Origin of the sequence: Streptomyces coeruleorubidus (genome assembly GCF_008705135.1) — a bacterium.
Lineage (GTDB): Bacteria > Actinomycetota > Actinomycetes > Streptomycetales > Streptomycetaceae > Streptomyces > Streptomyces coeruleofuscus.
Genome location: NZ_CP023694.1, coordinates 8,062,005 through 8,174,532, shown reverse-complemented (window position 1 = coordinate 8,174,532; position 112,528 = coordinate 8,062,005). Strand labels below are relative to the sequence as shown.

Below are 112,528 nucleotides of genomic sequence, written 5' to 3'. Positions count from 1 at the left end.
TCCGCCTGGTCGACCAGAACGGCACCGCGCTCATCGAGCAGACCGTCTCGGCCGGTGACATCTTCCGCGCCTGCCAGACCAAGGACGCGCCGATCAGGGACTGGGTGAAGCTGGCCGTCACCCGCGCCCGCGCCACGGGCGACCCGGCGGTGTTCTGGCTGGACGAGACCCGCGCCCACGACGCCAACCTGATCGCCAAGGTCGAGCAGTACCTGCCGGAGCACGACACCGAGGGCCTGGACATCCGGATCCTGAACCCGGTCGAGGCGACGAAGCTGTCGGTGGAGCGCATCCGGCGCGGCGAGAACACCATCTCCGTCACCGGCAACGTGCTGCGCGACTACCTGACCGACCTGTTCCCGATCCTGGAGCTGGGCACCAGTGCCAAGATGCTGTCGGTCGTCCCGCTGATGGCGGGCGGCGGCCTCTTCGAGACGGGTGCGGGCGGCTCGGCGCCGAAGCACGTGCAGCAGCTGGTCAAGGAGAACTACCTGCGCTGGGACTCCCTGGGTGAGTTCTTCGCCCTGGTGCCGTCCTTCGAGCAGCTCGCGAAGGTGGCGGGCAACGCCCGCGCCCAGGTCCTCGCCGACACCCTCGACCGCGCCACGGCGACCTTCCTCAACGAGGACAAGTCCCCGACCCGGCGCGTCGGCGGTATCGACAACCGCGGCAGCCACTTCTACCTGTCCCTGTACTGGGCGCAGGAGCTGGCCCGGCAGACCGACGACGCGGACCTGGCGAAGGCCTTCGGCCCGATCGCCGAGACGCTGGCCGCCAACGAGCAGAAGATCGTCGACGAGCTGAACGCCGTCCAGGGCAAGCCGGCCGACATCGGCGGCTACTACCAGCCCGACCCGGCGAAGGCCGCTGAGGTCATGCGCCCGTCCGCCACGTGGAACGAGGCGCTGGCGTCCCTGAGCTGACGCCCCGGACCACTCGGTCCCTCCGCTCCGCCCCGGCCTGCGCACCGCCCGGCCGGGGCGGAGTTATGTTCGAAGAGGCCGGGCTTTCGAGCGGAGCCCCCCGACACCGTCCCCTGGAGCCGCCGCGTGACCGACGACCTCCGGTCCTTCGACGTCCTGCCCGGCGCCGGGCACTCCCCCGTGATCCTGCATGTCCCGCACTCGGCGCGGGAGATACCGCCGTCCGTACGGGCGGACATCGTGCTGGGCGACGACGAGCTCGCGCGGGAGCTGGACCACATCACCGACGCGCACACGGCTCAGATCGCCGAGGCGGCGGCCGGAGCGGCCGGTGTCGTCCCATGGCGGTTCGTCAACCGGCTGTCGCGGCTGGTCGTCGACCCCGAGCGCTTCCCCGACGAACGGGAGGAGATGCGGGCCGTCGGAATGGGCGCGGTCTACACCCGGACCACGCACGGCGCCGTGCTGCGGTCCGGGAACGTCGAGGCCGGGCCGCTCGTCCAGCGCTACTTCCTGCCGTACGCGCGGGCGATGACGCAGGCCGTGGCGGACCGGCTGGCGGCCACCGGGCGGGCCGTGATCATCGACGTGCACTCCTATCCCCGCGCCCGGCTGCCGTACGAGCTGCACGGGGAGGGACCCCGCCCGCCGGTGTGTCTCGGCACCGACTCCTTCCACACCTCTCCCGGGCTACTGGAGGCCGCGCGGCGGGCCTTCGGGGACGTCGGGGAGACGGGGCTCGACAGCCCCTTCAGGGGGGCCTACGTGCCGCTGGAGTTCTACGGGACCGACCCGCGGGTCGAGGCGCTCATGGTGGAGATCCGCCGGGACACCTACATGACCGAGCCGGGCGGTCCCGCCGGCCCCGGCCTCGGACGGCTCGCCGCCGCGCTGGCCCGCGTGGTCGACGCCGTGTCCGGCTGACCGGCACCGGCTGGAGCACTCCTAGGGCGTGTTCGCCCTAGGCCCGCAGCCACTCCGTCACCACCACGTCCCCGCCGGTCCGCAGCCGCAGGGCGAACGGGCCCGGGGGCGGTGCGTCGGCGGTGAAGCGGCCCAGGTCGTCGGACGTGAGCGAGGAGCCGGGGCGTGGTCCGGTCAGGACCTCGATCCTGGCCGGCTGCGGCGGCAGCACCTGGCCCATCAGCCCGTGTGCGGTGACCTCGACGTCGACGGTCACCTCGCCCGCCTGGAAGGTCAGCATCCGGGGCGGGTCGCCGGCTCCCCGGACCGGCAGGGCGTCGACCAGCGAGTCGAAGGTGAGCTCCGCGACGCGGGCGTCCAGGTCGTGCAGCGCGTAGGCGTCGACGGCGATCTGCTGGAGCTCCGCCGGAACGGGGTCCAGGACGGCGGCGGCCTGCCGGAGTTCCTCCTCCAGCAGCCCCGCGTCCAACCCGTCGTCCCCCCAGCTCTCTTCGTCGAACAGCTCGTCGTCGTTCATGTCGCTCATATCGCCCCCCGCGCTTCGAGCCGGGCCCGCAGGCGGCGCAGACAGCGCTGGCGCAGCGGCCCGATGCTGCCCACCGCGATCCCGAGCGCGGCGGACACGTCCTGGTAGCTGGGCGGCGGCGTGGCCATCAGCACCCGCAGCAACTGCCGGCACCGCTCGCCCAGTTCCTCGAACTCCTGCCACAGCCGCCGTACCCGTTCGCTCTGGGCGGCGGCCTCCTCGGAGTCGAGCAGCGACTGTTCCGGCGTGCCGTCCTCGCTGACCCGGTCCAGGATCTGTGGATCGTCCGTCAGGGTCAGCCGTCGCGAGCTCCGGATGACCTTCAGGCACTCGTGGCGCGCGGTGCTCGCCAGCCACGCGCCCGCCTTGCCGGGTTCCCGGATCCGCCCGAGGTGCTGGGCGAAGCGGAACCAGGCGGTCTGGTAGACCTCGTGGGCGTCCGCGTCGGACAGCCGATGGGCCCGCACCACGGACCACACCAGGGGGCTCAGCCCTTCCACGAGCGCCTTCCAGGCCGCCGCGTCGCCGTCGGCGGCGGCCTGGACGAGCGCGCCGGCATCAGTACGGTCCACGGCAGCCCCACCCCTCGAGTACGGCACGTCATCGTACGCCGTGGAGGGGGCGGTTCCGGCCCTCACAGACCGGGGGTGAGCGGGACGACCGGGACAGGGCGCCAGGTGGGCGGGCGCAGCGCCGGTACGTGCGCCCCGCGCACCTCCGCGAAGCCGGTATCGGCGGCGATCAGTCGCCGCCGGGCCGCGCGCGGATCGGTCTCCTTGTGCGCCGTCATGTGGGCGGCGACCAGGCCGGCGGTCACGGGGGTGGCGAAGGAGGTACCGCTCCACTGCGCGTACCCCTCGAACATCACCTGGTCCGGCTTGGCGGAGGCGCTCTCGTCGCTCAGCACGCCGGTGTGGCGGGGGTGCCGGCAGGTGCAGCCGTAGGTGAAGCCGTAGCGGCAGGCGTCGTACGTGGAGTGCTGGTAGACGTACGGGACGGGTGTCTCGAAGCCGGTGAGGGCGCTGGTGAGGCGCTCGCCGGGGGCGTAGACCTTCACCCAGGGGCCGTGGTTGGTGAAGCAGGCGCCGGACTCGCCGTCGCTGCGCAGCGCGCCGACCGACAGCACGGAGTCCTCCCAGCCGGGCAGGTCGGCGTAGGCGGCGGGCCAGAAGGGGGTGGCGCTGCCGTTGTTGCCGGCGGCGGCGACCAGCAGGGTGCGCTGCTCGCGCAGTTCCCGCATGAAGTTCTCCACGCCGAGCAGGCCGTCGGTGCGGCCGTTGGAGGTGCCGGCGGAGAGGCTGAGGACGTCGGGCCAGCCGCCGGCGTCGACGGCCTCGAAGAGCTTCTCGCCGAACTCCGACTCCAGGACGGCGCCGGCGTCGTTGAGGCTGCCGCGCACGGTGATGTCGGTGTTGGGCGCGACGGCGGCGACGAGCCCGGCGATGAACGTGCCGTGCCCGACGTACTGCTGGAGGATCCCCTGCTCGTCGCACTCCTGGACCTGGGCGTCGCCGTCGGCGTGGGCGAGGAGCGCGCAGGAGCGGTAGTCGTGCGTGAGGCCGGTGTCGACGACGAGGACGCCGACGGCGGTGCCCGGGTCGTACGCCGTGTCCGCGGCCGCCGGGTTGGGCGGCTCGCTCGCCGGGACGGGTACCGGTTCGTCGCCGGGGCAGGCGTTGACCGCGATGTGCACCACGTGGTTGCGGGCGACCATCCGGTGCCCGGCCCGGGCCTCGCGCTCGCGCACGGACCGAAGGGCCTGCGCGACGGCACGGTCGGTTCCCCGGCTGCCCTCGCCGGGGTCGCCGACCCGGATCCGGGTGACGCCGCTGCGGCTGGCCCGCGGGCCCGCCCGGCGGACCTGGTCCTGGTCGAGATCGGGTGCCGCCGTGAAGTGCGCCCGTACGGTGTCCTCGACGATGCGGGCCTCCTCGCCGTCGCGGACGAGGACGACGCCCTTCTCGTACATGAACTCGGCCGAGTCGTCCGGTCCCATCGCCAGGGGGACGTCCGGCATCGAGCGCTGGATCTGGTCGAACTGCTCGTGGAATCGCTGAGGTGCCATGCGGGTCCTCCCACTGGGCGACGGCGTCGGTCGGTGCGGCGAACGGTCGTCGGTGCTCGTCGACAAGAGCCGCCGGGCGGCTTTTTGATACAGGTCCAACCCTGTGTGCCGCCGTTCGGGGGCCACTACCATCCGAGGAGTGACAGCGGGAAGCGGCTCGGTGCAGGAACTGCTGCCAATGGTGTTCGCCGATCCGGGCGAGGCTCTCGCGAGGGCCCGGGCGCTGCTCGACGCCGTCCCCTCCCCGCTGGACGCCTCCGTCGCCCATCAGGTGATCGGTATCTGGCAGCGGGACTTCGGTGATCTGCGGCTCGCGCTGAACCATCTGCGGCGGGCCCGGGAGTTCGCGGCGCGGGCGGACTCGGCCGATCGGGAGGCGGACGTACTGGCCACCCTGGGAGTGGCGCTGGTGCACGCGGGGCGCACCCGGGAGGGCTTGGCGGCGTTCGAGCGGGGGGTCGCGCGGGGCGGCGGGCACACCCGGGCCCGGGTGCTGTACCGGCGGGCGTACGTGTGGTGGGTGCTCGGTCACCATCGCGAGGCGCTGGAGGACGTACGCCGGGCGATTCCCGTGCTGCGCCAGGCGGAGGACGTGATCTGGACGGCGCGGGCGCTGACCTTGCGGGCGACCGTGCACCTGGCGCTGGGCGCGGTGGAGCGGGCCGAGGCGGACTTCGCCGCGGCCGAGACGCTGTGGGAGACCACCGGCCAGGAGCACGACAAGGCCGACGCGGTGGAGAGCCGGGGACTCGCCGCGTTCCGGTCCGGTGACGTGCCGGCGGCGCTGCGGCTGCTCGACGAGGCGGAGGAACGCTACGCCCGGCTGGGCACGCCGACGTTCATGCTGAACATCCGGCGCTGTGAGGTGCTGATGGCGGCCGGGCTGGCCCCCGAGGCACTGGCCGAGGCGGACGCGGCGATCGGGAAGCTGGACGGGATCGGCGGCGGGCAGCGGCGCACCTGGTGGGAGACGCACGCCCGGCTGGTGATGATCGAGGCGCGGCACGCGGCCGGGCGCGGCTCGGGGCGGCTGGTCGCCGACGCCGCCGCGGTGGCCGGGAAGCTGGCCGCCTTCGGCGCTCCGGCCGCGCCGGAGGCGTCACTGCTCGCCGGCCGGATCGCGCTGGGTCTGGGCTGGACGGCGGACGCGGAACGGCATCTGGCCGTCGCCGCCCGCAGCAGACGCAGCGGCCCGCCGCTGGCGCGGATGACGGGCTGGGCGGCGCAGGCGCTGCGGGCCCGGGCCGCCGGGTCCACCCGGGGTGTGCTGGAGGCGTGCCGGCGCGGCCTGGACGTGCTCGACGACCACCGGATGACGCTGGGCGCCTCGGAGTTGCGGGCCCGCGCCACCGAACAGGGCGCGGAACTGGCCGCGTTGGCCGGTCGGGCCAGCCTCGTCTCCGGCGGCCCGCGGCGGCTGCTGGTGTGGAGCGAGCGCTGGCGGGCCACCGTGCTGTCCACTCCGCCGACCCGGCCGCCCGCCGACCCGGAACTGCTCAGCGGCATGACCGCCTTCCGTGAGATCGCCTCCCGCGCGGAGGCCGCCCGGATGGAGGGCCGGCCGGTTCCGGCTCTGGAGCGTGAACAGCGGCGCCTGGAGCGGCAGATCCGCTCCCGGACCCTGCACATGCGCGGCGAGACCCCCGGTGGGGGTGACCGCTTCGACGTCGGCCGGCTGCTGGAGCGGCTGGGCGACGAGGTACGGCTGGTGGAACTCGCCGTGCTCGACGGACGGGTGCAGGTGCTGCTGTGCGGGCAGGGGCGGGTGCGCAGGTTCGAGGCGGGGCTGCTGGCCGACGCGGAGACCGAGGCCGAGCACGTGCAGGCGGGGCTGCGGCGGCTGGCGCACCCCGGGGCAGAAGCGCGGCTTCCGGTGGTGGAGGCCGCGGGGCGGCGGCTGGAGGAGCTGCTGCTCGGACCGGCGGCGGAACACCTGGGCGGCGGCCCGGTGGTGATCGTACCGCCGGGGCGGCTGCACCGGGTGCCGTGGGCGCTGCTGCCGTCGCTGCGGGAACGCGTGCTCAGCGTGTCGCCGTCGGCCGGCAGTTGGCTGCGGGCCCGGGAGACCGCGCCGCCGCCGGACGGCCGCCATGTGCTGGTACGTGGCCCGGGCCTGGCCACGGGCGGCGCCGAGGTGCCCGAACTGGCCGGCCGGTACGCCTGCGCGACGGTCCTGGAGGACGACGAGGCGCGGGTGCCGCGGGTGCTTCAGGAGCTGGACGGGGCCGCGCTGGCGCACATCGCCGCGCACGGCACGTTCCGCGCGGACAGCCCGCTGTTCTCCTCGCTGCGGATGGCCGACGGGCCGATCGTCGTGCACGACTTCGAGCGTGTCGACCGCAGCCCCTACCGGATCATCCTGTCCTGCTGCGACACGGCTCTCCTCGCCTCCGTCGGCGCCGACGAACTGCTCGGCCTGGTCACCGCGCTGCTGCCGCTCGGCACGGCCGGGGTGGTGGCGTGCAGCGCGCCCGTCAACGACGCCGCGGTGGTGCCGCTGATGCTCGCGCTGCACAAGGGCCTCGGGGCCGGCCTCTCCTTGGCGGAGGCGCTGCGCGACGCCCGGGCCGCCCTGCCGGGCGACGCGCTGCACCAGGCCACGGGGTGGGCGTTCTCGGCGTTCGGGGCGGCCTGACCCGTCCCCTGTTCGGGTCAGGCCGCCGGTCAGGGTGCGGCCTCAGGCCGGCTGGGCTTGCGGGACTTCCGTCAGCAACGGCAGGGCGCCGCGGTCGCTCGCGCCGAGGCGGGCGTAGGCGCTGTACAGGTGGTTGCCGACGGTCCGGATCGACAGGGTGAGGCGTTCGGCGATCTGCCGGTTGCTCAGGCCGGCCGCCGCGAGCGTGACGACCTGCCGTTGCCGGACGGTGAGTTCGCCGAGGACCAGCCCGGACAGGGCGGGTGTGCGGGCGCCCTGGCAGCGCCGGGCCAGGGCGACGGCCCGGGTGCGGGAGTGGCGGGCGGCGCTCGGATCGCGGTGGGCGCGCACGGCCTGGGCGTGCGCCTCCGCGGCGAACAGCGTGAAGCCGCGCCGCTCCAGTTCCTCCGCCACCTCGACCAGGGCCGGGCCGTCGGCACGGGTCAGCGCGTCGGCGTGCCGGGCGAACACGCCGGTCAGCCGGTCGATGACCTTCTCGGGGGCGCCGAGACGGACGGCGTCGTAGGGGTCGGTGAGGGCTTCGAGGTCCAGGTCCCCCCGGCTGTCCACCGGTGTGCGGGCGCGGGCGAGTTCGTCCCGGCACGACGCGTCCCCGGAATCGCCCCGCAGGCCTTCTCTCGCCCAGGCCTCCGCCTCCCTCAACTCGCCCCGCAGCCGGGCGAACCGGGCGCGTAGGGCGGCGTACCGGCCGGGCAGCGGGCCGCCCTCGGCGACCAGCCACTCCCCCACCGGCGTGGGCATCGCCCGCACGTCGTCCTGGTCGATCCGGCGGGCCAGTGCGGCCGATTCGGCGTCTAGCGCCGAGGCGTACGCGTCCGGCGTCCGGGCCAGCCGGCGCGCCCGCAGCCGGCCGGCCGCGGCTCTGAGCACGGGGCCGTGGAGGGGGTGGGCGAGGCGGACGCCGCCCAGGTCGTCGACCTCGATCAGGCCGTCGGACTCCAGGACTTCGAGGGCTCCGATGTCGAGGTCGAGGTCGTCCAGTGTCCGCGACAGGGGTTCGGCGAAGGCGAGGCGGTCGAGGGTCTCCCGTTCGAGCGGGCAGGTGCGGCCGAGGACATGGGCGGTGCGTTCGCGGACGGCCGTGGTCAGCGGCACCGGGCCCCGCCACGCCCGTTCGCCGGTGCCCGGCACGACGGTCAACTGTCCGCGGACGGCCCCCAGCAGGTCGCGCAGCAGCCGCAGGTCGCCCCGGCTCAGGCGCCGCAACCGGTTGACGGTCAGTGGTTCGAGGGGTCCGGCCCCGGCCGCTGCGAGCAGTTGCGCGGTCTCCTCGTCGGGCAGCCGTTCCAGGGCGAGACGCGGCAGCAGCTCGCCGGTCCACAGCCGGGCGATCGCACCCGGCACCGGGCTGCCGTCCGTGGCGACGACCAGCAGGCGGGTGCGGCCGTGCACGGCGAGCTGGTGGACCAGGGCGGCGGAGGCGTCGTCGAGCAGATGGGCGTCGTCCACGACCAACGTCCGCACGCCCGACAGGAGCTGGACCGCGCGGTGCAGGGTGACCGGCTCCGGCAGCAGATGGGCGAACGCGGCGAAGGGGATGGCCCGGCTCTCGGGCGTACCCGCCGCCCGGGCGCAGTCGGTGCCGCGGAGCGCCTCGGTGACGAGGCGGGTCTTGCCGCACCCCACCGGGCCCGTCACCACGATGCCGCGGCGTCCGCCGGCCAGGGACCGGCGGACCAGCTCCAGTTCGTCCTCCCGCCCGGCGAACGGCCAGGGCAGCTCCAGCGTCGTCGCGTCCCGCTCGTAAGTCGTCACACATGCATGAGCGCCGCTACTCACTTCTGATACAGGGCGACTTGAGTAGCCCCCGACTCAGGCGCCCGGGACCGGCCGCGGGGCAGGCTGTGGCCATGACCGCACGCTACTGCTCGCTGGCACAGGCGCCGGCGCCCGCCTTCGCAACCGGGCTGGCGGCCGAGCGGCTGAGCGCGCTCGCGAGCGGGCGGCGGATGTGGGTCAACGGCACGGTCCTGCACTACTGCTTCTTCGACCGTGACACCGACGCGTCCGTCATCCCCGTGCCGGGGACGGGGATGACGCGACGGGTGTCGTGGGCCGGCGCCGGGGAGCAGCGGGACGTGGTGCGCGAGTGCTTCGAGGAGTGGCGGCACCTCGGCATCGGGATCACCTTCGCCGAGGTCGACGACCCTTCGGAGGCCGAACTGCGCATCGGGTTCCAGTTCGGCGCCGGCTCCTGGTCGGCGGTGGGCCGGGACGCGCTGCCGGCCGGCCGGCACGAGCGCACCATGAACTTCGGCTGGGACCTGACCGTGCCCGGGGAGCGCGGGACGGCCCTGCACGAGATCGGGCACGCGCTCGGCATGCTGCACGAGCACCAGAGCCCGTTCGCCGGCATCCACTGGGACGACGAGGCCGTGTACGCCGAGATGGCGGGCCCGCCCCACCACTGGAGCCGGGAGCGGACGCGCTACAACATCCTGAGCAAGCTCGACCCGGACGAGGTCAACGGCTCCGTCTGGGACCCGCATTCGATCATGGAGTTTCCGTTCCCGTCGGGGCTGGTCCTGGAGCCGGAGCAGTACCGTGCGGGTCTCCACCCGCCCGGCACCCTGTCCGCCGCCGACAAGGAGTTCGCGCTCCGCTGGTATCCGCCGGCGCTTCCCCCGGGCCCGCCCGAGCTGGTGCCGTTCCGCTCGGCGCCGCTCGGTCTCGGGCCTGGCGAGCAGGCCGACTTCGTCGTCGACCCGCCTCAGACCCGCACGTACACGCTGGGCACCTTCGGCGACAGCGACGCCGTCGTCGTGGTCTTCGAGGAGCGGGACGGGGAACCCCGCTACCTCGCCGGGCGGGACGACGGAGGAACTCCGCACAACGCCACGATCAGCGCGCGGCTCGTCAAGGGCCGCCGCTACTTCGTCCGCGTCCGCCTGTACTCCGCCTGGGGTTCCGGCGAGACGGCGGTGATGTGCTGGTGACGGCACGGATCCGCCGCGCGGGCACCTGAGCCACAGTCCGGCGCCGGGGGAAGGGTCGAGGACGTCGCCTCATCGGGGGTGGGTGACGTCCTCGACCACGCCATGCGTTCTGAACCGGTGCGCTCTGCCCACCGGCGCGTGCGCCCTTGCGACCCTTGCCCCCAGGAGTGAGGGCCACCCCGACTATCCACACCCCACTTCGGTCCGTTCACCCCCGTCCGCTTGTGCGAGCAGCCCGTCGACGAACGTGCGGAGCCCTTCGGGGTAGATGTCCCGTGCGGCCAGCGCGGCCCATCGGACGCCGATGGCGGCCAGGTGGGGCACATGGGACGGGTCCAGGTCGTCTCGGTAGGCGAAGGGCCGGCCTTCGTCCCGTCGGCGGGCGGAGTGGGCGCGGACGAGGACCTCGCCGACGGTGTAGTACCAGATGTTGCGGAAGACGTCGACGCTCTGTTCGTGTGTGCATCCGTGGTCGCCGGCGCCGGCCACGATGGCTTCGACCATCCACATCGCCGATTCGTCGAGGAGGCCGACGAACCCGTCGGCCGAGAGAACCTCCGCGGCCCATGGCCAAGCCGTGAGGGCGTCGTGCATCGCGGTGGCGGCCGTGACGATGCGCTCCCGTGGGTCACCGGGCAGTTGCGGGCGTTCGATCTGCTCGATGTGGTGATTGAGCAGGAGGAGCAGCAGGTCGTCCTTGTTCCGGATGTGGTGGTAGAGGGTCGTCGTCCCGATGCCGATCTCGGCGGCCAGGCGGCGGATCGTCAGCTTCTCCCAGCCGTCCTGGTCGATGAGCCGACGGGCGGCCACCAGGATCTGCGCACGGGAGGTCAAGGGGGGCCGGCCGGTGCGGCCGTGCGGTGCGGGCGCTCGGGACATCGTCCCATCATGCCGCCCCGCCGTCCCCCGCCTCGAAACGGGTGCGGTTCGGCTTTCGGGTTCACGGCGGCCTGTCCCATGCTACTTTCGGAACGTGTTCGAAAAGTCAACGGGCAGCGTGGGGAAGGGAGTTCGTGATGACGAACAGGTCCGGTGCTCGGCCAGGTCTCACGCTCGGCACGGTGGCCCTGGTGCAGTTCATGGTGTCGCTGGACCTGTCGGTCGTGAACGTCGGACTCCCGCAGATCGCCGCCGGCCTCGGCTTCAGCGCGGTGGGCCTGACCTGGGTGATCCACGCCTACGCCCTCACCTTCGGCGGGCTGCTCCTGCTGGGTGGCAAGGCCGCCGACCGGTACGGCCGCCGGCGGATCCTGCTGCTCGGACTCGGCCTGTTCGGGCTCGCCTCCCTCGCCGGCGGCTTCGCCCGGGATCCCGGCCACCTTGTCGCCGCCCGAGCGGTACAGGGCATGGGGGCCGCCGCGCTGGCTCCGGCCGCACTGGCGCTGCTGACCACGACGTTCCCCACGGGCAGGGCCCGCGTCCGGGCCTTCGGGGTATGGAGTGCGACGAACGCCGCCGGAGGCGCCTTCGGCGTCCTGTTGGGCGGCCTGCTCACCGAGTACGCCAACTGGCGATGGGTCATGTTCGTGAACGTGCCGATGGCCGCTTGTGCGCTGGTCCTGGCCTGGCGCGGCGTCGCCGCCGACCGGCCGACGGCTCGCGGTGGCCGTCCGGACGTGCTCGGTGCCGTCCTGGTCACGGCGGGCACGACCCTGCTGGTGTTCGGCGTCGTGCGCACGGATCAGTACGCGTGGACCTCGCCGGTCACCCTGACGACTCTGGCGGTCGCCGGAGCGCTGCTGGCCGCGTTCGTCCGTGTCGAGCTGACCACCGCCCGCGAACCTCTGGTCCGGCTCGGCCTGTTCGCCAACCGCTCGGTCACCGGCGCGAACGCCTACACGCTCCTGGTCGGTGCGGCCATGGCCTCCTGCTTCTACTTCGCGTCCCTCTACCTCCAACAGGTCCTCGGGACGGGGCCGGCCCGGACCGGGATCATGTTCCTGCCGTTCGCCCTCGCCGTGGTCGCCGGCTCCGTGCTCGCCGTCAAGTTCGGCTACCGTCTCACCCCCCGCGTCCTTCTGGTCATCGGCGGACTGCTGACTGCGACCGGGCTCGCCTGGTTCGGCCTGATCAGTCCCGATGGAGCTTTCACCACCGACGTTCTCGGGCCCTCGATCGTCACCGGCGGCGGCTTCGGGCTCTGCCTCGGACCGGTCGCCTCCCTCGCCACCGCCGGCGTCGCACCGCACGAGACCGGCACCGCCTCAGGCCTGCTCAACAGCTCACGCCAGATCGGTGCCTCACTCGGACTCGCCGTCGTCGGCGCCGCGGCGCACCACCGCACCGGCCGGACCGCCACACCCGAGACGCTCAACGACGGATACGCGCTCGGGCTGACCCTCAGCGCCGCGCTCCTGATCGCCGCGGTCATCGTCGCCCTCACCGTCCTGCGCCGAACCAGTCCACCGTCACGGGTCGAGCGGACCGATGACCGTGCTCTGTTCCCCGCCCGGGACTGACCATGCCAGACAGGAGGATCATGACCACCACCGACCTCGCCACGGCGAGGGAGCAGTCCCCACCACAGCAGTCCACACCACCCCCCGATGCCGATTCCAGGGTGGGACGGACCATGGCGGGGCTGCTGCGCCCCTATTACTTGAGTTTCGCCGCCGTCGTGACTCTGCAGGTCTTAGGCGCCCTCGCGGGTCTGATGCCGCTGCTGGCGGTCGTCGAACTGGGGCGCACTCTGCTGGCGCCCGGCCCGACCGATCACGGTCATGTCTGGTTCGTCGTGCTCGCGGGTGCGGTCGGCTTGCTCCTCCGGCTGCTGTTCACGGCCGCGTCGTCCGGGATCGGGCACATCATCGACGGTCAGGTGCAACTGACGTTCCGCCGGCAACTGGCCGCACAGCTGGGGCGCGTACCGATCGGCTGGTTCTCCCGGCGCGGGACCGGCGAGCTGGCAAAGGTGGTGGGGGAGGACGTCAGCGCCGTGCACCCGTTCATCGCCCACACCCCCGGCGAGCTTGTCTCCGCCTTCGTGGTGCCGCTGGTGTCGCTGATCTACCTGTTCACCATCGACTGGCGGCTCACACTGATCACGCTGATACCGGTCGTGCTGGCCGTCGCGCTGGTCCCCCTGATGATGACCCCGACCCGGCTGCGTGAACAGCAGGAGTTCGACGTCGGCATGGGCCGGATCGCGAGTTCGGTCGTCGAGTTCGTCCAGGGCATCTCGGTGGTCAAGGCGTTCGGCGGAAGTGAGCGCGTCCACCGTAGGTTCCTCACGGCCGTGGACGATTTCGTCGGCAGCTTCTTCCGGATGGTGCGCGGGCTCGCCGGAATCGCCGCCGGGATGCAGGTGGTGCTGTCGCCGCCGTTCGTGCTGCTGGTCGTGCTGATCGGCGGTACGGCTCTCATCACCACCGGTGACATGGCCGCGGCCGACCTGCTGCCCTTCCTGCTGCTCGGATTGGGCCTGACCGCTCCCGTGGCGGCCCTGGGCCACGGCTTCGACGACATGCAGGCCGCCCGGCGCGCGATCGGCCGGATCCGGGACGTGCTCGAGGTGCAGCCGCTACCGGAGCCCACGCACCCGGCCTCGCCCCAGGGGCACCGGGTGGAGTTGCGTGACGTCCGGTTCGGCTACGAAGCCGGTCACGAGGTGCTGCGCGGGATCGACCTGGTGCTCGAACCTGGGACGGTCACCGCGATCGTCGGGCCGTCGGGAAGCGGGAAGTCCACGCTGGTGCAGTTGTTGCCGCGGTTCTTCGACCCGACCCACGGTTCGGTCACCCTCGGTGGCGTCGATCTGCGCGAGCTCGGCAGCCGGGAGCTCTACCGGAAGATCTCCTTCGTCTTCCAGGACGTCCGGCTGCTGCGCGCGTCGGTCGCGGACAACATCGCGCTGGCAGTACCGCACGCCGACTTCGACGACGTCGTGCGCGCCGCCCGGCTGGCGCACATTCACGATCGGATTCTCACCTTGCCCCGCGGATACGCGTCGGTGATCGGTGAGGACGCCGGGCTGTCGGGTGGCGAGGCACAGCGGATCTCCCTCGCACGGGCGCTGCTCGCCGACGCGCCGGTTCTCGTGCTCGACGAGGCGACCGCCTTCGCCGACCCGCACACCGAACAGGCGGTGCGCCGCGCACTGGCGACGCTGGAGGGCACCCGGACGATCCTGGTCATCGCCCACCGCCTGGAGACGATCGCTGAGGCCGACACCGTCGTGATGCTGGACAACGGGTCGATCGTCGAGCGCGGCAAGCCCGCCGAACTGCTGGCGCGGAACGGACGGTTCGCTGCGTTCTGGCAGGCCCAGCGGTCGGCGATCGCCGACCGGACCGAAGCCCGCAGTGGCGTACGGCAAGGAGGTGAGCCCCGATGATTCGCATGCTGCTGCGCGTGCTGGGGCACGAGTACGCCCGGCCGGTGCGTCGCACCGTGGCCCTGATGACGACGACCGCCCTCGTCGAGGGTTTGTCCTACGCCTTGCTGGTTCCCGTGCTGCGGGCGCTGTTCGGGAGTACCCCCGAAGACGCCTGGCCCTGGCTGGTCGCGTTCGGGGCCGCGGTCGCCCTCTACGCGGTGCTGCGTTACGTCAGCGATCGGTCCGGTTTCCTGACCGGGACCACGCTGTTGCGCGGCACGTACCACCGTCTCGGCGACCATCTGGCCCGACTGCCCATCGGCTGGTACGACGCAGGCCGCCTCGGGGAGGTGTCCGTCCTGGCCAGCCGCGGCGTCCTCGAAGCGATGAGCGTGATCGCGCATCTGCTGGCACCGTTCATCTCCGCCTGTGTGACGCCCCTGACGATCGTTGCCGTCATGCTGGCCTTCAACTGGCAGACGGGCCTGGCCGCGTTGGCCGCCGTTCCGATCGTGGCGGCGATCCAGACGCGGACGGGTCGCTCGATGGCCGCCACGGACGCGGAGCGCCACGAACGCGACCACGAGGCCACCGGGCGAGTCATCGAATACCTCCAGGCCCAGCCGGTGCTGCGCGCCGGCGGCCGGACCGTCGAACGCTTCCGGCTGCTCGACGACTCGTTGCGAGAGGTCCAGCGCGCCTCCCGCCGAACCGCGCTGTCGGCCCTGCCCGGCGTGGTGGGTCTGGCCCTCGCGGTGCAGACGATGTTCACCGTCGTGCTGGCCCTGGGCGCCTACCTCGCACTCGGCGGAAACATCGGTGCGGCGGAGGTTCTGGCGCTCCTGGTGCTGGCCGCCCGCTGCGCGGATCCGCTGCTGTCGCTGTCGGACATCGGCGGCCGGCTCCGCGGCGCGCGTCACCAGTTGGCGCGGCTCGACACGGTATTGCGCACCGAGCCGCTGCCGGAACCGGCCGAACCGATCCAACCGGTACACCACGACCTGGAGTTCGAGTCCGTCACCTTCCGGCAGGGCGACCGCACGGTGATCGACGACGCGTCGTTGTCCGTGCCGGAGGGACAGCGGCTTGCCGTTGTCGGACCGTCGGGTGCGGGCAAGAGCACGTTGCTGCAATTGATCGCGCGGTTCTACGACGTGAACGCGGGCGCTGTGCGCGTGGGAGGGGTGGACGTGCGCGCGGTCGACACGGAGGTGTTGATGGCGCGGATCGCCATCGTCTTCCAGGACGTCTATCTCTTCGACGGCACGATCGAGGAGAACGTACGCCTCGGCCGTCCCGACGCCGACGAAGCCGAGGTGCGGGCGGCAGCGACCGCGGCGCGGCTGGACGAGGTGATCGAGCGGCTGCCCGGTGGATGGGCAGCGCACGTCGGGGAGGGTGGCGCGCTCCTGTCGGGCGGTGAACGCCAGCGTGTCTCGATCGCGCGAGCACTGTTGAAGAACGCGCCCATCGTGCTGCTGGACGAGGTGACCTCCGCACTGGACCCGGTGAACGAGGCAGCCGTCCACGAGGGCATCGAGCGCCTGATGGCCGGCCGGACGGTGGTGATCGTCGCGCACCGGATGCGGACCGTCCAGCGCGCCGATCACGTCGTCTTTCTGGACGGCGGCCGGATCGTGGAGAAGGGCACCCACGACGAGTTGCTGCGCCGCGGCGGCCGCTACGCCGATCTCTGGAACGCGGGTACTGCTGTGGGATCACCGTGCCGACCAGATGAGACCCGCACCGAGTAGCGGGAGGTCCGGACAGCGTCGACTCGCGGATGTTCTCCCGCTCGGTCCGCGCCCTGCAACAGGCAGCAACTACCCGCCATGGAAGGATCGCGGCCATGTCCCTCAGCGTTCCCCGCCTCCGGATCGGCTCGACCGAGATCATCGCCCTCGCGGACGCCGAGGGCCCGTTCTTCTCCCCGCGCGCCGAGGCCTTCCCCGAGGCCACGGCCGCACAGTGGGCCGAGGCCGACCGCTACGACCCCGGCGCGGTCGACGCCGAGGGCCGCTGGCGGCTCCAGTTCCGCGCGTACGCGATCCGCGGCGACAAGGGCCTCACCGTCGTGGACGCCGGGATCGGTCCGGCGGACAGCCCGGCCCGCTCGTGGGCGCCCGTGCCCGGTGCGCTCCCCGAGTCGCTCGCCGCCGCGGGCATCGACCCCGCCGAGGTCGACACCGTGGTGCTCACACATCTGCACACCGACCACGTCGGGTGGGCGGTCGTGACCGAGGCGGCCGTCCCCTCGACGCGCGGCCCGGTGGACGGCAACGCTTCCGCCGGCGGCGCGACCGGCGACCGCCGCCCTTATTTCCCGAACGCCGAATACCTGCTCCAGCGGGCCGAGTTCGAGGCCCTCGACGCGCTCAACCCGCAGCTCCGCGAAACCCTCACCGACCCGCTCACGGCCGCCGGACGACTCCGGCTCCTCGACGGGGACACACCACTGCGCGCCGGACGCGCGGTCGCCACGCCCGGTCACACACCCGGACACCAGAGCGTGCTGGTCGCCGACGGGCGCGAACTGGCGCTCGTCACCGGTGACCTCCTGGTGCACGCCCTCCAACTGCTCCACCCCGAGCTCGCCTACGCGCACGAGGCCGACCCTGAGGCGGCCAGGCACTCCAGGGAGCGCATGCTCGGCCGCGAAGCCGCCACCACGCTGCACCTGGCGACGCCGCATCTGACGGAGCCGTTCCACTCGGCGTGATCGCATCCGTTCGGCGCGGGTCAGCCCAGAAACGATCAAGAGGTCGTGTCGGATTCCTCCGACACGACCTCTGACCCGCGACTCTTACAAGTCGGGACGACAGGATTTGAACCTGCGACCCCTTGACCCCCAGTCAAGTGCGCTACCAAGCTGCGCCACGTCCCGATGCGGCCTCGCGCGGGTGAACCGCGTGATCACGCAGGTCAACCCTACCGCATCCGCACACCGGGCCCTCATGGACGTCTGGCGGCTCCGGGGCAGCCACGTCGTATCCCCCGCGCCGGCGGCCGAGATGTGCCCCGGTCCAGCCGACGAGGCCCGCTGTCGACACGGCGACGGCGAGAACGGCCCACCAGGGCAGGTCCGCCTTCGTCGCGTGTCCGGCACAGGACGCGACGGCGAGGAGCGCCGTGACGGCGCCTCCCGTCGCTTCGGCTCGCCGGACACGCCGGTCCCGTGCGTCATCCACCCGTTGCTCCCCCTTCGCCCTAGGATGCCCGCAAGCCTCAACTCGTGGGCATATGCCGCAAACAATACGCTAAGTCGACGGGTACCCCTGACCAGGGGCATAGAGGTCGAGACGGACACCACGGGCCGATTCCCCGCTCAGTGGGCGCCGACGAACTCCCGCCCGGCACCTGTCGAGGCCGTTGAAAGGATCGCCACATCCTGGAAGCGGCCGGCACACCAGTCAGGCCAGCAGGGTCGCCAGGGTGAGCCTCGTGACGTCGGCGAGGTAGCCGTAGTCGAGCGTCTCGGGCGTGTCGGACGTCCGGTGGTAGTGCGGGTTCCCCTCCCCCTCGTACGCACCGATCGTCACGTCGCCCCGTGCCTCGAACGGCATGTAGTCGCTGGAGTAGATGGGACCGAGCCGGACCGGCAGCGCCGTGTGGTCCGCGGCCGCCCGCGCCATCACCTCGGCGAAGGCCTGCGACGCAGCGTCATTGCCCGGTACGGAGTTCCCCAGGTCGCGTTCCACCGTCACGGAGCCGTCCGCCGGCGGTCTGCCCACCATGTCGAGGTTCACGACCCGGTGGGCCCCGTCCCCCGCCGCGTGCAGCGCCTCGGCATACGCCGAGGATCCCCACAGCCCCTGCTCCTCGCCGGAGAACGCCACGAACCGGATCGTCGAAGGCAGCGGAACAGTCGCCAGGAGGCGCGCGATCTCGATGATCGCGGCCACCCCGCTGGCGTTGTCGTCGGCGCCCGGCGCGCGTGCCGTCGCGTCCCCCGGGTCCTCCATGCGGCAGTCGTAGTGGGCGCACAGCAGGACGACGGGGCTGCCGGGTGCCGTGCCGGGCTTGGTGCAGATGACGTTGTCGGCGCTGTGACCGGCGTTCGTCCAGGTGCGCCGGACCACGTCCGGGTAGCCGGCCGCGGTCAGCCGGTTCACGATCTCCTCGGCGGCGGGGCCGACGAGGGGCGAGAAGGTGTGCCGCGTGTGGAAGGCGGCCAGTTCCTCGACCGTGTTCCGCAGCGCATCCGCCGACACCGAATCGACGGGTGGGGCGGTGGACCTCCACCGCGCTGAGCCTGTCTTCTCGCGTCGAGTCGGCACGAAGCGTTCGGCGGCACTGGGCGGGTACCTCTTCTCGGGAGGCGCGAGGGGGAGATCACGTCCCATGGCAGGCCTCCTCAGCCGGTGTTGAGGGCAGGCTGGCAGTAGGCACAGCCGTTGTAGCCGCGCGCGAGCGCGTCCTCGGCGCGCAGGAAGGGCACCTTGCTGCCGGCACCGAGCCTGGGCCAGTGCGGGCAGGTGGAGATGTGCAGTTCGCCGCTGCGCGGGTTGCCGAAGAAGAAGTCCTCCAGCTCCTTCACGGCCGTGATCTGGATGGTCATCCGCCCCGCGATCAGCCCGTCCTGGTACTGGGTGGCCACGAACGGATAGAGGCGGAGGTGCTCCGCGTGGTGGGAGAAGTCGATCGTGATGTCGGCCGCCACCCGGTCGTCGGCCTCCAGCGTGAACCCGTCGACCACGGCCGTTGCACCGCCGGGCATCTCCAGCGTGGAGCGCACCGCACCCGCCTCGGTCACGGTGAGGCCGGTCAGCTCCGCGTCGTGCGTGATGCGGCTCAGCGTACGGATCGAGACCCGCGTGTCGTCCGGCAGGGCGGTCGCGTCCAGATGCCAGGAGCCGGTGGTGCGGGCAAGGCCGCCTCGCAGCGTGATCGTCATGTGCGTCTTGCCACCCGGTGCGGCCAGCTGCGGCGCCACGTTCCGCTGAGCCACGTTGTTGTCGAACCGGACCAGGTGACCGTGCGGCACCGGCCCGTTGAGGGTGGCGGTGACGGCGGGGTCGGGGGCCCCGTGCACGACGGCGACCAGGCATTCGTGGTCGACGATCTGCGGGGTCCACACGAACGGCCCCACCCGCACCGATCCGCCCGCCGGGATCGGCTGGTTGATCACCAGAGTGCCCAGTGGCTGGAAGTGCGTCGGCCAGAGCATCCCCGTGCCCGGATCGCACCGGAACGTCTCCACCTGGAACGCTCCGCTCGCGGCTGCCTGGGTCCCTCGGTTGTGCACCCGCACATAGAGGTAGTTGGGCCGGTTGTTGATGGGCGGCTCGTGTCCGAGCTCGGGATTGTCACCTGTGCTGATGTCGTTGTTGCGGACCCAGATGTCCGGCGACGTCCAGAACGGGGCGCTGCTCGGGACGGTGCCGAGGTCCGCGGGGTTGTCGCCGATGCAGACGTCCACCGGCCGCGGCGCCCAGAGGCCCTGGTTCACGAAGGCCTCGTCCATCACCTTGCTGTAGAGGCCGCCGGTGAGCGCGGAGTCGGCCGTGATGCAGCCCCTGGCCATGCTCACGGCGTGACCGGGAGCCGTCGAGCTGTCGTCCGGCACGATGAGCAGCATCTCCAGCATCGTCCTGTTGATCGCGTCGGCCGCCGCGATCCGTACGGCGGGATCGGGTGAGTCGCCTCCCATGCCCAGATAGCACCGCCACAGTGCCGTGCCGAGCATCGAGTTGCGCAGGTTGACGCCGAAGCCGTTGAACGCCGGGTCGTCGAACCGCTCGGTGAGGTCGAGCCGTCGCTCGGTGCTCCACTGGTCCGTCGCGTTGTTGTCGAAGGGGAACGTCTCGGTGCGCCGGTGCCCGTGGGGGTTGAACCGGTCGCGGTAGATCGCGGGCAGCGCGTCGCAGACGCTGTGCTCGTACGAGCCGGAGCCGCCGTGCTGCGCGCCGAGCCAGTCGAACACGCCGTGGGCGTACTCGTGGGCGATGACCCCGAGGTCGCCCGCGTCGGGTGCCCCGCCCTCGCCGAAGCGGATCCGTGGGGGTGTCAGCGTTCCGTGCCACTCGCTCTGGTCGGCGCCGTCATAGGCCTGGGCGTCGACCTCGACCTTGACCATGTTGGTGTTGAGCGTCGTGTTGCCCAGGCTGCGCAGGTAGCGTGCGAAGGAGTCGAGCCAGTAGTAGGCGTTCGCGCTCAGGAAGGCACGGTCGGTGGGGTAGGGCTGGTAGCTGAAGTCCGGCGATGTCTCCTCCGGTTGGGGGAAGGCCGGGGTGTCCCAGTCGGTACACCTGATCCAGTCACCGTCGAGCCGGAACCTGCCCCCGACGGCCGGCCCGACCTCCGCCTGGACGTCGCGGCAGGAGGCGTCGAGGGTGGCCGTGCTGGAACCGCCGTGCACGGTGGCGTCGTCGGACGCGGTCACGGGGTCGGGCATGAAGACTCTGAGGCCGGCCGTCACGTATTTCCCCGCGAGGGCGAGCCAGAGCAGCTTTCCGGAGACGGCGTCCATGACGACACGGAAATGTTCGAAGGGGCCGGTGGTCTCGACGAGCAGATCGTGGACGAGGTGGAGGGCGCCGTCGGGCTTCCGCCCCTTTTTCAGCAAGGCGATCGACGCTGTGGGGTAGTCCGTGTCCGGCAACGGGGGCCTGGTCGTGTCCCGCAGGTACACCAGCTCGTCCCTGATGACGCCGGCGGATTCGAAATCGCCCTGGAACGGCGCGAGGGCGCTCTTGCGCACTGCGTCGAGCGGCTGGGCGGCGCCGGGGTCGGGGGCGTCCGCGACATCGATCTCCGCCGTGTGGTCGACCTGGATGACCGCGGCCTGTTTCACGTCGGCCACGGCCTGAACGGTGGCTCCCACGATCGGGAGGTCGTGGTGAAACTGCTGGTAGCGCACGCGTAGCGTGGCCGCGCCTTCGGCGGAATCCACCTCGCGCAGGTCGATGCGGTCGGTCTTGAGGTCCTTGGACCGTGCCCTCATGAAACGGTCGATGGCCTTTCGCGCCGTCGGCGCGCGGGTCAGGGTCGCTCCGGGATCCACGTAGGTCCGCAGAACACCGTCGGCATCCGCGTGTTCACCCGCGTCCGGGACCATCCTCAGCGGTTGGCCGGCCTCTGGGCCCGGCATGTTCCTCTGCTGTTCGGCATGGTGCGAATCCATGAGATGCCTCCTCCAGCGAACGTGGAGGGAAAGAGAGAAGAAAACGCCAAGCCGCCTTGGCACTCTCGGATTTGGGGTGTCGGGAAAAATTCTAGTCCCGTGCACGAAGAGCGGCGACTTGGGAAAATCCGCCGGAAGCAACCTCGTTGGCGTTCGCCTGGTTGACGATTCGACAGTGGAAAACGAAAAAGCGGACCGCTCAACCATCGGGCAGAGTCAGGACGGTCGGCCCGTCGTCCCCCGGATCTCCAGCGCCGGCGCCGCCAGATGGAGCCGCCCCTCTCCCCCGGGCCGCTCGAAGCGGTCGAGGAGGAAGCGGGCGGCGCGGCGGCCGACCTCGTGGCCGGCGTTGTCGACGGTGGTGAGCCACAGGTGGCGCAGCCGGGAGATGCTCGTGTTGTCGTAGCCGGCGACGGACACGTCGTGCGGGACGCGCAGGCCCAGTTCCTCCGCCGCCGAGAGGGCGCCGACGCAGGTGATGTCGTTGACGGCGAAGACGGCGGTGGGACGGTCGGGGCGGCTGAGGAGGCGGACGGTGGCGCGGTAGCCGCCCTCCTCGGTCATGTCGCCGGTCTCGACGACGGCCCGGTCCGCGAGGCCGTGCGCCCGCATCGTCGCCTCGAAGCTGCGGCGGCGCAGTTCGCCGACGGCTCCATAGCCCGCGAGGTGGGCGATGCGGCGGTGGCCGAGGCCGATGAGGTGCTCGGTGACCAGCCGGGCGCCCTGCTCGTCGTCGCCGGCGACCTGGTCCACCCCGGGCGGTACCGGCTCGCGCGCGCCCGCCAGCACGACCGGCATGCGCTCGGCGACCACGCCGAGGGCCGCGGGATCGGGCAGGGTGCCGACCACGACCAGGCCGTCGACGCGCAGGTCCAGCAGCGGGTCGGCCGGGTCCTGGCCGGTGCGGCTGTTGAGGCGGGCGTCGGCCAGCAGCATGTGCAGGCCATGGGCGTGCAGGAGGGAGTTCAGGCCGTCGAGGAGGTCGACGAACCAGGGGTTGCGCAGGTCGTTCAGCAGGACGCCGACCGTGCGGGTGCGCTGTTCGCTGAGGCTGCGGGCGGCGGCGTTGGGCCGGTAGCCGAGCTCCTGGGCGGCGCGGAGGACGGCCTCGCGCTTCTCGGGGCGTACCTGGTCGGAGCCGCGCAGCACAAGGGAGACCAGTGACTTGGAGACGCCGGCCCGTTCGGCAACGTCGCGGATCGTCGGCGGTCTCATGGGATGGACCGTTCCATGTGGGTCAGCTGCTTGTCAAAGGGTTGACAGCCCTGGGAAACCGCGCTCAGGGTGGGCTGGACAGGTTCTGGAACGGTCCAAAGAGGGGCTCTCATGGTGGACACGCTCGGCGTCGCCGTCGTCGGTTTCGGCTGGATGGGGCGGGTGCACACCCAGGCGTACGCGCGCGTGCGGCACCACTATCCGCAGCTGTCCCTCGTTCCGGAGCTGGTCACGGTCGCCGAGGAGGTGCCGGGCCGGGCCGAGGAGGCCGCCGGGCAGTTCGGGTTCGCCTCGACCACGCGTGACTGGCGCGACGTGGTCGCCGACCCCCGGGTGAAGGCGGTCAGCATCACCGCGCCGAACTTCCTGCACCGCGAGATCGGCGTCGCCATGGCCGAGGCGGGCAAGCACATCTGGATCGAGAAGCCGGTGGGTCTGACCGCCGAGGACGCCCGTGCGGTGGCGCACGCGGTGACCCAGGCGGGTGTGCAGGGCGCCGTCGGCTTCAACTACCGCAACGCGCCCGCCGTCGAGGCCGCCCGTGAGCTGATCTCCTCGGGCGAGATCGGCACGGTCACGCATGTCCGCTTCCGGCTGTTCAGCGACTACGCGGCCCATCCCGAGGGCGCGCTGACATGGCGCTACGAGCGGGAGCGGGGCGGCAGCGGCGTGCTGGGCGACCTGGCCTCGCACGGCACGGACCTGGCCCGGCACCTGCTGGGCGACATCGCGTCCCTGACGGCCGACACGGCGATCTTCCTTCCGGAGCGGGCCCGTCCCGCCGGAGCGACGGCGGGCCACAGCCGCGCCTCCGGCGGCGAGCTCGGCCCGGTCGAGAACGAGGACTACGTCAGCTGCCTGCTCCGCTTCGCCTCCGGGGCGCGCGGTGTGCTGGAGGCCTGCCGGGTCTCGGTCGGCGAGCAGAACAACTACGGCTTCGAGGTGCACGGCACCAAGGGGGCGGTGTTCTGGGACTTCCGCCGCATGAACGAGCTGGGGATCAGCCGCGGCACGACCTACCAGGACCAGGCCGTCACCACGGTGTACGTCGGCCCGGGCCATGGCGAGTTCGCCGCGTTCCAGCCCGGCGCGGCGAACGCCATGGGGTACGACGACCTGAAGGTCATCGAGGCGTACCGCTTCCTCCGGTCCGTCGCCGAGGGCACCCCGCACGGGGCGACCCTCGCGGACGCCGTGCACAGTGCGGCCGCCCTGGACGCGATGGCGCGGTCGGCGTCGAGCGGTGCCTGGGCGGACGTGGCCGCGGGGGCCTGACGTTCAGCCCGCCTTCCGGGGGCGGCGGCCCAGAACGAACCTCACCGGGGCGAGGACGAGCCACAGCCACATGGCGTGGGCCCCGGCCACCAGGGCCAGCGGGACGGTCACCGCGAACACCACCACCAGCGTGGCGCTCTCGACGAGGTAGGGCGTGCTGCCGGTGTCGGAGGGGGTGCCGTCGCGGAGCCAAGGGCGTTTCGCCAGGACGGCGGCCAGTGCCAGATGGCAGGCGCCCAGTGCGGCGACCGCCGCCGCGTAGACGGCGACCGACACGGGCACGTCGCCGTACTCCGCGAGCAGCCTGGTCGGGAAGGGCACCAGGGCCGCGACGCCCAAGCCGGTGAGGGCCAGGATGATCACGTGTCCGTCGACCTCCCGTACGTCACGGAAGATCCTGCGGTGGTCGCGCCAGAAACTGCCGAGCACCGCGACGCTGAGCGCGTAGGCCCCGAGGTCCGGGAGCAGCCGGTGCAGGGCTTCGCGATACTCGTCCGCGTCCAGGCCGCGCGGGACGTAGAGGTCCAGGACCAGCAGCGTGATGGCGATGGCGAACACGCCGTCGGCGAGCGTCAGCAACCGGTCCGGCCCGCCGTCCGGGCGTGAGGTCCACATGAGGACGACGGTAGGGGCCGTGGCGTATGGCGTTCCGGATACACGCCGGGGTCCCGCCCGCGACACCGCCCCGGCTCACACGGCCGCCGCCTGCGGCGGCATGTTGTACGGCGTCACCACCTGGATCGCCGACGGCAGTGACGGCCCGGCCGGCGGCAGGGCGCCGTGCGCCCGCATGACCGTGTGGCAGGCCTCGCGCACGTCCTGGCGCAGGTCGTGGTGGAGCACGGCGGACAGGCGGTGCGCGCGCAGCAGCCGGGTGTTGTCGTGGTCGAGGTCGTGCGCGACGAACACGGCGCAGTCGCGGCCGAGGTCGTCGAAGGCCTTCAGCGTGGCGATGTTGCCGCCGCCGATGGAGTACACCGCGCGGATGTCCGGGTCGCGTTCCAGCGCGGCCCGGACGAGGTCGTACTGGGTGGCGTCCAGCCCCTGCCCCTCGGCGATCTCGACCAGCGTGCGCTCGGGGTGCCGGGCCCGCATGGCGCTGCGGAAGCCCATCTCGCGTTCCTCCTCGTTGCGGAAGAAGCCGCTGCTGAGGCTGGTCAGGATGTTGCCCGGGCGCTCCCCCAGCCACTGGCCCATCAGATAGGCGGCCGTCGCGCCCGCCGCCCGGTCATCGATGCCGACGTAGGCGCGGCGGGCGCTGGCGGGCAGGTCGGTCACCAGGGTCACGACCGGGATGCCGGCGGCTTCGAGGCGGCCGACGGCGGCGGTGACCTCGGGGACGTCCGGGGCCTTGAGGATCACGCCCTGCGAACCCCGCCGGGCGATCCGGTCCAGGATCCGCACCAGCTCCCCGACCGGGCCGGTCTCGCGGAAGTGGAAGCGGGAGCGCAGCACCGCCGGGTGCAGGGACGGCAGCTCGGCCTCCAGGGCGGCGCGGATCGCGGTGGTGAAGCGCTCGGGCGCCTGCATCACGATGTCGACCATGAACGTCCTGCCGACGAGCCGGACCTGGGTGCGCTGCCGGTCCAGGTCGGCTATCGCCCGGCGCACCTCCTGCGCGGTGCTCTCCCGGACCCCGCCCCGCCCGTTGAGGACGCGGTCGACGGTCGCCTCGCTCAGGCCCGCCTGACGGGCGATCTCCCGGATCGGGAAGGGGTGGCCCATGCGCCGGCTCCTTGAGGGGTTTTTGATGGCTGCCTGCTGGTTGTTCGAGGGGTTTGTACTGACAAGAATGACAGGGCTGCGTCGCTCCATGACCCCGAAGGGACGACGATGTCCTTCACTTCCGTACACCCCCGTGTCTGGCTGTCCGAGCAGGACTGCGATCTCGACGCGTTCCGCGCGCTGGTCGAGCGGGCGACGGACCCCGCCGACTATCCGCACGCCTCGGCCGTGGAGCGGAACGTGCCGGTCTACGACGCCGGTCTGCTCGAGGGTGACCGGGTGGTCCAGGCCGAGCTGGTGCGCGCGCTCGCCGAGGGACCCGGCATCGTCGTCTTCCGCGGGGCCTTTCCCGACCCGGAGGTCGTGGACCGGGCCACCGCCGTGTTCGACGCCCTGATCGCCGAGCAGCGCGCCTCGGGCGCGACGGCCGGTGACCACTTCGCCAAGCCGGGCGCCAACGACCGGGTGTGGAACGCGCTGGAGAAGGCGGCCCTGTACGACGCGGAGGCGTTCGCCGACTACTACGCCAACGACGTCCTCGCCCTCGTGGCGACGGCCTGGCTGGGCCCCGGCTACCAGGTCACCTCGCAGCTCAACGTGGTCAACCCGGGCGGCGCCGCCCAGACCGCGCACCGCGACTACCATCTGGGCTTCCTGTCCGACGAGGCCGCTGCCGCCTACCCCGGGCACGTGCACCGCCTCTCCCCCGCGCTGACCCTCCAGGGCGCGGTCGCGCACTGCGACATGCCGGTGGAGTCGGGGCCGACGATGTACCTGCCGCACTCGCAGAAGTACGAGCCGGGCTATCTCGCCTGGCGGCGCCCGGAGTTCCGGGCGTACTTCGAGGCGCACCAGGTGCAGCTGCCGCTCGCGAAGGGCGACGCGGTCTTCTTCAACCCGGCCCTCTTCCACGCCGCCGGTACCAACCGCTCGGCGGACATCCGGCGCATGGCCAACCTGTTGCAGGTGTCGTCCGCGTTCGGGCGCGCGATGGAGACGGTGGACCGGGAGGCCGTGGCGAACGCGGTGTACCCCGTGCTGCTGAAGCGGAAGGCCGAGGGCGCGAGCGACGCGTGGCTGGCCAACGTCATCGCGGCGAGCGCCGAGGGCTACCCCTTCCCCACCAACCTCGACAGCGACCCGCCGGTCGACGGCCTGGCCCCGCCCTCGCAGGCGGATCTCGTACGGCGGGCCCTTTACGAGGGGTGGCCGCCGGAGGCGCTCCGTGCGGAGCTGCGGGCCGGTACCGCACGGCGAGAGAGCTGAGGAACCTCGTGGGACTTCTCGACGACAAGATCGTCCTGGTCAACGGCGGCACTCAGGGGGTCGGCGCCGCCATCGCGCGGGCCGCGGTCCGCGAGGGGGCGGTCGTGGCCGTCACCGGGCGGCGCCCCGGGCCGGGCGAGGCCCTGGTGGCGGAGCTGACCGCCGCGGGCGGCAAGGCCGTGTACGTCCGGGCCGACCTGTCGGACGCCGCGCAGGCGAAGGCCTCCGTGGCCCGGGTCGTGGAGGCGTACGGCCGCGTCGACTGCCTCGTGAACTCCGCCGGGCTGACCTCCCGGGGGACGCTGCTGGACACCACGCCCGAGCTGTTCGACCAGCACATCGCGATCAACCTCAAGGGGCCGTTCTTCGCGATGCAGGCGGCGGTCGCGGACATGGTGGCGCGTCAGGCGCCCGGCACGGTCGTCAACATCATCACGTCGTCGGCGCATGGGGGGCAGGCCTTTCTGGCGCCGTACGTCGCCGCGAAGGCCGGCCTGATCGGGCTGACCCGGAACGCCGCGCACGCGCATCGGTGGGATCGGGTGCGGATCAACGGGCTGAACATCGGCTGGACGGCGACGGAAGGCGAGGACGCGACGCAGCGCGTGTTCCACGGCGCGGGGGACGACTGGCGTGAGGTCGCTGCTGCCCGGTTGCCGATGGGCAAGTTGGGCCAGCCGGATGAGATCGGCGAGTTTGTTGTGTTTCTGCTGTCGGAGCGGTCCGGGGTGGTTACCGGGTCCGTTATCGATTGGGATCAGAACGTGTTGGGCGGACTCGACTAAGGATGTGCCGCGCGTTGTCGTTGGTCGTGTGCGGCGCCGTCTTGGCTGGTCGCGCAGTTCCCCGCGCCCCTGAGGGCGTAGCACCACCCCCCGTTCAAAACTAGGAGCAATACCCATGCGTATCGGAATTCTCGGCCTCGGCCGGATCGGCGCCTTTCACGCCGAGACCCTCTCCGGGCTCGGCGCCGTCGAGTCCCTCGTCGTCACCGACCCGTTCGCGGACGCCGCCAAGGCCGCCGCCGAGCGGTTCGGCGCCGAGGTCGTGGACTCGCCGGAGGCCCTGCTGGCCGCCGGTGTGGACGGCATCGTCGTCGCGGCCGCGACGGACGCCCACCCCGCGCTGATCCTGGCCGGGGTGGAGGCCGGCATCCCCGTCTTCTGCGAGAAGCCCGTCGCCAAGACCATGAGCGAGGGCGTCGAGGTGCTGAAGGCCGTCCAGGGCAAGGGCGTGCCGATCCAGATCGGCTACAACCGCCGCTTCGACACCGGTTTCGTCAACGCCCGCGCCGCCGTGCAGGGCGGCGAGCTGGGCAAGCTGCACACGGTCCGCTCGACCACGCTCGACCCGGCGCCCCCGCCCGCCGCGTACATCGCCGCCTCCGGCGGCATCTTCCGCGACTGCTCGGTGCACGACTTCGACATCATCCGCTGGGTGACCGGCCGTGAGGTGACCGAGGTGTACGCCGTGGGCGGCAACCGTGGTGCCGACTTCATCAAGGAGGCCGGTGACGCCGACACCACCGGCGCGATCCTCACCCTGGACGACGGCACCATCGCGGTGGTCTCCAACTCCCGCCACAACGCCCGCGGTTACGACGTCCGCATGGAGCTCCACGGCTTCACGGACTCCATCGCCGTCGGCCTGGAGGACAAGCTGCCGCTGCGTTCGGTCGAGCCGGGCGTGACCTTCCCGGCGGGCACCCCGCACGACTTCTTCATGGACCGCTTCACCGAGGCCTACCGCGCCGAACTGACCGCGTTCACCGAGGTCGTCGCCGGCACCCGCCCCTCCCCCTGCACGATCGAGGACGCCCTGGAGGCGGGCTGGATCGCCGATGCGTGCACACTGTCGCTGCACGAGCACCGTCCCGTGACCATCGAGGAGGTACGGCAGGCATGAGCGAGAAGGGCCGGGAACCCCTGCGCATAGGAGTGCTGGGAGCCGCGCGGATCACCGAACGCTCCCTGATCGACCCGGCCCGGGCGACCGGCCACCGCCTCGTCGCGGTGGCCGCCCGCGACCGCGCCCGAGCCGAGGCGTTCGCCGCCGGGCACCGTGTGGAGCGGGTGGCGGGTTCGTACGCCGAGCTGGTGGCCGATCCCGAGGTCGACGTCGTCTACAACCCGCTCGCCAACGGTCTGCACGGCCCGTGGAACCTGGCCGCCCTCGCGGCGGGCAAGCACGTGCTGTCGGAGAAGCCGTCGGCGAGCAACGCACAGGAGGCGGCGGAGGTACGGGAAGCCGCGGGGAAGGCCGGGACGGTCTTCATGGAGGCCTTCCATTACCTCTTCCACCCGGTCACGCGCCGCCTGCACGAGCTGCTGGACTCGGGTGAACTCGGCGAACTGCGGCATGTGGAGGCGATGGTCGCCATCGCCGCCCCGCCGGACACCGACCCGCGCTGGTCGCTGCCGCTGGCCGGCGGCGCCCTGATGGACCTGGGCTGCTACAGCCTGCACGCGCTGCGCGTGCTCGCCCCCTGGGCGGGCGGCCCGCCCCGCCTGGCCGGGGCGCGGGGCGAGGAGCGCGCGGGTGCGCCCGGGGTCGACGAGTGGCTGGACGCGGACCTGGAGTTCCCCGGTGGCGCGACGGGCTCGGCCCGTTGCCACATGGCGTACGACGGGCTGGACATGAGCATCCGGATCACCGGCTCCCGGGGCGAGGCGACGGCCCCGAACTTCGTGCTGCCCCAGATGGACGACCGGATCGTGGTGCGCACCCCGGAGGGCGAGCGCACGGAACACCTCGGGACGCGCTCGTCGTACACGTACCAGTTGGAGGCGTTCGCCGCCCGGGTGCGGGACGGTGCGGCGCTGCCGCTGGACGCGGACGACGCGGTGACGACGATGGCGCTCATCGACGACTGCTACCGCGCGGCCGGGTTCGAGCCCCGGCCCCGTACCAGGATCTGAGAACACGCCGAGCGGGCCGGGGGCGCGTCCCCGGCCCGCTCGGCCCGTTCACGCGTACAGCGCGGGTTTCTCGACCAGTTCGACCTCGACCCGGCCGCCGTCCTCCAGCGCCCGCACCCCCGCCTCGCACACCGCGGCGGCGGCGTAGCCGTCCCAGACGCTCGGGCCGGTCACCTCGCCGCGGCGGGTGGCGTCGACCCACGTCTGGACCTCCCGGTCGTAGGCCGTCTCGAAGCGTTCGGTCCAGTCCTGGGCGATGGTGCCGCCCCAGCGGCCGGCCATGTTGGTGACCAGGGCGTGGCCGTCGCCGATGCGGGCGGTGCCGCGTTCGCAGACCACCTCCGCCTGCACCTGGTAGCCGAAGCCGCAGTTGACGAAGATCTCCACGTCGGACAGGGCGCCGCCGTCGGTCTCGAAGACGACGAACTGCGGATCGCGCAGCCCGTCGGGGGCGTTGGCGGACGGGGCCGGGCGCAGCACCGTGACCGCCGTGATCTCGTGGTCCAGCAGCCAGCGGGTGGCGTCGGCCTCGTGGGCGACGGAGTCGCTGATGAGCATGGAGCTGGTGAAGAAGGGCGGACTGGCGACGTTGCGGTGCCGGTTGTGCACCATCAGCGGACGGCCTAGCTGACCCGTCGTCAGCAGGGCCTTCAGCTTGGCGTACTCGGGGTCGTAGCGGCGCATGAAGCCGACCTGGACACGGCGGTGGCCGAGGCGCAGTTCGGCTTCGAGGACGCGCAGGGCGGAGGCCGCGTCGGGGGTGAGCGGCTTCTCGCACAGGACGGGCAGGTCGCGCTCGAAGGCGGCGAGCAGCGTGGCCTCGTGGGCCGGGCCCGGGGAGGCGATCAGGACGGCGTCGACGTCGGGGGCCGCCAGCGCGGCGGCCGGGTCGGTGTGGGCGCTGCAGCCGTCGACGCGGGCGGCGACGGCCTTCGCGCGTTCCGCGTCGACGTCCGCGACGGCCACCACCCGTGCTCCGCTGGTGACTTCGTGGAGGCGGCGCACGTGGTCCGCGCCCATCCTTCCGGTACCGATGACCGCGACTCCCAGGGTGGCGCGCTCAGCCATGGCCGTCCTTTCGGGTCGTCAGGCGCCGCAGGACCTCAGGAACTTGCGGGTGCGCACCGCGATCGGCAGCGGCTTGTCCGGCTCGCAGGGGTACATGTCCTGCTCGACGATGGCGAACAGGTCCACGCCAAGCTTCTGTGCTGCCGTGAGCACCGGACCCAGCTCGGGCACACCGGCGGGCGGTTCGCACATGACTCCGCGCGCCACGGCGGGGCCGAACGGCACCTCGTTCTTGACCACGTCGGCGAGGATGTCCGGGTCGACCTGCTTGAGGTGCAGATAGCCGATGCGCTCGCCGTACGTCTCGATCAGCTTGACGCTGTCGCCGCCGCAGTAGGCGTAGTGCCCGGTGTCCAGGCAGAGGTTGACCGCGTCGGAGTCGGTGGAGTCGAGGAACTGCTCGACGTGCTCCTCGGTGTCGATGTGGGTGTCGGCGTGCGGGTGGACGACGATGTCCAGACCGTACTTGTCCTTCACCTCGCGGCCGAGGCGCTCCATGCCCGTGGTGAGGTTGCGCCACTGCTCGGTGGTGAGCTCCGGCGGCTCCAGGATCTCGGCGGTCTTGTCGTCCCGCCAGAAGGACGGGATGACGACCAGGTGCTTGGCGTTCATCGCCTGGGTGAGCGCGGCCACGTTGCTGACCTGCTCCCAGGTGGAGTCCCACTCGGACGGGCCGCGGTGCAGGCCGCAGAAGATCGTGCCGGCGGAGACCTTCAGGTTCCGCTTCGTCACCTCGTCGGTGAGCCGGGCCGGGTCGGTCGGCAGGTAGCCGTACGGGCCGAGTTCGATCCACGAGTAGCCGGCTTCGGCGACCTCGTCGAGGAAGCGCACCCAGGGCACCTGCTGCGGGTCGTCGGGGAACCAGACGCCCCAGGAGTCGGGGGCGGAGCCGACCCGTATGCGGTCGAGCGCGAGGGCCATGTCAGGACTTTCCTTCCGAAGACGAGGCTACGGGGGCGGTGAGGTCTCCCGCCTCGGGGAGCTCTTCGACGTCGACGCCGCGTACCTGCGCCAACTCGTGCTTGAGGGAGGCCAGTTCGGTTCCGCCGGCCATGTGGTTGGTCAGCTCCTCGAGGCTGACCTCGCTGCGGGAGGCGGACAGTTCCATGGTGCCGAGGCGCAGCACGCTGAAGTGGTCGCCGACCATGTAGGCGTGGTGCGGGTTGTGGGTGATGAAGATGACGCCCAGGCCCTTCTCGCGGGCGGCGGCGATGTACTTCAGCACGACACCGGACTGCTTGACGCCGAGGGCGGCGGTCGGCTCGTCCAGGATGAGGACGCGGGCGCCGAAGTAGACGGCGCGGGCGATCGCGACGCACTGCCGCTGGCCGCCGGAGAGCGTGCCGATGGGCTGCTCCATGTCGTCGAGGACGATGCCCATGTTGCGCAGTTCCTCGTCGGCGGTCTTCTTCATCTTCTCGATGTCGAGACGGCGGACGGGCCAGGGGCCCTTGGTCATCTCGGAGCCGAGGAAGAAGTTGCGCCACACCGGCATCAGCGGGACGACGGCGAGGTCCTGGTACACCGTGGCGATGCCCTTGTCGAGGGCCTCGCGCGGGGTGGAGAAGCGCACCGGTTCGCCGTCGACGAGGAACTCGCCCTCGGTGTGCTGGTGCAGACCCGAGACGATCTTGATGAGGGTGGACTTGCCGGCGCCGTTGTCACCGAGGACGCAGGTGACCTGGTTGGGGAAGACCTTCAGGTCGACGCCGTGCAGGGCGCGGATGTTGCCGTAGGACTTGCCCGCGCCGCGGAGCTCGACGAGGGGTCGGTCCGTCTCGGGCGGCGTGTCCTGGAGGACGGCACCGTGGGTGCCGGTTTCGTTGCTGGTCATTGCGGTCACCTCCGGGTCGCCGTGCGCTGGACCCACAGATTGATGAGGACGGCGCCGAGGAGCATCACGCCGAGGAAGGCCTTGAACCAGTCCGGGTTCCAGCCGGCGTAGACGATGCCCTGCTGCACCATGCCGAACATGAAGGCGCCGAAGACCGGGCCGATCGCGGAGCCGTAGCCGCCGGTGAGCAGACAGCCGCCGATTACGGCCGCGGCGATGTAGATGAGCTCCTGGCCCACGCCCTCGCCGGACTGCACGGTGTTGAAGGAGAACAGCTGGTGCATGCCGACGAACCAGGCGCCGAAGCCGACCAGCATGAACAGGGAGATCTTGGTGAAGGTCACCGGGACACCGACGGCCCGGGCGGAGTGCTTGTTTCCGCCGACCGCGAAGATCCAGTTGCCGTACTTGGTGCGCAGCAGCACCCAGGTGGCCAGGGCCGCGAAGACCAGCCACCACACGACGGTGATCTTGACGTTGACCCCTCCGACGGTGAACGTCGAGGCGAAGAGCTTCTGCGCCTGGGTGAAGCCGTCCATGTCGCTGATGTCGTCGGTGGCGACGTTGCCGGTGACCAGCTTGGTCACGGCGAGGTTCACGCCCTGGAGGATCAGGAAGGTGCCGAGGGTGACCAGGAAGCTGGGCAACCCCGTCTTGACCAGCAGCCAGCCGTTGAACGCCCCGATGGCGAGCGACACCAGGAGGGCGACGATCACGCCGACCCAGACGTTCATGGTCAGCTGGTAGCTGAGCATCGACGCGGTGAGCGCCGAGGTGACCACGGCGACACCGGCCGACAGGTCGAACTCGCCGCCGATCATCAGCAGGGCCACCGGCAGTGCCATGATCCCGATGGTCGACGACTGGTACAGGATGTTGGCCATCGAGCTGCCGTCGCGCACCGGCGGTGCCGCGAACAGGAAGAACACGAGCACGGCGACGGCGCCGAGGAAGACGCCGACCTCGGGCCGGGCCAGCAGCCGCAGCGCCATCGGGCGCTGCCGAGTCCGGCCGTCGGACTGCTTGGGGCCGGGGGCCGGCGGTGTGTCCACCGCCGGCGCAGCCTGTTGGGTCATGCTCATCACCGGGTGCCCTTCGCGGCGAACTCCCCGATCTTGTCGACGTTGGACTTGTCGACGAAGGCCGGGCCGGTCAGCACGGGCTGCTCGCCGCCGCCGCTGTAGTTGCCGTTGTTCTTGTAGAGCCACAGGCCGTCGACGGCCAGGTAGCCCTGGAGGTAGGGCTGCTGGTCGACGGCGAACTGGATGTCGCCGGCCTTGATGGACTTGATCAGGTCCTTGTTCAGGTCGAAGGTGGCGATCTTCGCCTTGCTGCCGGCGTCGGAGACCGACTGCACCGCGGTCAGCGCGAAGGGGGCGCCGAGGGTGACGACGTAGTCGATGGACGGGTCCTGCTTCAGCTTGGCGGTGATCGTCGACTTCACGGACGGCATGTCGGTGCCGTTGACGTTCTGCGGGTCGACCTTGCCCTCGAAGGTCTTGGCCACGCCGTCGCAGCGCTGCGTCAGGCCGACGTTGCCCTGCTCCTGCATGACGCAGAGGACCTTCTTGGCGCCGACCTCGTTGAGCTTCTTGCCGAAGGCCTCGCCCGCGACGGACTCGTCCTGGCCGAAGAACTCCAGCAGGTTGAGCTTCTTCCAGTCGCTCAGGCCGGAGTTGAGTCCGACCACGGGTATGCCGGACTTCTCGGCCTTGCCTATGACGCCCTTGAGGGCGTCCGGCTTGGCGAGGGTGACGGCGATGCCGTCGACCTTCTGGTCGATCGCGTTCTGGACCAGGTTGGCCTGGTTGCCCGCGTTCGGGTCGGCGGAGTAGACGAGCTTGATGTTGTCCTTGGCGGCGGCGGCCTCGGCGCCCTTGCGGACGGTGTCCCAGAAGGTGTCACCGGGCGCCTGGTGGGTGACGAGGGCGACGGTCATGCGGGGCGTGGTCGCCTTGCCGGCGGAGGCGTTCGCGGCGCCTTCCTCGGACTTCTTGCCCCCGGAACTGCTGGAGCAGCCGGCGAGGGTCAGGGCCGCTGCCGCGGCAACGGCGACAACCGGCGCGATTCTGCGGGAGCGGGGGTGAGAAGAGCGGTCCATCTTTCCTGGCACCTCACTGTGCTACTGCGGGGGAAAGGAGGGGATCACGAGGGATCCGTGGTCCCGGAGCCTTACGGAGTCCGGATCATGATGCCGCAAACACACTGTTGCGATGCCACGGGATACAAGTCCCTGCCGCGCCCGCTGTCAATACTTTGTTAAGACATCATTTCACAAGCAGGTCCGAATGTAAGTACAAACTATTGACAGGGCCCTGCTCCGGCACCTACACCTGTTAAGCGGCAGGTCCCAGGTCACCCACGCCCCACGGTGTCAGGAGGGCCCCGGACCCGCATCCCCAGCTTCCCGAGGAGGTCGCGCATGGCCGGGCCAGCCCAGTATTTCGACTTGATCACGATGGGCCGCATCGGGGTCGACCTCTATCCCCTCCAGACCGGCGTCCCGCTGCCCCAGGTGGAGACGTTCGGGAAATTTCTGGGAGGTTCGGCGGCCAATGTGGCGGTCGCCGCGGCGCGCCTCGGACGCCGCACGGCGGTCATCACCCGGACCGGCAACGACCCCTTCGGCACCTACCTGCACGAGGAGCTGAGGTCCTTCGGCGTCGACGACCGCTGGGTCACCCCGGTCGACGCGTACCCGACGCCGATCACGTTCTGCGAGATCTTCCCGCCGGACGACTTCCCGCTGTACTTCTACCGCCGCCCCAAGGCTCCCGACCTGGAGATCCACACCGACGAGCTGGACTTCTTCGCGATCCGCGGGGCGAGGATCTTCTGGATCACCGGGACCGGCCTGAGCGAGGAGCCGAGCCGCTCCGCCACGCTCGCCGCCCTCAAGGCCCGCGACAAGGCGGGCATCACCGTCTTCGACCTCGACTGGCGGCCGATGTTCTGGGCCGACCCCGAGGAGGCCCGCCCGTACTACCGCGAGGCGCTGCGCCACGCCACCGTCGCGGTCGGCAACCTCGACGAGTGCGAGATCGCCACCGGCGTGCGCGAGCCGCAGGCCTGCGCCGACGCGCTGCTGGAGGCGGGCGTGGAACTGGCCGTCGTCAAGCAGGGCCCCAAGGGCGTCCTGGCCGTGCACCGCGACGGCACCCGGGCCGAGGTGCCGCCGGTGCCCGTCGAGGTGGTCAACGGCCTGGGCGCGGGGGACGCCTTCGGCGGTTCCCTCTGCCACGGCCTGCTCGCCGGCTGGGACCTGGAGAAGACCATGCGGCACGCCAACGCCGCCGGTGCCCTCGTCGCCTCACGCCTCGCCTGCTCCTCCGCGATGCCCGCCGAGTCCGAGGTCGAGGACCTCCTCGCCGGGGTGTCGTCGCCGAGCACGAGTCACTGAACGGAGCCTGCATTGAACATCGGCATCCCCGACCTCACCACGGTCCGGGCCCGGAATCCCGAGGCCGTCGCCGAGGCGGCCGCCCGCCGGGTGCGCCGGCCGCTGATCGGCGACAGCGGCCGGCTGATGATCGTGGCCGCCGACCACCCGGCGCGCGGCGCCCTCGGGGTCGGTGACCGGCGCCTGGCCATGGCCAACCGCGCCGATCTGCTGGAACGGCTCTGCGTCGCGCTGTCGAGGCCCGGGGTCGACGGGGTGCTCGCCACGGCCGACATCCTGGAGGACCTGCTCCTGCTCGGGGTGCTGGAGAACAAGGTCGTCATGGGCTCGATGAACCGCGGCGGCCTCGCCGGCGCCACGTTCGAGATGGACGACCGTTTCACCGGCCACCGCGCCGAGGACATCGCCCGGCTCCGCTTCGACGCGGGCAAGCTCCTGGTCCGCATCGACTACGACGACCCGGGTTCGCTCACCACCCTGGAGTCCACCGCGCGGGCGATCGACGCCATGGCGGCCCGGCAACTGCCCCTGTTCGTCGAGCCGTTCATATCCCAGCGGGTCGACGGCACGGTGCGCAACGACCTGTCCGCCGAGGCCGTCACCCGGTCCATCGCGATCTCCTCGGGGCTGGGCGGCACCTCCGCCTACACCTGGCTGAAGCTGCCCGTCACCGACGACCCGGACGACATGGCCCAGGTCCTGGAGACCTCCACGCTCCCCGTCGTGCTGCTCGGCGGCGAGGTGGGCGGCGACCAGGAGGGCGCGTACGAACGCTGGCGCAAGGCCCTGCGCCTGCCCACCGTGCAGGGTCTGGTGGTCGGGCGCTCGCTGCTCTACCCGGCCGGGGGCAGCGTGGAAGAGGCAGTGGACACGGCCGTCGGTCTGTTGTGAGTCGCTCTGTCGGCCTGTTGTGACCCGAAAGGCACACGATGACGTATCACCTTCCCGCGGGTAAGGCCCTCGGCGGCCCCTACATCGTCGACGTCACGCCCGAGAAGGCCGGCTGGGACCACTCCAGCCTGCGGATCCTGGAGCTGCCGCCGGGCGGCACGCACTCCTTCGAGGCCGGCGACAGCGAGTGGATCGTCGTCCCGCTGAGCGGCGGCTGCACGGTCGCCACGACGGACGACTTCGGCCAGGACACCTTCGAACTCCGGGGCCGCCGGGACGTGTTCAGCGGCGTCAGCGACTTCGCGTACGTGCCGCGCGACGCCCGGGCGACCGTGACCTCCGCCGCCGGCGGCCGCTTCGCGCTGACCGGCGCGCGCTGCACCCGCCGGCTGCCCGCCCGCTACGGCCCCGCCTCCGAGGTGCCCGTGGAGCTGCGGGGCACCGGCAACTGCTCCCGGCAGGTCAACAACTTCGGCGCGGCGGGCGTGTTCGAGTGCGACAAGCTCATCGCGGTCGAGGTGATCACCCCGGGCGGCAACTGGTCGTCGTTCCCGCCGCACAAGCACGACGAGCACCGGCCGGGCGAGGAGTCCGTGCTGGAGGAGATCTACTACTTCGAGTTCGCCGGTCACGACGGCATCCCCGGCCTCGGCTACCAGCGCGTCTCCCCGTCCGGCCCGGGCCGCGACACCGATGTCCTGGCCGAGGTCCGCGACGGCGACGTCGTCCTGATCCCGGACGGCTGGCACGGGCCGTCGATGGCCACGCCGGGCCACCACATGTACTACCTCAACGTCATGGCGGGCCCGGAGGCCGAGCGCGCCTGGCTGATCTGCGACCACCCCGACCACGCCTGGGTCCGCGACACCTGGCCGGACCAGCCGGTCGATCCCCGACTCCCCCTCTACACCGCCCCGGAGACCTCCGCATGAGCGCCCCCACCCGCCGACTGACGACCGCCCAGGCCCTGGTGCGGTTCCTGTCCGCCCAGTACACCGAGCGGGACGGCGTGCGCCGCCGGCTGATCGCCGGGACCTGGGGGATCTTCGGCCACGGCAACGTGGCGGGTGTCGGCCAGGCCCTCCTGGAGGCGGGCGAGGACGTCATGCCGTTCCACCAGGGCCGCAACGAGCAGTCGATGGTGCACGCGGCCGTCGGCTACGCCCGGCAGCTCAACCGCCTGTCCGCCCAGGCCGTGACGACCTCGATCGGGCCGGGCGCCACCAACCTGGTCACCGGTGCCGCCCTGGCGACGATCAACCGGCTGCCGGTGCTGCTGCTGCCCGGCGACTACTTCGCCACGCACTCCGCCGACCCCCTGCTCCAGCAGCTTGAGCACCCGGTCGAGGCCGACGTGTCGGTCAACGACACCCTGCGCCCGGTGTCCAGGTACTTCGACCGGATCACCCGCCCCGAGGCGCTGATCCCGTCGGCGCTCCAGGCCATGCGCGTGCTGGCCGACCCGGCCGAGACCGGCGCCGTCACCCTGGCCCTGCCCCAGGACGTGCAGGCGGAGGCGTACGACTGGCCGGAGGAGTTCTTCGCCGAGCGCGTCTGGTACGTACGGCGTCCCGCGCCGGACCCGGTGGAGCTGACGGCGGCCGTCGAGGCGATCCGGTCGGCCGGGCGGCCGCTGATCGTCGCGGGCGGCGGCGTCCACCACAGCGAGGCCGAGGCGGCGCTGAAGGCGTTCGTGGACGCCACCGGCATCCCCGTCGCCTCGACCCAGGCGGGCAAGGGATCACTCCGCCACGACCACCCCGCCGACCTCGGCGGCATCGGCCACACCGGCACGGCCGTCAGCGACGACCTCGCCCGCACCGCGGACCTCGTCATCGGCGTGGGCACCCGCTACACGGACTTCACCACGGCTTCCGGAACGCTCTTCCAAAACCCGGACGTGCGGTTCCTCAACCTCAACATCACCGCCTTCGACGCGCACAAGCTGGCCGCGAGCACGCTGGTGTGCGACGCGAGGTCGGGCCTCGAAAGGCTGCTGGAGGCGCTCTCCGGCCACCGGGTGAGCGAGGCGTACGAGGCCGCGTACCGCGCCGGCAAGGAGCGCTGGGACGAGGTCGTCGAGGCCGCCTACCGCGCCGACGACGAGAGCGCGGTCCCGACCCAGACGCAGGTGCTCGGCGCGCTGGACGCGGCCGTCGGCGACGACGACGTGGTGATCAACGCGGCCGGCTCGCTCCCCGGCGACCTGCACAAGCTGTGGCGCTCCCGCAGCCCGCGCCAGTACCACCTGGAGTACGGCTACTCCTGCATGGGCTACGAGATCCCGGCCGGCATCGGCGTCCAGCAGGCCGCTCCCGGTACGCCGGTGTGGGCGCTGGTCGGGGACGGCACCTACCTGATGATGCCGACGGAGATCGTCACGGCCGTCCAGGAGGGGCTGCCGCTCAACATCGTCCTCATCCAGAACCACGGCTACGCCTCCATCGGCGGCCTGTCGGAGGAGACGGGCGGCGAGCGGTTCGGCACCGCCTACCGCTTCCGGGCCGCCGACGGCACCTTCACCGGTGCCCCGCTCCCCGTCGACCTGGCCGCCAACGCTGCCAGCCTCGGCATGGACGTCCTGCGCGCCAAGACGGTGCGAGAGCTGCGCGAGGCACTGGCCACGGCCCGTGCCTCCGACCGGCCGACCTGCGTGTACGTCGAGACCGACCCGGCCCCGACCGCTCCCCCGGCCGAGGCCTGGTGGGACGTGCCGGTGGCCGAGACCGCCTCCCGCGAGGCCGCCGTCGAGGCCCGCGAGCGCTACGACCGGCAGGTCGCCGGACGCCGTCGCCACCTCTGAACATCCGCGAAGTCCCCTCGAACTCCCCGTGAAATCAGGCTCCACGAAAGGCCCTTGCGCACCATGAAGACCATCACCCACTGGATCGACGGCAAGCCCGTCGAGGGCACCTCCGGCCGCTTCGGCCCCGTCTACAACCCGGCCACCGGCGCCCAGGAGAAGCAGGTCGCGTTCGCGGCCGTCGACGAGGTGGACGCCGCCGTCGCCTCCGCCAAGGCCGCTTTCGAGTCCTGGGGGGAGTCCTCGCTCGCCAAGCGCACGGCGGTCCTGTTCAAGTACCGCGAGCTGCTGGACGCCCACCGCGACGAGATCGCCGAGCTGATCACCGCCGAGCACGGCAAGGTGCACTCCGACGCGCTCGGCGAGGTCGCGCGCGGCATGGAGATCGTGGAGCTCGCGTGCGGGATCAGCGTCCAGCTCAAGGGCGAGCTGTCCACGCAGGTCTCCACCAGGGTCGATGTCGCCTCGATCCGCCAGCCGCTGGGCGTGGTCGCGGGCATCACCCCGTTCAACTTCCCGGCGATGGTGCCGATGTGGATGTTCCCGCTGGCCATCGCGTGCGGCAACACGTTCGTGCTGAAGCCGTCGGAGAAGGACCCGTCGGCCTCCTTCCGCCTGGCCGAGCTGGCCTCCGAAGCGGGCCTGCCGGACGGCGTCCTGAACGTCGTGCAGGGCGACAAGACGGCCGTGGACCGCATCCTGGAGCACCCGGACATCGAGGCGGTCTCCTTCGTCGGCTCGACCCCGATCGCCAAGTACATCCAGCTCAAGGCCGTCGAGCACGGCAAGCGGGTGCAGGCCCTGGGCGGCGCCAAGAACCACATGCTGGTCCTGCCCGACGCCGATCTGGACCACGCCGCCGACCAGGCCATCAACGCGGCGTACGGTTCGGCGGGCGAGCGCTGCATGGCCGTGTCGGTCGTGGTCGCGGTCGGTGACACCGGTGACGAGCTGGTCGGCAAGATCGCCGAGCGGGCGAAGAACCTGCAGATCGGCCCCGGCGACGACCCGGCGTCCGAGATGGGCCCGCTGATCACCCGGGAGCACCGCGACAAGGTGGCGTCCTACGTGTCGTCGGCCGCCGAGCAGGGCGCAGAGGTCGTGGTCGACGGCACGGGCTTCTCGGTCGACGGCCACGAGGACGGCTTCTTCCTCGGCGTCTCCCTCCTGGACCGGGTGCCGCTGACGGCGGACGCGTACCGCGACGAGATCTTCGGCCCGGTGCTGTGCGTGGTCCGCGCGGACACGTACGAAGAGGCCATCAAGCTGATCAACGACTCCCGCTGGGGCAACGGCACCGCGATCTTCACCCGGGACGGTGGCGCCGCCCGCCGCTTCCAGCTGGAGGTCAAGGCCGGCATGGTCGGCGTCAACGTCCCCATCCCGGTCCCCGTCGGCTACCACTCCTTCGGCGGCTGGAAGGACTCGCTCTTCGGCGACCTGCACGTCTACGGCAACGACGGCATCGCCTTCTACACCCAGGGCAAGGTCATCACCACCCGCTGGCCGGACCCGGCCGACGCGGGCGGCATCAACCTCGGCTTCCCGAGCAACTCCTGACGCCGAGGGGGGCAATCCGTGGCACACCGATGGGGGGTAATCCATGGCGAGGACCGGTGACCGGGCCCGCACCGCCACAGTCCCCGCGCTCAGCGCGCTGGACTTCGCCCTGGACCGGGGCAGTCCCGTGCCGCTGTACTACCAGCTCGCACAGCAGCTGGAGTCGGCGATCGAGCACGGGGTCCTCGCCCCGGGCAACCTCCTGGGCAACGAGGTCGACCTCTCGGTGCGCCTCGGCCTGTCCCGCCCCACGGTCCGCCAGGCCATCCAGTCCCTCGTCGACAAGGGGCTGCTGGTCAGGCGGCGCGGGGTCGGAACACAGGTGGTGCACAGCCAGGTCAAGCGCCCCCTGGAGCTGAGCAGCCTCTACGACGACCTGGAGGAGGCCGGGCAGGGACCCACCACCCAGGTCGTGCGCAACGAGGTCGTCCCGGCCTCCTGCGACGTGGCGGCGGCGCTCGGCGTCGCGGAAGGCAGCGAGGTCACCGTCCTGGACCGGCTGCGCCGCACCCACGGCCAGCCGGTGGCCCTGCTGTGCAACTACCTGCCGGCGTCTCTCGTGCCCCTCGACGACACCCGCCTGGAGTCGACGGGCCTGTACCGGATGATGCGCTCGGCGGGCATCACCCTGCACAGCGCCCGGCAGCGCGTCGGCGCCCGCGCGGCCACGGCGGAGGAGGCCGCGCGCCTGGACGAGGAGGAGGGGGCGGCGCTGCTCACCATGCAGCGCACGGCGTACGACGACACCGGCCGTGCGGTCGAGTACGGCACGCACATCTACCGCGCGTCGCGGTACACGTTCGACTTCCAGTTGCTGGTCAGGCCTTGACCGGGCCCCCGCTGGTCGAGGCCCTGTCCTTCGACGGTGCCGCTGCTAGCGGTCCCCCTTCCGCAGCATCCGGCTGAACGGCGTGTCCGGGCGCTCCAGGCGTTCGCCGTCCAGCGTGATGTCGACGGCCTCGTTGAAGAAGGCGACGCGTCCCTGGATCGCCGCCACGGCGGGCAGCGGCTCGGGGTAGCTCCAGACGATGTTGGGCGGCACATCGCCCTCGCCGTGCCAGGACCAGTACTCGGCGGTGCCCTTGTAGGGGCATCCGGTGCTGTGGTCGGTGGCGTCGAACAGGTCCAGGCGGACGTCCTCGCGGGGGAGGTAGTACCGGGTCGGCAGGGACGTCTCGAAGAGCAGGACGGGGGCGTGAGTGTCCGCGACGACCCGGCCGTCGATCTCGACGCGGACATGGCGGCTGCTGGGCAGCGCGTCGACGCGTTTGTGCGGGTCACGGGGGTGGATGAAGATCTCTTCCTCCTCCTCGTACCAGTGGTCGAGGCCCGTGTCGGTGCGCAGGAACCACTCGAAGGCGATGTGGCCGGCCAGGTCGTCGGCGGGGAACGTCCAGGCCGCGTTCGCGCGCACCTCGCCGTCGGCGTCGAGGTCGTAGAAGATCCGGGAGCCGCTGTGCTTGCCGGTGGGCGGGTTCTGCGCCGGGCGGAGGAGGTCGGTGCGGACCTCCTCGTGCGGAAAGGCGTACTGCGGCACGGGCAGGTGGGGTTCCCAGACGAGGACGGGGTGCCGGCTGTCGACGACGGTGATGTCGCCCTTGCGGCCGCGCACCCAGCGCTCGCTGGGCTCCCACATGAGGCCTTCGGGGGTGGTCCTGATCGACCGGGCGGCGGGGTGGGCCGGGTGGGTGGTCATGGCCGGTGCTCCTTCCGGAGGTCCGGGTGTCCGGTTCCCTCCACGGTCCCACGAGCTCAGTGGGCCGCGTCGAGCCTGGCCCGCTGCCCGGCGGTCAGTTCCAGGTCCACCGCGGCGAGGTTCTCCTCCAGCTGGGCCACCGAGGAGACCCCGGCCAGCGGGACGATCGGCAGCTCACCGCCGATCTGCCAGGCCAGCACGACCTGGTTGACGGTCGCCCCGGTCTCCCGGGCCACCTCCCGCAGCGCCGCCAGCCTGGCCGGGGTGCCGGGGTGGTCGAAGTCCGCGGGCAGCCGGTCCGGGCGGGTGTAGGCGCCCTTCAGCAGCGGCGAGTAGGCGACCAGGGTCAGTCCCGGCTCGGCCCGCAGGTAGCTCAGCAGGTCGGGGCCGGCGTGGCCGAGGCTGCCGTCCGGGAACAGGCTCTCGGGTACGTCGCTGCGGGGGCGCAGGTGGCTGTGCGCGTACTGGAGCACCTCGTAGCCGGGCAGTCCGGCCGCGGCGGCGAGGGCGCGGGCCCGCTCCACGCGCCAGGCGGCGTGGTTGCTCACGCCGAGCAGTCCGACGGTGCCCTCGGCGACCAGGGCGGCGAAGCCCTCGACGGTCTCCTGGAGCGGGACCTCGTGGTCCTCGATGTGGGCGTACAGCAGGTCCAGCTTCGCCAGGCCGAGCCGCTCGCGACTGCGTTCGGCGGACTCGCGGATCACCTTCGCCGACAGACCCTCGGCGTTGTCGACGTAGCTGGTGCCGGGGGCCAGGGGGCGGGCGCCGAGCTTGGTCGCGATGACGATCTCGTCGCCGATGCCGCGGCTGCGCCGCCAGCGGCCGAGGAGTTCCTCGCTCTGGCCGCCCCGGCCGCCGTCGACCCAGAAGGCGTAGTTGTCGGACGTGTCGATGAAGTTCCCGCCGGCTTCGACGTAGCGGTCGAGGACGGCGAAGGACGTCTTCTCGTCCGTCACCGAACCGAACAGCATCGCGCCGAGCGCGAGGACGCTCACCTCGCGGCGGGTCTGCGGATCCGTGCCGATCGTGCGGTACTTCATGGCTGCTCCTCCCGTGCGCGCCCGGGGTTCGGGGCACGAACGGCAGTCTTCATCTTGAAGCGCACTTCAAGTCAAGGCTCGCACGGGTCAGTTGGCGAACGGTCCCTCCAGCGCCGCCCACTGCAGCAGCATGATGGTCTTCGCGTCGGCGATCTCCCCGGTGCGGATCATCTCCAGGGCCCTGCGGAAGGGCAGCTCCAGGATCTCGATGTCCTCGCCCTCCTCGTCCAGACCGCCGCCCTCGTGAGTTCGGGTCGACGGGCCGTAGGCGGCGGCGTAGAAGCTGACGCGCTCGGTGACCGAGCCGGGGCTCATGTAGACGTCGAAGACGTGCCGGACCTCACCGATGGTGTGGCCGGTCTCCTCCACGACCTCGCGCCGCACCGCGATCTCCGGGTGCTCGTCATCGTCGTCGAGCAGGCCGCCCGGGGTCTCCACGAGCATGCCGTCGGGGTGCCCGTTGACGTACACCGGGAAGCGGAACTGGCGGGTGAGCAGCACGGTTTCGCGTTCGGTGTCGTACAGCAGCATGGTGGCCCCGTTGCCGCGGTCGTGTGTCTCGCGTTCCTGGGTGCTCCAGGTGCCGTCGGCGTGCCGGAAGTCGAAGGTCGTGGTCCGCTCGACGTACCAGTGGCTGGACAGGAGCTTCACGTCCCGCACCTTGACGCGGGGGTTGCCGGTCAGGTCCCGGCCGGTCCGGTCGAGTCCGGTGCGGCCCCTGCGGTCGGGGGTGTCGATGCCGGCGGTCATCGGGCACCGGCCGGGCGGGAGGAGAAGAGCGAAGTGGTCATGCCCGCTTCTACCATCCGGGACCGCCCGGTGCCGCACGTTCCGGATCGGCACGGGTGTCGGACACGGGAGGTGACGCGTCTGCGACTGCCCGTCGCCCGGTGAGCCGGGAGACAGTGGGAGGCCGGTGTCGCGGCCTCTGCGGGCAGGCCTGTGGGCCACGGCGCTCCGATTCGCCTCACGGGGGAGGACCCATGCAAACCGGCCGGAACAACAGACACGCACTCGTCGTCGGCGCCGGTATCGGCGGACTGGCCACCGCGCTCGCCCTCGGCCGTGCCGGGTGGCGCGTGACCGTGCTGGAGCGGGCGGCGGCCATCGGGGAGATCGGCGCGGGCATCCAGCTCAGCCCCAACGGGGTGCGCGTGCTGAGCTCCCTCGGTGTGCTGGAGGGGCTGCTGCCCACGACGTTCCGTCCCGAGGCCGTCGAGATGCGGCTCGGCCGTTCCGGTCGGCAGGTGTTCCGCATCGAACTCGCCGAGACCGCCGTACGGCGGTGGGGCACCCCCTATCTGCACGTCCACCGTGCGGACCTGATCGACGCCCTCCTCACCGGGACGGTCGGCAGTGGCCTGGACATCACGCTCCACACCGGGTCGGCGGTGAAGAGCTACGAGCAGAGCCCCGAGGAGGTCACGGCACTGCTCGACTCGGGCAGGCGCGTCAGCGGCAGCCTGCTCGTCGGTGCCGACGGCATCCACTCGGTGATCCGCAGTCAGATGCTGGGGGCGGGCGAGCCCCGGTTCACCGGCCATGTCGCCTGGCGGGTCACGGTCCCGGTCGAGCGTCTGGGGCGTGACGTGCCCCCGCCCACCGCGTGCCTCTGGGTTGGTGACCGGCGTCACGCGATCACCTACCGGCTCCGGGGCGGGGCACTGGCCAATCTCGTGGCGGTCGTGGAGCGCGACGAGTGGCGGGGAGAGTCCTGGACCGAGCGCGGCACACGGCAGGACGCGCTGGCGGATTTCGGGGGCTGGCACCCCACGGTCACCACCACCCTCCGGGAGGCGGACGCCCACTACCGCTGGGCGTTGTTCGACCGCGAGCCCCTCGAGACCTGGACCGACGGACGCGTCGCGCTCCTCGGTGACGCGTGCCATCCCATGCTGCCGTACCTGGCCCAGGGTGCCACCATGGCCATCGAGGACGCACAGGTGCTCGCCCACCGGCTCGAAGGCACCGACGACGTGCCCCGGGCGCTGCTCTCCTACTCCGCCACGCGGCGACCGCGTACCGCACGCGTCCAGGCCGGATCACGCCAGAACGGGCAGCGGTTCCACCAGGGAAGCACCTTCGCCCACCTGCCCCTGTGGTTCCTGGGGAAACTTGCTCCCCGCATGTACCACCGCCGGCTGGACTGGCTCTACGGACACCGGATGCCTTGATCGCCTTCTCCCCCGGCCCATAGGAAAAGGCCTCCGCAGGCAATCGCCTGCGGAGGCCTTCCGCACCGTCGGGACGACAGGATTTGAACCTGCGACCCCTTGACCCCCAGTCAAGTGCGCTACCAAGCTGCGCCACGTCCCGGTGCGCGCACACCGCGGTGAACCGCGTGATCGCGCGAACAGCACTTTACCGCACACCCCTGGCCGCGCCGAAAACGGCCCGGGCGGGACAATCGGCGTATGGGCAGCACAGGCAGTGAGGAAAGCACGGGACGGCCGGCCGGCGCACGCGACCGCGACAGCGAGGGGCGGGCGCGCAACGCCCGGCCGCGGGACGGTCTCGGCCGGCCCCTGCCGTACGACGCGCCGGGGGTGCCGCGGCAGCCCGAGGGCGTCGTCCGCACCCCGGGGGAGACCGTCGCCGAGGCGCAGCGGCTGCTGGACGAGGGGAAGCCGTTCCACGCGCACGAGGTCTTCGAGGACGCCTGGAAGTCGGGCCCCGACACGGAGCGGGAACTGTGGCGCGGGCTCGCCCAGCTCGCCGTGGGCCTGACGCACACCGCCCGCGGCAACCTCACGGGCGGAGTGCGCCTGCTGCGGCGCGGTGCGGGCGCGGCCGAGGCGTGGGCGTCCGGCTCCGGGGAGGCGACGCCACACGGGATCGACGTCGCAGGCGTCGCCGCCTGGGCACGGGAGCTGGCCGAGGACGTGGAGCGGGAGGGCCGGCCGGTGGACGCGGGGGCGCGGGCGCCCCGGTTGCGGGGTGCGGACGCCGGGCGCTGAAAGCACCCCCACGACTGACACGACTGGCGCGCACATCACCGGGCACCCGTGCGGCGTTCTGGCATGCGCACGTAGTCCACTGGTGTGAGGGTGACGTCGTGACCGTCGTGGAGGAAACCGCACTGCCCGCCTCCCAGCCCCCGGTGCTGGACACCCGTCGCCGCAACGTCGTCTTCGTGACGATCATGCTGGGGATGCTGCTCGCGGCCCTCGACCAGACCATCGTCGGCACCGCTCTGCCGACCATCGTCTCGGACCTGGGCGGGGCGGACCACATGTCGTGGGTGGTCACCTCGTACCTGCTCGCGGAGACCGTCGCGACCGTGCTGGCCGGCAAGTTCGGCGATCTGTTCGGCCGCAAGGTGGTCTTCCAGGTCTCGGCGATCGTGTTCATCACGGGCTCGTTCCTGTGCGGTCTGGCCACCAACATGTCCATGTTGATCGCCTGGCGGGCGATGCAGGGCATCGGCGCCGGCGGGCTGATGGTCACGTCGATGGCGTTGATCGCCGACGTCATTCCGCTGCGCGAGCGCGGCAAGTACCAGGGCGCGATCGGCGCGGTGTTCGGTGTGGCCACCGTCATCGGGCCGCTGCTCGGCGGGCTCTTCACCGACCATCTGACGTGGCGGTGGGCGTTCTACGTCAACGTGCCCATCGCGATCGTGGTCGTCGCGGCGGCCGCCCGCACCATCCCGGTCGTGAAGTCGGTGTCCCGGCCGGTCATCGACTATCTGGGCATCGCGCTCGTCGCGGCCGGCGCCAGCGCGCTGATCCTGGCGACGAGTTGGGGCGGCAACGAGTACGCGTGGGGTTCGGGGGTGATCATCGCGCTGTTCGTGGGCGGTGTGATCGCGCTCGGCCTGTTCTGCTGGGTGGAGACCCGGGCGCGCGAGCCGATGCTGCCCATGCGGCTGTTCGCCAACCCGGTGTTCACCGTCTGCTCGGTGCTGAGCTTCATCGTCGGCTTCGCGATGCTCGGCGCGCTGACGTATCTGCCGACGTATCTCCAGTACGTCGACGGTGACTCGGCCACGGTGTCCGGCGTGCGGACGCTGCCGATGGTGGGCGGGCTGCTCATCGCGTCGGTCTTCAGCGGCGGCGTCGTCAGCAGGACCGGGCGGTACCGGATCTTCCCGATCGTCGGCACGCTGGTGATGGGCGCCGGTCTGTTCCTGATGTCCCTCATGGGGCCGGACACCGGCTCGTGGCTGGAGTCGCTGTACATGTTCGTCATGGGCACCGGCATCGGCCTGTGCATGCAGGTGCTGACGATCGCGGTGCAGAACACCGTCGACTACGCCGACCTGGGCACGGCGACCTCCGGTGTGACCTTCTTCCGCACGCTGGGCAGTTCGTTCGGCACGGCCGTCTTCGGCACGATCTACACCAACGCGCTGGCGCCCAACCTCCGCGAGGGGGTGGCGCGGGCGGCGCAGACCGGCGGGGTGGAGCCAGACACCGTCGCCAGGGCGGCTACCAGCCCGGACGGCGTGCACGAGCTGCCGCCGGCCACGGCCGCCCCGATCATCGACGCCTACGCCGACACCCTCCAGACCGTGTTCCTGTGGACGGTGCCGGTGGCCGCGCTGGGCTTCCTCGTCGCCCTGTTCCTCAAGCAGGTCCGGCTGCGCGACACCGCTCGGACCGGGTCGACCGACATGGGCGAGGGTTTCGCCTCGCCGAGCGGCGCGGACTCCCAGCGGGTGCTGGAGGCCGCCGTGGGGAAGATCATCGGCAGTACGGACCTGGACACCGCGCGCCGGATCATCCTGGAGTCGGACACCCGGCTCGATGTGGCGGGTGCCTGGGCGGTGATGCAGGTCGAGCTGTTCACGCGGATGGTCGGTCATGCCAGTCTCGGGCTCATCGCGGCGCGGCGACGGATGCCGCCCGAGGTGTTGCTGCCGGTCTTCGAGCGGATGGTCGACGAGGGATTCCTGACCCGCGACGGCTCCCTCCTGTCCCACACGGAGGCCGGTGCCCGCGAGGCCGCGGTCATCACCAGGGCCTGGGCCTCCTGGCTGGAGGACCGGCTGGGGCAGGACATCGGCCGTCCGTCGGACAGCGACCTGCGCGTCGCGGTCGACGCGATCGCCAAACGGCTGCTGGTGGAGGACCTGAGCCACGGTCTGCCGGCCAGGCCGGCGAAGGTCCTGGCGACCAGCACGGTGTGACGGGCGGCTGCCGCCCTGCCCCGGGCACCGACCGGCGGACACGCCCCACCGTGGTTATCGTCCAGGCATGAAGTCCGTACGTGCCGTGCTCGTCGACATCGACGGGGTGCTGACCGTCTCGTGGCGGCCGTTGCCCGGGGCCGTGGAGGCGTTGCGGGAGATCCGGGATGCCGGGCTCGCCGTGCTGCTGGTCACCAACACCACGTCCCGCACCCGGGCGTCGATCGCCGGGACGCTCACGGACGCGGGGTTCCCGGTGTCCGCCGAGGACATCCTGACCGCGCCCGCAGCCACCGCCTCCTACCTCGCCGAGCACTGCCCCGGCGCCCGGTGCGCCCTGCTGAACAGCGGCGACATCGCGGAGGACCTCGATGGTGTCATCGTCATCGACCCGGCGGACTCCGGCACGGTGCCGGATGTCGTGCTGGTCGGCGGGGCCGGTCCGGAGTTCGGCTACGCGGCGCTGGACCGGGCCTTCGGGCACCTCCAGCGCGGAGCCCGGCTGGTGGCCATGCACCGCAACCTGTACTGGCGTACGGCCGAGGGGCTGCGGCTGGACTCCGGCGCGTTCCTGGCCGGGCTGGAGCAGGCCGCCCGGGTGGAGGCCGAGATCACCGGGAAGCCGGCCCGGGCGTTCTTCGAGGCGGCGCTCGCCCGGCTGGGCGCGAGTGCGGGCGAGGCCGTGATGGTGGGCGACGACGTCGAGTCCGACGTGCTGGCGGCGCAGCGGGCCGGGATCGCCGGGGTCCTCGTCCGGACCGGCAAGTTCCAGCCGGAGGCGCTCCGGGCCGCCGACGGCACGCCCGACCACGTGATCGACTCCTTCGCGGACCTTTCGGCTCTGCTGTGGGGCTCAGCGCAGGAGTAGCTGCAATCCGCCCACGACCGTCGCCTCGATGACCAGCTGTTCGAACAGCCGCTGGTTGATCTTGTCGACCGCCCACTTGCCGAGGAGCGCGCCGGGCACGACGAACGCCACGAGTGCCAGGTCGAGCAGCAGGGAGCGGCCGTCGATCAGGCCGAGGCCGGCGCTGAAGGGCAGCTTGGAGACGTTGACGATCAGGAAGAAGAAGGCCGACGTGCCGAGGAAGCCGAGCTTGCGGAAGCCGGCGGACAGCAGGTACATCGACATCACCGGGCCGCCCGCGTTGGCGACCATGGTGGTGAAGCCGCCGAGGACGCCGTAGGAGCGGGCCTTGATACGGCCCGTCCGGGTCGTGACCGACTCCGGCTCCTGCTCGGCGTCCGCCGTACGCCTGCGCCAGACCGTCACCGCGGCCATCAGCAGCAGGATCGCGCCGATCGAGGTCCGCACGATCGCGTCGTCCGCCCACACCAGGAACACCGTGCCGACGACGACGCCCGCGGCGACCGCCGGGAACAGCCGCCACAGCGTGGGCCAGTGGGCGTGCCGCCGGTAGGTGGCGACGGCGAGCAGGTCCCCGGCGATCAGGACCGGCAGCAGCACGCCGGTGGAGGCGCGGGCGGGCAGCACCGCGGCGAAGATGGCGAGGCTGACCGTGTTGGCCCCGCTCACGGCGGTCTTCGAGAAGCCGACGAGCAGGGCCGCGAAGGCGAGCGCGGCGAACTCCCAGCCGGTGATGTGCCAGAGCGTCGTGGTGTTCATGCGAGCACTGATGCTATGTGCAACGAACCGGGGTCGGCAGTGCCGTCTCGCCTGGTGGCACGAGGTGGCTACGCCTGCTCGACCAGCAGCGCGCTGCCCTGCCCCACCCCGACACACATCGTCGCCAGTCCCCGCCGCGCCCCCGTACGCCGCATCCGGTGGAGCAGCGTCGTCAGGATGCGGGCGCCCGAGCAGCCGAGCGGGTGGCCGAGGGCGATGGCGCCGCCGGTGGGGTTGACCAGCTCGGGGTCGATGCCGAGCTGGTCCACGCAGGCCAGGGCCTGGGCCGCGAAGGCCTCGTTGAACTCGGCCTCCTCCAGGTCGCCGACGTTCCAGCCGGCCCGGGTCAGTGCCTTGCGGGTGGCGGGGACCGGGCCGATGCCCATGACGTCGGGGTGGACGCCTGCCGAGGCTCCGGCGACGTAGCGGCCGAGGGACTCCAGGCCCAGTTCGCGCAGGGCGTCCTCGCTGACCAGGAGGAGGCCGGCGGCGCCGTCGTTCATCGGGGAGGCGTTGCCCGCGGTGACCGTGCCGCCCTTCCGGAACACCGGCTTGAGCCGGGACAGCTTCTCGTACGAGGTGTCCTCGCGGACGCACTCGTCGGTGTCGACGACCACCCCGTCGGGGCGTTCCACGGGCAGGAGCTCGTCGTCGAAGTGGCCGTTCTTGCGGGCGAGGGCGGCGCGTTGGTGGCTGCGCAGGGCGAAGTCGTCCTGGCGTTCGCGGGCGATGCCGTAGCGTGCGGCGACCTCCTCCGCCGTCTCGCCCATGGAGAGCAGGCCGTGCAGGTCCCGCATGGCGGGGTTGACCAGGCGCCAGCCGAGGCGGGTGTCCACGGTCTCGATGCGGTGCGGCAGGGCCTCGTCGGGGCGGGGCAGGACGAAGGGGGCGCGGCTCATCGACTCGGAGCCGCCCGCGATGACGATGTCGGCCTCGCCGGCGGCGATGGTGCGGGCCGCCGTGGTCACGGCCTCCAGGCCCGAGGCACAGAGGCGGTTGACGGTGGCGCCGGGCACGGACTCGGGGAGGCCCGCGAGCAGCGCGGCCATGCGGGCGACGTTGCGGTTGTCCTCGCCGGCCTGGTTGGCGGCGCCCCAGTAGACGTCGTCGACGCGGGCCGGGTCCAGCGCGGGCACCTCGCCGACCAGGGCGCGGACGACGGTGGCGGCGAGGTCGTCGGGTCGTACCGGCGAGAGGGAGCCGCGCAGCTTGCCGATGGGGGTGCGGCGGGCGGCCGCGAAGTGGACGGGACGCACGAGAGGACTCCTCACACCGCTTAATTAGCACTGCTAGTTTCGGACTATAGACCCTCGGTCCGCCCCTGTGAAGATTCCGGGGGCAGAGGTGCCCTCGGAGGGCGTCATCGCAGGCCGGAACAACCGGCCTCCGTGCTTCCGCATCGGGTTTGCCCCAGGGGGCCCGGGGCACCCGCGCGTGCATGGAGTGGTTGCGGAGCGCCGCCTGTGTGGACGAGGACCCCGAGTTGTTCTTCCCCGTGGGCACGACGGGTCCGGCCCTGCGGGACGTCACGGCCGCGAAGCGGATCTGTGCGCGCTGCCCGGTGACCGACCAGTGCCTGAGCTTCGCGCTGAGCAGTGGCCAGGCCTCGGGCGTGTGGGGCGGGACCTGCGAGGAAGAGCGCGACGCACTGCTCCGGACCACGAGAAACGACGCGAGGAGGAGAAGCGCCCTATGACGGCTGTGCGGAGCACACTGCCCGACGAGGCCCGCCGGGTCTCGTGCGAGGCACTCCAGGACACCCTGGTGGATCTGCTCGGGCTCTCGCTGATCGGGAAGCAGGCGCACTGGAACATCGTCGGACCGCGGTTCCGGTCGATCCACCTCCAGCTCGACGAGGTGGTCTCGGCCGCGCGGAACTTCGCCGACACGGTGGCGGAGCGGTCCGCGGCGCTCGGCGTCCCGCCGGACGGCCGGCCCGAGACCGTCGCCAAGGCCTTCACGCTGCCCGCCCCCAAGGAGGGCTGGGTGCGCGACTCGGACGCCGTGCAGGTGATGGTGGAGTCCCTCCAGGACGCCGTCGGCCGGCTGCGCGAGCGCATCGACGCCACCGAGAAGGCCGACCTGGTCACCCAGGACCTGCTGATCGGCATCACCGCCGAGCTGGAGAAGCAGCGGTGGATGTTCGACGCCGAGAACGTCCCCGGCGAGGGCTGACCGGCGCGCACGTACGTACGGAAAGGGGCATGTGATGACCGACGCCCTTGAACTCGACGCGCTGTGGGAGGACTTCCACCGCGTGGTGAACATGACCTCGCAGGAGCTCGCCGCATGGCTGCGTATGCGGGACGCCGACGAGGACGCGGAGCCGCTGCCGGAGCATGCGGGCACGCAGACCGGGCAGCACGTCCTGGCGATCCTCCAGAAGCGGCGCACCGACCTGACCGAGGACGACCTGCGGGTGATGCGGAACGTCGTGGACAGGGTCACCTCGCAGGTGGACCTGGAGGACGAGCCGCTGCCCGAGGTGACGGCCGAGGACACGCGCCGCCGGCACCGGCTGATGACGGTCGGCCACGATCCGCTCAAGGGGTAGCAGCCGTGGACCGGCAGCGGCGCGTCGTACGCGAACTCCTCGACGCGCACGGCCGGACGTACGCCGATGAGGCGGGCATCCGGCTGAGGGACACCCCGCAGCCGCTGTACCGGCTGCTGGTGCTGGCCCATCTGCTCAGCGCCCGCATCCGCGCCTCGGTCGCGCTGGCCACCGCCCGTGCCCTGCACGAGGCGGGGCTGCGCGACCCGCACCGCATGGCGGAGGCCGACTGGCAGGAGCGCGTGGACGCACTCGGCCGGGGCGGCTACCGGCGTTACGACGAGCGTACGGCCACCCAACTCGGCGAGGCGGCCGAGCTGTTGAACGAACGGTGGGGCGGGGACCTGCGTCGCCTGCGCCGGGAGGCGGACGGCAAGGTGTCCGAGCTGCGCCATCTGCTCCAGGAGTTCCCCGGGATCGGCCCGGCCGGCGCCGACATCTTCCTGCGCGAGGCACAGGGAGTATGGCCGGAGGCCGCTCCCTGCCTCGACGCCAAGGCCCTCCAGGGGGCCGAGCGGCTGAACCTGCCGAAGGACACGGAGCGCCTCGTCGAACTGGCGGGCGACACCGACCCGGCCGTCCTCGCCGCCGCGCTGGTGCGGGCGGCGGTGGACAAGGACGTGGCCGAGGACGCGATGCGGCGGGCCGGGTGACCGGCCTCCTGTCAGCGTGCCCGGCCTCCTGTCAGCCGAGCAACCACCCTCCGTCCACCGTCAGTTCGACCGCGTTGACCGACCGGTTGCGCAGCAGGAAGTCGACCGCGTCCACCACGTCCGCCACCGCGGCGAGCCGTCCGGTGGGCGTCTCGGTACGCAGCACCTCGAGCACCTTCTCCGGCTTGGCCTGCCAGTACGGGCTGTCGCCGACGACACCGGGATGCACGGCGCTGACCCGGACGGGAGCGAGTTCGACGGCGAGGGAGTTCATCAGTCCCCGCACGCCCGCGTTGACCGTCGCCACCGTCGTCGCACCCGGGTAGGGACGTTCCTTGGCCTGTCCGCCGAAGAGGACGATGGCGCTGTCGTCGTGCAGCCGGGTCCGCAGCGTGTGCACGACCTCGGTGTAACCGACGAGCTTGAGCGTGACCAGCCGCAGAGCGGCGTCGATGTCGTACTCGCTCACCTTGTTGTCGTCCCGGGAGACCCCAGCGAGCACCAGATGGTCGACGCGTCCCACGTCGGCCAGCGCCGCCGCGATCTCCAGCGGCCGCCCCAGGTCGAGGGCGATGCCCCGGGCGCCGAACTCCTTGGCGATCAGGTCGGCGCGGTGGGCGTCGCGGCCGGTGAGGACCACCTCGTCCCCCTGCTCGGCGCGGGCCCGGGCGAACGCGAGGCCGATGCCCGACGTGCCGCCGACGACAAGGACACTGCTCATGACCCCTCCTCAAGCACCTGGCGCAGATAGTCCCAGTCCCTGGTGAACCGGTACGAGTGCCGAGCCGGTGGCTGCGGCGCCTGCGTCTCCAGCCAACGCAGGGGCCCCTGCCCAGCGTTCACGAACCCATGCACACAGCCGGCGCCCGCCCAGGCGAGGTCCCCGGGCTCCAGCCGGTACCGCTCGCCGTCGAGGGTGGTCTCGGCGACGCCCTCCAGGATCAGATACGTCTCCTCGAAGGGGTGGTCGTGGGTGCCGATGACGCCGTCGGAGGCGTACTGCACCATGAACATCGTCGAGCCGACCGCGCCCAGGTCGCCGTCGACCATCATCTTCACGGTGATGCCGCTGTAGACCAGCAGCGCGGTGCGCATGCTCGCCGTGACGGCCAGCAGGTCCTGGGACTGCTTGCCCGGGTCCATCTGGCCGGGCTCGAAGTGGCCGAAGGAGCGGGTGCGCGGGTCACGGACGTCGACCCGGACGGGATCGCGAGCGGGCAGGTCCGGCACCGTCTGGGTGTCGTAGCCGTAGCGGGCCCGCGGCACGGGGGCGAGCATGTCCGCCCAGCGGCCGCCGGTGTTCCCGGCGCCGCGCCAGGCGTGCGGGACGCCGATCGGCAGCAGGCCGTAGTCACCCTCCTCCAGCAGGTAGGAGCCCTCGGGCACGTCGAGGACCACGGCCCCGTCGAGGACGTGGAAGCTCTCCTCGTACGAGTGCACGTGGGCGGGTACACGGCCGTTCGGTCGCAGTTCGCACAGGCCGAAGCCGGTGTGCGCACTGCCGTCGTCCTCACCGACCAGCGTCCGCCGCCGGTGGCCCAGGCCGTCGTACGGCGGCTCGGGAAGATCGGCCGCGCGGCGGACCAGGTGATTCGTCATGCCGTGGCCTTCTCCCCCTTCGGCGCCTTCATCTCCTTCGCCGCGAGGAGCCGGTCCCGGGCCTCGGAGACGAGCCGCAGGGCACGCCCGGTGTCGGTGAGCAGCTTGCCGTCACGCTTGTGGATCACGCCGTCGACGAGGACGGTGTCGACGTTGGACACGTCCGCGCACAGGGTCACCGCGGCCGCCGCGTCGTGCACGGGCGCGACGTTCAGCGCGGTGGCGTCGATCGCGACGATGTCGGCGCGCTTGCCGGGGGTCAGGGAGCCGGTGCGGTCCTCCAGACCCGCGACATGGGCGCCGTTGACGGTGGCGATCTCCAGCATCTGACGTGCCGTCAGCATGTTGCTGGGAACCGGCATGTTGGCCTGCCAGCAGTCGGCGTTGACGCGGGCGCGTTCGGCGCCGAAGGCCGCGCGGATCTGGGTGAACATGTCGCCGGGCACGGTCGTGACGACGTCGATGCTGAGCGACGGCCGCAGACCGTGCTCGATCGCCTGCATCACGGGCGGCCAGCCGTGCCCCATCTGGAGCTCCACCTGCGGCGCGACGGACACCGTGCCGCCGCTGTCGGCGACCATCCGCCACTCCTCCTCGCTGAAGTAGCAGCAGTGGACGTAGGTGGTGTCCGGGCCGAGGAGCCCCATGCCGTGGAGCTGTCTGACCATGCCGAAGCGGCCGGCCAGCCGCCCCATGGCCACGTGCACGGTGATCGGGATGCCGAGTTCGCGGGCGAGGGCCCACTCGGAGGCGACGACGTCGTTGACGCAGAAACCGGGTCCGCGCGTGGCGAGGGCCATGGTCAGCAGGCCGTCGTCCGACGCGAAGTGCCGGGCGCGGATCCGCCGTACGTCGTCGGCCGGTATCGCGATCTTGCTCTCGAACCAGTAGTCGGCGAGGGAGGTGTTGGCGCTGCCGTACGCGTACTGCGCCCGGATGCCGGACTCCGTCAGGCCCTGGATCGCGGCGTCCGGGTGGTCCGGGGTGTTGTTGATGTGCGACCAGTCGACGAGGGTGGTGATACCGGCGTTGAGGCATTCCAGCGCGCCCGCGAGGTTGGCCGCGTAGACGTCCTCCGGGGTGTACAGCGGTGCGAAGGTGTCGAGGACTTCGACGAAGTAGTCGTCGAGGGTGGCGTCGGGGGCGACGCCCCGGATCGGCGCTTCCCAGGTGTGGCGGTGGGTGTCGACGAAGCCGGGGATCACGATGCGGCCGGTCATGTCGAGCACCTCGGCGTCGGCGCTGATCTCGGGCCGCACGGCCGCGATCCTGCCGTCCTCGACGAGGACGTCCCCCTGGGGCAGATCCCCGACGGCGGGGTCCATCGAGATCACGTGACCGGAGCGCAGCAGTGTTCTGGTGGTCATCGCGCTTCCTCCCATGGGGTGTTCGGTGCGTGGGCGGGTGGGCAGCTCAGTAGGCGGCGAGTCCGCGGACCGCCGTGACGACCTTGTCGACGGTGGGGATGACCTGTTCCTCCAGCGCGTCGGCGAACGGCAGCGGGACGCACTCCGCCGCCACCCGCCGCACGGGTGCGTCCAGCAGGCCGAAGCCCTCGTCGGCGACGATCGAGACGACGGTGGCGCCCCAGCCGCCCTGGTAGGGGTTCTCCTCGACGGTGAGGAGCCGCGAGGTCCCGCGCACGGAGTCGAGGACGGTCGCGGCGTCCAGCGGGACCAGGCAGCGCAGGTCGACCACCTCCGCCTCGATCCCCTCCCCCGACAGCACGTCGGCGGCCTTCAGCGCCAGGGGCACCGTGGAGGCGAGTGCGACGAGCGTGACGTCGGCGCCCTCGCGGATGACGGCGGCCCGGCCCAGCTCGACGACATGACCGGGCGGTGGCGGTGCCCCCTTGGTGGCCAGGAGGGCCTTGTGCTCGAAGAAGACCACGGGGTCGTCGCTGCGGATCGCCGCCGCCATCATGCCGATGACGTCGGCGGGTGTGGCCGGTGCCGCGATCTTCAGGCCGGGGACGGTCAGCGCCCAGTTCTCGGTGGCCTGGGAGTGCTGGGCGCCGAAGCCGAGCCCGCCGCCGTTGGCGGTGCGCACGACCAGGGGCACCGTGACCTGGCCGCCGGTCATGTAGCGGACCTTGGGGATCTCGTTGGCGAGGTAGTCCCAGCAGCAGGCCAGGAAGTCGGAGAACATGATCTCCGCGACGGGCCGCATCCCGGTCATCGCGGCGCCCATCGCCGCACCCACGATGGCCTGCTCGGATATGGGCGTGTCCCACACCCGCTCGGGCCCGAATTCCTTCAGCAGACCCACGGTCGTTTTGAACACGCCGCCGGCCGCGGCGATGTCCTCCCCGAGGCACACGACCGACGTGTCCCGGCGCATCTCGCGCGCGATGCCCTCGGCGACCGCTTCCCGGTAGGTGATCACGTCCGCCATGCGGCACCTCCGTCCGCCCACACGTCGGTCAGCGCCTCCCGCGGATCGGGCGGTGGCCCTGCCTTCGCCGCCTCGACGGCCCGCTCCACGACGGCCCGGGCCCGCTCGTCGGCCCCGGCGACCGTCTCCGCCCCGACCCCCAGCTCGGCGAGCCGTCCCCGTGCGAGGTCCAAGGGGTCGTGCTTCAGCCACCGTTCGACCTCCTCGGCCGGACGGTAGGCCGCCGGGTCGGAGCGGCTGTGCCCGAAGTGCCGGTAGGTCTCGGCCTCCAGCACGGCGGGCCCGTCCCCGGCCCGGGCCCGCCGCGCGAGCCGCGCCACCGCCTCCTCGACGGCCTCGACGTCGTTGCCGTCGACGACCTCGCCGGGGATGCCGTGAGCGGGCGCCCGGTCGGCGGCGGGCCGGGCCACCGCCGTGACGTCGGCGATCGGCGTGTACTCCATGTACTGGTTGTTCTCGCACACGAACAGCACCGGCAGCTTCCACACGGCGGCCAGGTTGAGCGACTCGTGGAAGGCGCCGATGTTGGTCGCGCCGTCCCCGAAGAAGGCGACCGCGAGCTGGTCCGTGCCGCGCAGCCGGGCCGACCAGGCCGCGCCGACCGCCATCGGCAGATGGGAACCGACGATGGCGTACGAGCCGAGCATGCCGGTGGCCGCCTTGGTCAGGTGCATGGAGCCGCCCTTGGCCTTGCACAGCCCGGTCGCCCGGCTCATCAGCTCGGCGAGGCACTCCTCGGGGGTGGCGCCCCGGGCGAGGGCATGGTGGTGGCCTCTGTAGGTGGCGAACACATAGTCGTCCGGGCGCAGGGCCGCGCTCGCGCCCACGGCGATCGCCTCCTGCCCGGCGGCGAGATGCGTGGTGCCCTTCACCAAACCCTGGAGGAACAGGTCGTGGGCGGCCTTCTCCGTACGGCGGATGACGGCCATCCGCTCGTAGCAGGCGAGGAGTTCGGCGGCGTCCATCAGCTCGCCCCGTCGCCACGAGAGGTGTTGAGATGGGACTGCGCCTCCCGGCGGGTGTTCAGCTCACCGCCCACCGTCCAGTACTTGCGCCCGGCCACCAGCAGTTCCTCGGCGGGGAACTTGGTGATGACCTCGCAGCCGTCGGCGGTGACGACGAGCTCCTCCTCGATCCGGGCGGCGGACCAGCCGTCGGCGGCCGGCCAGTAGGTCTCCAGGGCGAACACCATGCCCTCTTCGAGGACTTCCGGGTGGTCGAGGGAGACCAGACGGCTGAAGATCGGCTTCTCCCAGATCGACAGGCCTACGCCGTGCCCGTACTGGAGGGCGAAGGCGGCGGTCTCGTCGGCGAAGCCGAACTCCTCCGCACGCGGCCAGACGTGGACGACGTCGGCGGTGGTCGCGCCGGGCCGGACGAGGGCGATCGCCTGGTCCATGTACTCGCGGCAGCGCACATAGGCGTCCCGTTGCGCCCGGGAGGCGCTGCCCACGGCGAACGTGCGGTAGTAGCAGGTGCGGTAGCCGAGGTGGCTGTGCAGGATGTCGAAGAAGGCCGGGTCGCCGGGGCGGACCAGGCGGTCGCTGTAGACGTGCGGATGCGGTGAACACCGCTCGCCCGAGATGGCGTTGACGCCCTCGACGTACTCGCTGCCGAGGTCGTACAGGACCTTGGCCACGACGCCGACGCACTCGTTCTCGCGCACGCCCGGGCGCAGGTAGCCGTACAGCTCCTCGTAGGCCGCGTCGACCATGGCGCAGGCCTGGGTGAGCAGGGCGATCTCGTCGCCGGTCTTGATCCGGCGGGCCTCCAGGAAGACCTGCTGCCCGTCGACGACGTCGATGCCTTCGGCGCGCAGGGCGGCGAGGACGGGCATCTCGGCGACGTCGACGCCGAGCGGTTCGTTCGCCAGCCCGTGGTCGCGCAGCTCGGTGGCGATCTTGGCGGCGACGTCCTGCGCGATGCCCGCGTCCGGGTGGAAGGCGCCGCGCAGGGTGGAGATGCCGGCGCGGGCGCCGGTGGGCGGGCCGCCCTTGCCGTCGCTGTAGTCGAGCCACGGGTTGTAGAGCTGGTGGTGGCGAGCGGCGGAGCCGAAGTCCCAGACGACCGGTTCGCCGTCGCGCACCAGCAGGGCGAAGCGGATCAGCTTGTCCATCGCCCAGGTGCCGATGTGCGTGGCGGTCATGTAGCGGATGTTGGCGAAGTCGAAGCTGAGCACCGCGCCCAGCGCGGAGGGGTTCAGGGACTCGTGCAGCCGGGCCAGGCGCTGTCCGCGCAGCCGGTCCAGGTCGATGCGCTCTTCCCAGTCGACGGCGTTGGGCCCGTATGTGCGGATCGCCATGGCGACCACCCCCACTTCGGAGTGAACGCCCGGGTGCCGTGGGTGTCAAGTGTCACTGAACATCGCCGGAGACGAACCAAACACCCACTGCCGGTACCTCTCCATCGTTGCGGTAGCGGTGGGGGGTCGTCGACTCGAAGGACACGGCGTCGCCCGGGCGCACCGTGTACTCGTCGAAACCGAGCGTGAGGATCAGTTCGCCGGAGGTGAGATAGCCGTACTCGGTGCCGGTGTGCCGCATCAGGCCGCCCGAGCCGGAGGAGGAGCCACCGGGCCGGTAGGTCACCAGCAGGAAGTCGACATCGGCGCCCGGCACCCGCCCGAGACGCTCCCAGACGACGCCCGAGTCCAGCTCCAGCGTCTCGCGCTCACCCGCGCCGACCAGCGGGCCGATCCGCCGCCCCGGGTCGGCGGCGAAGGCGGCGAGGGCGGGCAGGACGGCGCCGGGCGAGTCCACGCCGGCCATCGGCGAGGAGGCCCGGGCGTCGAAGACGGACTCGACGGATATTCCCAGGACGGTCGTGATCGCATAGAGGGTGCTGACGGACGGCTGGCTCTTCCCGGTCTCGATCTGCGACACGAGGCTCGCCGACACACCGACTTCTCGTGCCAGCGCACGCAGGCTCATCCCGCGCCCCAGACGCGCCTGCCGGATACGCGCCCCGACGGGCGGCACGACGGCGGCTGACACGGGCGGCTCCTCTCGGGTGGCGTGCGGCTTCACTTCCCGGACTGCGTGTGCAGTCTCATTGAACAGCGCACGGGAGCCCGGACGCCACTACTTCCCTGCCGGGAACACCGCCCGCACCTGCCAGCCCGCTCCCCCGTCCGCACCCCCGCGAGGTCCCGCGTGCAACTCGCCGCCCAGCGCGGTCACCCGTTCCGTCAGGCCGACGAGGCCGAAGCCGCCGCCGTGGGCGGCCTCGGGGAGCTGGGTGCCGCCGTGGCCGTCGTCCGTCACCGTGACCTCCAGCCGGTCGCCGGGGCGGGCCAGACGGACGGTGACCCGCGTGGCGTCGCCCGCGTGGCGCCGTACGTTGGTCAGCGCCTCCTGCACGACCCGGAACGCGGCGGCCTGCACCTCGTGAGGCAGGTCGTCGGACACGGCCGGGTCACGCTGCAGGACGGTCTTCTGCGCCGGGGTCGCGAAGCCCTCGACCAGGTCCGTGACGGCGGCCAGGTCGCCGACGGGACGGCGATCGGCGGCCTCCGGGCCGGTGTCGCGCAGCACGCCCACCGTGCGCCGCATGGACGCCAGCGCCTCGGTCGCGGCGCGCTCGATGCCGGCCAGGACGGGGTCCAGGTCCTGCGGCTGCCGGGCCGCCATCATGCGGGCCATCTGCGTCTGCACGAGGATCCCGGTGACGTGGTGCGCGACGAAGTCGTGCAGGTCGGCGGCGATGGCGACGCGTTCGGCGCGGCGGGTCTCGCCGACCGCGACGGTGCGCCGGTAGTCCAGGGACCGCAGGTACGCGGCGAACCCGGTGACGAGCCCGACCAGGACCAGCCCGACCAGGGCGTACGCCAGCACCTCGTCCTGCGACGACCGGAAGTACCGCACCGGCAGCAGGAGCAGGGCGACCGCGTCGAGCACCCCGCACACCAGGGCCCACGGCCACGGGCAGTGGCGTACGGCGATGAACAGCAGGCTCAGCAGGATCACCACCTCGCCCGGCCCGAACGGCTCCTGCGCGCGGCCGGTCAGCAGCACGCCCGTCGTGAAGAGCGCCGAGACCACGGCGGGCACGGCGGTGCGCGACTGCGGGGTGAGCCACGGCGGCCTCCGGTCTACCGGCCACAGCACGGCGGCGAACCCGACGAGCAGCACCGCCACCGGCGGCCAGAGGGCGCCGCGGAGGCCGTTCGCGATGAGCAGGTCGAAGACCGAGGCCGCCAGCAGCAGGCCGACTCCGAAGCCCCGCACACAGCCCCGGGGAGAGGTGGATCTCATGCGGCTCACGGTATGCGAGGCCGGGAGCGGCGGGATCGGCCGAACGGCCGAGGAGCCGACGCCCTGACCTGGCCGTTCGGCGGAGGCGCGCGCCCGGGTCCGCGGGCGAGGCTGGAGCCTCATCCGGCACGTACGCTGACGCCCCTGCCCCGTCCCAGCCCTGAGGCATGATCGACCCATGACGACCCCCGTCTCACCCGGCCCGGCCGGCGAGCCCGGCGCCGCAGGCCGCCGCGGCGCTCCCATCCGGGTGCTCATCGCGGACGACCAGGACATGATCCGCACGGGATTCCGGTTCTTCCTCGACGCCCAGCCGGACATCACCGTGGTCGCCGAGGCCCGCGACGGCGAGGAGGCCGTGGCGCTGGCCCGCCGCGAGCGGCCGGACGTGTGCCTGCTGGACATCCGGATGCCGAAGCTGGACGGGCTGGAGGCGACCCGGCTGCTGGCCGGACCGGACGTCGCCGACCCGATGCGGGTGGTCGTGGTCACCACGTTCGACCTCGACGAGTACGTGTACGGCGCGCTGCGCGGCGGCGCCTGCGGCTTCCTGCTCAAGGACTCCGGGCCGACCCTCCTGGCGGAGGCCGTCCGGGCCGCCGCCGCGGGCGACTCGCTGGTCTCCCCCTCCGTCACGGTCCGGCTGCTCAAGCACGTCACCGAGCCGGCGGCCGCCGACACCGGGCCACGGCCGGCGCCCCCTGCTCCCCCGGCCCCCGCGGCGCCTCTCCGGGAGCCCCTGACCGAGCGCGAGCTGGACGTGGTCCGCCTGGTCGCCCTCGGCCGGACCAACGCCGAGATCGCGGCCGAACTGTACGTCTCCCTCTCCACGGTCAAGACACACCTGTCCAGCGTCCAGCTCAAGCTGGCCGCCCGGAACCGCGTCGAGATCGCGGCCTGGGCCTGGCAGAACGGGCACGCCCGGGCCGGAGCGTGAGGCGCCCGCGCAGCGGGAGGCGCTCACCCGAACAGTCCGGTGCCGGTGGTGGGCCTGCGGTGCCGGTGGTGCCCTGAGGACACGCGTCACGTTCCCAGGAGGCACTCCCGATGACCCGTCGTCCGTACCGGCTCGTCCGCGTTCTCTCCTCCGCCCTGGCGGCAGGCACGCTGCTGGCCACCGCGGCATGCTCGGACGACGGCGGCACGGACGGTTCGCGCGTCTCGGGCGTCACCGCGTCACAGGCCGCCGGGCAGCGGCAGACCCCCTCTCCCACCACCACCCTCACCACGGACCGCGCCCGCACCGCGCTGATCACCGAGGCGGACATCGAGGACGACTGGACGCAGGTCCAGGACACGGAGGCCGAGAACTGGCACGACAGCCTGCTCGTCGGCAGGGTCGACGTCTCCGACTTCCTCACCGCCAAGGCCCAGGCCGCCGACTGCCGGCGGCTCCTCGACTCCCTCTTCGACGACGATCTGCTGGGCAGGCCGTCCGGAGCGTCCGAGCTGCGCGGCTTCGAGCAGGGCGACTCGCGCCTGCTGTACCAGGTCGCCTCCTACCAACGGACCGACCCGCAGGACTCCTTGAACTGGATGGCGAACCTGCCGGAGAAATGCGACCAGTTCACTGTCACCGACGGCGGCGAACAGCGCACCGTCCAGGTCGTCGAGACCTCGCTGCCCGGCGTGGGCGACGCCCGTGAGGGCCTGCGCGTGACGGTACGGGGCACGACCGGGGGCACGCCGGCCACACTGGCCCTGGACGTCGCCGCCGTACGCGTCGGCGACGACGCGATCACCGTCGCGGCGGGCGGGCTCGACGGGGACGAGGACGACTCCGTCGAGCAGGCCGTGCGGCTCGGCACCCAGCGCCTGAAGGACGTGCTGGCCGGCAAGACGCCCTCCCCGAACCCCGGCGAGGTCCAGTAACACGGTCGGCGGCCCTCCCCCGCCGCGCGCCGACGGCCCCGCCGGCTCTGCCGATTCCCGGGACAGCGTGATCATCGGAACGGCACAATGACGGCGACGGCCGGTACCGGTCGCTCGTGCGAGGAGAGGAAGAGACGTGAGTGAGAGCCACACCCCGCCGAGCGGCTCGGCGAGGCTGAACACCGGTGTGGCGCACAACGCGCGCGTGTGGAACTACTGGATCGGCGGCAAGGACAACTACGAGGTCGACCAGCAGGTCGGCGAGCACGTGGCCGGCATGTTCCCGATCATCCGGGACATCGCCCGGGCGGACCGGGACTTCCTGGGCCGGGCCGTGTCGTTCCTGGCCGGCGAGCACGGAGTGCGGCAGTTCCTCGACATCGGCACGGGGCTGCCGACGGCGGACAACACCCACGAGATCGCCCAGCGGCTCGCGCCCGACTCACGGATCGTCTACGTCGACAACGACCCGATCGTGCTGGTGCACGCCCGCACCCTGCTGACCGGCACCGACGACGGCGTCACCGCCTACATCGACGCCGACGTGCACGACCCGGACGCCATCCTCGAACGGGCCGGGCACACCCTCGACCTCACCCGTCCCGTCGCCGTCATGATGCTGGGCATCCTCAACTTCGTCCTGGACACGGACAAGGCCCGGGACATCGTGCGCCGTGTGATGGCCGCGGTCCCCTCCGGCAGCTTCCTCGTCCTCACGCATCCGACGTTCGACGACGAGCTCGGCGGCGCGGGCCAGATCCCGGCCATGAAGTTCTGGAACGAGAACGCCACTCCCCCGATCACCGCCCGCAGCGGCGCTGACATCGCCGCGTTCCTCGACGGTCTGGAACTGCTCGAGCCGGGCATGGTGTCGTGCGGGCAGTGGCGCGCCGACGCCGGCTCGGCCGTGCTGGTGCCGCAGTACGGCGCGGTGGCCGTGAAGCCCTGACGCCGGGCGCCCACCTTCGTCGAGGAGGACGTATGACGACCCTGGCCGATCCCGTGCCCGGCGGGCGTCCCGGCGATGTCGAGCGGGCCACCGCGCTGTCCGGCGAGCTGTCCGGGCGGGGTGTGCACGGCGTCGTGCTGTCCTACGTGGACACCGCGGGCATCGGCAGGGTGAAGACCGTCCCGACGGCCCGGCTCGCCTCCGCCGCGGCCTGGGGCGTCGGCATGTCCCCGGTGTTCGACACGTTCCTGGCGAACGACTCCATCGTCACCACCGACGTCCTCGGCTCCCCCGACGGCGATCTGCGCCTCTACCCCGACCTCGACCAGCTCGTGGTGCTGGCCGGGCAGCCCGGCTGGGCGTGGGCGCCGGTGGACCGGGTCACGCAGGACGGGGAGCGGCATCCCGGCTGCGCGCGCACGTTCCTGCGCCGCGTCGTCACCGAGGCGGCCGAGCGGCACGGCCTGACGTTCAAGGCCGCCGTGGAGGTTGAGTGGACCGTGGCCCGGGGGGACGCGCCGGGTGACGCGTTCGTCCCCGCGACGACCGGTCCGGCGTACGGGGCCACACGGCAGGTCGAGCTCGGCGACTGCACCGCGGACCTGCTGGCGGCGTGCGCGGCCCAGGGCCTCGACGTGGAACAGCTCCATCCCGAGTACGCGGCCGGGCAGTTCGAGATCACGGTGGGTGCCGTCGACCCGGTGGCGGCGGCCGACCGCAGCGTGCTGGTGCGGCAGACGGTCCGCGCGGTGGCCAGGCGGCACGGGCTGCGCGTCTCCTTCGCCCCGGCCGTCGTGGGGCAGGGCGTCGGCAACGGCGGGCACGTCCATCTCTCCGCCTGGCGCGGCGGGGTCAATCTGCACGCCGGGGGCGAGGGCCGGTACGGCATGACGGCCGAGGCGGAGTCGTTCACGGCCGGCCTCCTCGCCCACCTGCCCGGTCTCACGGCCGTGACCGCGCCGAGCCCCGCCAGCTATCTGCGGCTCAGGCCCACCCAGTGGGCGGGGGTGTTCACCGCCTGGGGCCACGAGACCCGGGAGACCGCGCTGCGCGTCGTCACCGGCACCGCGGGCCTGCGCGACCAGGCGGCGAATCTGGAGATCAAGCCCGTCGACCTGGCCGCCAACCCCTACCTCACGATCGGCTCCCTGATCGCCGCCGGGCTGGACGGCCTGACCTCGTCCGCCGCCCTGCCTGAGGAGACCACCGGGGACCCGGCACGGCTGGGCGGGGCGGAGGCGGCGGCCCGGGGCGTACGGCGGCTGCCGGTCTCGCTGGAGCAGGCCGTGGAGGAGTTCCGCGGGGACGAAACGCTGCGGGCCGCACTCGGCCCGGTCCTGGCCGACGCGGTGATCGCCGTACGGCGCGGAGAGCTGGCGTCCGTCACCGGGCTCGACGACGACCAGGTGGCGGCGGCATACCGGTGGAAGTACTGACGTGGGCGCGGTCCGCGAAGCGCTCGACGCGCTGAGCCTGGTCGACCACCACTGCCACGGCACGGTGGCCGCCGATCTCGACCGGGAGGCCTTCGAGCCGCTCCTCACGGAGGGCGACGCGTGGCCGGGCGTCTCGCCCTTCGACAGCCCGGTGGGCGTGGCCGTGCGCCGCCACTGCGCTCCCCTGCTGGACCTGCCCAGGCACGCCCCCGTCGAGCGGTACCTGGCCCGGCGCTCGGAGCTCGGCCGGCGCGAGGTGCAGCGGCGTTTCCTGCGCGCCTCGGGCACGGACGTCTTCTGCGTCGACACCGGTTTCGCCCCCGACCGGCTCACCACCCCGCGCGAGATCGCCGAGGCCGCGGGCGGGGCCGCGTACGAGGTCGTGCGGCTGGAGAGCGTCGCCGAGTCGGTGCGGGTCGCGGGGGTCGAGCCGGACGCCTACGCGGAGGCCTTCCGGGCGGCGGCGCTGGCCGCCGTACGGCGGCCCCGCGTGGTGGGCGTGAAGTCGGTGGCGGCCTACCGCACCGGCTTCGACCTGGACCCGGCCCGCCCCTCGGACGCGGAGGTCACCGGCGCCGCCCGGCACTGGACGGCCCGCGGCGGCCGCCTGGACGACCCGGTTCTCGTACGGCACCTGCTGTGGACCGCCGTCGACCTCGGTCTGCCGCTCCAGTTGCACACCGGTTTCGGCGACAACGACATCCGGCTGCACCGGGCCGACCCGGCCCGCCTCACGGACTGGCTGCACCTGACCGCCGGGACGGTCCCGGTCCTGCTGCTGCACTGCTGGCCCTACCAGCGGCAGGCCGCGTACCTCGCGGCGGTCTTCGAGCAGGTGTATCTCGACGTCGGCCTCACCCTCCACCACGTGGGCCCCGCACGGGCCGGCGCGGTCCTGGCGGAAGCACTGGAGATCACACCGTTCCGCAAACTGCTGTACAGCTCCGACGCCTATGGTGTGCCGGAGTTCTTCCACCTCGGGGCACTCGCCTTCCGGCAGGGCCTGGCGGGACTGCTCCAGGAGCGGGTGGACGCCGACGAACTGTCCCTGCCGGACGCGCTGCGGATCGCCCGGTGGGCGGGCCGGGACAACGCCCGGCGGGTCTACCGGTTCCCGGACGACTCCCCGGGAGGCGGTTGAACGGCGTGTGGCCGGTCACAGTTCCTCCCGAGCGGCTATCCAGGAAGTCCGAACGGCTGAAAGTATGATCAAGCGATGTCTGACATGACCGAAACCACGCCCGGCTGGCTGTCCTCCGACGACCTGGAGATGGCGCGCGCCCGCATGCCGATCCTGTACGTCGACGCCGTCCCGGTCCGGGTCGACGACAGCGGCGAAGTCACGAGTGTCGGTGTGCTGCTGCGCATGGGGCCCGACGGAACGGTCAGCCGGACGCTGGTCTCCGGCCGTGTGCTGCACCACGAACGCGTCCGCGACGCCCTTCTGCGCCACCTGGAGAAGGACCTCGGGCCGGTCGCGCTGCCCCGCGTCCCGGCGTCGCTCCAGCCGTTCACGATCGCGGAGTACTTCCCGACGCAGGGCATCACGCCGTATCACGACCCCCGTCAGCACGCGGTGTCCCTCGCCTACATCGTGCCGGTGACGGGCGACTGCCGGCCCCGGCAGGACGCGCTGGACCTGGTGTGGTTCAGCCCGCAGGAGGCCGTCTCGGAGGCGGTGCAGAGCGAGATGCCGGGCGGCCACGGGGTGCTGCTCAAGCAGGCGCTGGCCCACGCGGGCTGCGCGATCTGACCGCCCGGGCGGTCACGAGAGGACCCTCGCCGATGCGGCTTCCCGACGCGACCGAACCACCGATGCGGCTGCCGGACATGCCGCTGCACGACCCGTTCGTCGTCGCCGACGAACCGCCGCGCACCTACCACCTCTACACATCCAACGTCCCCTCGGTGTCGGGCGTGGACGGCACCGGCACGATGGTCTACCGCAGCCACGACCTGCGCGACTGGACGCGCCCCGTCGTGGTGTTCCTGACCGCCGAGCAGGAGGGCATCTGGGCGACGGACGGCGCCTGGGCCCCGGAGGTGCACGCCTGGGACGGCAGGTACTACCTCTTCACCACCCTGCACAACGCGGACCGGCCGCTCCCGGTCCCACCGCCCAACCAGTGGGGTGTCCCGTTCCGGACCCCGACCCATATGCGTGGCACGGTCACGGCCGTCTCCGACTCACTGCTCGGCCCGTTCACCGTCCTCGACCCGGCACGCCCCGTCCCGCCCGAGCGCCTCATGACGCTCGACGGCACGCTGTACGTCGACCCGTCCGGGCAGCCCTGGATGGTGTACGCGCACGAGTGGCTCCAGACGATCGACGGAACGATGGAGGCGGTCCGGCTGGCCCCCGACCTGTCCGGGACGGTCGGCGACCCGGTGTACCTCTTCAAGGCCTCGGACGCGCCCTGGACCGCCGAGCAGATCCCCGCGGGAGTGCCGCACCAGCTCCCGCCCTACATCACCGACGGCCCCCAGCTGTACCGCACTCCTGACGGGTCCCTGCTCATGCTGTGGTCGACCTACGAGAAGAACACGGCCGGCCAGGACGGCACGATCAGCGGCGGCTACGTGCAGACGTACGCCGTGTCGAGGTCCGGGGACATCCAGGGCCCGTGGCGGCAGCACCGGCCGCTGGTCCGCGACGACAGCGGCCACGGCATGCTGTTCCGCACCTTCGACGGGCAGCTGATGATGATCCTGCACCGGCCGTTCGAGAACGCCCGCGGGAAGCTGTACGAGATGGAACTGCGCGGCCACGAGCTGGAGGTGCTGCGCCGGCGCGACGACCTCGACGGGGGCGGCTGACCCGGCCCGGCGTCTGCCCCGAACGCGATCAGCGGGTCCGCCGATATCGGCAGACCCGCTGGTCGACTCTGTCGGGACGACAGGATTTGAACCTGCGACCCCTTGACCCCCAGTCAAGTGCGCTACCAAGCTGCGCCACGTCCCGTTGCCCGCCTGACCTGGGGATTCCCCCGGCCGAACGCGCAGGGAAACAATACCGCACTCGCACCGGTGATCGCGCATCCGTTTCCGCGCATCCGTCGCTTGACCTCAACAATGGTTGAGGTTGCACGCTCGTGCACATGACGAACGCGACGGACATGACACACACGTACGCCGACCTGCCGGGGCTCATGGGCCTGATGACCGGCGACGAGAAGCACGGCCCGGCCGCGACGTCCACGCTGGACGTGCTGTGGGTGCTGTACGACCGGGTACTGCGGGTGAGCCCGGAGCGGATGGCCGACCCGGAGCGGGACCGGTTCCTGCTGTCGAAGGGGCACGGGCCGATGGCGTACTACGCCGTGCTGGCCGCCAAGGGCTTCGTGCCGGTGGAGTGGCTGCCGGGCTTCGGCTCGTACGACTCCCCCCTCGGCCACCATCCCGACCGCACGCTCGTGCCGGGGGCCGAGATCGGCAGCGGATCGCTCGGGCACGGGCTGCCGATCGCCGTCGGTACGGCACTGGGGCTGCGCGCCCAGGGGCTCGACGAGCCGCGGGTGTGGGCGCTGATCGGGGACGCCGAGCTGGACGAGGGCAGCAACCACGAGGCGATCGCCTTCGCCGGGCCCGCCGGGCTCGACCGGCTGCACACCGTCGTCGTCGACAACTCCTCCGCGACATACGCCCGGCCCGGCGGGATCGCCGCCCGCTTCGAGGCGGCGGGCTGGTCCGCGCTGACCGTCGACGGCCGTGACCACGAGGCGCTGTACGCCGCCTTCACCGCACCGCACCCGGGCCGCCCGCACGTGGTCGTGGCCCGGGTCGAGCCCAAGTCCGCCTGATTTTTCCACCGGAAAGGAAGCAGAACTCCATGGACACCATGCGTGACCGGTTCGCCCCTGTCGTCTCCCGGCTGCTCGACGAGGATCCCCGCGTCGCCGTGGTCCTGGCCGAGATCGGCGTGGACGGCTTCGCCGAGGCCGCCCGCCGCCATCCCGACCGGGTCGTCAACGTCGGCATCCGCGAGCAGCTCCTGGTCGGGGCGGCGGCCGGGCTGGCGCTGACCGGGCTGCGGCCCGTCGTGCACACCTTTGCCAGTTTTCTCGTCGAGCGGCCCTTCGAGCAGGTCAAGCTGGATCTCGGGCACCAGGACGCGGGCGCGGTGCTGGTGAGCGCCGCCGCCTCCTTCGACTGGCCGGCCGGGGGCTACACCCACATGGCGCCGGGCGATGTGGCGCTGCTCGACACCCTGGACGGCTGGACCGTCCATGTGCCGGGCCACCCGGACGAGGCCGAGACGCTGCTGCGGCACGCGGTCGCCGCGGGCGACGACAAGGTGTACGTGCGGCTGTCCCTTCAGTCCAACGGGCGGGCGCTGCCCGTCGACGGGCAGCGTTTCCGCACGGTCCGCGAGGGGCGCTCCGGTGTCGTGGTCGCCGTCGGGCCGATGCTCGACACGGTGCTCGCCGCCACGGAGGGCCTCGACGTCACGGTCCTGTACGCGACCACCGTCCGCCCCTTCGACGGGGGCGCCCTGCGCCGGGCCACCCAGGCGGCCGGGACGGACGTCGTGCTCGTCGAGCCCTACCTGGCGGGCACCTCGACGGCGGCCGCCAACGACGCGCTGTCCGAGGTGCCGCACCGGGTGCTGGGGCTGGGCGTGGGCCGTCGCGAACTGCGGCGGTACGGGCAGGTGGAGGAGCATGTCGCCGCCCACGGCCTCGACGCCCGGTCGCTGCGGGAGCGCATCGGGGGCTTCGTCGGGGCGGCGGTTCCCGCGTGAGACCGAGAGGAGGTCATTCCCCCGCCGCGAGGCCCAGCCGGGGGTGTGCCTCCAGGAGCCGGGTCGGGGCGGCCTGGCGCCAGGAGTCGGCCAGGATGTCCCGCAGTTCGCCCTCGTCCTCCAGCGCGTCGAGCCGGGCCCGCACCCAGGCGAACTGCGCCTCGTGGTCGGCGATCCAGAACTTCTCCGGCTCGGCGAGCGCCAGTTCGTCCCGCTCCTCCTTCGGGCAGCGCACGGCGATGGACGTCTCGTCCTCCGGCAGCGTGGCGAACATCTTGCCCGCGACCCGGAACGTGGGCATGCTCCAGGCGATCTTCTCCGTCGTGTCCGGCAGGGACAGAGCGATACGTCTTACGTCTTCGGCATCCGGCATGGCAGGCACGGTATCGGCCGCCACTGACAATCACCTGGTGAGAGCGGTCGCCGGTACGCGCTTGTAGTAGATCGTCGTCGGGCGCAGCTCGCCGTCGGGGTTCGCCGCGTAGTCGGGGATCGCGCCGATCGCGGTCCAGCCGGCGGACCGGTACAGATGCTCGGCGGGACTGCCGGTCTCGGTGTCCAGGTGGAGGAGGGTGACGCCGGCCTCGGCGGCAGCGCCCTCCGCCGTGGTCAGGAGCCCGCGTCCGAGGCCACGGCCGCGGGCGTCCCGGTGCACCATGAGTTTGACGAGTTCCGCGCGGTGACGGCTGTTCGGCTTGGCTGGGAAGGCCAGGCTCACGGTGCCCAGCACCCGGTCCCCGTCGTGCGCCGCCCACACGGCGAGCCGTCCCGCTGCCACGTCGGCGGCCCGTTCCTGCCACCAGGCGAGCGCCTGCGCACGGTCGAGCGGGGCGAGGAAGCCGACCGAGGCACCGCCGCTCACGGTGTCGGTCAGCAGGTCCGCCAACGCCCCGGCGTACTTGAGCAGTTGAGTCCGGTCCAGACGGATCACGGCCGCACCACCGCCAGCAGGTACCGGACGCCCTCGGGAGCGGCGCACCGGAACCGGGTCGGGCCCCACACGCGCATCCTCAGGCAGTCACCGGCGCCCAGGCGGTGTTCGGTGTCCTGCGCGGTCACGTCGAGCGCCCCTTCCAGGACCCAGATGTGCTGTTCCAGACCGGCCACGGGCGGACGGTCGTAGGCGATGTCGGCGCCGGCGGTGAGGCATCCCTCGACGAGCTCGCCGCGCAGTGCGGCGTGCGGTGGTGACACGGATCGCCGTACGAAGCCGGAGGCCTGGTCCTGCCAGACGGGCTGGTCGGCGGTCCGCACCACGGGGGCCGGTTCGGCCTCGACCTCGCTGAGCAGTTGGGACATGGTCCGCCCGTAGACGGCGCACAGGCGGTTCAGGAGGGAGGCCGTGGGGCTGATCTCCGCCCGTTCGGCCCGGGACAGGGTGGACCGGCTCACTCCGCTGCGGTCGGCCAACTCGCCCAGGGAGTAGCCGTGTTCGGTCCGCAGCTCGGCCAGGCGGGCGCCCAGCCGGGTGTCGACCGCGTCGATGCCGTCGTTTCTCATATGCGGGACGCTATCCCGGATATGAGACGACCCCGTTAACGAGTCCTCACACCTGGGCCGCCGCACCGAGCGCGTCCAGCACCGGGCGGATCAGGGGATGCTCCTCGGCTCCCCGGCGTACGGCGGCGAACACCCGCCGGGTGGGGGCCGTGCCGTCGACGGGGCGGACGACCACTCCGGCGAGGTCCATGCCGCGCAGTGCCGAGCGCGGCACGAGGGCGACGCCCGCGTCGGCGGAGGCGAGGGCGACGACCGCGCGGAAGTCGTCCGAGGAGTGCTCCATCCGGGGCTGGAAGCCGGCGTTCTCGCAGGCCAAAACCACCACGTCGTGGCAGGGGTTGCCGGGGTACGGGCCGATCCACGAGTCCTTGGCCAGTTCGGCGAGCGGGACCTCCGCCGCGTCGGCCAGACGGTGGGTGACCGGCACGACCGCGTCGAAGGGCTCGGCGTACAGCGGCACATGGGTCAGCCGTGGGTCGTCGGCGGCGGGGGCGCCCCGGTACTCGACGGCGACGGCGACATCGACCTGGCGGTCCAGCACCATCGGCAGGCTGGCGTCGCCCTCGGCGTCCTGGACGCGGATGCGGATCCCGGGCGCCGACTCGGCGAGGCGGGCCACCGCGGGCGCGACGACCAGGACGATGCCGGTCGCGAAGGAGGCGACCGTGACGTTGCCGGCCGCTCCCGAGCTGTACGCGGCGAGCTCCGCCTCGGCCCGCTCCAGCTGGGCGAGGACCGCGTTGGTGTGGCTGAGCAGAATCTCGCCGGCGGGGGTGAGGCGTACGCCCTTGGCGCCGCGCTCGACGAGCCGGTGCCCCGTCTCCTGCTCCAGCGCGGCGAGCTGCTGGGACACGGCCGAAGGGGTCAGATACAGCGCGGCGGCAGCCGCCGTCACCGTACGGTGGTCGGCCACCGCACGGAGGATGTGGAGCCGCCGCGCTTCGATCATGCGATCGATTCTCTCAGGTCGCCGGTGTTTTTCAGCCGGCCAGCTCCGCCCGTGCCGCCAGGAAGGCGTCGACCGCGCGGTTGACGTCCTCGGTCGAGTGCGCGGCCGACAACTGGACGCGGATCCGGGCCTGGCCCTGCGGCACGACCGGGTACGAGAAGCCGATCACATACACGCCGCGCTCCAGCAGCAGCTCCGCCATGCGCCCGGCGACCGCCGCGTCGCCGATCATCACGGGGGCGATGGGGTGGTCACCGGGGAGCACGTCGAAGCCCTCCTCGGTCATGCGGCCGCGGAAGAGGGCCGTGTTCTCGGCGAGCCGGACGCGCAGGTCGTCCGCCGACTCCAGCAGGTCGAGCACCTTCAGGGAGGCCGCCGCGATCACCGGGGCGAGGGTGTTGGAGAAGAGGTACGGCCGGGAGCGCTGGCGCAGCAGGGCGACGATCTCGGCGCGGGCGGCGACGTAGCCGCCGGAGGCGCCGCCGAGCGCCTTGCCGAGGGTGCCGGTGATGATGTCGACGCGGTCCATGACGCCGTGCAGCTCGGGCGTACCGCGGCCGCCGGGGCCGACGAAGCCGACGGCGTGCGAGTCGTCGACCATGACCATCGCGTCGTAGCGGTCGGCGAGGTCGCAGATCTCGCGCAGCGGGGCGACGTAGCCGTCCATGGAGAAGACGCCGTCGGTGACGATCAGCCTCCGGCGCGCGTCGGAGGCCTCCTTCAGCCGGGCCTCCAGCTCGGCCAGATCACGGTTGGCGTACCGCAGGCGGCGGGCCTTGGACAGCCGGATACCGTCGATGATCGACGCGTGGTTGAGCGCGTCGGAGATGACCGCGTCCTCGGGGCCGAGCAGCGTCTCGAACACACCGCCGTTGGCGTCGAAGCAGGAGGAGTACAGGATCGTGTCCTCCTGGCCGAGGAACGCCGACAGCCGCGCCTCCAGCTCCTTGTGCACCTCCTGCGTACCGCAGATGAAGCGGACGGAGGCCATGCCGTAGCCCCAGCGGTCCAGGGCCGCGTGGGCGGCGGCGACGACCTCGGGGTGGTCGGCGAGGCCGAGGTAGTTGTTGGCGCAGAAGTTGAGGACCTCGCCCGGCCGGCCGCCCGCGGTGACGTTCACGGTGGCGGACTGCGGGCTGCCGATCACGCGCTCGGGCTTGTGCAGTCCGGCGGCGCGGATCTCGTCGAGGGTGGCGCGCAGGTCGTCGCGCACGGAGTCGAACATGAGGGCTCCTGAAGTGCTTGGCGTGAGGGGGAGTTACGCGGTCCAGTCGAGGATGACCTTGCCGCCGCGGCCGCTCGCCGCGTCGGCGAACGCCGCCTCGAAGTCGCGGAAGCCGTAGCGGCCGGTGATCACGGGCGCGAGGTCGAGGCCGCCTTCCAGCAGCACGGACATCGCGTACCAGGTCTCGAACATCTCGCGGCCGTAGATGCCCTTGACGGTGATCATCGAGGTGACGATCCGGGCCCAGTCGACGGGGAACTCCTGCGCGGGCAGGCCGAGCATCGCGATCCGGCCGCCGTGCGTCATGTTGGCGATCATGTCCCGCATGGCCTCGGGGCGGCCGGACATCTCCAGGCCGATGTCGAAGCCCTCGCGCAGGCCGAGCGTGCGCTGCCCGTCGGCGATGGTGGCGCCGGCGACATTGAGCGCGAGGCTGACACCGATCTTGCGGGCCAGTTCCAGCCGCTCCTCGCTGACGTCGGTGATCATGACGTTGCGGGCTCCGGCGTGCCGGGCCACGGCGGCGGCCATCAGGCCGATCGGGCCCGCGCCGGTGATCAGGACGTCCTCGCCGACGAGCGGGAACGACAGCGCGGTGTGCACGGCGTTGCCGAACGGGTCGAAGATCGCGGCCACGTCGAGGTCGACGGGCACCCGGTGCACCCAGACGTTGGCGGCGGGCAGGGCCACGTACTCGGCGAACGCACCGTCCCGGCCCACGCCCAGCCCGATGGTGGCCCGGCACAGGTGACGGCGGCCGGCCAGGCAGTTGCGGCACTTGCCGCACACCAGGTGGCCCTCGCCGCTCACCCGGTCGCCGACGGCGATGTCGGTGACGTCCCCCCCGGTCCCGACGACCTCGCCGACGAACTCGTGGCCGAGCACCAGCGGGGTGCGGATCGCCTGCTGCGCCCAGCCGTCCCAGGCCCTGATGTGCAGGTCGGTGCCGCAGATACCGGTGCGCAGCACCTTGATCAGTACGTCTCCGGGCCCGACGGCGGGCTCCGGGACGTCCGCGAGCCACAATCCGGGCTCCGCCTTCTGTTTGACCAGCGCCTTCACCGCTACGGCTCCAGGGGGTGAGTCCCGGGTCCGGGCACGCCGAAGGTGCCCCTGGGCCGGGAAAGGAGTGGAATCGCACAGCAATCTGCCGTACGGCGGCCGCACCGGTCCATCGAGGTTTTCTTAAGCGGCGCCTCAGCTTTCCTTCACGCCCGCCCGGGTGCGCCGCGGAAACCCGGGGCGTGTCAGTAGGGCAGCCTGCCGTCCCAGCCCTCCAGCTGTACGACGAGCTGCGCGGCGTGTTCCTTGATGGCCGTCAGGCCCGGCTTCCCCCACGGCCGGGGCCCGACGTCGGCGACGCTGACCGTGCCCAGCACCAGGCCCGTACCGTCGATGAGGGGTGCTCCCAGGTAGGAGCGGATACCGAACTCGTCGACCACCGGGTTGCCCGCGAACCGCGGATAGTCGTGGACGTCCTCCAGGACCAGCGCTTTGCGTCGCGCCACCACATGGGGGCAGAAACCATGGTCGCGGGGCAGAGTACGGCCCACCCGGGGGCTGGAGCCGTCGCTCCGCACCACCGGCGCGATGGCCGGAACGTGCAGCCCCGCGTAGAACTGGCCCCGCTCGTCCGGGAAGTTGACCATGGCGTACGGCGCCCCGGTGAACTCGGCGAGGCGGTGCGCGAAGGCGTCGAGTGCGGGTTCGGGGCGCTCCCCCAGCCCCAGCAGGCGCAGTCGGCCGGCTCGGGCGGGGGCCTCCTTGTCCTCGGGTGTGAGCAGTAGACGACCGGCCGGACGCGGCGGGTCGTAGCTCATGGGCGTCCTCCCGGACTGTGGGCATGCGTCATATACGGGCTCCCTGGCGGGTGTTGGAGGATCACATGTGGGCGCCATACCCCGTCGTGGGGGCGGGCGTATGGGCGATGAGATGACGCACGAGGGTCAGCAGGGTCTGGACCCCGGAGCTGGAGATCCGGGCGTCACAGCACACGACGGGGATCTCGTCGGAGAGATCGAGGGCCGCGCGCACCTCCTCCGGGTCGTAGCGGTGGGCGCCGTCGAACTCGTTCACGGCGACGATGAAGCCGAGGCCGCGCTGTTCGAAGAAGTCGACGGCCGCGAAACACTCCTCGAGGCGGCGGGTGTCGGCGAGGATGACCGCACCGAGCGCGCCCTCGCACAACTCGTCCCACATGAACCAGAACCGCTCCTGGCCAGGGGTGCCGAACAGGTACAGCACGTGTCTCGGGTCGAGCGTGATGCGGCCGAAGTCCATGGCCACGGTCGTCTCGACCTTGTTCTCGATGCCGTCGAGGTTGTCGGTCGCGGCACTGACGGTGGTGAGCAGCTCCTCCGTGCTGAGCGGCGCGATCTCGCTGACCGCGCCGACGAAGGTCGTCTTGCCCACGCCGAACCCGCCCGCCACCAGGATCTTGAGGGCGGTGGGGAAGGGATCGCCGCCGTGGCCGGAAGCGTCGGCGTAGTCAGAGCTGTCGTCGTAGTCCATCGAGCACTGCCTCCAGAAGGGCCCGGTCCGTCGGGTTGTGGTGGAACGCGGGGGGCTTGGTGGTCAGCGCCCCGCAGTCGACGAGGTCCGCCAGCAGCACCTTGGTGACGGCCACCGGCAGCTTCAGATGGGCGGCGACCTCCGCGACCGCGACGGGCACACTGCACCGCTCGAGTGCCTGCGCGTGCTCGGGGCCGAGGTAGCCGAGGGGGGTCGCCCCAGTGGCCATCACCTGCGACATGAGGTCGAGCGCGACGGTGGGACGGGTGCGGCCGTTGCTGACCGTGAACGGGCGCACCAGCCGCCCGGCCGCGTCGTCGAGCCAGGGCCCGTCACCGGCCGCCGCCACGCTCAAGGCCTCATCGCCGGGGATTCGACGGACTGCTGGCGGGGAGCGGTGACCAGGTACGGGCGGACGCTCTTGACCAGCATCGCCATCTCGTAGCCGAGGACGGCCGCGTCGGCCTCGCGGCCGGCGAGCACGGCCAGGCAGGTTCCGGAGCCGGCGGTGGTGACGAACAGCAGCGTCGAGGCCAGTTCGACCACGACCTGCCGGACGTCGCCGCCGTCGCCGAAGCGGACGCCGGCGCTGCGGCCGAGGGAGTACAGGCCGGAGGCCAGGGCGGCCATGTGGTCGGCGCTGTCCGGGTCGAGGCCGTGCACGGACTTCACGAGTCCGTCGCAGGACAGGAGCACCGCGGCGGTCGTGTGCGGTACGCGCTGCACGAGGCCGCTCATCAGCCAGTCGAGATCGGAAACATGGGCGGTCGGCGCATCGCTCGCCATGGTGGATCGACTCCTTGGGGTACGAAGGTCTGCGGGAGCGCTGGGGGTGGGGGTGGAAACGGGGGTGGTCATCCGGCGGGTGCGCTCCCGTCGTGCCGGGTGGTGCTGTGGTCGGGGCGGGACGCGGTCACACCGTCCCGGGCGCCGTGCGCCTCGGTGGTACGGGCCGCGTCCACGGTGGGGAGGGACTCGGTGTGCACCGGCTCCATGGGGATCGGGTCCCTGTGTGGGGACTCCCTCAGTGCGGACTCCCTCAGTGCGGACTCCCGGTGTTCGGACTCCCGGTGTGCGGGCTCGCTGTGGGGCGGCTGCATGTGTACCGGCCCCACGTGTGCCGACTCCGTGTGCGTCGGCTCCCTGTACGTCGACTCCGTGTGCGTCGGCTCCATGTCGCCCCACTCCATGTTCCCGGCCTCCATGTGCTGTTGGGCCTCGGCGAGGCCGATGCCGCGCTGGAAGGCCGCCATCAGGCCGGGGTCGTGGCTGACGAGGTGGTCGGAGTCCTGGCGCGGCGTGGGACCGTCGCGCAGCTGGGGGGCGATGTGCTCCTGGGCGCGGCGGCGGGGCAGTTGGGGCTTGCCCATGGTGCCGCGCACGGTGCCGTTGCGCGGGGTCGGCGGCGTGGTCACGTTCTCGGCGAGGACGCGCCGGTCGTCGGCACTGATACCGGGCCTCGCCTCGGCCGGGTTGGGCCGCTCCCGATGGGTCCCGCGCACGGGCAGGGGCGCGGGCCGACCGCTCTGCGGGCTTCCGCCGGAGCCCCGTTCGACCTCCTGCCGGTGCGTCCGGGATACGGCGGGCGGGACAGGCGGCAGTGCTTCGGGCGCGGCACTTGCCCCGGACGGGAATCCGTACCCCACCGAGGACACCGACGCGGGCGCGGATCCGGCCTCGGGCGGGCTTCCCAGCCCGGCCCCACCGGACACGGTCCCCTCGGCTCGGGACGTCCCTCTGGATGCCGCGCCGTCTCCCGCCCCGGCCGCGGACTGCCCGAGCTGTTCCTGTTGTCCGTTCTGCCGGGTCTGCCGCAGCGGTACGGCCGGGCGATCCGTACCGCCCGCCCCGCCCTCCGGCTGCCCGGTGCCCCCGGGCGCGCCCGCCTCCGCGCCCAGCAGCGCCTGCGGCACGACGAGCACCGCCTGCACCCCGCCGTAGATGTTGCTCTGGAGGCGGACGGTGATGCCGTGCCGCCTGGCCAGCTGCGAGACGACGAACAACCCGATGCGGCCGTCCGCGAGGAGCCGGGCGACGTTCACCTGGTCCGGGTCGGCGAGCAGCGCGTTCATCCGCGTCTGCTCCTCCAGGGGCATGCCCAGTCCACGGTCCTCGACCTCGACGGCGAGCCCGGAGGTGACGAGGTTGGCGCGCAGCAGCACCTGGGTGTGCGGGGCGGAGAACACCGTGGCGTTCTCGACGAGTTCGGCCAGCAGGTGGATGACGTCGGCCACGGCGTGTCCCCGCAGGGTGCCGTCGATCGGCGGCACGAGTTTGACCCGCGAGTACTGCTCGACCTCGGCGATGGCCGAGCGCAGCACCTCGGTCATGGGGACCGGGTTGCTCCACTGGCGGCGGGAGACGGCCCCGCCGAGCACGGCGAGGTTCTCGGCGTGACGGCGGATGCGGGTGGCGAGGTGGTCGACGTGGAAGAGCCCCTTGAGCAGGTCGGGGTCCTCCATCTCGTTCTCCAGCTCGTCGAGGATGGAGATCTCGCGGTGCACCAGCGACTGGAGGCGCCGGGCGAGGTTGACGAACACCTCGAGCTTCTGTTCGCTGCCCGCCTGGCTGGAGAGCTGCGAGGCCTGGACGACGGCGCTGACGGCGCCGTCGTGCGCACGGTTCAGGTCGGCGGCGAGGAGTTCGAAGTCGTCGGCGCCCTCGGCGGGGCCGCCGCGGTGACCGGCCGGCGGGCCGAGCTGCGGCGGTCCGTCGCCGCGGCGCAGCGTCTCGACCAGGGCGCGCAGGTCGGCCTCGCGCCGTGCGGTGGTGCGGCGCAGGACACCGATGCGGTCGTGCACGGACCGGGCGGCCCGGTTGGCGGCCACCGCGGCGACGACGATGCCGACGAGGGTCACCGAGACCGCCCCGGCGAGCACGGCCCACAGCATCGGCCCCGGCCGCGCTCCGGTGGACCGGACGGTGAAGAGGACGGCGGCACAGCCGCTGAGGGCGACGGCCGTGGGCGGCAGCACGGCGAGACGCAGCAGCTGGGGCCGTATATGGGTCTCGGGCAGCGCGGGTGCGGTGCGGGCGGCCGGCCGCCCGTGCCGCCCGCCTTCACGGCGGTCGGCGCGTGCGGCCGGGGCGCGGAGGTGCGACATCGGTGTCCTCGAACTGGTCCGTCGGTCCTGGGTGCCAGGGGGGCTTGCGGTGGTACGACCGGGCTCACGGGGTCGCTTCCGCGCACTCCGGGCCGTCAGCCCGGGCTCCCCCCGCTCCCGCCCGGCACCACCGCGTCCGGAGTCCGTGCGCTGCCCGGGGCCGGAGGAGGCCACCACGGCGGCGCCCGTACCGGCGTCGGTCGTGCGCGGGCAGCGGGAATCCCCCTCGCGTCGACTCCCTCGTCCGCCTTGCGCCTGCACGTGCCGGTCCCCACTCCCCTGATCCGCCTGTTTCCCGACGGACACTGACAGTAGTCGTCAGCGCATCATGTGCGGTGGGCAGTTGACAAACTCATACGGTGAGCGTCCCGCTCTGGTATGAGGTCTCGTACGACAGACCGATAACTGCAAGACACGTCCGGCCGCGACCGAAAGCAGTTCGATCCGACCTGGTCAGAAGTGGTCATGCAGACATGGCGAGGGCCGGGGAGCCTCGCGCTCCCCGGCCCTCGCCGTCTGCCCGCCGTCCGCTCCGGCTCAGCCCGCCGGAAGCGTTTCAGGGTCCTCCATGCCCTTCCCCGCCTTGCCCTCTTCGTCACTCAACGTATCGGCCTGGGCCACGGCTGCCGCGTTCGACGCGGTCCTGATCGTGGCGTCGGCGAGGGCTTCACCGGCCGGGAAGCCACCCGCCGGGGCGAGCGCCACCCCACGCCACCACGGCTCGGACGGGACGGTCTCGGCCGTGGGCTCGAAGGGTTCACCGGGGCGCGGCAGGGCGATCCGGGCGCCCACGGCACGGGCGGCCGCCATCGTCCCCTCGCCGGGCTCCGCCCACGGATGCGTCGCCAGGTTGAACGTGGCCCAGTGGATCGGCAGCATCGGGCCGTGCTCCGGTCCGCCCTGGAGGTCGAGGTGGGCGCGCATGCCCTCCTCGGGGGTCATGTGGATGTCGGGCCAGAAGTCGGAGTACGCGCCGATCTGGATCATCGTGGCGTCGAAGGGTCCGTGCTCCGCGCCGATCTCCTGGAAGCCGTCGAAGTAGCCGGTGTCGCCGCTGTGGTAGATCCGGTGCTCCTCACCGGCGACGACCCAGGAGGCCCACAGGGTGTGCTGGGTGTTGCGCAGCCCCCGGCCGCAGAAGTGGCGGGCCGGAGTGGCGGTCAGGGTGAGGCCGCCGATCTTCGCGGCCTCGTGCCAGTCCAGTTCGCGCAGCCGGTCGGCGGACACGCCCCAGCGCTCCAGGTGCTCCCCGACGCCGAGCGGCACGGCGAACAGCGTGTCCGTGCCGGCCAGGGCCTTGATGGTAGGCATGTCCAGGTGGTCGTAGTGGTCGTGCGAGATGACCACGACGTCGACCGGGCCGAGCGCGGCCAGCGGCAGGGGCGCCGGGTGCAGCCGCTTGGGGCCGGCGAAGGGGAACGGGGAGCACCGCTCGCCCCACACCGGGTCGAACAGGACGCGCCTGCCGTCGATCTCGGCGAGCACGCTGGAGTGCCCCATCCAGGTCAGCCGCAGCCCGGTGGCCGGTGGCCGGGCGATGTCGGCGAGGGTGGTGGCGTGCACCGGCACGGTGCCCTTGGGGCTGCGGCGTGGCCGGGTCTCCTTGTCGAAGAAGACCTTCGCGAAGTCCAGGGTTGAGCCCGAGGGCCGGGTTCGCGCGGGGCCGCCGGGGTTCCGGAAGACCCCGTTCTCGAAGTGGGGTGATCTGCGGATGCGCGCCATGCGCTCGCCGCTCGGGTCCGCGCCGAACGCGCCGGGCCGGAGCGCGCGGAGCCCGGAGCTCAGAGAACGGAAACCGGCCACGGTACCTCCAGGTGGAGTCGGTCAGGCTTTCCATTATGGGCGGCCCCTCCGACACCACTGGGCCGCAGGGGTCCCACGACCGCGATACTGAACGGATATTCAGTAATCACGGCGAAGGAGCCCGCATGGCCAGTCCCCTGCTGTCCCTCACCTGGACCGACCACGTCACCGGCCGCCAGGGCTTCCTGGTCGTCGACCGGCTGGTGCGCGGTGTCGCCAGCGGCGGCCTGCGGATGCGCCCGGGCTGCACCCTGGACGAGGTCACCGGCCTGGCCCGGGGCATGACCATGAAGGAGGCCCTCCACTACGACCCGGACAGCCGCTACGTCCCGCTCGGCGGCGCCAAGGGCGGCATCGACTGCGACCCGCGTGATCCGGAGGCCTACCCGCTGCTGGTGCGGTACCTGCGCGCCATGCGGCCGCACATCGAGAGCTTCTGGACGACCGGCGAGGACCTCGGACTCAGCCAGGACCTGGTGGACCGGGCCGCGGCCGAGGCGGGACTGGTCTCCTCCATCCAGGCCGTGTACCCGCTGCTGGAGGACGAGGGCGAGGCCCGGCGGCGGCTCGGGGACGCGTTCGCGGTGGAGGTGGACGGGATCGGGCTGGACGAGCTGGTCGGCGGCTGCGGTGTGGCCGAGGCGGCCCTCACGGCGCTGGACCGTGCCGGGGTGCCCCACGCGGGGACGCGGGTCGCCCTCCAGGGGCTCGGCACCATGGGCGGCGCCACCGCACGCTTCCTCAGCCGCGCGGGACTCACCGTCGTGGCCGTCGCCGACATCAAGGGCACGATCGCCAATCCGGCGGGGCTCGACATCGAGGCGCTGCTGGCCGCGCGGGATCTCCACGGCACGGTGGACCGTTCCGTGCTGCGCCCCGGCGACCGCGAACTGCCGGGCGACGCCTGGCTGTCGGCCGACACGGACGTCCTGGTGCCCGCCGCCGTCTCGTACGCGATCGACGCCGGGAACCAGGACCGGATCACCGCCCGCTGGGTCGTCGAGGCGGCCAACATGCCCGTACGGCCGGAGGCGGAACGGCTATTGGCCGCACGCGGGGTGACCGTGCTGCCGGACGTCGTGGTCAACTCGGGGACGAACGCCTGGTGGTGGTGGACGCTGTTCGGGGACATCGGCGCCGACGCCGAGGAGGCGTTCGCGCACACACGCCGCTCGATGCGGTCCCTGGTCGAGCGGATGCTGGCCCGCGCACAGGCCGACGGCACGACACCGCGGGCCGCCGCCCACGCGCTCGTGGCGGACCGGCTGCCGGTCATAGCGGAACGCTTCGGCTGGTACCGCTGACGGACGGCGAGGCCCTCGCGGGCACCTTGCCGGACCGGCCGAATACACACGTCAAGCGGGTGCACGCGCGTGTGTAGGGTGACGGCGTGACGAGAGTCCGGTTGAGCGTGGCGGAACGGCGCGGCGAACTGCTGAGGGCCGCCGTCGAGCAGATCGAGGCCCGGGGTGTGACGGCGGTCAGGATCGCCGACGTGGCCTCGGCGCTGGGTGTGAGCAACGCGCTGGTGCTCTATCACTTCTCGACCAAGGAGAGGCTGGTCGCCGCCGCGTTCCGGCACGCGGCCGAGGCCGATCTCGCCCATCTGCGCAGGCTCCTCGGCCGCCGTACGTCGGCACTGCGCCGGCTGCGGTCGGCCGTACGGTGGTACGCCCCGACAGGCCAGGCCAAGGGCTGGCCGCTGTGGATCGAGGGCTGGGCGGCGGCACTGCGCGAGCCCGCGCTGCGGGAGGTCACCCAGGACCTCGACAGGCAGTGGAAGGCGGCCCTCGCCGAGGTCATCGCGGAAGGCGTGGCCGGGGGCGAGTTCCACTGTCCCGACCCGCAGGGCACGGCCCTCCGCCTCACCGCCTTCCTCGACGGCCTCGCCGTCCAGCTGACGTCCTACGCGGGCGCGCTGCCACGGAGTCGGGCGCAGGAGTGGGCCGAGGAAACACTGGCTCGCGAACTCGGCCTGGAGTCCGCGGCCTTGACCCGGCCCTGACCGGGCCGGCGATCCAGGGCTGCCGCCCCTCCCCTCTCTATGCGCGGTCGCCGGTGCCGCCTGAGGTCGTCTCAGGTTTGGTGTGGAGAACCTCCCGGGCCTGCTCCGCGGCGCGGATGAGGCTCTCGGCGACGAAGTCGACGAAGCGGGCGATGTTCTCGAGGCGGGTGGCGGCCGGGGTGTCGGGGCCGAGGACGCCGACGCCCTGCCGTGCGGTCTCGGCGAGCTGGGCGCTGGACCGGGCGCTGGCGATCATCGACTGGTAGAAGACGTCGTCGTCGACGGCGTAGCGCTCGCGGCGCCCCTCGTCGCGTTCCCTGCGGATGAGGCCCTGGCTTTCGAGGAACGCGACCGCTTTGGAGACGGACGCCGGGCTGACCTGGAGGTGCCGGACGAGTTCGGACGCGGTGAGGCTGCCCGCGTCGGTGGTGTAGAGGCAGGTCAGCACCCGGGACATCATCTTGGGCAGACCCTGCCCCATGAGGAGGGTGGTGAACTTCGGGCCCACACGTCCGCGAACCGGTCGCGCAGCGGGAAAGCGAGCTGACCGGTGCCGCAGGCCAGGTCCAGAAGGCGTCCACGCCCGGAGGGGGCCGTGCGGCGGGCCAGGTCGGCGAGCATCGCGTCAGGGTAGGGAAGACGGAAGCGGTCGTAGTAGCTCGCGGTGCCCCGGTACAGAGCGGGGTCGAACCTCACCTCGTCGGCCATGCGGCCACCCTCCCACGGGTCCGCCCCGCCAAGCGGCTTCTGATCCGTCCCCGGGCCATCACGGGGCAACGAACCCGCCACACGGCAAACGCCGGTGATCAGCCTCGGACCTGGTGGGTGGTTGGGCATCCCCGGCGTGCTCGTCGCCTCAGAAGTGCGAGGCGACCGACCGCCCTTCGGCTCTGGCACGCAGTTGCAGCTCGTAAGCGAGTCAAACCGCAAGTCGACGAACACCCCTGCTCGTCGCGCAGGTTCGAAGCGAACTCCCCGCCCTTGCCCCGGGACGCGTGCGCGCCCGCCTACGGCGAGAAGGGGACGTGTCGGGGAGGGGTGTCCGCGCAGTGGTTGGGCGTCAACGGACAGTCAGTCGTCGTCCGACCCCATCGCGCCGTACCGAGGACGGAAACCCCCCGACGCGGCCCCGACCCACAACCGGCGAGAAGGCGCTACGCGCACCCCCACCGAAACCGCACAGGCCGCCGCAGGCACCCCGCCCAACCGCCGGAGGCACGCGCACGCCCGCCCCCTCACGCCACCGAAGCGATCCGCATCCTGATGTCCTCCGGCGACAGAGCACCCTTCGCCGTCACGTGATCCCCCGACGACTCCCCACGCAACCGCCGCCCGATCCACGGCACCAGGAACTCCCGCGCCCAGTGCACATCGTCCCGCCGGACCTCGAGCGGCCCGCGCGCCGGCAACGGCGGCCACGGCTGCTCCGGGTCGGCCGGAACCTCCAGCCCGAGCACCTGCCCCGCGCGGAGCGCCACTCGCGTGTGCCCCTCGGGCGACAGGTGCAGCCGGTCGGCGTCCCAGGCCCTGCGGTCCTGGACGCTGCGCAGGGACCACAGGTCGAGGACGGGGCAGCCGTACCGGTCGGCGATGGCCCGGACATGCCCGTTGTACGTCGCGATCTTGCCGCGCAGGTGCTTGAGCACGGGCATCCCACGGGTGTCGAACCCGGTCGTCACCATCACCGTGCCGGCCACGGCGGTGAGCCCCACGAGGGCCCGCTCGAACCGCTCGGCCACCTCGTCCGGGTCGGTTCCGGGCCGGAGGATGTCGTTGCCCCCGGCGCAGAACGAGACGAGGTCGGGGGCCATGTCGACGGCCCGCGGAACCTGGTCCGCCACGATCTGGTCGAGGAGCTTCCCGCGCACCGCGAGGTTGGTGTACTGGAAGTCGCCTTCGGGCCGGCGGTCGGCGAGCAGGACGGCGAACCGGTCGGCCCAGCCGACGAACGCCCCGTCGGGGCCGGGATCACCGACGCCCTCGGTGAAGCTGTCCCCCACCGCCACGTACGACCCGATCACTGCTCTGCTGTCACTCTTCGAATCGTCTGCCACAGCCGCTCATGATTCACCCTTTAATGTGACCTACGCGACCGTAGGCAAGGGTTGACGGGCGGTGAGATAAGCCACTTCCCAAGTGTTCGCCAACTCCGGAATAGGTCACCCGTCAGCGATGTTGGGGGGTCAGTCGCCATACCCGGAAGCCCGTGATCCGGAAGTGGCTCCACACGGTCCGGAAGGCGAAGTGCCCGCCGGTGTACGGCTGCGGGTCCGTGTAGTCGAAGACGAGGCGCCCGTTGTTCCACCACCTCACCGTCGAGCCGTCGGAGACGATCCGGACCCGGTGGGGCTCGTTGGGGACCAGCAGCGGCTCGGAGTAGTCGTAGACCAAGGGCCGCACGCCGGGCTCGCCGACGTACCGCCGCAGCCGTGTCGTGGTGTTGTAGTTCGCGCCATAGCCCGCGTAGTACGTCGTCAGGTGGTCGTACTCCTCCAGCGCCCCACCGCGCGGCGTGGCGAAGAGATCACCCGGGGAGCGGACGTCGGTCGCGTTCCAGAAGTTGTTGAGGTCCGAGACACGGTCGTTGACCCCGCCCTCGGAAACCGGCGTGGCGGTGTACTCGAGGACGAACGGCCCGTCGAGCCGCCGCCTGAACCACACGGTCGCCCCGCTCGGCACGTCGATCTCCAGGACGCCGCGAGAGGCGGTCACGGTCCCGCCGTCCTGGAGTTCGGCCGCCCACTGGGAGAGGCCGTGACAGAAGTCGTCGTGGGCGATGAGGCGGCGGTTCCGGGGCGCGGCGTGGGCGGCACCCGTCGGGGCGAGGGCCGCCAGGGCGGCTCCGGCGGTCAGGGCTGCGAACGCTCTGCGAGTGGTCGGCACGGGACACGTCTCCTCGGTGATCCGCCTGGAAGGCTCTAGAAAGCGCTTGCGCTCCGGACTGGATCACTGTGTCCCAACTGCCGCCCGCTGTCGATCCCTTGGGCCCGGCCGATCACGGCAAGCCCGCACACGCCGAAGGCCGGACCCGGGGATCGGGGTCCGGCCGACGGTTGCGTGTCAGGCGGGTGGTCGTGCGGTCGGTCAGCCGACGGAGACGCCGTGCGAGCGCAGGTAGGCGACCGGGTCCACGTCCGAGCCGTAGTCCGGCGTGGTGCGGATCTCGAAGTGCAGGTGCGGTCCGGTCACGTTGCCGGTGGCACCGGAGAGGCCGACCTGCTGTCCCCCGCTGACGGTCTGGCCCGCCGAGACGGAGAGCGAGGACAGGTGGGCGTACTGCGCGTAGCTGCCGTCGTTCAGCTTGAGGACGACCTGGTTGCCGTACGCGCCGCCCCAGCCGGCGGAGACGACCGTGCCGGCGCCGACGGCCTTGAGCGAGGTGCCCGTCGGGACGACGAAGTCGACACCGGTGTGGTAGCCGCTGGACCACATGCTGCCGGACATCCGGTACGGGGTGCCGACGGTGGCGCCGTCCACCGGGGCGCTGTAGCCGCTGGAGGTCGCGGCGGCCGGCTTGGCGGCGGCCGGCTTCGAGGACGACTCGGAGGCGGACGACTTGGGAGCCGAGGGCTTGGCAGCCGAGGACTTGGAGGCCGAGGACTTCTTCGGCGAGGACGGGGACGAGCGCTTGGACTCGCCCGCCGCCGCCTTCTTGCCGATCGACAGCTTCAGGCCCGGGTGGATCAGCGACGGGTCGTCGCCGACGGCGTCACGGTTGTCCGAGTAGAGCTTCTTCCAGCCCCCGTCGACGTTCTGATCGTCGGCGATCTTCGCGAGGTAGTCACCGGACTGCACGGTGTACGTGCGGGCGGCCGTGGCCTTTTCGGCGGCCTTCTTCTCGGCGGCCGGAGCGGACTGGACGGTCTTTTCCGCAGCCGACTGCGGGGTGGCGGCGTGAGCGCCGGCGGCCCCCATGAGCGGAAGGGCGAGAGCGGCCCCACCGGTTCCGGCGACGGCGATGGAGCGGGTGAAGCGCTGGGTCTTCGGGCGGCGGTGCTTACCCTTCGCGGGCATGGCGAATTCCTCTCCGTCGCCTGCGAGGTGAGCTGTCGGGTTCGGGCTGGAGATGCCCGGCCGCGCCGAGGCGCGGCTTAACCCCAAGCCGTTCCGGGAACCGGAACAGGCGTCTTACCTGTGGGTCCCCCGCTCCTGCCGTACGTCGGGTCAGTGTGTGGGGCTCCGGGCGGCGGCAGGATTAGGCGTCCGTCCGGATTGGGGTGGAACGTAAGCGACCAAGACGCAAAGGGACAAGTTCGCGGTTGCCTGTGACGGCGTTTTTCTTGACGCACCGGCACATTTTCCGTGACGGAGCGTGGATTAGCGATCTCCGGCTTTCCTCAATTCCCCTGAATATCGCCAGGATTACGTGCACATGGCAACAACACATCGTCACGAATATGACGATGCTCACGCACCCCGACCTCATCTCCTTTACGATCGGGGCACGTTATGCCGAAATAACCGAAGCACTCTCTATTCGGACAGAACGGCTACTTACGCTTAAGCCGGACGACGGCGGCGTCCAGATCCCCGCGCAGACCGACCCGCAGCCCGTGATGGAGCAGTACGGCACCCCGGTGAACTTCTCCCGTTTTGAGGCATTCGTACGATGCCGCGGGGTCGAGGCCCCGCAGCCGGAGCGCCGGTACGGGCTCGCCGTAGCGCTGCGCCTGGAGCCAGGCCAGGACGACGGTCTCGTCACCGAGGGCGTACTGCACGGCGCTCAGGCCGCCCTCCGGCGGTCGCAGCCGGTACTGGTCGCCACGCTGCACCACGGGCCGGATCTCCTTGTAGAGCGCCACCCAGTCCCGCGCCTCGGCGAGTTCCTCCTCCGTCCACTTCGTGAGATCGCCGCCGACCCCGAGCACCCCGGCCATGGCACTGACGAACCGGAACCGCAGGGAACTGGCCCGCTGGTTGAGCATGGCGTTCGGACTGTCGGTGACCCAGGCGGCCATGACCCGGGCGGGATGGATCTGGCTGAAGCCGTGCTGGATGGCGAGCCGGTCGAGCGGGTCGGTGTTGTCCGAGGTCCACACCTGGTCCGTGCGGCTCAGCACACCGAGGTCGATCCGGCCGCCGCCGCCCGAGCAGGACTCGAAGGCCACCCCGGGATGCGCGGCCCGCAGCCGGTCCAGCAGCGCGTAGAGGGCATGGACGTGGTCGACCCACAGCCGCTGCGGGTAGGGGTCGTCCGGCCAGCCGGCGTCGGTGAAGCAGCGGTTGAAGTCCCACTTGACGTAGTCGATCGGGGCACTGGAGAGCAGCCCGTCCAGCTGCTGCCAGAGGTACTCCTGAACGTCCTCGCGGGCCAGGTTCAGTACGAGCTGATTGCGGAACTCCGTCCGCTTTCGTCGCGGTTGGTACTGCACCCAGTCCGGGTGCGCGCGGTACAGGTCGCTGTCGGGGTTGACCATCTCCGGTTCGACCCAGATCCCGAACTGCATGCCGAGGCCGTGCACGTGGTCGGCGAGGGGCTTGAGGCCGCCCGGGAAACGGTCCGGGTTGGGGGTCCAGTCACCGAGCCCGGCCCGGTCACTCGTACGCGCCCCGAACCAGCCGTCGTCCACCACGAACAGCTCGACGCCCATGGCGGCGGCCCGCTCGGCGAGCGCCCGCTGCTGCTCCTCGGAGATGTCGAATTCGGTGGCCTCCCAGGAGTTGAAGAGCACCGGCCGGTCCCGGTCGGCGTCGGGGATCACGTACGCCCGCTGGTAGGCGTGCCAGGCGCGGCTCGCCCCGCCGAAACCGCCGTCGCTCCAGAGCCCGGCGAAGACGGGAGTCGTGTACGACTCCCCCGCGGCGAGCATCAGCAGGCCCGAGTCGTCGTACCCGGCCCCGCCGGTGATCTGCACGCGCGCGTCCGGGAGCTGGGCCACGGCGATCCGCCAGGACCCGGACCAGCCCAGGGCGCATCCGTAGACCTCGCCGCTCTCCTCCGTCGCGTCGGTGTCGAGCGCGACCCACGGCAGGTGCTGGTGACCGGTGTGGCCGCGGCGGCTGCCGATGACCTTCTCGCCGTGGGTGAGGGCTGAGCGCTCCAGCCGGGACTCGGCGCCCCAGCGGCCGTGCAGCTGGGACAGCCGCCAGGTGTCGCGGTCGGGCAGGGTCCAGGTGGCGGAGTCGGCGCGCAGCACCTCGACGGACGGCCCGCGGTTGTCGAGGGTCACCCAGCGCTCGACCACGTCCGCCGAGGAGCGCATCCGGTAGTGCAGCCTGATGGTCAGGTCACCGTCGCGGAAGCGCAGCCGCAGCTCGCCGTCCCCGGTGTCATGCCCCTCGTAGGTCCACTCGGTGCCGCGCCGCTCCGGGGTGCGGACGGACAGGGCGGGCCGGGCGAAACGGGGGCCGCCCTCGACCGGGTACTCCTCGCGCCCGTCGAGCGGGGACTCGAAGGGCCAGTAGTCCGGCAGCGGCCGGACGGCGAGGGCCTCGGCGTCGGCGAGGCCGATCCGGGGGCCCCAGTGCAGGTGCAGCAGCTCGTCGCGGTCGGTGACGTGAACGGCGTAGCTACTGGCCGGCCCCGAGAGGACCCAGGTACGACCGTCTTCGGAGATGTCCAGCATCAAGCCCTCACAGGTTCGAACAGGCCCGATCAGGAGCGACCAGGCCCCAACATCATCAAGGGCTGCAGGGGCTCCCGGCAACGCCTGTGGACAACTCATTGCCCCAGGCAGGCATGTCGTATCGTCGAGTGATGCCCGTCGACGAGCCGCGCCGGCGGCGCCGAAGGGGAGGAGCCCTCGTGACACAGCAGGTCCCGTCGACCGAGCCCGAGCTGGCCGGAGTGCGCAACTTCCGTGATGTGGGCGGACTGCCGACCGTGGACGGCCGGCGGGTGCGGCAGGGAGTGCTGTTCCGCAGCGGCCACCTCGCGCACGCGACCGGGGAGGACGCCGCCTTCCTGACCACCCTGGGCCTGCACACGATCTTCGACTTCCGCAACGCGGCGGACCAGAAGCTCGAGGGGCCGGACGTCGAGCTGCCGGGCGTGCGCAATGTGAACCTGCCGCTGAGCGACCCGGCCGACGGCGCGGAGTTCTGGCGGATGGTCCGCGACGGCGACCTGGACCAGCTGCGCGCGATCCTCTCGGACGGCAAGGGCGCGAACCGCATGATCGCCTCGTACCGCATGATCATCCGGACCCGCACGGCCGAGCACTCCCGGGTGCTGCACGCGCTCGCCGAGGACAGCGTCCCCGCCCTGATGCACTGCGCGGCGGGCAAGGACCGCGCGGGTCTGTCCATCGCCGTGACGCTGCTCGCCCTGGGCGTCGAGCGCGAGGCGATCGTCGACGACTACCTGAAGTCCAACGCCAAGCACCGCCGCTACAAGGTGCACCGCAGCAGCTCCGCCGCCTCGGCCTACTCCCCCGAGGTCATGGAGCTGCTCAGCCCCCTGTTCGACGCGCGCGCCGAGTACCTGGCGGCGGCCTTCGACACCATCGAGGAGACCTGGGGCGGCGTCGACACCTATCTCCAGAAGGGGCTGGGACTCACCCCGGAGACCCGGGAGCGGCTGCGCGAGCGACTGCTCGACTGAGGACAGGGACAGGCCCTAACGGGCCCCCGCCTCGAAGAGGAAGTACACGAACGCGGCGAAGATGTGCCCCACCACGAGGTAGACGAACAACCGCACCCACAGAGCGCGGGGGAACTTCTCCTCCATGTCCTTCATGGCATGTCTCCAGGGGTGGGGCCCAGGCACAGGGCGGCCGTGGGGCTCTGCAAGAGGGTGTGGACGAAGAGCAGTTCGACGCCGTCCGGGTCCTGGGCGGCGATCCGGTGCGGGGTCAGCGAGTCGAAGTGGGCACTGTCGCCGGGCGCGAGCTGGTGCGTGGTGTCACCGAGGCTCAGCCGCAGCCGCCCCCGGAGCACGTGGAGCCACTCCTCGCCGGGGTGGACGCGCACGATGTCGCCCTGGGAGCCATGGGGGACGTGCACGCGCAGGGCCTGCATCCCGCGGCCGGAGGCGCCCGCCTGCCAGTACGTCCAGCCGCCCGCCGCGGTCGGTTCCATGTCGGCGGCGCGGACGACGGCGTCCCGGTCGGCGACCGTCTCGCCGAGCAGCTCGGAGACCGTCGTACCGTAGATGCGGGCGAGCGCGAGGAGCATCGGCAGGGAGGGCTGGCGTTGCCCGGTCTCCAGGCGGGAGAGGTGGGCGGGCGACAGCCCGGCGGCGCGGGCCGCGCCCTCCAGGGTCAGGGAGGCCCGGCGCCGCAGTGCACGCAACTGCGGTGCGACGGCGGGCAGCGCACCGGCCGCCTGGTCAGCCGACGGGTCGGCCCCGGGCCGCCCGGTCTCGGAGGAGCTCATGCCTCCATTCAGCCGGAGCCTTGCCTCTGCGGCAAATTTATTGCCTCTGAGGCAAAAGCACGAACGTCCGCCCCCGGCGCAAGCGCTACCGGTTGGCCACCGCCTGCTTGACCAGCGTCTTCCCGAAGTCCCAGACCAGCCCGCCGTCATGCGCGTCGTCCATCACGGCCGTGAAGGCGTCGACGAACCGGTCCACCTCCCGCTCGCCGATGATCAGCGGCGGGATCAGCTTGATCACCTCCATGTGGTCGCCGGAGACCTGGGTGAGGATCCGGTGCTTCTGGAGCAGCGGTACGACGACCATCTGCGCGAACAGCCCCCTGCGTGCGGCCTGGAGCACGGCCCAGCGGCTGCGCAGTTTCAGCGACTTCGGCCGGCCGAACTCGATGCCGATCATCAGGCCCCGGCCGCGGACGTCGGCGAGCATCTCGTACTTGTCCGTCAGTGCCGCGAGCCGGGACCGGAGCAGTTCCCCGGTGGCGCGCACGCCCGCGACGATCTGCTCGTTCTCCATCACCGACAGCACCGCCAGACCCGCCGCCATGGCCTGCGCGTTGGACCCGAAGCTCGCCGAGTGGACCAGCACCCGGTCCATCGACGAGTAGACCTTCTTGAAGATCCAGTCCTTGCCGAGCGTGGCGCCCACCGGCACATAGCCGCCCGAGAGCGCCTTGGCCACGCACACCAGGTCGGGCTCCACGCCGTCCTCGTGCTGGTAACCGTAGAAGTCGCCGGTCCGGCCCAGGCCCGTCTGCACCTCGTCGGCGATGAGCAGCGCCTTGTGCCGGTGCAGCAGCTCCTGGGCTGCCCGCAGATAGCCGGGCGGAGCCTCCAGCACGCCCTTGCCCTGGATCGGCTCGACGATCAGGGCGGCGACGTCGCCCTTCCTCACCTCCCTTTCCAGCGCGTCGAGGTCGCCGAGCGGGACGGCCGTGTCGGGCAGCAGCGGGGCGAAGCCGTCGCGGAAGCCGGACTCCCCGTTCACGGAGAGGGCGCCGGTGGTCAGGCCGTGGAAGGCGTGCGCGCAGTACAGGATCCTGGGCCTGCCGGTGACGAACCGGGCGAACTTCAGGGCGCCCTCGACCGCCTCCGTGCCGCTGTTGCCGAAGAACACCCGGTCCAGGTGCGGGCTGTGCGCGAGCAGCTTCTCGGCCAGCAGGCCGGGCAGCGGCTGGCAGTCGAACCGGGTGAGGTCGGCGAGCTGGGCGTCCAGGACGTCGTGCAGCGCCTTGCGCACCACAGGGTGGTGGCGGCCCAGGCCCATCACCCCGAACCCGGCGAGCATGTCCAGGTAGTCGTTGCCGTCCGCGTCGTAGAAGTAGGCGCCCTCGGCGCGCTCGTAGACCTTGTCGAAGCCGATGGTGTGCAGCATGCGCGGGAGCTGGTGGTTGAGGTACCGGGTGTGCAGCTCGTAGCGCTCGGCTCCGCGTTCGGCCAGCAGCGCGCCGAGGTCGAACGCCCCGGCCTGCGACGACTCCGACGCGGACTCGGCGGTTGTCATTCCTGTGGCTCCTTGGACAGCTCTTCCTTCACGGTCAGGCTCGCGCTGATCCGTCCGGCGACCTCGACGGGTGTCAGGCCGATGTCGGCGAGCACCTCCCCGCGCTTGGCGTGCGCGAGGAACTGCTCCGGGATCCCGAAGCGCCGCACGGGGACGTCGACTTCGGCATCGCCCAGGGCCAGCGCCACGGCCGAGCCGACCCCGGCCGCCCGGCTGTTGTCCTCGACGACGGCGACCAGGCGGTGTTCGGCGGCCAGGCCCGGGAGCGCCGGGTCGACCGGTTTGACCCAGCGGGGGTCGACGACGGTGCAGCCGATGCCGCGGGCTTCGAGCAGCTCCGCCGCCTGGAGGCACACCGGCGCCATGGCGCCCACGGCGACCAGAAGTACCTCCGCCCGGTCGGCGCGGTGCAGCACGTCCAGTCCGCCCACCCGGTCGACCGCCGGGATCGACGGGCCGACGGACTCCTTCGGGAAGCGCAGCAGGGTCGGGGCGTCGTCGACAGCGACCGCCTCGCGCAGCTGGGCGCGCAACTGGTCGGCGTCGCGCGGCGCGGCGATCCTCAGGCCCGGCACGACCTGGAGGACGGACATGTCCCACATGCCGTTGTGGGAGGCCCCGTCGACGCCCGTGACGCCGGCCCGGTCCAGCACGAAGGTCACCCCGCACTTGTGCAGGGCCACGTCCATCAGGAGCTGGTCGAAGGCGCGGTTGAGGAAGGTGGCGTAGACGGCGACGACCGGGTGCAGGCCGCCCGTCGCGAGGCCCGCCGCGGACACGGCCGCGTGCTGCTCGGCTATGCCGACGTCCCACACCCGGTCCGGGAACCGCTCGGCGAACCCGCCCAGGCCGACCGGATGCAGCATGGCCGCGGTGATCGCGACCACGTCGTCCCGCTCCTCGCCGATCCTGACGATCTCGTCGCCGAACACGGAGGTCCAGGAGGGCCCGCCCGCCGGCGAGAGCGGCGCGCAGGTCAGCGGGTCCATGACGCCGACGGTGTGGAAGTGGTCCTCCTCGTGGGCGAGGGCGGGTTCGTAACCGCGGCCCTTCTCCGTGAGGCAGTGGACGAGGACCGGACCGTGGAAGCGCTTCGCACGCCGCAGGGCGGACTCCACGGCCCCGATGTCGTGCCCGTCGATCGGGCCGACGTATTTCAGGCCCAGGTCCTCGAACAGGCCCTGCGGGGCGAACGCGTCCTTGAAGCCCTTCTTCGCGCCGTGCAGGGCCTCGTAGAGGGTGGTGCCGATCAGCGGCGTGCCCTGGAGCACGTCCTTGCCCCAGGCCAGCACCTTCTCGTAGCCGTCGGTCGTGCGCAGGGTCGCTAGGTGGTTGGCGAGGCCCCCGATGGTCGGGGCGTAGGAGCGTTCGTTGTCGTTGACGACGATGATCAGCGGGCGGTTCTTGGCGGCCGCGATGTTGTTCAGCGCCTCCCAGGCCATGCCGCCGGTCAGGGCGCCGTCGCCGATGACCGCGACGACATGGCCCTTCTCCCCCTGCACCTGGCGGGCCTTGGCGAGCCCGTCGGCCCAGCCGAGCGCCGTGGACGCGTGGCTGTTCTCGATGACGTCGTGCTCGGACTCCTCGCGCGAGGGGTAGCCGGACAGGCCGCCCTTGCCGCGCAGCTTGGAGAAATCCTGACGTCCGGTCAGCAGCTTGTGGACGTAGCTCTGGTGGCCGGTGTCCCACAGGATGCGGTCGACCGGCGACTCGAAGACCCGGTGCAGGGCGACGGTGAGCTCCACCACCCCCAGGTTGGGCCCCAGATGACCTCCGGTCCTGGCGACCGCATGCACCAGGAACTCCCTGATCTCGTCGGACAGTTCGCCGAGTTCCGCCTCGGACAGCGCCTTCAGGTCGCGTGGTCCCCGGATGGTCTCCAGAATCGTCACGATCGGGCCCCCTTCGGTTCCGTGCTGTTCAGCTCACGGTGACGGCCGGCTCCCCCGACCCCATGCCGTCCTGCTCCATCTGCTCGGCGAGCTTCATCGCCTCTTCGATCAGCGTCTCGACGATCTTCGACTCGGGGACGGTCTTGATGACCTCGCCCTTGACGAAGATCTGCCCCTTGCCGTTGCCGGAGGCCACCCCCAGATCGGCCTCCCGTGCCTCGCCGGGGCCGTTGACCACACACCCCATGACGGCGACCCGCAACGGCACTTCCATGCCCTCGAGTCCGGCCGTGACCTCGTCGGCGAGCTTGTAGACGTCGACCTGGGCGCGACCGCAGGACGGGCAGGAGACGATCTCCAGCCTGCGCTGCCGCAGCCCCAGGGACTCCAGGATCTGGATGCCGACCTTGACCTCCTCGGCCGGCGGCGCCGACAGCGACACCCGGATGGTGTCGCCGATGCCCCGCGACAGCAGCGCGCCGAAGGCCACCGCCGACTTGATCGTGCCCTGGAACGCCGGGCCCGCCTCCGTCACACCGAGGTGCAGCGGGTAGTCGCACTGCTCGGCGAGCTGCCGGTACGCCTCGATCATCACGACCGGGTCGTTGTGCTTGACGGAGATCTTGATGTCCCGGAAGTCGTGCTCCTCGAACAGGGACGCCTCCCACAGGGCCGACTCGACCAGGGCCTCGGGGGTCGCCTTGCCGTACTTCTGGAGGAGACGCCGGTCCAGCGACCCGGCGTTGACGCCGATCCGGATCGGCGTGCCGTGGTCCTTCGCCGCCTGCGCGATCTCCTTGACCCGGTCGTCGAACTGCTTGATGTTGCCGGGGTTGACGCGGACCGCCGCGCAGCCCGCCTCGATCGCGGCGAAGACGTACTTCGGCTGGAAGTGGATGTCCGCGATCACCGGGATCTGCGACTTGCGCGCGATGGTCGCGAGCGCGTCGGCGTCGTCCTGCGTGGGGCAGGCGACCCGCACGATCTGGCAGCCGGACGCGGTGAGTTCGGCGATCTGCTGCAACGTGGCCCCGATGTCCGACGTACGGGTCGTCGTCATCGACTGCACCGACACCGGGGCCCCGCCCCCGACCGCCACCGGACCGACCTGGATCCGGCGCGAGACGCGCCGCTCCGCGATCGGCCGGACCGGTACCTCGGGAACGCCCAGCGGGATGGCGGTCATGGCCTCACTCCCGGTTTCCGGAGACCGTCTCGCGCATGGCGCGCAGGGACTCCTTCAGCGATCCCATGGTGGCGAGGACGGCGGTGGGCTCGTAGCCGCAGTGCGCCATGCAGTTGGCGCAGCGGGGGTCCTTGCCGCGGCCGTACTTGTCCCAGTCGGTCTCCTCGACCAGCTCCCGGTACGTCGGCACATAGCCGTCGCTCATCAGGTAGCAGGGGCGCTGCCAGCCGAACAGCGAGTAGTTCGGGATCGCCCAGGCCGTGCACGGGAAGTCGACCTTGCCCTCCAGGAAGTCCAGGAAGAGCGGGGAGTGGTTGAGCCGCCAGCGGCGCCGGTTGCCGCCCGCGAAGGCCTTCTTGAACAGCTCGCGGGTCTGCTCCACGCCCAGGAAGTGCTCCTGGTCGGGGGCCTTCTCGTAGGCGTAGGCGGGCGAGATCATCATCTCGTCGACCTTGAGGTCGTCGTTGAGGAAGTTCAGCACCTCGATGATGGTCTGCGGGGTGTCGGTGTTGAAGAAGGTCGAGTTGGTGGTCACCCGGAAGCCCTGCCGCTTGGCCTCCTTGATGGCCTCGACCGCCTCGTCGAACACGCCCTCCTTCGCCACCGACTCGTCGTGCCGCTCGCGCAGCCCGTCGATGTGCACCGCGAAGGCGAAGTAGGGGGAGGGCTTGAACTTGTCCATCTTCTTGCGCAGGAGCAGGGCGTTGGTGCACAGGAAAACGTACTTCCGCCTGGCCACCAGCTGACGCACGATCTCGTCGATCTGCGGATGCATCAGCGGCTCGCCACCGGCGATGGACACCATGGGGGCGCCGGACTCCAGCACGGCCCCCACGGCCTGCGCGACCGGCATCCGCTGCTTGAGCACCCCGGCCGGGTGCTGGATCTTGCCGCACCCCTCGCACTTGAGGTTGCAGGCGTACAGCGGCTCCAGCTCCACGATGAGCGGGAACTTGTCCCGCCGGCGGAGCTTCTGTTCAGCCAAGTATGTAGCGACCTTGATGGACTGTCGGAGCGGCATGGCCATCTGGCTCACCTCCTGGGGAGCAGCAAGGAACGGTGCCATTCGAAGAAAGCGGGAAGAACGGAACGAAGGACACGGAAAGCCGATATTCCACCGCGCACCGTGCCGATCCGGACGAGTTCATGTTCTGGAGCGTCCACGACCACCCGGACGGCCGCAACCGGGCGCTCACCCGCGCGCACGGCGCTCAGGAGCGTGGCCGCCGACTCCATGTCGACCGCGATGGCGCCGGTCGCGCGCAGATCCGACCGTTCGTGACCTCGGACTACATGGTCGGAGCCGGTGAGCGGCCCGGTGTGCACGGTCCGCCCGGGCACCGCGCGGCCCAGCTCCTTGACCAGCAGGTCGGTCCCGACACAGGCGGTCGTGCCGCGCGGGTCGCGGGTCTCCTCGGCGACGACCAGGTCACCGGGGTGCATGCCGGGTGCGAGCCCCGCGCAGAAGCCGGTCGCGAGGACGGCGGCGTCGCGCAGGGCCGGATCGGCAAGCATCCGGGTGACGGACCGCTCGGCCGCCGCCGGACCCATACCGGTCCGCAGCACGGTGACCGGCCCGTCGGCGCCGCCACGGTCCCCCGCGCGCAGGGCGAGCTGCTCGATGCCGAGCGCACAGGCGATCAGCAGCGGGGCCGGAGCGGGCTGTGAGCTCATCAGCTCCCCTTGGCGTCGGCGAGCGGCTTCCCGGCCGCCCCGCCGCCCTGGTGCCGGTCGGCGAAGGGCTCCCCGTGCAGGTACCGGCCGAGCGCGGTGAGCGGGAACACCTGCCGGTAGAGGTGGTAGTTGATCGAGAAGTCCCACGGGAAGCCCGTCCCCGTGAAGTACGGCTCGTCCCAGGAACCGTCCTCCCGCTGGGTGGCGGCGAGCCACTCGATGCCGCGTTCGACGGCCTTGGAGTCCCGCTCCCCCGCCGCGAGCAGGGCCATCAGGGCCCACGCCGTCTGGGAGGCGGTCGAGGCGCCCCGGCCGCTCCACTCCCTGACGTACTTGTAGGAGCGCAGGTCCTCGCCCCAGCCGCCGTCGTCGTTCTGGACCGCCTCCAGCCAGGTCACGGCCCGGCGGATCGCCGGGTGCGCCGCGGGGATGCCCGCGGCCACCAGGGCGGGTACGACGGACCCGGTGCCGTAGACGTAGTTGACGCCCCAGCGCCCGAACCACGAGCCGTCGGGCTCCTGTTCGGCCAGCAGCCACTCGATGCCGCGCCGGGTGCGCGGGTCGTGGGCGAGGCCCTCCACCGCGAGCATCTCGACGACGTGGGCGGTGACGTCGGCGGAGGGCGGGTCGATGACCTCGCCGAAGTCGCAGAACGGCAGCCGGTTGGGGAACGGGCTGGTGTTGTCGACGTCGAAGGCGGCCCACGCGCCGTTCTTCGACTGCATGCCGAGGGTCCAGCGCACGCCGCGCCCGACGGCCTTGGCGACCCGCACCGGGTCGTGGTGGGTGATCCGGCGCAGCGCGAGGATCACCTCGGCGGTGTCGTCGATGTCGGGGTAGTTGTCGTTGTGGAACTCGAACGCCCAGCCGCCGGGCGGCAGTCCGGGCCGCTGCACCGACCAGTCACCGGGCCGGACGATCTCCTCGCCCAGCATCCAGTCCGCCGCCTTGACCAACTGCGGGTGGTCGGCGGGCAGTCCGGCGTCGACGAGCGCGATCGCGGCCAGGCAGGTGTCCCACACGGGCGACTGGCAGGCCTCGATCATCCGGGCCCCGTCCTCGCGCCACACGGCGAACCGGTCCAGCGAGGCGAGTCCCTCGCGCATCACGGGGTGCTGGAGATCGTAGCCGAGCAGGTGCAGGGCGATGATCGAGTACACGGCCGGGGGCTGGATGCCGCCCCAGCAGCCGTCGTTCTCCTGCCGCTCGATGATCCAGCGGGCGGCACTGTTCATGGCGGCTCTGCGCAGTCTGCGCGGGGCGACCTTCCTCAGGGCGTGCAGCCCCTTGTCCATCCGCTGGAAGGCGCCGTCCCAACTGAACACCGGGGCAAGCGGCTTGGCCGGGTTCGGGTGGGCGGGGTCGGTGTGCAGCTCGTCCAGCGGGAAGGGCGCGGGGCGTACCGGCCGCTTCGCGGAGACGATCGTCAGCGGGACGACGGTCTGCCGCGCCCAGCAGCCGAAGTCGTAGATGTTGAGCGGCACCCACTTCGGGAAGTAGATGAGCTCCGGAGGAAGTTCGGGGAGGTCCTCCCACTTCCACCAGCCGAACAGCGCCAGCCAGATCCGGGTGAAGACCCGGGCCGCGGCGATGCCGCCCTGCTCGCGGATCCAGGCGGAGGCCTTCGCCATGTGCGGTGCGCCGGGCTCGTCGCCGGCCAGGCGGAGGGCGACGTAGGCCTCGATGGTGGCGGAAAGTTCACCGGGGCCGCCGTAGAAGGTGGCCCACGTGCCGTCCTCGCGCTGCTCGCCGCGGATGAAGAGCGCGGCGGCCCGCGTGGTCTTCTCGTCGCGGATGCCGAGGAACTGACGGAGCAGCAGGTCCTCGGCGTCCATCGTGACGTTGGTCTCGAGGTCGCCCTTCCACCAGCCCTGGGCGTCCTGGCGCGAGAGCAGGAAGTCCGTGGCGCGCTGTGCGGCGCGGGCGGCGGCTTCTTGTACCCCGGCCGCCACGGGGGTGTCGGTGTCGGTTTCGCTGGCCGCGGCGGCGCGGGGTGGCAGGGCCCCGGTGCTTCCGTCGGTCGTCGCTGTCATGGCTTCCCCTTCGTGCAGTGGTGCAAGGTGTGCAGCTGCTGTGGGTCCGCCGTCGGCCGGTGCTCCGTGGTGTCTCGCGGCACCGGCCGGCGACTACGCGAGGGCTATTCGACCGATAGTGATCATCTCTTTCGTACGACGACGAAGTCCGCGAGCGCCGTGAACTGCTCCCGCACCCGGTCGGGCATGTCGACGGCGTCGAGGGCTTCGATGGCGATGGTGTGCTGGCGGCGGGCCTCGTCGGCGGTCCACTCGCGGCCGCCCGCCTCCTCGATGAGGGCGGCGCGGGCCGCGAACTCCTCCTCGGAGAAGGTCTCGACGTCGCTGCTCTTGGCGTCGGCGGCGAGGATCTCGCCGAGCCGCTCGGAGGCGGATCCGCCCGCCGCGAGCGCGGCCACGACCGGCAGCGACTTCTTGCGCTGGCGCAGGTCGCTCCAGGTCTGCTTGCCTGTGGAGACCGGGTCGCCCCAGATGCCGAGGAGGTCGTCGACGGCCTGGAAGGCGAGGCCCAGGTGGTAGCCGTACTTCTCCAGCGTGTCGGCGGTGCGGTCGTCGGCGCCGCCGAGGACGGCACCGATGGAGCTGGCGCAGGCGAGCAGGGCGCCGGTCTTGTTGCCCTCCATCTCCAGGCACTCCTCGACGGTGACGCGGTCGCGGTGCTCGTAGGAGATGTCCTGGGCCTGACCGTCGATCAGGGCGCGGGTCGCGGTGGTGAGACGGCGGGTGGCGCGGCCGGCCTCGACGGTGCCGAGTTCGAGGAGCACCTCGTTGGCGAGGGCGAACAGGGCGTCGCCGACGAGGATGGCCTGGGCGGGGCCGTGCACCTTCCAGACCGTGTCGCGGTGGCGGCGCTGTTCGTCGCCGTCCATCAGGTCGTCGTGGAGGAGGGAGAAGTTGTGGACGAGTTCCACGGCGACGGCGCCGGGGATGCCGGTCTCGGGGGCGGCTGACATGACCTCGGCGGACAGCACCGCGAGGGCGGGGCGCACGGCCTTGCCGCCGTCCCCCGCCGCGGGCCGGCCCTGGGCGTCGATCCATCCGAAGTGGTAAGCGGCAACAGTGTCCATGGGAGGTGCCAGGCGGTCGATGGCCGCCCGCAGTACCGGAGTGGCCAGGGTCCGGCCGCGCTCCAGGAGCGCGGTCACGTCCACCGCCTCGGCAGTCCTCGAGGCCGGGGGCACAGTGGGCACAGTCTCTCCTCTTGTTGCGGTACCGGGGGTGCGGGGGCCGTCTGCCGCGCTGCGTCCGAGCGTCACGCCGCCTCCTCGAACTCGAAGAGGTGGCGAGGGCGGGGCCGGCCCAGGGCGCCCAGCACGGCGTCCGCCGCGCTCACACCACTGCGGACCGCACTCTCCATGGTCGCGGGCCACCCGGTGGCGGTCCACGCTCCGGCCAGGTACAGGCCGGATGCCTTGGTGCGGGAGCCGGGCCTCAGGCGCCCGACTCCGGGGGTGGGAGCGAACGTCGCGGTGCGCTCCCGGGTGACGAAGAAGTCCTTCACTTCGGCGCCGCGGGTCAGCGGCAGCAGCCGCTCCAGCTCGGGCAGGTACCGCTCGCGCAGCACGGCCACGGGCTCGTCGATCTCGTCCTGGGCCGCCGACTGGGACAGGGCGAGGTACTGCCCCTCGCGCAGCCCGGAGGCCTCGGTCCGGTCGAAGACCCACTGCACCGGGGTGCCGAGGGCGGTGAAGAACGGCCGGCCGAGCACCTTGCGGTCGTACACCACATGGACGTTGAGGATGGGCGCGGTGCCGATCTCCAGGAGCCGCTCGGGCGCGTCGAGGGCATCCGCGGGCAGCAGGTCGTGCGCCTCGCGCTGCGGTACGGCGAGCACCACCGCGTCCGCCTGGAGCGTCTCGCCCGGAACCTGGACGCTCCACCCGCCGTTCCCGTCATGGGAGACGGAGGTGACGCGTGAACGGACCTCGGTGCGGACGCCCGCGGAGTCGAGCGCCTTGCGGGCCAGCCGGTCGTGCAGGTCGCCGAGCGGGACGCTCGCCCAGCCGATGTCGGCCGCGCCCGGGTCGGACAGCAGACCGGTCTTGAACACCATCGCGGCGAGCCCCAGGGAGGCATCGCCCGCGACCGCGTTGAGGGTGGCGACCCCGACCAGGTCCCACAGGGCCTCGACGGCGCGCTTCGACTGGCCGTGCGCGGCCAGCCAGCTGCCGAAGTCCTGTGTGTCCAGGGCCGGATCGGCGAGGTCGAGGCCCTTGAGCGCGAGCGCGGCCCGGCCGACCTTGGCGCGGTCGGCGAGCGACAGGTGCGGATAGGTGGCGAGGCTGCGGCCCAGGTGCAGAGGCACGGGCAGCGCGTCGCGCCGCAGCCTGCCGAGGCGCCGCCCCGCGGGCCGCGCGACGTCCAGGACGGGCACGTCGAGCCGGTCCTGGAGCGGGGCCAGCGCCGCGCCCTCGATGCGGTCGAGGAACCAGCGGTAGGCGGTGCAGCAGCGCAGGTACACGTGCTGTCCGTTGTCGACGGTCAGCTCGCCGCGCTGGAAGGAGAAGGCCAGGCCGCCGAGTCTCGGCCTGCCCTCCAGGAGGGTGACGCGCACGCCGGCGTCGGCGAGCGCGAGCGCGGTGGTGACGCCGGCGAGCCCGCCGCCCACCACGACGGTGTGCCGCCCCTTCGCGACCGGTCCCCGGGATCCCGTGCCGTGGGTCATCGTGCACCCTCCCCTGCGCGGCGGCCGTGCTGCTCGACTGGTGCGCGACCGACCGTCTCCGTCAGGGACGCCGTCCCACGCCGGAGGGTTGCCCACCACTTGTCTCCGACGGTTCGGCCGAGAGGGGCGCCGTGTCCACGCTCGTCCGCGGAGGCCACACGAGCGGAACCGCCCGACCCGGCGCCGACGACCGCGACTCGCCCCCGTCCGCAAGCTGTCCGGGAGCACAGGACGGCACCCGCGCGGCGGGCGTGAGCCCGGTGCTCGGTGGCATCCCTCTGGACCGGTTCGTTCGTCACGCACGCCTCCTGACGGCCCGTCGGGTCACATGGCGGGCGTCGAGGCCGGACAGGCCGCGCACGGCGACGTAGGCCTTCTCCCGGCCGGGCAGGGAGACGCGGCCGCGCAGCACGGCCTCGGGGTCGCGCTCGATGCGGTCGAGAAGGCGTCGGTAGATGCCGGCCATGGCGGCGACACAGGCGCCGCTGCGCCGGTCGAGCATGGGGAGCAGCCGGTAGCCCTCGGCGAAAAGAGCGCGGGCCCGTCGCACTTCGAAGTGCACGAGGCCCGCGAAGTCGGAGCCCTCCGGTGGCCGCGGCCCGCTGAAGCCGGCCGAGCAGCCGAACTTGGCGAGGTCGTCGGCGGGCAGATAGGTGCGTCCGCCCACGGCGTCCTCGCGGACGTCTCTGAGGATGTTGGTGAGCTGGAGCGCCAGACCGAGCGTGTCGGCATACTCCGGCGCGCGCTCGACACCGCGCGCCCCCGGTTCCGTGCCGAACACACCGAGCGAGAGCCGCCCGATGGCCCCCGCCACACAGCGGCAGTAGACCTTCAAGTCGTCCCAGGTCTCGTACGTCTCGCCGCGTACGTCCATCAGGACGCCGTCGATGAGCTCGTCCAGGCCGCCGAGCGGGATCGGGAAGTGCCCGGCGGCGTGCTTGAGGGCGACGGCGACCGGGTCGGTGTCGTCGTCCGCCACCCGGCCCTCGCGGATCCGGCTGAGCAGCGTCCGGGTCTCCTCCAGCCTGGCCACCTTGACGTCGTCGGCGAGCGCGCCGTCGCCGATGTCGTCGACCCGCCGCGAGAACGCGTACAGCGCCGACATCGCACGGCGCTGGGGCGTCGGCAGCAGCCGGATGCCGTAGGCGAAGTTACGGGCCTGCCGCCCGGTGACGGCCTCGCAGTAGCTGTAGGCGGCGAGTACCGGCGGGGATGCGTGTGGTTCCGACTCCACGGTCCGGATCACCCCTCTCCTCGCAGAGTCACGCCCACCTCACGCAGCAACTGGACCTTGCCGGGCTTGGGCGGGCCGGGAAGTACGTCGTAATCAGCGGCGGCGATGGCGCGGACGGCCGCCCTTCCCCCCGCCACGAACCCTGCGAGCAGCAGCTTCAACCTGCCGTGGACGCTACCCACCAGGGGGGCGCCTTCATTCAGGAGATCCAGGGCCCTTTGCGCTTCGTACGCAATCAGCGCACGGACCGACGCTCCGGCGGATTCCGTGACAAGGTCCGCCTCCTGGACGTGAAAGCGTTTCATGTCGGCGGCGGGCAGGTAAACGCGGTCGCGGCCGAGATCCTCGGCCACGTCCTGGAGGTGCTCGACGATCTGGAGGGCCGTGCAGATCATGTCGGAGCGGCGGATCCGCTCGGGTGTCGAGGTGCCGGTGACGGCGAGGACGAGACGGCCGACGGGGTTGGCGGAGAGCTCGCAGTAGGCGAGGAGGTCGTCGTAGGTCTCGTACCGGCCGACCAGTTGGTCCTGGCGGTTGGCGGCGATCAGGCCGAGGAACGGCTCGGGGGTCAGGGAGCGGCGGCGGACGGTCGGCTGGAGGCGGCGCAGCAGGGGGTGACGCGGGGTCGAGTCGAAGACCCTGCGCAGGTCGGCCTCGAAGGCGTCCAGCAGGACCAGCCGGTCCTCGGCCTCCTGCGGGGACACGCCGAGCAGTCGGGCGTCGGCGCCGCCGGGGGCCAGGTCGCCGTCGCCGATGTCGTCGACGAGACGGGCGAAGCCGTAGACGGCCATGAGGTCGGTGCGCCAGGCCCGGGGCAGGAAGAAGGGGGCCACCGGGAAGTTCTCACCCGCGGCCTTGTCGAGCGTGCCGCGCTCCGGATCGAGGGCGCGCGCCGTGCCGGTTCCCGTCACCACCGGCTGCCCGGCGCGGGGACGGCACGTGCTGCGTGGAGCTGGGGAGTTTCCGTAGCCATCGCCGTCACATCTCCCGTTCTACACTGCCGACCCAATACACACTATTTCGGACACGCCGCCCAGCCGTCCGCACGGCGGTGCGACGAGCGATGTCGCGCATTATCGCCCTGATTGCCGTGTTTCGGGACCGGTACAGCTTACGTTGTACAGCGCATCGAGGTTCGCCAGGGTGTCCCGCACATCACGAGAACACACCGATTGGCCCCAAGATTCCTAAGTAGGGCCGAAGTTGACGCTTCTTTTGCAGACGCAGGGCCCCGCCGGAACAGTTCCGGCGGGGCCCTGGACGGGCCGGACTACTTGCCGGTGAACTTCTCGTACTCCTTGAGCACCTCGTCGGTCGGGCCGTCCATCCGCAGCTCACCGCGTTCCAGCCACAGGACGCGGTCGCAGGTGTCGCGGATCGACTTGTTGTTGTGACTGACCAGAAACACGGTGCCGGCTTCCTTGCGCAGCTCGCGGATGCGGTCCTCGGAGCGCTTCTGGAACTTGCGGTCGCCGGTGGCCAGGGCCTCGTCGATCATCAGGACGTCGTGGTCCTTGGCGGCGGCGATGGAGAAGCGGAGACGGGCCGCCATGCCGGAGGAGTAGGTGCGCATGGGCAGGGTGATGAAGTCGCCCTTCTCGTTGATGCCGGAGAAGTCGACGATGTCCTGGTAGCGCTCCTTGATCTCCTCCCGGGACATGCCCATGGCGAGCCCGCCCAATATGACGTTCCGTTCGCCGGTGAGGTCGTTCATCAGGGCCGCGTTGACGCCGAGCAGCGAAGGCTGGCCGTCGGTGTAGACCTTGCCCTGCTCGGCGGGGAGGAGACCGGCGATGGCGCGCAGCAGGGTCGACTTGCCGGAGCCGTTGGAGCCGATCAGTCCGATCGCCTCGCCCCGGTACGCCACGAAGGAGACGCCCCGTACGGCGTGCACCTTGCGCACGCCCCGCGCCGTGTCGTCGGAGCCCCGCTTCAGGATGCGGCTGAGGGCGGCGGTGGCGCTGCCCTTGCCGGTCTTGGCACCGTTGACGCGGTAGACGATGTGCAGGTCGTCCGCGATGACGGTGGGGATCCGTTCGTCCTGCTTCGGCTCAGCCACGGCCGTACCTCTCCTCCGCCTTCCAGAAGTACACGAAGCCACCCAGGGCGAAGAGCACGGCCCAGCCGCCCGCGGCCGCCCAGACGTGGTCGGGCAGGAACTTCGAGTCGTATTCGTCGATGAGGGCGAAGCGCATCAGGTCCATGTAGATCGCGGCCGGGTTCCACTGGAGGACGTTCGCCATCCAGTCCGGCTTGTCCGCGAGAAAGATCGGGATGGAGAACATCACCCCGGACGCGTACATCCATGTCCGCATCACGAAGGGCATCAGCTGCGCGAGGTCGGGGGTCTTGGAGCCCGCCCGGGCCATGACGAGCGCGAGGCCGGTGTTGAAGCAGAACTGGAGGGCGAGCACCGGCACGATCAGCAGCCAGGACAGGTCCGGGTAGTGGCCGAAGCCGACCGCGATGGCGAACAGCACGATCATCGAGAACAGCAGCTGCTGGAGCTGCTGGAGCGCGAAGGAGATCGGCAGCGAGGCGCGCGGGAAGTGCAGGGCGCGGACCAGGCCGAGGTTGCCGGAGATCGCGCGCACGCCCGCCATCACCGAGCTCTGCGTGAAGGTGAACACGAAGACGCCCGTGACCAGGAAGGGGATGTACACCTCGCGGGACATGCCCCGGTCGGCCTCCAGGAGCAGACCGAAGATGAAGAAGTACACGGCCGCGTTCAGCAGCGGTGTGGCCACCTGCCACAGCTGGCCGAGCTTGGCCTGGCTGTACTGGGCCGTCAGCTTCGCGCGGGAGAAGGCGAGGATGAAGTGCCGCCGGTCCCAGAGCTGACGGACGTACTCGATGAGGGACGGCCGGGCGCCGCTCACGCTCAGCCCGTACTTGGCGGCGAGCTCCCTCGCCGTGAGGCCCTCGTCGGGCGCCGCGGGCGCGCTCACCGCGACCGGGGCGTCGTGCGTTGTCTCACTCACTAGTGGAAACTTTCGTCTTCGAGATGCGCGGCCTGTCCGGGCCGGTATGAGCCGGGGGCCAGGGTACGGCCCGAGGGCTCCCGGATACTTCCGGATACGAGCTTGTCAGATGACGGGGGGCCGGCCCAGTCGGGTCAGCCGCCACACCGTACGCCACTTCATGGGGCGGCGGCGTCCGCACGGGGTGGTCCAGCCCTCGCGGAATCCGCCGAACCAGGCCCGCAGGGCGGAGCGGGAGGGACGGCGTACGAGGGTGAGCAGCAGCCACACGCCGAGGTAGACGGGGACGAGGGGCGCGGGGAGGTTGCGGCGGGCGAGCCAGACGCGGTTGCGGGCGACCATGCGGTGGTAGACCGCGTGCCGCGAGGGAGCGGTCGTCGGGTGGTACAGCACCATGTCGGACCGGTAGTCGATCATCCAGCCCGCGTCGAGGGCCCGCCATGCCAGGTCGGTTTCCTCGTGGGCGTAGAAGAATTCGTCCGGGAGTCCGCCGACGTCGGCGAAGACCCGGGTGCGAACGGCGTTGGCGCCGCCGAGGAAGGTGGTGACCCGGGAGGAGCGCATCGGGTCGGAGGCCCGCAGCCGGGGCACGTGGCGGCGCTGGGTGACCCCGGTGTCGGGGTCGGCTATGCGGAAACTCACGATGCCGAGCTTCGGGTCGGCTTCGAAGGCCTTCCGGCACAGCTCGGCGGTGTCGTGGCCGGCCAGCAGGCCGTCGTCGTCGAGGAACAGCAGGATGTCGACGTCCCGGCCGGCCGGGCCGAAGGCCTCGATGCCGACGTTGCGGCCGCCGGGTATGCCGAGGTTCTCGGGCAGCTCGATCGTGCGGACGCCCTCGGGGACGTCCGGGACGGGCGAGCCGTTGCCGACGACGACCACCTCGACCGGGTCGCCGTCCTGCTTGGCGACGGAATCGAGCAGGGCGCGCAGTTCGTCGGGGCGGTTGCCCATGGTGATGATGACGGCGCCGACCTTCATGCCGCTCACTTCAGCCTGCTCGAAGCGAGGATGGAGACCAGGTGCAGCAGGGTCTGGACCAGCGCGATGCCGGCCAGCACGGCGACGCCGAGCCGGGAGAAGAACAGGTCGCCGCGGGCCTGGTCGACGATCGCCAGGACCAGGATCAGCAGGGACGCCTCGATGCCGAGGATCAGGCGGTGGAACTTGAACGCGGCGGCGGCCCTGCGGGCCAGCGCCATGCCGGAGGAGCGCATCTCGGCGGCGGCCTCCTGGACCGGCGGCTTTCCGGCCTGGTGGCGGGCGACGCCGACGAGGTCGGTCTCGGCCTTGATCAGGATGGCGCCGAGGGCGGCCAGGGTGCCGAGGAAGGCCCACAGCCAGTCGATCCGGCCGCTGCCCCACAGGTCCGCGGCGCGCAGGCCGAAGCCGACGAGCACCGCGGCGTCGGTGAGGTAGGCGCCGACGCGGTCCAGGTAGACGCCGTTGAGCGAGTACTGCTTCTTCCAGCGCGCGATCTCGCCGTCGACACAGTCCAGCAGGAGGTACATCTGGACCATGACGACGCCGAGCACGGCGCCCGGGATCCCCGGCACGAGAAGTGCCGGGGCCGCGAGCACACCGAAGACGGTCATCAGGTACGTGAGCTGGTTGGGCGTGACCCGGGTGTTCACCAGGTAGCGGTCGACCCGCAGGGACACCTCACGCATGTAGAGGCGTCCCATCCAGTGCTCACCGCTGCGCCGGTCCTTCACCCCCGCGGGGTGAACGACGGGACGCAGTTCAGCTACCGATGGCCTTGACATAGTCGGCGTAGGTGTCCTTGATCTGTTCGGTGTTCAGGTCGAGGTGTTCGAGGATGGTGTAACGGCCGGGCCGGGTCTCCGGGGCGAACGCGACGGCCTTGACGAACTCGTCCGTCGTGAAGCCGATCTCGTCCGGCAGCACGGGCAGCCCGTGCCGGCGCAGCACCTCGGCCATGTACGCCGACTCGTCGTGCGCCCCGCGCAGCCACATCGCGAAGGCCGCGCCGAGACCGCACTGCTCGCCGTGGGCGGCGGCCCGCTTCGGGTAGAGCAGGTCGAAGGCGTGGTTGATCTCGTGGCACGCCCCGGAGGACGGCCGCGAGTCGCCCGACACCGACATGGCGATGCCGCTGAGGACCAGCGCCTCGGCGAGCACCTGGAGGAAGTCGTTGTCCCCGATGCCGCCCGGGTGCCGCAGTACGGCCTCGCCGGCCTGGCGGGCCATGGCCGCGGCGAGACCGTCGATCCGCTCGCCCTTGACGCGGTTGGCCAGCTCCCAGTCGGCGATCGCCGAGATGTTGGAGACGGCGTCGCCGATGCCGGCGCGGACGAAACGGACCGGGGCCTCACGGATGACGTCCAGGTCGATGACGACCGCGATCGGGTTCGGCACGCCGTAGGAGCCGCGGCCCGCGTCGTTGTCGAGGGTGGCGACCGGCGAGCACAGGCCGTCGTGCGCCAGGTTCGTGGGCACGGCGACCAGGGGCAGGCCGACCCGGGCCGCGGCGAACTTGGCGCAGTCGATGATCTTGCCGCCGCCGAGGCCGACGACCGCGTCGTAGTGGCCGGCCTTTATGTCGCTCGCCAGCCGGACCGCGTCGTCGAGGGTGCCGCCGCCGACCTCGTACCAGGTGGCGCCGGGCATGCCGGGCGAGATGCGCTCGCGCAGCTTGGCGCCGGAGCCGCCGCTCACCGCGACGGCGAGGCGGCCGGAGTGCGAGATGCGCTCGTCGGCGAGGACGCACGCCAGGTCGTCGAGGGCACCCGGGCGGATGTCCACGACCAGCGGCGAGGGGATGAGCCGGGTCAGTACTGGCATGCGATCTCCCGTCCACGGGCGAGATCGTCGTGGTTGTCGATCTCCACCCACTTGACGTCGCCGATCGGCGCCACGTCGATACGGAAGCCGCGGTTCACCAGCTCCTGGTAGCCGTGCTCGTAGAACTGCTGCGGGTCGGTCTCCCACACGGTCTTCAGCGCGTCGGCCAGTTCGGCGGCCGCGTCGCCCTCGATGAGGGTGACGCCGATGTACTCGCCGGTGGCCTCGGCGGGTTCCATCAGCTTGGTGATCTTCGTCATGCCCTTGGCGGGGTCGACGACGACCTTCATCTCCTCGTCGGCCAGGTCCTTCACGGTGTCCAGGGCGAGGATGATCTTCTTGCCGTCGCCGCGGGCGGCGAGCAGCGTCTCCTCGACGGAGACCGGGTGGACGGTGTCGCCGTTGGCGAGGATCACGCCGTCCTTGAGGGCGTCACGCCCGCACCACAGGGAGTAGGCGTTGTTCCACTCCTCGGCCTTGTCGTTGTCGATGAGGGTGAGCTTGAGGCCGTACTTCGCCTCCAGCGCCTCCTTGCGCGCGTACACGGCCTCCTTGCGGTAGCCGACGATGATCGCGGCTTCCGTGAGGCCGACCTCGGCGAAGTTGGCGAGGGTCAGGTCGAGAACCGTGGGTTCGCCCTCTATGCCCGCGGGCCCCACCGGCACCAGAGCCTTGGGAAGGCTGTCGGTGTAGGGGCGCAGACGCCGTCCGGCGCCGGCCGCCAGCACGAGGCCGATCATGCGGGTTCTCCTTCATCGTGTACGGCGGGCGCCCCTGCGGACACCCAGAAGCGGATGCTCTCGACGAGCACCACCAGGGCCACGGCCACGGCGAGAGCCGTGAGCGCGACCGTGAACTGCGAGGCGGTGAGCAGCGCGGCGAGGACGGTGACGAGCAGCGTCCGTCCTTCGTGCCCCCCGATGGAACGCACCAGCCAGGCCGGGGGCGCTCCGGCGTTGCCGCGGATGCGGTACACCGTGTCGTAGTGATGGTAGGCGACCGCGCCCACCAGCCCGAAAGCCGCAGGAAGGGCTCCGTTCACGTCCGCCCGGGCCGCCAGGACCAGGACGGTGCCGTATTCGGCGGCGCGGAGGAACGGGGGGACCAGCCAGTCGAGGGCGCCCTTGAGGGGGCGGGCGACGGCCAGGCCGGAGGTGAGGGCGTAGGCGAGGGCGGCGACGATCGTCCAGGGTCCGCCGAAGCCGGTCAGCGCGGCCGTGAGGACCACGGCGAGACCCCCGAGGAGGGCGACGGCGGGGGTCGCGAAGCCCGGCAGCCTGCGCGCGGGCTTCTTGAGGGCCTCCGCCACGCCCTGGGCGAGCGGTCCGCTGTCCGCGAGGTCGGCGAGCGCCCCGGCCGCCCGGTCGGTCCGCCGGGCCTTGCGGGTCAGGGAGCGCAGCACCCGGCCCGCCGTGGTGTACGTCGCCGCGAAGGCGCAGCCGATGAGCAACGCGTAGAAGGTGATGCGGGGAGTGGTGACCGCCGTGAGCACCGCGATCATCGCCCAGCGCTCGCCGATGGGCAGGACGATCATGCGGCGCACCCAGACCGTCCAGCCGACGCTGTCGAGCTTGTCGGAGAGGGCGGCGGTGGGGCTGGTGTTGGCGGTGGCGTCGTGGTTGGCCTCGTTGAAGGAGAAGTCCACGACGTGCCGGCAGGTCTGGAGGACCATGGCCCCGAGGGCGAGGGCCCAGACGTCGTCTCCGCCGCGGGCGGCACCGAGGGCGAGACCGGCGTAGTAGGCGTACTCCTTGGCCCGGTCGAAGGTGGCGTCGAGCC

104 protein-coding genes, 3 tRNA genes, 1 pseudogene and 1 riboswitch (2 of these 109 only partly in view) are annotated in these 112,528 nt (G+C 71.8%); of the genes and pseudogenes, 39 read left to right on the top strand and 69 right to left on the bottom strand.

What is annotated here, in order from left to right; translation table 11 throughout:
* Together CP976_RS37575 and CP976_RS37570 are read left to right on the top strand one after the other, a co-directional pair.
* A protein-coding gene (locus CP976_RS37575; protein ID WP_150484340.1) for an NADP-dependent isocitrate dehydrogenase crosses the window boundary here: on the top strand, positions 1-923 show its 3' end. 1,297 nt of this gene lie to the left of the window's left edge; 923 of the gene's 2,220 nt are visible here — the last part of the coding sequence; the start codon falls outside the window, past its left edge; it ends in the stop codon at positions 921-923.
* A gap of 126 nt (positions 924-1,049) precedes the next feature.
* Positions 1,050-1,847: an N-formylglutamate amidohydrolase gene (locus CP976_RS37570; protein WP_150484339.1), complete on the top strand. Its 798-nt coding sequence runs from the start codon at positions 1,050-1,052 to the stop codon at positions 1,845-1,847.
* 37 nt (positions 1,848-1,884) lie between these two features.
* On the opposite strand, the gene CP976_RS37565 is transcribed toward CP976_RS37570, so the two are convergent.
* From CP976_RS37565 to CP976_RS37555, 3 genes are all read right to left on the bottom strand, one after another.
* Positions 1,885-2,373: a hypothetical protein gene (locus CP976_RS37565; protein ID WP_150484338.1), complete on the bottom strand. Its 489-nt coding sequence runs from the start codon at positions 2,371-2,373 to the stop codon at positions 1,885-1,887.
* Positions 2,370-2,945, bottom strand: a complete 576-nt coding sequence (locus CP976_RS37560) for an RNA polymerase sigma factor (protein WP_150484337.1) — start codon at positions 2,943-2,945, stop codon at positions 2,370-2,372. The genes CP976_RS37565 and CP976_RS37560 overlap by 4 nt, the downstream gene beginning before the upstream one ends.
* Before the next feature lie 62 nt (positions 2,946-3,007).
* Positions 3,008-4,438, bottom strand: coding sequence for a S8/S53 family peptidase (locus CP976_RS37555; protein WP_150484336.1), 1,431 nt, complete (start codon positions 4,436-4,438; stop codon positions 3,008-3,010).
* 178 nt (positions 4,439-4,616) lie between these two features.
* Between CP976_RS37555 and CP976_RS37550 the strand changes: the two genes are divergently transcribed.
* A complete protein-coding gene (locus tag CP976_RS37550) occupies positions 4,617-7,073 on the top strand; it encodes a CHAT domain-containing protein (RefSeq protein ID WP_150485674.1) in 2,457 nt (818 codons plus the stop codon).
* Positions 7,074-7,115: 42 nt separating this feature from the next.
* Here CP976_RS37550 and CP976_RS37545 read toward each other — a convergent pair whose 3' ends face one another.
* Complete coding sequence (locus CP976_RS37545; protein ID WP_150484335.1) at positions 7,116-8,849, bottom strand: LuxR family transcriptional regulator AbsR2; 1,734 nt, start codon at positions 8,847-8,849, stop codon at positions 7,116-7,118.
* A gap of 95 nt (positions 8,850-8,944) precedes the next feature.
* On the opposite strand from CP976_RS37545, the gene absR1 reads away from it, so the two are divergent.
* Positions 8,945-10,030 (top strand): beta-glucuronidase AbsR1, encoded by a 1,086-nt coding sequence (gene absR1 / locus CP976_RS37540; RefSeq protein WP_150484334.1) that lies wholly within the window; start codon positions 8,945-8,947, stop codon positions 10,028-10,030.
* A 183-nt stretch (positions 10,031-10,213) separates the two neighbouring features.
* Here the strand turns inward: absR1 and CP976_RS37535 are convergent, their stop codons facing one another.
* Complete coding sequence (locus CP976_RS37535) at positions 10,214-10,909, bottom strand: TetR/AcrR family transcriptional regulator (RefSeq protein WP_150484333.1); 696 nt, start codon at positions 10,907-10,909, stop codon at positions 10,214-10,216.
* A 137-nt stretch (positions 10,910-11,046) separates the two neighbouring features.
* On the opposite strand from CP976_RS37535, the gene CP976_RS37530 reads away from it, so the two are divergent.
* The 4 genes from CP976_RS37530 to CP976_RS37515 all read left to right on the top strand — a co-directional run bounded on the left by CP976_RS37530 (position 11,047) and on the right by CP976_RS37515 (position 17,064).
* On the top strand, positions 11,047-12,489 hold the full coding sequence (locus CP976_RS37530; RefSeq protein ID WP_150484332.1) for a DHA2 family efflux MFS transporter permease subunit: 1,443 nt from the start codon (positions 11,047-11,049) through the stop codon (positions 12,487-12,489).
* Between the two features lie 20 nt (positions 12,490-12,509).
* A complete protein-coding gene (locus CP976_RS37525) occupies positions 12,510-14,363 on the top strand; it encodes an ABC transporter ATP-binding protein (RefSeq protein WP_190146912.1) in 1,854 nt (617 codons plus the stop codon).
* Complete coding sequence (locus CP976_RS37520; RefSeq protein ID WP_150484331.1) at positions 14,360-16,099, top strand: ABC transporter ATP-binding protein; 1,740 nt, start codon at positions 14,360-14,362, stop codon at positions 16,097-16,099. The genes CP976_RS37525 and CP976_RS37520 overlap by 4 nt, the downstream gene beginning before the upstream one ends.
* A gap of 95 nt (positions 16,100-16,194) precedes the next feature.
* Positions 16,195-17,064 (top strand): MBL fold metallo-hydrolase, encoded by an 870-nt coding sequence (locus tag CP976_RS37515; protein ID WP_150484330.1) that lies wholly within the window; start codon positions 16,195-16,197, stop codon positions 17,062-17,064.
* 91 nt (positions 17,065-17,155) lie between these two features.
* On the opposite strand, the gene CP976_RS37510 is transcribed toward CP976_RS37515, so the two are convergent.
* The 4 genes from CP976_RS37510 to CP976_RS37490 form a co-directional block, all read right to left on the bottom strand.
* Positions 17,156-17,229, bottom strand: a tRNA-Pro gene (locus CP976_RS37510).
* Between the two features lie 526 nt (positions 17,230-17,755).
* Entirely contained in the window at positions 17,756-18,688 is a 933-nt protein-coding gene (locus tag CP976_RS37500) for a M28 family metallopeptidase (RefSeq protein WP_150484328.1), read from the bottom strand.
* Between the two features lie 11 nt (positions 18,689-18,699).
* Positions 18,700-21,468, bottom strand: a complete 2,769-nt coding sequence (locus tag CP976_RS37495) for a gluzincin family metallopeptidase (RefSeq protein ID WP_150484327.1) — start codon at positions 21,466-21,468, stop codon at positions 18,700-18,702.
* A 216-nt stretch (positions 21,469-21,684) separates the two neighbouring features.
* Complete coding sequence (locus CP976_RS37490; RefSeq protein ID WP_150484326.1) at positions 21,685-22,683, bottom strand: LacI family DNA-binding transcriptional regulator; 999 nt, start codon at positions 22,681-22,683, stop codon at positions 21,685-21,687.
* Between the two features lie 111 nt (positions 22,684-22,794).
* Between CP976_RS37490 and CP976_RS37485 the strand changes: the two genes are divergently transcribed.
* A complete protein-coding gene (locus CP976_RS37485) occupies positions 22,795-23,958 on the top strand; it encodes a Gfo/Idh/MocA family protein (RefSeq protein ID WP_150484325.1) in 1,164 nt (387 codons plus the stop codon).
* Between the two features lie 3 nt (positions 23,959-23,961).
* On the opposite strand, the gene CP976_RS37480 is transcribed toward CP976_RS37485, so the two are convergent.
* Positions 23,962-24,573 carry a TMEM175 family protein gene (locus CP976_RS37480; protein ID WP_190146911.1) on the bottom strand — a complete coding sequence of 204 codons (612 nt, stop codon included), beginning with the start codon at positions 24,571-24,573 and terminating at the stop codon, positions 23,962-23,964.
* A gap of 75 nt (positions 24,574-24,648) precedes the next feature.
* A complete protein-coding gene (locus CP976_RS37475; protein WP_150484324.1) occupies positions 24,649-25,683 on the bottom strand; it encodes a LacI family DNA-binding transcriptional regulator in 1,035 nt (344 codons plus the stop codon).
* A gap of 108 nt (positions 25,684-25,791) precedes the next feature.
* On the opposite strand from CP976_RS37475, the gene CP976_RS37470 reads away from it, so the two are divergent.
* The 4 genes from CP976_RS37470 (at position 25,792) to CP976_RS37455 (ending at position 29,867) form a co-directional block, all read left to right on the top strand.
* Positions 25,792-26,949: a phytanoyl-CoA dioxygenase family protein gene (locus CP976_RS37470; RefSeq protein WP_150484323.1), complete on the top strand. Its 1,158-nt coding sequence runs from the start codon at positions 25,792-25,794 to the stop codon at positions 26,947-26,949.
* 8 nt (positions 26,950-26,957) lie between these two features.
* A complete protein-coding gene (locus tag CP976_RS37465; RefSeq protein ID WP_150484322.1) occupies positions 26,958-27,734 on the top strand; it encodes an SDR family oxidoreductase in 777 nt (258 codons plus the stop codon).
* Positions 27,735-27,849: 115 nt separating this feature from the next.
* Positions 27,850-28,854, top strand: coding sequence for a Gfo/Idh/MocA family protein (locus CP976_RS37460; RefSeq protein ID WP_150484321.1), 1,005 nt, complete (start codon positions 27,850-27,852; stop codon positions 28,852-28,854).
* Positions 28,851-29,867: a Gfo/Idh/MocA family protein gene (locus CP976_RS37455; protein ID WP_150484320.1), complete on the top strand. Its 1,017-nt coding sequence runs from the start codon at positions 28,851-28,853 to the stop codon at positions 29,865-29,867. The genes CP976_RS37460 and CP976_RS37455 overlap by 4 nt, the downstream gene beginning before the upstream one ends.
* Positions 29,868-29,915: 48 nt before the next feature.
* On the opposite strand, the gene CP976_RS37450 is transcribed toward CP976_RS37455, so the two are convergent.
* The 5 genes from CP976_RS37450 to CP976_RS37430 are packed head-to-tail and all read right to left on the bottom strand — an operon-like array spanning position 29,916 to position 34,870.
* On the bottom strand, positions 29,916-30,935 hold the full coding sequence (locus CP976_RS37450) for a Gfo/Idh/MocA family protein (protein WP_150484319.1): 1,020 nt from the start codon (positions 30,933-30,935) through the stop codon (positions 29,916-29,918).
* A gap of 18 nt (positions 30,936-30,953) precedes the next feature.
* On the bottom strand, positions 30,954-31,856 hold the full coding sequence (locus CP976_RS37445; protein ID WP_150484318.1) for a sugar phosphate isomerase/epimerase family protein: 903 nt from the start codon (positions 31,854-31,856) through the stop codon (positions 30,954-30,956).
* Position 31,857: 1 nt separating this feature from the next.
* Positions 31,858-32,769, bottom strand: a complete 912-nt coding sequence (locus CP976_RS37440) for an ATP-binding cassette domain-containing protein (protein WP_150484317.1) — start codon at positions 32,767-32,769, stop codon at positions 31,858-31,860.
* A 5-nt stretch (positions 32,770-32,774) separates the two neighbouring features.
* Entirely contained in the window at positions 32,775-33,851 is a 1,077-nt protein-coding gene (locus CP976_RS37435; protein ID WP_167537496.1) for an ABC transporter permease, read from the bottom strand.
* Positions 33,851-34,870, bottom strand: coding sequence for a sugar ABC transporter substrate-binding protein (locus CP976_RS37430; RefSeq protein ID WP_150484315.1), 1,020 nt, complete (start codon positions 34,868-34,870; stop codon positions 33,851-33,853). Before CP976_RS37430 ends, CP976_RS37435 begins: the two co-directional genes overlap by 1 nt.
* Before the next feature lie 321 nt (positions 34,871-35,191).
* On the opposite strand from CP976_RS37430, the gene iolC reads away from it, so the two are divergent.
* The 6 genes from iolC (at position 35,192) to CP976_RS37400 (ending at position 42,252) form a co-directional block, all read left to right on the top strand.
* Positions 35,192-36,169, top strand: coding sequence for a 5-dehydro-2-deoxygluconokinase (iolC, locus tag CP976_RS37425; protein ID WP_150484314.1), 978 nt, complete (start codon positions 35,192-35,194; stop codon positions 36,167-36,169).
* Positions 36,170-36,181: 12 nt separating this feature from the next.
* Positions 36,182-37,060, top strand: coding sequence for a Cgl0159 family (beta/alpha)8-fold protein (locus CP976_RS37420; RefSeq protein ID WP_150484313.1), 879 nt, complete (start codon positions 36,182-36,184; stop codon positions 37,058-37,060).
* Between the two features lie 38 nt (positions 37,061-37,098).
* Entirely contained in the window at positions 37,099-37,992 is an 894-nt protein-coding gene (iolB, locus tag CP976_RS37415; protein WP_150484312.1) for a 5-deoxy-glucuronate isomerase, read from the top strand.
* A complete protein-coding gene (iolD, locus tag CP976_RS37410; RefSeq protein ID WP_150484311.1) occupies positions 37,989-39,863 on the top strand; it encodes a 3D-(3,5/4)-trihydroxycyclohexane-1,2-dione acylhydrolase (decyclizing) in 1,875 nt (624 codons plus the stop codon). Before iolB ends, iolD begins: the two co-directional genes overlap by 4 nt.
* A 63-nt stretch (positions 39,864-39,926) precedes the next feature.
* Positions 39,927-41,423, top strand: a complete 1,497-nt coding sequence (locus CP976_RS37405; RefSeq protein WP_150484310.1) for a CoA-acylating methylmalonate-semialdehyde dehydrogenase — start codon at positions 39,927-39,929, stop codon at positions 41,421-41,423.
* A 43-nt stretch (positions 41,424-41,466) separates the two neighbouring features.
* A complete protein-coding gene (locus CP976_RS37400) occupies positions 41,467-42,252 on the top strand; it encodes a GntR family transcriptional regulator (protein ID WP_150484309.1) in 786 nt (261 codons plus the stop codon).
* A gap of 45 nt (positions 42,253-42,297) precedes the next feature.
* On the opposite strand, the gene CP976_RS37395 is transcribed toward CP976_RS37400, so the two are convergent.
* From CP976_RS37395 to CP976_RS37385, 3 genes are all read right to left on the bottom strand, one after another.
* Entirely contained in the window at positions 42,298-43,119 is an 822-nt protein-coding gene (locus tag CP976_RS37395) for a DUF427 domain-containing protein (RefSeq protein WP_150484308.1), read from the bottom strand.
* Between the two features lie 56 nt (positions 43,120-43,175).
* On the bottom strand, positions 43,176-44,159 hold the full coding sequence (locus CP976_RS37390; RefSeq protein ID WP_150484307.1) for an aldo/keto reductase: 984 nt from the start codon (positions 44,157-44,159) through the stop codon (positions 43,176-43,178).
* 87 nt (positions 44,160-44,246) lie between these two features.
* Positions 44,247-44,909 (bottom strand): NUDIX domain-containing protein, encoded by a 663-nt coding sequence (locus CP976_RS37385; protein ID WP_150484306.1) that lies wholly within the window; start codon positions 44,907-44,909, stop codon positions 44,247-44,249.
* Between the two features lie 233 nt (positions 44,910-45,142).
* On the opposite strand from CP976_RS37385, the gene CP976_RS37380 reads away from it, so the two are divergent.
* Positions 45,143-46,333, top strand: coding sequence for an FAD-dependent monooxygenase (locus tag CP976_RS37380; RefSeq protein WP_150484305.1), 1,191 nt, complete (start codon positions 45,143-45,145; stop codon positions 46,331-46,333).
* A 68-nt stretch (positions 46,334-46,401) separates the two neighbouring features.
* Here the strand turns inward: CP976_RS37380 and CP976_RS37375 are convergent.
* Positions 46,402-46,475, bottom strand: a tRNA-Pro gene (locus CP976_RS37375).
* A gap of 98 nt (positions 46,476-46,573) precedes the next feature.
* Between CP976_RS37375 and CP976_RS37370 the strand changes: the two genes are divergently transcribed.
* The 3 genes from CP976_RS37370 (at position 46,574) to CP976_RS37360 (ending at position 50,158) form a co-directional block, all read left to right on the top strand.
* On the top strand, positions 46,574-47,116 hold the full coding sequence (locus CP976_RS37370; protein WP_150484304.1) for a DUF309 domain-containing protein: 543 nt from the start codon (positions 46,574-46,576) through the stop codon (positions 47,114-47,116).
* A gap of 98 nt (positions 47,117-47,214) precedes the next feature.
* Positions 47,215-49,290 (top strand): MDR family MFS transporter, encoded by a 2,076-nt coding sequence (locus CP976_RS37365; protein ID WP_150484303.1) that lies wholly within the window; start codon positions 47,215-47,217, stop codon positions 49,288-49,290.
* Between the two features lie 67 nt (positions 49,291-49,357).
* Positions 49,358-50,158: an HAD-IIA family hydrolase gene (locus tag CP976_RS37360; protein ID WP_150484302.1), complete on the top strand. Its 801-nt coding sequence runs from the start codon at positions 49,358-49,360 to the stop codon at positions 50,156-50,158.
* On the opposite strand, the gene CP976_RS37355 is transcribed toward CP976_RS37360, so the two are convergent.
* On the bottom strand, positions 50,144-50,917 hold the full coding sequence (locus tag CP976_RS37355; RefSeq protein ID WP_150484301.1) for a sulfite exporter TauE/SafE family protein: 774 nt from the start codon (positions 50,915-50,917) through the stop codon (positions 50,144-50,146). The two genes, CP976_RS37360 and CP976_RS37355, sit on opposite strands and share 15 nt — an antisense overlap.
* 68 nt (positions 50,918-50,985) lie before the next feature.
* Complete coding sequence (locus CP976_RS37350; RefSeq protein ID WP_150484300.1) at positions 50,986-52,173, bottom strand: thiolase family protein; 1,188 nt, start codon at positions 52,171-52,173, stop codon at positions 50,986-50,988.
* A 182-nt stretch (positions 52,174-52,355) separates the two neighbouring features.
* Between CP976_RS37350 and CP976_RS37345 the strand changes: the two genes are divergently transcribed.
* From CP976_RS37345 to CP976_RS37330, 4 genes are read left to right on the top strand one after another with little or no spacing between them, the layout of a single operon-like run.
* Positions 52,356-52,613, top strand: a complete 258-nt coding sequence (locus tag CP976_RS37345; protein ID WP_086854403.1) for a WhiB family transcriptional regulator — start codon at positions 52,356-52,358, stop codon at positions 52,611-52,613.
* A complete protein-coding gene (locus CP976_RS37340; RefSeq protein ID WP_150484299.1) occupies positions 52,610-53,092 on the top strand; it encodes a Dps family protein in 483 nt (160 codons plus the stop codon). The genes CP976_RS37345 and CP976_RS37340 overlap by 4 nt, the downstream gene beginning before the upstream one ends.
* A gap of 34 nt (positions 53,093-53,126) precedes the next feature.
* Positions 53,127-53,471, top strand: a complete 345-nt coding sequence (locus CP976_RS37335) for a DUF3140 domain-containing protein (protein ID WP_150484298.1) — start codon at positions 53,127-53,129, stop codon at positions 53,469-53,471.
* Between the two features lie 5 nt (positions 53,472-53,476).
* Positions 53,477-54,124: an HhH-GDP family DNA glycosylase gene (locus CP976_RS37330; protein WP_150484297.1), complete on the top strand. Its 648-nt coding sequence runs from the start codon at positions 53,477-53,479 to the stop codon at positions 54,122-54,124.
* Positions 54,125-54,155: 31 nt separating this feature from the next.
* Here the strand turns inward: CP976_RS37330 and CP976_RS37325 are convergent, their stop codons facing one another.
* From CP976_RS37325 to CP976_RS37290, 8 genes are all read right to left on the bottom strand, one after another.
* Positions 54,156-54,845, bottom strand: a complete 690-nt coding sequence (locus CP976_RS37325) for an SDR family oxidoreductase (protein WP_150484296.1) — start codon at positions 54,843-54,845, stop codon at positions 54,156-54,158.
* Complete coding sequence (locus CP976_RS37320; RefSeq protein ID WP_150484295.1) at positions 54,842-55,723, bottom strand: cupin domain-containing protein; 882 nt, start codon at positions 55,721-55,723, stop codon at positions 54,842-54,844. Before CP976_RS37320 ends, CP976_RS37325 begins: the two co-directional genes overlap by 4 nt.
* Entirely contained in the window at positions 55,720-57,090 is a 1,371-nt protein-coding gene (locus tag CP976_RS37315; protein ID WP_150484294.1) for an amidohydrolase family protein, read from the bottom strand. Before CP976_RS37315 ends, CP976_RS37320 begins: the two co-directional genes overlap by 4 nt.
* A 46-nt stretch (positions 57,091-57,136) precedes the next feature.
* Entirely contained in the window at positions 57,137-58,117 is a 981-nt protein-coding gene (locus CP976_RS37310; RefSeq protein WP_150484293.1) for an alpha-ketoacid dehydrogenase subunit beta, read from the bottom strand.
* The gene (locus tag CP976_RS37305) at positions 58,105-59,082 is read right to left on the bottom strand and encodes a thiamine pyrophosphate-dependent dehydrogenase E1 component subunit alpha (protein WP_150484292.1); all 978 of its coding nucleotides are present in this window, start codon (positions 59,080-59,082) and stop codon (positions 58,105-58,107) included. The genes CP976_RS37310 and CP976_RS37305 overlap by 13 nt, the downstream gene beginning before the upstream one ends.
* Positions 59,082-60,419 (bottom strand): M24 family metallopeptidase, encoded by a 1,338-nt coding sequence (locus CP976_RS37300; protein ID WP_150484291.1) that lies wholly within the window; start codon positions 60,417-60,419, stop codon positions 59,082-59,084. The genes CP976_RS37305 and CP976_RS37300 overlap by 1 nt, the downstream gene beginning before the upstream one ends.
* Positions 60,420-60,471: 52 nt before the next feature.
* On the bottom strand, positions 60,472-61,110 hold the full coding sequence (locus CP976_RS37295) for a helix-turn-helix domain-containing protein (protein ID WP_150484290.1): 639 nt from the start codon (positions 61,108-61,110) through the stop codon (positions 60,472-60,474).
* An 87-nt stretch (positions 61,111-61,197) separates the two neighbouring features.
* Positions 61,198-62,370, bottom strand: coding sequence for a sensor histidine kinase (locus CP976_RS37290; protein ID WP_150484289.1), 1,173 nt, complete (start codon positions 62,368-62,370; stop codon positions 61,198-61,200).
* A 178-nt stretch (positions 62,371-62,548) separates the two neighbouring features.
* Here CP976_RS37290 and CP976_RS37285 point away from each other — a divergent pair, with 178 nt between their 5' ends.
* The 7 genes from CP976_RS37285 (at position 62,549) to CP976_RS37255 (ending at position 69,444) form a co-directional block, all read left to right on the top strand.
* Positions 62,549-63,307: a response regulator gene (locus tag CP976_RS37285; RefSeq protein WP_150484288.1), complete on the top strand. Its 759-nt coding sequence runs from the start codon at positions 62,549-62,551 to the stop codon at positions 63,305-63,307.
* Positions 63,308-63,417: 110 nt separating this feature from the next.
* The gene (locus CP976_RS37280; protein ID WP_150484287.1) at positions 63,418-64,242 is read left to right on the top strand and encodes a hypothetical protein; all 825 of its coding nucleotides are present in this window, start codon (positions 63,418-63,420) and stop codon (positions 64,240-64,242) included.
* A gap of 136 nt (positions 64,243-64,378) precedes the next feature.
* Positions 64,379-65,191, top strand: a complete 813-nt coding sequence (locus tag CP976_RS37275; protein ID WP_150484286.1) for an SAM-dependent methyltransferase — start codon at positions 64,379-64,381, stop codon at positions 65,189-65,191.
* Positions 65,192-65,223: 32 nt separating this feature from the next.
* Complete coding sequence (locus CP976_RS37270) at positions 65,224-66,627, top strand: type I glutamate--ammonia ligase (protein ID WP_150484285.1); 1,404 nt, start codon at positions 65,224-65,226, stop codon at positions 66,625-66,627.
* Position 66,628: 1 nt separating this feature from the next.
* Complete coding sequence (locus CP976_RS37265; RefSeq protein WP_150484284.1) at positions 66,629-67,768, top strand: amidohydrolase family protein; 1,140 nt, start codon at positions 66,629-66,631, stop codon at positions 67,766-67,768.
* A 75-nt stretch (positions 67,769-67,843) separates the two neighbouring features.
* On the top strand, positions 67,844-68,380 hold the full coding sequence (locus CP976_RS37260; RefSeq protein WP_150484283.1) for an NUDIX hydrolase family protein: 537 nt from the start codon (positions 67,844-67,846) through the stop codon (positions 68,378-68,380).
* 32 nt (positions 68,381-68,412) lie between these two features.
* Positions 68,413-69,444 carry a glycoside hydrolase family 43 protein gene (locus CP976_RS37255; RefSeq protein ID WP_150484282.1) on the top strand — a complete coding sequence of 344 codons (1,032 nt, stop codon included), beginning with the start codon at positions 68,413-68,415 and terminating at the stop codon, positions 69,442-69,444.
* Positions 69,445-69,515: 71 nt separating this feature from the next.
* Here the strand turns inward: CP976_RS37255 and CP976_RS37250 are convergent.
* Positions 69,516-69,589 (bottom strand) — tRNA-Pro (locus tag CP976_RS37250).
* Positions 69,590-69,725: 136 nt separating this feature from the next.
* Here CP976_RS37250 and CP976_RS37245 point away from each other — a divergent pair.
* The gene (locus CP976_RS37245; RefSeq protein ID WP_150484281.1) at positions 69,726-70,427 is read left to right on the top strand and encodes a thiamine pyrophosphate-dependent enzyme; all 702 of its coding nucleotides are present in this window, start codon (positions 69,726-69,728) and stop codon (positions 70,425-70,427) included.
* Positions 70,428-70,456: 29 nt separating this feature from the next.
* Complete coding sequence (locus tag CP976_RS37240; RefSeq protein ID WP_150484280.1) at positions 70,457-71,368, top strand: transketolase family protein; 912 nt, start codon at positions 70,457-70,459, stop codon at positions 71,366-71,368.
* Positions 71,369-71,381: 13 nt separating this feature from the next.
* Here the strand turns inward: CP976_RS37240 and CP976_RS37235 are convergent, their stop codons facing one another.
* The 12 genes from CP976_RS37235 to CP976_RS37180 form a co-directional block, all read right to left on the bottom strand.
* Positions 71,382-71,741, bottom strand: coding sequence for an MmcQ/YjbR family DNA-binding protein (locus CP976_RS37235; protein WP_167537495.1), 360 nt, complete (start codon positions 71,739-71,741; stop codon positions 71,382-71,384).
* A 30-nt stretch (positions 71,742-71,771) separates the two neighbouring features.
* Positions 71,772-72,299: a GNAT family N-acetyltransferase gene (locus CP976_RS37230; protein WP_150484278.1), complete on the bottom strand. Its 528-nt coding sequence runs from the start codon at positions 72,297-72,299 to the stop codon at positions 71,772-71,774.
* Positions 72,296-72,868, bottom strand: a complete 573-nt coding sequence (locus CP976_RS37225) for a helix-turn-helix domain-containing protein (RefSeq protein ID WP_150484277.1) — start codon at positions 72,866-72,868, stop codon at positions 72,296-72,298. Before CP976_RS37225 ends, CP976_RS37230 begins: the two co-directional genes overlap by 4 nt.
* 46 nt (positions 72,869-72,914) lie before the next feature.
* Positions 72,915-73,817, bottom strand: a complete 903-nt coding sequence (locus CP976_RS37220; RefSeq protein ID WP_150484276.1) for a LysR family transcriptional regulator — start codon at positions 73,815-73,817, stop codon at positions 72,915-72,917.
* A 31-nt stretch (positions 73,818-73,848) separates the two neighbouring features.
* Positions 73,849-75,042, bottom strand: coding sequence for a glycine C-acetyltransferase (locus CP976_RS37215; RefSeq protein WP_150484275.1), 1,194 nt, complete (start codon positions 75,040-75,042; stop codon positions 73,849-73,851).
* A 33-nt stretch (positions 75,043-75,075) separates the two neighbouring features.
* Complete coding sequence (gene tdh / locus CP976_RS37210) at positions 75,076-76,104, bottom strand: L-threonine 3-dehydrogenase (RefSeq protein WP_150484274.1); 1,029 nt, start codon at positions 76,102-76,104, stop codon at positions 75,076-75,078.
* Positions 76,105-76,289: 185 nt separating this feature from the next.
* Positions 76,290-76,862 carry a GAF domain-containing protein gene (locus tag CP976_RS37205; protein WP_150484273.1) on the bottom strand — a complete coding sequence of 191 codons (573 nt, stop codon included), beginning with the start codon at positions 76,860-76,862 and terminating at the stop codon, positions 76,290-76,292.
* 61 nt (positions 76,863-76,923) lie between these two features.
* The gene (locus CP976_RS37200) at positions 76,924-77,553 is read right to left on the bottom strand and encodes a GTP-binding protein (RefSeq protein ID WP_150484272.1); all 630 of its coding nucleotides are present in this window, start codon (positions 77,551-77,553) and stop codon (positions 76,924-76,926) included.
* Positions 77,531-77,902, bottom strand: coding sequence for a DUF742 domain-containing protein (locus CP976_RS37195; RefSeq protein ID WP_010044672.1), 372 nt, complete (start codon positions 77,900-77,902; stop codon positions 77,531-77,533). Before CP976_RS37195 ends, CP976_RS37200 begins: the two co-directional genes overlap by 23 nt.
* A 2-nt stretch (positions 77,903-77,904) precedes the next feature.
* Positions 77,905-78,339: a roadblock/LC7 domain-containing protein gene (locus CP976_RS37190; RefSeq protein ID WP_010044671.1), complete on the bottom strand. Its 435-nt coding sequence runs from the start codon at positions 78,337-78,339 to the stop codon at positions 77,905-77,907.
* Between the two features lie 68 nt (positions 78,340-78,407).
* Positions 78,408-80,657, bottom strand: a complete 2,250-nt coding sequence (locus tag CP976_RS37185) for an ATP-binding protein (RefSeq protein ID WP_190146910.1) — start codon at positions 80,655-80,657, stop codon at positions 78,408-78,410.
* 537 nt (positions 80,658-81,194) lie between these two features.
* Positions 81,195-82,460 carry an MBL fold metallo-hydrolase gene (locus tag CP976_RS37180; RefSeq protein ID WP_150484271.1) on the bottom strand — a complete coding sequence of 422 codons (1,266 nt, stop codon included), beginning with the start codon at positions 82,458-82,460 and terminating at the stop codon, positions 81,195-81,197.
* Between the two features lie 125 nt (positions 82,461-82,585).
* Between CP976_RS37180 and CP976_RS37175 the strand changes: the two genes are divergently transcribed.
* Both CP976_RS37175 and CP976_RS37170 read left to right on the top strand, forming a co-directional pair.
* Entirely contained in the window at positions 82,586-83,764 is a 1,179-nt protein-coding gene (locus CP976_RS37175; protein WP_150484270.1) for a glutamate dehydrogenase, read from the top strand.
* Between the two features lie 86 nt (positions 83,765-83,850).
* Positions 83,851-84,465 (top strand): TetR/AcrR family transcriptional regulator, encoded by a 615-nt coding sequence (locus CP976_RS37170; protein ID WP_150484269.1) that lies wholly within the window; start codon positions 83,851-83,853, stop codon positions 84,463-84,465.
* Positions 84,466-84,502: 37 nt separating this feature from the next.
* Here the strand turns inward: CP976_RS37170 and CP976_RS37165 are convergent.
* The 6 genes and pseudogenes from CP976_RS37165 to CP976_RS37140 form a co-directional block, all read right to left on the bottom strand.
* Positions 84,503-84,961 (bottom strand): annotated as a pseudogene (locus CP976_RS37165) (MarR family transcriptional regulator); the annotation flags it as partial.
* Positions 84,922-85,173 carry a class I SAM-dependent methyltransferase gene (locus tag CP976_RS37160; protein ID WP_150484268.1) on the bottom strand — a complete coding sequence of 84 codons (252 nt, stop codon included), beginning with the start codon at positions 85,171-85,173 and terminating at the stop codon, positions 84,922-84,924. The gene CP976_RS37160 and the pseudogene CP976_RS37165, both read right to left, overlap by 40 nt.
* Before the next feature lie 527 nt (positions 85,174-85,700).
* Positions 85,701-86,486: an SGNH/GDSL hydrolase family protein gene (locus tag CP976_RS37155; protein ID WP_150485670.1), complete on the bottom strand. Its 786-nt coding sequence runs from the start codon at positions 86,484-86,486 to the stop codon at positions 85,701-85,703.
* A gap of 145 nt (positions 86,487-86,631) precedes the next feature.
* Positions 86,632-87,348, bottom strand: a complete 717-nt coding sequence (locus tag CP976_RS37150) for a DUF6250 domain-containing protein (RefSeq protein ID WP_150484267.1) — start codon at positions 87,346-87,348, stop codon at positions 86,632-86,634.
* 201 nt (positions 87,349-87,549) lie between these two features.
* Positions 87,550-88,479: a M23 family metallopeptidase gene (locus CP976_RS37145; RefSeq protein WP_150484266.1), complete on the bottom strand. Its 930-nt coding sequence runs from the start codon at positions 88,477-88,479 to the stop codon at positions 87,550-87,552.
* Positions 88,480-88,483: 4 nt separating this feature from the next.
* Positions 88,484-88,638, bottom strand: a riboswitch (cyclic di-AMP (ydaO/yuaA leader).
* 317 nt (positions 88,639-88,955) lie between these two features.
* The gene (locus CP976_RS37140) at positions 88,956-91,031 is read right to left on the bottom strand and encodes an alpha-galactosidase (protein WP_150484265.1); all 2,076 of its coding nucleotides are present in this window, start codon (positions 91,029-91,031) and stop codon (positions 88,956-88,958) included.
* Positions 91,032-91,210: 179 nt separating this feature from the next.
* Between CP976_RS37140 and CP976_RS37135 the strand changes: the two genes are divergently transcribed.
* Positions 91,211-92,008, top strand: a complete 798-nt coding sequence (locus tag CP976_RS37135) for a tyrosine-protein phosphatase (protein ID WP_150484264.1) — start codon at positions 91,211-91,213, stop codon at positions 92,006-92,008.
* Positions 92,009-92,023: 15 nt separating this feature from the next.
* Here the strand turns inward: CP976_RS37135 and CP976_RS37130 are convergent, their stop codons facing one another.
* From CP976_RS37130 to CP976_RS37040, 20 genes are all read right to left on the bottom strand, one after another.
* The gene (locus tag CP976_RS37130) at positions 92,024-92,143 is read right to left on the bottom strand and encodes a DUF6126 family protein (RefSeq protein WP_086600141.1); all 120 of its coding nucleotides are present in this window, start codon (positions 92,141-92,143) and stop codon (positions 92,024-92,026) included.
* Entirely contained in the window at positions 92,140-92,781 is a 642-nt protein-coding gene (locus tag CP976_RS37125) for a helix-turn-helix domain-containing protein (RefSeq protein ID WP_150484263.1), read from the bottom strand. The genes CP976_RS37130 and CP976_RS37125 overlap by 4 nt, the downstream gene beginning before the upstream one ends.
* Before the next feature lie 85 nt (positions 92,782-92,866).
* Positions 92,867-94,282 carry an aspartate aminotransferase family protein gene (locus CP976_RS37120; protein ID WP_150484262.1) on the bottom strand — a complete coding sequence of 472 codons (1,416 nt, stop codon included), beginning with the start codon at positions 94,280-94,282 and terminating at the stop codon, positions 92,867-92,869.
* On the bottom strand, positions 94,279-96,174 hold the full coding sequence (dxs, locus tag CP976_RS37115) for a 1-deoxy-D-xylulose-5-phosphate synthase (RefSeq protein ID WP_150484261.1): 1,896 nt from the start codon (positions 96,172-96,174) through the stop codon (positions 94,279-94,281). The genes CP976_RS37120 and dxs overlap by 4 nt, the downstream gene beginning before the upstream one ends.
* Positions 96,175-96,202: 28 nt before the next feature.
* Positions 96,203-97,360, bottom strand: a complete 1,158-nt coding sequence (ispG, locus tag CP976_RS37110; protein ID WP_150484260.1) for a flavodoxin-dependent (E)-4-hydroxy-3-methylbut-2-enyl-diphosphate synthase — start codon at positions 97,358-97,360, stop codon at positions 96,203-96,205.
* 4 nt (positions 97,361-97,364) lie between these two features.
* Positions 97,365-98,387, bottom strand: a complete 1,023-nt coding sequence (hpnH, locus tag CP976_RS37105) for an adenosyl-hopene transferase HpnH (protein ID WP_150484259.1) — start codon at positions 98,385-98,387, stop codon at positions 97,365-97,367.
* Between the two features lie 5 nt (positions 98,388-98,392).
* Positions 98,393-99,034 carry a phosphorylase family protein gene (locus tag CP976_RS37100; RefSeq protein WP_150484258.1) on the bottom strand — a complete coding sequence of 214 codons (642 nt, stop codon included), beginning with the start codon at positions 99,032-99,034 and terminating at the stop codon, positions 98,393-98,395.
* Positions 99,034-101,067, bottom strand: a complete 2,034-nt coding sequence (gene shc, locus CP976_RS37095; RefSeq protein ID WP_150484257.1) for a squalene--hopene cyclase — start codon at positions 101,065-101,067, stop codon at positions 99,034-99,036. The genes CP976_RS37100 and shc overlap by 1 nt, the downstream gene beginning before the upstream one ends.
* A gap of 122 nt (positions 101,068-101,189) precedes the next feature.
* On the bottom strand, positions 101,190-102,323 hold the full coding sequence (locus CP976_RS37090; protein ID WP_150484256.1) for a polyprenyl synthetase family protein: 1,134 nt from the start codon (positions 102,321-102,323) through the stop codon (positions 101,190-101,192).
* Positions 102,320-103,732, bottom strand: a complete 1,413-nt coding sequence (gene hpnE, locus CP976_RS37085; protein WP_150484255.1) for a hydroxysqualene dehydroxylase HpnE — start codon at positions 103,730-103,732, stop codon at positions 102,320-102,322. The genes CP976_RS37090 and hpnE overlap by 4 nt, the downstream gene beginning before the upstream one ends.
* On the bottom strand, positions 103,729-103,890 hold the full coding sequence (locus CP976_RS44730; protein ID WP_373304876.1) for a DUF6380 family protein: 162 nt from the start codon (positions 103,888-103,890) through the stop codon (positions 103,729-103,731). Before CP976_RS44730 ends, hpnE begins: the two co-directional genes overlap by 4 nt.
* 137 nt (positions 103,891-104,027) lie before the next feature.
* The gene (hpnD, locus tag CP976_RS37080) at positions 104,028-104,978 is read right to left on the bottom strand and encodes a presqualene diphosphate synthase HpnD (protein WP_150484254.1); all 951 of its coding nucleotides are present in this window, start codon (positions 104,976-104,978) and stop codon (positions 104,028-104,030) included.
* Positions 104,975-105,877, bottom strand: a complete 903-nt coding sequence (gene hpnC / locus CP976_RS37075; RefSeq protein WP_150484253.1) for a squalene synthase HpnC — start codon at positions 105,875-105,877, stop codon at positions 104,975-104,977. Before hpnC ends, hpnD begins: the two co-directional genes overlap by 4 nt.
* A 359-nt stretch (positions 105,878-106,236) precedes the next feature.
* Entirely contained in the window at positions 106,237-107,025 is a 789-nt protein-coding gene (locus CP976_RS37070; RefSeq protein ID WP_167537494.1) for an ABC transporter ATP-binding protein, read from the bottom strand.
* A complete protein-coding gene (locus CP976_RS37065; RefSeq protein ID WP_150484252.1) occupies positions 107,018-107,947 on the bottom strand; it encodes an ABC transporter permease in 930 nt (309 codons plus the stop codon). Before CP976_RS37065 ends, CP976_RS37070 begins: the two co-directional genes overlap by 8 nt.
* A gap of 105 nt (positions 107,948-108,052) precedes the next feature.
* A complete protein-coding gene (locus tag CP976_RS37060; RefSeq protein ID WP_150485668.1) occupies positions 108,053-108,925 on the bottom strand; it encodes a glycosyltransferase family 2 protein in 873 nt (290 codons plus the stop codon).
* Between the two features lie 5 nt (positions 108,926-108,930).
* The gene (locus CP976_RS37055) at positions 108,931-109,710 is read right to left on the bottom strand and encodes a CDP-alcohol phosphatidyltransferase family protein (protein ID WP_150484251.1); all 780 of its coding nucleotides are present in this window, start codon (positions 109,708-109,710) and stop codon (positions 108,931-108,933) included.
* Positions 109,688-110,749: an iron-containing alcohol dehydrogenase family protein gene (locus CP976_RS37050; protein ID WP_150484250.1), complete on the bottom strand. Its 1,062-nt coding sequence runs from the start codon at positions 110,747-110,749 to the stop codon at positions 109,688-109,690. Before CP976_RS37050 ends, CP976_RS37055 begins: the two co-directional genes overlap by 23 nt.
* A complete protein-coding gene (locus CP976_RS37045; RefSeq protein WP_150484249.1) occupies positions 110,737-111,489 on the bottom strand; it encodes a phosphocholine cytidylyltransferase family protein in 753 nt (250 codons plus the stop codon). Before CP976_RS37045 ends, CP976_RS37050 begins: the two co-directional genes overlap by 13 nt.
* Positions 111,486-112,528 carry the 3' portion of a DUF5941 domain-containing protein gene (locus tag CP976_RS37040; RefSeq protein WP_150484248.1) on the bottom strand. 763 nt of this gene lie beyond the right edge of the window, so the window shows 1,043 of its 1,806 coding nt (coding positions 764-1,806); its start codon lies beyond the right edge, outside the window — the gene reads right to left on this strand; the stop codon is at positions 111,486-111,488. Before CP976_RS37040 ends, CP976_RS37045 begins: the two co-directional genes overlap by 4 nt.

What these genes read in the sequence shown, in the direction of transcription:
- absR1 (WP_150484334.1), top strand. Translation starts at nt 8,945, where the DNA reads ATGACCGCACGCTACTGCTCGCTGGCACAGGCGCCGGCGCCCGCCTTC.
- CP976_RS37485 (WP_150484325.1), top strand. Translation starts at nt 22,795, where the DNA reads ATGGTGGACACGCTCGGCGTCGCCGTCGTCGGTTTCGGCTGGATGGGG.
- CP976_RS37305 (WP_150484292.1), bottom strand. Translation starts at nt 59,082, where the DNA reads ATGGACGCCGCCGAACTCCTCGCCTGCTACGAGCGGATGGCCGTCATC.
- ispG (WP_150484260.1), bottom strand. Translation starts at nt 97,360, where the DNA reads ATGACCGCCATCCCGCTGGGCGTTCCCGAGGTACCGGTCCGGCCGATC.
- CP976_RS37360 (WP_150484302.1), top strand. Translation starts at nt 49,358, where the DNA reads ATGAAGTCCGTACGTGCCGTGCTCGTCGACATCGACGGGGTGCTGACC.
- CP976_RS37405 (WP_150484310.1), top strand. Translation starts at nt 39,927, where the DNA reads ATGAAGACCATCACCCACTGGATCGACGGCAAGCCCGTCGAGGGCACC.
- CP976_RS37300 (WP_150484291.1), bottom strand. Translation starts at nt 60,419, where the DNA reads ATGGCGATCCGCACATACGGGCCCAACGCCGTCGACTGGGAAGAGCGC.
- CP976_RS37160 (WP_150484268.1), bottom strand. Translation starts at nt 85,173, where the DNA reads ATGGCCGACGAGGTGAGGTTCGACCCCGCTCTGTACCGGGGCACCGCG.
- CP976_RS37445 (WP_150484318.1), bottom strand. Translation starts at nt 31,856, where the DNA reads ATGGCCCTCGCGCTCGACCGCATACGGGTCGGCTCCGCCCCCGACTCC.
- CP976_RS37310 (WP_150484293.1), bottom strand. Translation starts at nt 58,117, where the DNA reads ATGGCGGACGTGATCACCTACCGGGAAGCGGTCGCCGAGGGCATCGCG.
- CP976_RS37370 (WP_150484304.1), top strand. Translation starts at nt 46,574, where the DNA reads ATGGGCAGCACAGGCAGTGAGGAAAGCACGGGACGGCCGGCCGGCGCA.
- CP976_RS37215 (WP_150484275.1), bottom strand. Translation starts at nt 75,042, where the DNA reads ATGTTCGACTCCGTGCGCGACGACCTGCGCGCCACCCTCGACGAGATC.
- CP976_RS37450 (WP_150484319.1), bottom strand. Translation starts at nt 30,935, where the DNA reads ATGGCTGAGCGCGCCACCCTGGGAGTCGCGGTCATCGGTACCGGAAGG.
- CP976_RS37530 (WP_150484332.1), top strand. Translation starts at nt 11,047, where the DNA reads ATGACGAACAGGTCCGGTGCTCGGCCAGGTCTCACGCTCGGCACGGTG.
- CP976_RS37055 (WP_150484251.1), bottom strand. Translation starts at nt 109,710, where the DNA reads ATGTCAAGGCCATCGGTAGCTGAACTGCGTCCCGTCGTTCACCCCGCG.
- CP976_RS37335 (WP_150484298.1), top strand. Translation starts at nt 53,127, where the DNA reads ATGACCGACGCCCTTGAACTCGACGCGCTGTGGGAGGACTTCCACCGC.
- hpnE (WP_150484255.1), bottom strand. Translation starts at nt 103,732, where the DNA reads ATGACCCACGGCACGGGATCCCGGGGACCGGTCGCGAAGGGGCGGCAC.
- CP976_RS37325 (WP_150484296.1), bottom strand. Translation starts at nt 54,845, where the DNA reads ATGAGCAGTGTCCTTGTCGTCGGCGGCACGTCGGGCATCGGCCTCGCG.
- CP976_RS37205 (WP_150484273.1), bottom strand. Translation starts at nt 76,862, where the DNA reads ATGAGCTACGACCCGCCGCGTCCGGCCGGTCGTCTACTGCTCACACCC.
- iolD (WP_150484311.1), top strand. Translation starts at nt 37,989, where the DNA reads ATGAGCGCCCCCACCCGCCGACTGACGACCGCCCAGGCCCTGGTGCGG.
- CP976_RS37555 (WP_150484336.1), bottom strand. Translation starts at nt 4,438, where the DNA reads ATGGCACCTCAGCGATTCCACGAGCAGTTCGACCAGATCCAGCGCTCG.
- CP976_RS37045 (WP_150484249.1), bottom strand. Translation starts at nt 111,489, where the DNA reads ATGATCGGCCTCGTGCTGGCGGCCGGCGCCGGACGGCGTCTGCGCCCC.
- CP976_RS37520 (WP_150484331.1), top strand. Translation starts at nt 14,360, where the DNA reads ATGATTCGCATGCTGCTGCGCGTGCTGGGGCACGAGTACGCCCGGCCG.
- CP976_RS37515 (WP_150484330.1), top strand. Translation starts at nt 16,195, where the DNA reads ATGTCCCTCAGCGTTCCCCGCCTCCGGATCGGCTCGACCGAGATCATC.
- CP976_RS37435 (WP_167537496.1), bottom strand. Translation starts at nt 33,851, where the DNA reads ATGAGCATGACCCAACAGGCTGCGCCGGCGGTGGACACACCGCCGGCC.
- CP976_RS37470 (WP_150484323.1), top strand. Translation starts at nt 25,792, where the DNA reads ATGTCCTTCACTTCCGTACACCCCCGTGTCTGGCTGTCCGAGCAGGAC.
- CP976_RS37145 (WP_150484266.1), bottom strand. Translation starts at nt 88,479, where the DNA reads ATGCCCGCGAAGGGTAAGCACCGCCGCCCGAAGACCCAGCGCTTCACC.
- CP976_RS37120 (WP_150484262.1), bottom strand. Translation starts at nt 94,282, where the DNA reads ATGACAACCGCCGAGTCCGCGTCGGAGTCGTCGCAGGCCGGGGCGTTC.
- hpnH (WP_150484259.1), bottom strand. Translation starts at nt 98,387, where the DNA reads ATGGCCATGCCGCTCCGACAGTCCATCAAGGTCGCTACATACTTGGCT.
- CP976_RS37240 (WP_150484280.1), top strand. Translation starts at nt 70,457, where the DNA reads ATGGACACCATGCGTGACCGGTTCGCCCCTGTCGTCTCCCGGCTGCTC.
- CP976_RS37440 (WP_150484317.1), bottom strand. Translation starts at nt 32,769, where the DNA reads ATGACCAGCAACGAAACCGGCACCCACGGTGCCGTCCTCCAGGACACG.
- CP976_RS37245 (WP_150484281.1), top strand. Translation starts at nt 69,726, where the DNA reads ATGACGAACGCGACGGACATGACACACACGTACGCCGACCTGCCGGGG.
- CP976_RS37235 (WP_167537495.1), bottom strand. Translation starts at nt 71,741, where the DNA reads ATGCCGGATGCCGAAGACGTAAGACGTATCGCTCTGTCCCTGCCGGAC.
- CP976_RS37500 (WP_150484328.1), bottom strand. Translation starts at nt 18,688, where the DNA reads ATGGGACGTGATCTCCCCCTCGCGCCTCCCGAGAAGAGGTACCCGCCC.
- CP976_RS37125 (WP_150484263.1), bottom strand. Translation starts at nt 92,781, where the DNA reads ATGAGCTCCTCCGAGACCGGGCGGCCCGGGGCCGACCCGTCGGCTGAC.
- CP976_RS37535 (WP_150484333.1), bottom strand. Translation starts at nt 10,909, where the DNA reads ATGTCCCGAGCGCCCGCACCGCACGGCCGCACCGGCCGGCCCCCCTTG.
- CP976_RS37475 (WP_150484324.1), bottom strand. Translation starts at nt 25,683, where the DNA reads ATGGGCCACCCCTTCCCGATCCGGGAGATCGCCCGTCAGGCGGGCCTG.
- CP976_RS37200 (WP_150484272.1), bottom strand. Translation starts at nt 77,553, where the DNA reads ATGGACTACGACGACAGCTCTGACTACGCCGACGCTTCCGGCCACGGC.
- CP976_RS37185 (WP_190146910.1), bottom strand. Translation starts at nt 80,657, where the DNA reads ATGTCGCACCTCCGCGCCCCGGCCGCACGCGCCGACCGCCGTGAAGGC.
- CP976_RS37100 (WP_150484258.1), bottom strand. Translation starts at nt 99,034, where the DNA reads ATGAGCTCACAGCCCGCTCCGGCCCCGCTGCTGATCGCCTGTGCGCTC.
- CP976_RS37430 (WP_150484315.1), bottom strand. Translation starts at nt 34,870, where the DNA reads ATGGACCGCTCTTCTCACCCCCGCTCCCGCAGAATCGCGCCGGTTGTC.
- CP976_RS37395 (WP_150484308.1), bottom strand. Translation starts at nt 43,119, where the DNA reads ATGACCACCCACCCGGCCCACCCCGCCGCCCGGTCGATCAGGACCACC.
- CP976_RS37455 (WP_150484320.1), top strand. Translation starts at nt 28,851, where the DNA reads ATGAGCGAGAAGGGCCGGGAACCCCTGCGCATAGGAGTGCTGGGAGCC.
- iolC (WP_150484314.1), top strand. Translation starts at nt 35,192, where the DNA reads ATGGCCGGGCCAGCCCAGTATTTCGACTTGATCACGATGGGCCGCATC.
- CP976_RS37190 (WP_010044671.1), bottom strand. Translation starts at nt 78,339, where the DNA reads ATGGCGAGCGATGCGCCGACCGCCCATGTTTCCGATCTCGACTGGCTG.
- CP976_RS37130 (WP_086600141.1), bottom strand. Translation starts at nt 92,143, where the DNA reads ATGAAGGACATGGAGGAGAAGTTCCCCCGCGCTCTGTGGGTGCGGTTG.
- CP976_RS37495 (WP_150484327.1), bottom strand. Translation starts at nt 21,468, where the DNA reads ATGGATTCGCACCATGCCGAACAGCAGAGGAACATGCCGGGCCCAGAG.
- CP976_RS37400 (WP_150484309.1), top strand. Translation starts at nt 41,467, where the DNA reads ATGGCGAGGACCGGTGACCGGGCCCGCACCGCCACAGTCCCCGCGCTC.
- CP976_RS37460 (WP_150484321.1), top strand. Translation starts at nt 27,850, where the DNA reads ATGCGTATCGGAATTCTCGGCCTCGGCCGGATCGGCGCCTTTCACGCC.
- iolB (WP_150484312.1), top strand. Translation starts at nt 37,099, where the DNA reads ATGACGTATCACCTTCCCGCGGGTAAGGCCCTCGGCGGCCCCTACATC.
- CP976_RS37320 (WP_150484295.1), bottom strand. Translation starts at nt 55,723, where the DNA reads ATGACGAATCACCTGGTCCGCCGCGCGGCCGATCTTCCCGAGCCGCCG.
- CP976_RS37285 (WP_150484288.1), top strand. Translation starts at nt 62,549, where the DNA reads ATGACGACCCCCGTCTCACCCGGCCCGGCCGGCGAGCCCGGCGCCGCA.
- CP976_RS37290 (WP_150484289.1), bottom strand. Translation starts at nt 62,370, where the DNA reads ATGAGATCCACCTCTCCCCGGGGCTGTGTGCGGGGCTTCGGAGTCGGC.
- CP976_RS37060 (WP_150485668.1), bottom strand. Translation starts at nt 108,925, where the DNA reads ATGAAGGTCGGCGCCGTCATCATCACCATGGGCAACCGCCCCGACGAA.
- shc (WP_150484257.1), bottom strand. Translation starts at nt 101,067, where the DNA reads ATGACAGCGACGACCGACGGAAGCACCGGGGCCCTGCCACCCCGCGCC.
- CP976_RS37390 (WP_150484307.1), bottom strand. Translation starts at nt 44,159, where the DNA reads ATGAAGTACCGCACGATCGGCACGGATCCGCAGACCCGCCGCGAGGTG.
- CP976_RS37140 (WP_150484265.1), bottom strand. Translation starts at nt 91,031, where the DNA reads ATGCTGGACATCTCCGAAGACGGTCGTACCTGGGTCCTCTCGGGGCCG.
- CP976_RS37280 (WP_150484287.1), top strand. Translation starts at nt 63,418, where the DNA reads ATGACCCGTCGTCCGTACCGGCTCGTCCGCGTTCTCTCCTCCGCCCTG.
- CP976_RS37270 (WP_150484285.1), top strand. Translation starts at nt 65,224, where the DNA reads ATGACGACCCTGGCCGATCCCGTGCCCGGCGGGCGTCCCGGCGATGTC.
- CP976_RS37550 (WP_150485674.1), top strand. Translation starts at nt 4,617, where the DNA reads ATGGTGTTCGCCGATCCGGGCGAGGCTCTCGCGAGGGCCCGGGCGCTG.
- CP976_RS37345 (WP_086854403.1), top strand. Translation starts at nt 52,356, where the DNA reads ATGGAGTGGTTGCGGAGCGCCGCCTGTGTGGACGAGGACCCCGAGTTG.
- CP976_RS37480 (WP_190146911.1), bottom strand. Translation starts at nt 24,573, where the DNA reads ATGTGGACCTCACGCCCGGACGGCGGGCCGGACCGGTTGCTGACGCTC.
- CP976_RS37355 (WP_150484301.1), bottom strand. Translation starts at nt 50,917, where the DNA reads ATGAACACCACGACGCTCTGGCACATCACCGGCTGGGAGTTCGCCGCG.
- CP976_RS37490 (WP_150484326.1), bottom strand. Translation starts at nt 22,683, where the DNA reads ATGAGACCGCCGACGATCCGCGACGTTGCCGAACGGGCCGGCGTCTCC.
- CP976_RS37565 (WP_150484338.1), bottom strand. Translation starts at nt 2,373, where the DNA reads ATGAGCGACATGAACGACGACGAGCTGTTCGACGAAGAGAGCTGGGGG.
- CP976_RS37385 (WP_150484306.1), bottom strand. Translation starts at nt 44,909, where the DNA reads ATGACCGCCGGCATCGACACCCCCGACCGCAGGGGCCGCACCGGACTC.
- CP976_RS37175 (WP_150484270.1), top strand. Translation starts at nt 82,586, where the DNA reads ATGGCCAGTCCCCTGCTGTCCCTCACCTGGACCGACCACGTCACCGGC.
- CP976_RS37315 (WP_150484294.1), bottom strand. Translation starts at nt 57,090, where the DNA reads ATGACCACCAGAACACTGCTGCGCTCCGGTCACGTGATCTCGATGGAC.
- CP976_RS37340 (WP_150484299.1), top strand. Translation starts at nt 52,610, where the DNA reads ATGACGGCTGTGCGGAGCACACTGCCCGACGAGGCCCGCCGGGTCTCG.
- CP976_RS37220 (WP_150484276.1), bottom strand. Translation starts at nt 73,817, where the DNA reads ATGATCGAAGCGCGGCGGCTCCACATCCTCCGTGCGGTGGCCGACCAC.
- CP976_RS37255 (WP_150484282.1), top strand. Translation starts at nt 68,413, where the DNA reads ATGCGGCTTCCCGACGCGACCGAACCACCGATGCGGCTGCCGGACATG.
- CP976_RS37260 (WP_150484283.1), top strand. Translation starts at nt 67,844, where the DNA reads ATGTCTGACATGACCGAAACCACGCCCGGCTGGCTGTCCTCCGACGAC.
- CP976_RS37050 (WP_150484250.1), bottom strand. Translation starts at nt 110,749, where the DNA reads ATGCCAGTACTGACCCGGCTCATCCCCTCGCCGCTGGTCGTGGACATC.
- CP976_RS37525 (WP_190146912.1), top strand. Translation starts at nt 12,510, where the DNA reads ATGACCACCACCGACCTCGCCACGGCGAGGGAGCAGTCCCCACCACAG.
- CP976_RS37380 (WP_150484305.1), top strand. Translation starts at nt 45,143, where the DNA reads ATGCAAACCGGCCGGAACAACAGACACGCACTCGTCGTCGGCGCCGGT.
- CP976_RS37225 (WP_150484277.1), bottom strand. Translation starts at nt 72,868, where the DNA reads ATGAGAAACGACGGCATCGACGCGGTCGACACCCGGCTGGGCGCCCGC.